This window comes from Mesorhizobium sp. M1142, from assembly GCF_040318565.1.
Taxonomy (GTDB): Bacteria; Pseudomonadota; Alphaproteobacteria; order Rhizobiales; family Rhizobiaceae; genus Mesorhizobium.
On the sequence record NZ_JAMYMK010000003.1, the window covers coordinates 276,754 to 385,798 of the forward strand.

General features: G+C 63.4%; 118 protein-coding genes, 2 tRNA genes, 1 pseudogene and 1 riboswitch (2 of these 122 running past the window's edge). Of the genes and pseudogenes, 61 read left to right on the forward strand and 60 right to left on the reverse strand.

What is annotated here, in order from left to right:
* Positions 1-150: the final stretch of a PRC-barrel domain-containing protein gene (locus tag NKH42_RS07745; RefSeq protein WP_352704338.1), read on the forward strand. It extends 1,209 nt beyond the left edge of the window; only the last 150 of its 1,359 coding nucleotides appear in the window; its start codon lies beyond the left edge, outside the window; its stop codon occupies positions 148-150.
* A 50-nt stretch (positions 151-200) separates the two neighbouring features.
* On the opposite strand, the gene NKH42_RS07750 is transcribed toward NKH42_RS07745, so the two are convergent.
* Complete coding sequence (locus NKH42_RS07750) at positions 201-1,778, reverse strand: alkaline phosphatase family protein (protein WP_352974023.1); 1,578 nt, start codon at positions 1,776-1,778, stop codon at positions 201-203.
* A 224-nt stretch (positions 1,779-2,002) separates the two neighbouring features.
* Here NKH42_RS07750 and NKH42_RS07755 point away from each other — a divergent pair, with 224 nt between their 5' ends.
* The 4 genes from NKH42_RS07755 (at position 2,003) to NKH42_RS07770 (ending at position 5,117) form a co-directional block, all read left to right on the forward strand.
* Entirely contained in the window at positions 2,003-2,935 is a 933-nt protein-coding gene (locus tag NKH42_RS07755; RefSeq protein WP_352751185.1) for a VOC family protein, read from the forward strand.
* Positions 2,936-2,945: 10 nt separating this feature from the next.
* A complete protein-coding gene (locus NKH42_RS07760) occupies positions 2,946-3,581 on the forward strand; it encodes an alpha/beta hydrolase (protein ID WP_352505036.1) in 636 nt (211 codons plus the stop codon).
* Positions 3,574-3,873, forward strand: coding sequence for a GNAT family N-acetyltransferase (locus NKH42_RS07765; protein WP_352687334.1), 300 nt, complete (start codon positions 3,574-3,576; stop codon positions 3,871-3,873). The genes NKH42_RS07760 and NKH42_RS07765 overlap by 8 nt, the downstream gene beginning before the upstream one ends.
* A gap of 185 nt (positions 3,874-4,058) precedes the next feature.
* Positions 4,059-5,117: a dipeptidase gene (locus NKH42_RS07770; RefSeq protein ID WP_352737986.1), complete on the forward strand. Its 1,059-nt coding sequence runs from the start codon at positions 4,059-4,061 to the stop codon at positions 5,115-5,117.
* Positions 5,118-5,159: 42 nt separating this feature from the next.
* Here the strand turns inward: NKH42_RS07770 and NKH42_RS07775 are convergent, their stop codons facing one another.
* Positions 5,160-5,420 (reverse strand): hypothetical protein, encoded by a 261-nt coding sequence (locus NKH42_RS07775; protein WP_352737984.1) that lies wholly within the window; start codon positions 5,418-5,420, stop codon positions 5,160-5,162.
* A 352-nt stretch (positions 5,421-5,772) separates the two neighbouring features.
* Here NKH42_RS07775 and betI point away from each other — a divergent pair, with 352 nt between their 5' ends.
* From betI to NKH42_RS07790, 3 genes and pseudogenes are all read left to right on the forward strand, one after another.
* A complete protein-coding gene (gene betI, locus NKH42_RS07780; RefSeq protein ID WP_352737995.1) occupies positions 5,773-6,468 on the forward strand; it encodes a transcriptional regulator BetI in 696 nt (231 codons plus the stop codon).
* Positions 6,469-6,545: 77 nt separating this feature from the next.
* A complete protein-coding gene (locus tag NKH42_RS07785; protein WP_352737982.1) occupies positions 6,546-7,847 on the forward strand; it encodes a flavin monoamine oxidase family protein in 1,302 nt (433 codons plus the stop codon).
* A 27-nt stretch (positions 7,848-7,874) separates the two neighbouring features.
* Positions 7,875-8,050 (forward strand): annotated as a pseudogene (locus NKH42_RS07790) (aspartate aminotransferase family protein); the annotation flags it as partial.
* A gap of 73 nt (positions 8,051-8,123) precedes the next feature.
* Here NKH42_RS07790 and NKH42_RS07795 read toward each other — a convergent pair.
* The 3 genes from NKH42_RS07795 to NKH42_RS07805 all read right to left on the reverse strand — a co-directional run bounded on the left by NKH42_RS07795 (position 8,124) and on the right by NKH42_RS07805 (position 10,170).
* Positions 8,124-8,624 carry a DUF6496 domain-containing protein gene (locus tag NKH42_RS07795; RefSeq protein ID WP_352704342.1) on the reverse strand — a complete coding sequence of 167 codons (501 nt, stop codon included), beginning with the start codon at positions 8,622-8,624 and terminating at the stop codon, positions 8,124-8,126.
* A gap of 122 nt (positions 8,625-8,746) precedes the next feature.
* Positions 8,747-9,424 carry a dienelactone hydrolase family protein gene (locus NKH42_RS07800; RefSeq protein WP_352704344.1) on the reverse strand — a complete coding sequence of 226 codons (678 nt, stop codon included), beginning with the start codon at positions 9,422-9,424 and terminating at the stop codon, positions 8,747-8,749.
* A gap of 11 nt (positions 9,425-9,435) precedes the next feature.
* Positions 9,436-10,170: a phosphoribosyltransferase gene (locus NKH42_RS07805; RefSeq protein ID WP_352751184.1), complete on the reverse strand. Its 735-nt coding sequence runs from the start codon at positions 10,168-10,170 to the stop codon at positions 9,436-9,438.
* 240 nt (positions 10,171-10,410) lie between these two features.
* Here NKH42_RS07805 and NKH42_RS07810 point away from each other — a divergent pair, with 240 nt between their 5' ends.
* Both NKH42_RS07810 and NKH42_RS07815 read left to right on the forward strand, forming a co-directional pair.
* Complete coding sequence (locus NKH42_RS07810; RefSeq protein ID WP_352704348.1) at positions 10,411-10,848, forward strand: DUF2267 domain-containing protein; 438 nt, start codon at positions 10,411-10,413, stop codon at positions 10,846-10,848.
* 49 nt (positions 10,849-10,897) lie between these two features.
* Positions 10,898-11,368, forward strand: coding sequence for a YbhB/YbcL family Raf kinase inhibitor-like protein (locus NKH42_RS07815; RefSeq protein WP_352505044.1), 471 nt, complete (start codon positions 10,898-10,900; stop codon positions 11,366-11,368).
* A 24-nt stretch (positions 11,369-11,392) separates the two neighbouring features.
* Here the strand turns inward: NKH42_RS07815 and NKH42_RS07820 are convergent, their stop codons facing one another.
* Both NKH42_RS07820 and NKH42_RS07825 read right to left on the reverse strand, forming a co-directional pair.
* Entirely contained in the window at positions 11,393-12,868 is a 1,476-nt protein-coding gene (locus tag NKH42_RS07820; protein WP_352704350.1) for an FAD-dependent oxidoreductase, read from the reverse strand.
* 1 nt (position 12,869) lies between these two features.
* Positions 12,870-13,853 carry a hypothetical protein gene (locus NKH42_RS07825; RefSeq protein ID WP_352751183.1) on the reverse strand — a complete coding sequence of 328 codons (984 nt, stop codon included), beginning with the start codon at positions 13,851-13,853 and terminating at the stop codon, positions 12,870-12,872.
* Positions 13,854-14,058: 205 nt separating this feature from the next.
* On the opposite strand from NKH42_RS07825, the gene NKH42_RS07830 reads away from it, so the two are divergent.
* On the forward strand, positions 14,059-14,994 hold the full coding sequence (locus NKH42_RS07830) for an alpha/beta fold hydrolase (RefSeq protein WP_352704354.1): 936 nt from the start codon (positions 14,059-14,061) through the stop codon (positions 14,992-14,994).
* Positions 14,995-15,316: 322 nt separating this feature from the next.
* Here the strand turns inward: NKH42_RS07830 and NKH42_RS07835 are convergent, their stop codons facing one another.
* The 3 genes from NKH42_RS07835 to NKH42_RS07845 form a co-directional block, all read right to left on the reverse strand.
* Entirely contained in the window at positions 15,317-15,898 is a 582-nt protein-coding gene (locus tag NKH42_RS07835) for a dienelactone hydrolase family protein (protein WP_352751182.1), read from the reverse strand.
* Positions 15,899-16,356: 458 nt separating this feature from the next.
* Positions 16,357-18,102 carry an adenylate/guanylate cyclase domain-containing protein gene (locus NKH42_RS07840; protein ID WP_352687343.1) on the reverse strand — a complete coding sequence of 582 codons (1,746 nt, stop codon included), beginning with the start codon at positions 18,100-18,102 and terminating at the stop codon, positions 16,357-16,359.
* Positions 18,103-18,509: 407 nt separating this feature from the next.
* Entirely contained in the window at positions 18,510-20,786 is a 2,277-nt protein-coding gene (locus NKH42_RS07845) for a hybrid sensor histidine kinase/response regulator (protein WP_352687345.1), read from the reverse strand.
* A gap of 51 nt (positions 20,787-20,837) precedes the next feature.
* On the opposite strand from NKH42_RS07845, the gene NKH42_RS07850 reads away from it, so the two are divergent.
* Together NKH42_RS07850 and NKH42_RS07855 are read left to right on the forward strand one after the other, a co-directional pair.
* The gene (locus NKH42_RS07850) at positions 20,838-21,014 is read left to right on the forward strand and encodes a hypothetical protein (RefSeq protein ID WP_352687347.1); all 177 of its coding nucleotides are present in this window, start codon (positions 20,838-20,840) and stop codon (positions 21,012-21,014) included.
* Positions 20,998-21,390 (forward strand): VOC family protein, encoded by a 393-nt coding sequence (locus tag NKH42_RS07855; protein ID WP_352687349.1) that lies wholly within the window; start codon positions 20,998-21,000, stop codon positions 21,388-21,390. The genes NKH42_RS07850 and NKH42_RS07855 overlap by 17 nt, the downstream gene beginning before the upstream one ends.
* 190 nt (positions 21,391-21,580) lie before the next feature.
* Here NKH42_RS07855 and NKH42_RS07860 read toward each other — a convergent pair whose 3' ends face one another.
* Positions 21,581-22,483: a LysR family transcriptional regulator gene (locus NKH42_RS07860; RefSeq protein WP_352687351.1), complete on the reverse strand. Its 903-nt coding sequence runs from the start codon at positions 22,481-22,483 to the stop codon at positions 21,581-21,583.
* 97 nt (positions 22,484-22,580) lie between these two features.
* On the opposite strand from NKH42_RS07860, the gene NKH42_RS07865 reads away from it, so the two are divergent.
* Positions 22,581-23,429 carry an SDR family oxidoreductase gene (locus tag NKH42_RS07865; protein ID WP_352649277.1) on the forward strand — a complete coding sequence of 283 codons (849 nt, stop codon included), beginning with the start codon at positions 22,581-22,583 and terminating at the stop codon, positions 23,427-23,429.
* Between the two features lie 109 nt (positions 23,430-23,538).
* On the forward strand, positions 23,539-23,961 hold the full coding sequence (locus NKH42_RS07870) for a RidA family protein (protein WP_352687352.1): 423 nt from the start codon (positions 23,539-23,541) through the stop codon (positions 23,959-23,961).
* A 315-nt stretch (positions 23,962-24,276) separates the two neighbouring features.
* Here the strand turns inward: NKH42_RS07870 and NKH42_RS07875 are convergent.
* Both NKH42_RS07875 and NKH42_RS07880 read right to left on the reverse strand, forming a co-directional pair.
* Positions 24,277-24,353: transfer RNA gene (locus NKH42_RS07875), tRNA-Arg, on the reverse strand.
* Between the two features lie 47 nt (positions 24,354-24,400).
* Positions 24,401-25,093, reverse strand: coding sequence for a winged helix-turn-helix transcriptional regulator (locus tag NKH42_RS07880; RefSeq protein ID WP_352505059.1), 693 nt, complete (start codon positions 25,091-25,093; stop codon positions 24,401-24,403).
* Positions 25,094-25,267: 174 nt separating this feature from the next.
* Between NKH42_RS07880 and NKH42_RS07885 the strand changes: the two genes are divergently transcribed.
* From NKH42_RS07885 to NKH42_RS07895, 3 genes are all read left to right on the forward strand, one after another.
* Positions 25,268-25,594, forward strand: coding sequence for a DUF1330 domain-containing protein (locus tag NKH42_RS07885; protein ID WP_023677873.1), 327 nt, complete (start codon positions 25,268-25,270; stop codon positions 25,592-25,594).
* Between the two features lie 121 nt (positions 25,595-25,715).
* The gene (locus NKH42_RS07890; protein ID WP_352574899.1) at positions 25,716-26,246 is read left to right on the forward strand and encodes a hypothetical protein; all 531 of its coding nucleotides are present in this window, start codon (positions 25,716-25,718) and stop codon (positions 26,244-26,246) included.
* Positions 26,247-26,366: 120 nt separating this feature from the next.
* Positions 26,367-26,657 (forward strand): hypothetical protein, encoded by a 291-nt coding sequence (locus tag NKH42_RS07895; RefSeq protein ID WP_352505060.1) that lies wholly within the window; start codon positions 26,367-26,369, stop codon positions 26,655-26,657.
* A gap of 15 nt (positions 26,658-26,672) precedes the next feature.
* Here the strand turns inward: NKH42_RS07895 and NKH42_RS07900 are convergent, their stop codons facing one another.
* Positions 26,673-27,836: a M20 aminoacylase family protein gene (locus tag NKH42_RS07900; RefSeq protein ID WP_352505061.1), complete on the reverse strand. Its 1,164-nt coding sequence runs from the start codon at positions 27,834-27,836 to the stop codon at positions 26,673-26,675.
* Positions 27,837-28,106: 270 nt separating this feature from the next.
* Here NKH42_RS07900 and NKH42_RS07905 point away from each other — a divergent pair, with 270 nt between their 5' ends.
* Together NKH42_RS07905 and NKH42_RS07910 are read left to right on the forward strand one after the other, a co-directional pair.
* On the forward strand, positions 28,107-29,285 hold the full coding sequence (locus tag NKH42_RS07905) for a D-alanyl-D-alanine carboxypeptidase family protein (protein ID WP_352505154.1): 1,179 nt from the start codon (positions 28,107-28,109) through the stop codon (positions 29,283-29,285).
* Positions 29,286-29,289: 4 nt separating this feature from the next.
* Positions 29,290-30,444 (forward strand): CobW family GTP-binding protein, encoded by a 1,155-nt coding sequence (locus NKH42_RS07910; protein WP_352505062.1) that lies wholly within the window; start codon positions 29,290-29,292, stop codon positions 30,442-30,444.
* Between the two features lie 167 nt (positions 30,445-30,611).
* Here NKH42_RS07910 and NKH42_RS07915 read toward each other — a convergent pair whose 3' ends face one another.
* From NKH42_RS07915 to NKH42_RS07935, 5 genes are all read right to left on the reverse strand, one after another.
* The gene (locus NKH42_RS07915) at positions 30,612-30,881 is read right to left on the reverse strand and encodes a sulfurtransferase TusA family protein (protein ID WP_352505063.1); all 270 of its coding nucleotides are present in this window, start codon (positions 30,879-30,881) and stop codon (positions 30,612-30,614) included.
* A 5-nt stretch (positions 30,882-30,886) separates the two neighbouring features.
* Entirely contained in the window at positions 30,887-32,212 is a 1,326-nt protein-coding gene (locus tag NKH42_RS07920) for a L,D-transpeptidase family protein (protein ID WP_352505155.1), read from the reverse strand.
* A 211-nt stretch (positions 32,213-32,423) separates the two neighbouring features.
* Positions 32,424-33,374: an acetyl-CoA carboxylase carboxyltransferase subunit alpha gene (locus NKH42_RS07925; protein WP_352505064.1), complete on the reverse strand. Its 951-nt coding sequence runs from the start codon at positions 33,372-33,374 to the stop codon at positions 32,424-32,426.
* A gap of 99 nt (positions 33,375-33,473) precedes the next feature.
* A complete protein-coding gene (locus tag NKH42_RS07930) occupies positions 33,474-34,391 on the reverse strand; it encodes a site-specific tyrosine recombinase XerD (protein ID WP_352505065.1) in 918 nt (305 codons plus the stop codon).
* Positions 34,388-34,537 carry a hypothetical protein gene (locus NKH42_RS07935; RefSeq protein ID WP_023677884.1) on the reverse strand — a complete coding sequence of 50 codons (150 nt, stop codon included), beginning with the start codon at positions 34,535-34,537 and terminating at the stop codon, positions 34,388-34,390. Before NKH42_RS07935 ends, NKH42_RS07930 begins: the two co-directional genes overlap by 4 nt.
* Positions 34,538-34,695: 158 nt before the next feature.
* Between NKH42_RS07935 and NKH42_RS07940 the strand changes: the two genes are divergently transcribed.
* Genes NKH42_RS07940 through NKH42_RS07955 form a run of 4 tightly spaced genes read left to right on the forward strand, consistent with a single transcriptional unit; the run spans position 34,696 to position 38,177 of the window.
* Positions 34,696-35,298: a shikimate kinase gene (locus tag NKH42_RS07940; RefSeq protein WP_352505066.1), complete on the forward strand. Its 603-nt coding sequence runs from the start codon at positions 34,696-34,698 to the stop codon at positions 35,296-35,298.
* A complete protein-coding gene (aroB, locus tag NKH42_RS07945) occupies positions 35,295-36,437 on the forward strand; it encodes a 3-dehydroquinate synthase (RefSeq protein ID WP_352476243.1) in 1,143 nt (380 codons plus the stop codon). Before NKH42_RS07940 ends, aroB begins: the two co-directional genes overlap by 4 nt.
* A complete protein-coding gene (locus tag NKH42_RS07950; protein ID WP_352505067.1) occupies positions 36,434-37,330 on the forward strand; it encodes an HlyC/CorC family transporter in 897 nt (298 codons plus the stop codon). Before aroB ends, NKH42_RS07950 begins: the two co-directional genes overlap by 4 nt.
* 40 nt (positions 37,331-37,370) lie before the next feature.
* Positions 37,371-38,177: an alpha/beta hydrolase gene (locus NKH42_RS07955; protein WP_352505068.1), complete on the forward strand. Its 807-nt coding sequence runs from the start codon at positions 37,371-37,373 to the stop codon at positions 38,175-38,177.
* Position 38,178: 1 nt separating this feature from the next.
* On the opposite strand, the gene NKH42_RS07960 is transcribed toward NKH42_RS07955, so the two are convergent.
* Entirely contained in the window at positions 38,179-38,481 is a 303-nt protein-coding gene (locus tag NKH42_RS07960) for a BolA family protein (RefSeq protein ID WP_352687354.1), read from the reverse strand.
* A 133-nt stretch (positions 38,482-38,614) separates the two neighbouring features.
* On the opposite strand from NKH42_RS07960, the gene NKH42_RS07965 reads away from it, so the two are divergent.
* From NKH42_RS07965 to NKH42_RS07990, 6 genes are all read left to right on the forward strand, one after another.
* Entirely contained in the window at positions 38,615-39,244 is a 630-nt protein-coding gene (locus NKH42_RS07965) for a J domain-containing protein (RefSeq protein WP_254816626.1), read from the forward strand.
* A 122-nt stretch (positions 39,245-39,366) separates the two neighbouring features.
* Positions 39,367-40,353 carry a cobaltochelatase subunit CobS gene (cobS, locus tag NKH42_RS07970; RefSeq protein ID WP_352505069.1) on the forward strand — a complete coding sequence of 329 codons (987 nt, stop codon included), beginning with the start codon at positions 39,367-39,369 and terminating at the stop codon, positions 40,351-40,353.
* A gap of 11 nt (positions 40,354-40,364) precedes the next feature.
* Complete coding sequence (gene cobT, locus NKH42_RS07975) at positions 40,365-42,263, forward strand: cobaltochelatase subunit CobT (RefSeq protein ID WP_352505070.1); 1,899 nt, start codon at positions 40,365-40,367, stop codon at positions 42,261-42,263.
* Positions 42,260-43,285, forward strand: coding sequence for an esterase-like activity of phytase family protein (locus NKH42_RS07980; protein ID WP_352687356.1), 1,026 nt, complete (start codon positions 42,260-42,262; stop codon positions 43,283-43,285). The genes cobT and NKH42_RS07980 overlap by 4 nt, the downstream gene beginning before the upstream one ends.
* Positions 43,286-43,486: 201 nt before the next feature.
* Positions 43,487-43,855, forward strand: coding sequence for an ArsR/SmtB family transcription factor (locus NKH42_RS07985; protein WP_352687410.1), 369 nt, complete (start codon positions 43,487-43,489; stop codon positions 43,853-43,855).
* The gene (locus NKH42_RS07990; RefSeq protein ID WP_352687358.1) at positions 43,852-44,337 is read left to right on the forward strand and encodes an SRPBCC family protein; all 486 of its coding nucleotides are present in this window, start codon (positions 43,852-43,854) and stop codon (positions 44,335-44,337) included. The genes NKH42_RS07985 and NKH42_RS07990 overlap by 4 nt, the downstream gene beginning before the upstream one ends.
* A gap of 56 nt (positions 44,338-44,393) precedes the next feature.
* Here the strand turns inward: NKH42_RS07990 and NKH42_RS07995 are convergent, their stop codons facing one another.
* The 3 genes from NKH42_RS07995 to rpmB form a co-directional block, all read right to left on the reverse strand.
* Entirely contained in the window at positions 44,394-45,068 is a 675-nt protein-coding gene (locus tag NKH42_RS07995; protein WP_352751177.1) for a spermidine synthase, read from the reverse strand.
* A 76-nt stretch (positions 45,069-45,144) separates the two neighbouring features.
* Positions 45,145-45,825, reverse strand: a complete 681-nt coding sequence (locus tag NKH42_RS08000) for a queuosine precursor transporter (protein ID WP_352505074.1) — start codon at positions 45,823-45,825, stop codon at positions 45,145-45,147.
* A gap of 81 nt (positions 45,826-45,906) precedes the next feature.
* Entirely contained in the window at positions 45,907-46,203 is a 297-nt protein-coding gene (gene rpmB / locus NKH42_RS08005) for a 50S ribosomal protein L28 (protein ID WP_352505075.1), read from the reverse strand.
* Positions 46,204-46,803: 600 nt separating this feature from the next.
* Here rpmB and NKH42_RS08010 point away from each other — a divergent pair.
* From NKH42_RS08010 to NKH42_RS08020, 3 genes are read left to right on the forward strand one after another with little or no spacing between them, the layout of a single operon-like run.
* On the forward strand, positions 46,804-47,595 hold the full coding sequence (locus NKH42_RS08010; protein WP_352649297.1) for a DUF3108 domain-containing protein: 792 nt from the start codon (positions 46,804-46,806) through the stop codon (positions 47,593-47,595).
* Between the two features lie 40 nt (positions 47,596-47,635).
* Positions 47,636-48,541 carry an aromatic amino acid exporter YddG gene (yddG, locus tag NKH42_RS08015; RefSeq protein WP_352687364.1) on the forward strand — a complete coding sequence of 302 codons (906 nt, stop codon included), beginning with the start codon at positions 47,636-47,638 and terminating at the stop codon, positions 48,539-48,541.
* On the forward strand, positions 48,541-49,203 hold the full coding sequence (locus NKH42_RS08020; RefSeq protein WP_352974025.1) for a lysoplasmalogenase family protein: 663 nt from the start codon (positions 48,541-48,543) through the stop codon (positions 49,201-49,203). Before yddG ends, NKH42_RS08020 begins: the two co-directional genes overlap by 1 nt.
* Before the next feature lie 4 nt (positions 49,204-49,207).
* Here the strand turns inward: NKH42_RS08020 and NKH42_RS08025 are convergent, their stop codons facing one another.
* On the reverse strand, positions 49,208-49,636 hold the full coding sequence (locus NKH42_RS08025; RefSeq protein WP_352687368.1) for a cupin domain-containing protein: 429 nt from the start codon (positions 49,634-49,636) through the stop codon (positions 49,208-49,210).
* A 21-nt stretch (positions 49,637-49,657) separates the two neighbouring features.
* On the reverse strand, positions 49,658-50,425 hold the full coding sequence (gene gloB / locus NKH42_RS08030) for a hydroxyacylglutathione hydrolase (RefSeq protein ID WP_352687370.1): 768 nt from the start codon (positions 50,423-50,425) through the stop codon (positions 49,658-49,660).
* Positions 50,426-50,523: 98 nt separating this feature from the next.
* Between gloB and NKH42_RS08035 the strand changes: the two genes are divergently transcribed.
* The 3 genes from NKH42_RS08035 to NKH42_RS08045 all read left to right on the forward strand — a co-directional run bounded on the left by NKH42_RS08035 (position 50,524) and on the right by NKH42_RS08045 (position 54,156).
* Entirely contained in the window at positions 50,524-51,306 is a 783-nt protein-coding gene (locus NKH42_RS08035; RefSeq protein ID WP_352687372.1) for a class I SAM-dependent methyltransferase, read from the forward strand.
* A gap of 135 nt (positions 51,307-51,441) precedes the next feature.
* Positions 51,442-53,274, forward strand: a complete 1,833-nt coding sequence (locus NKH42_RS08040; protein ID WP_352687374.1) for an ABC transporter ATP-binding protein/permease — start codon at positions 51,442-51,444, stop codon at positions 53,272-53,274.
* 75 nt (positions 53,275-53,349) lie between these two features.
* A complete protein-coding gene (locus tag NKH42_RS08045; RefSeq protein ID WP_352687375.1) occupies positions 53,350-54,156 on the forward strand; it encodes a DUF1194 domain-containing protein in 807 nt (268 codons plus the stop codon).
* 18 nt (positions 54,157-54,174) lie between these two features.
* On the opposite strand, the gene NKH42_RS08050 is transcribed toward NKH42_RS08045, so the two are convergent.
* On the reverse strand, positions 54,175-55,200 hold the full coding sequence (locus tag NKH42_RS08050; protein WP_352687377.1) for an RNA polymerase subunit sigma-70: 1,026 nt from the start codon (positions 55,198-55,200) through the stop codon (positions 54,175-54,177).
* A gap of 42 nt (positions 55,201-55,242) precedes the next feature.
* The gene (locus tag NKH42_RS08055; protein ID WP_352687379.1) at positions 55,243-55,989 is read right to left on the reverse strand and encodes an SDR family NAD(P)-dependent oxidoreductase; all 747 of its coding nucleotides are present in this window, start codon (positions 55,987-55,989) and stop codon (positions 55,243-55,245) included.
* Positions 55,990-56,261: 272 nt separating this feature from the next.
* Between NKH42_RS08055 and NKH42_RS08060 the strand changes: the two genes are divergently transcribed.
* Positions 56,262-56,582 (forward strand): DUF1330 domain-containing protein, encoded by a 321-nt coding sequence (locus NKH42_RS08060; protein WP_352687381.1) that lies wholly within the window; start codon positions 56,262-56,264, stop codon positions 56,580-56,582.
* A 25-nt stretch (positions 56,583-56,607) separates the two neighbouring features.
* Here NKH42_RS08060 and metW read toward each other — a convergent pair whose 3' ends face one another.
* Positions 56,608-57,222, reverse strand: coding sequence for a methionine biosynthesis protein MetW (metW, locus tag NKH42_RS08065; RefSeq protein ID WP_352687412.1), 615 nt, complete (start codon positions 57,220-57,222; stop codon positions 56,608-56,610).
* 58 nt (positions 57,223-57,280) lie between these two features.
* Positions 57,281-58,450 carry a homoserine O-acetyltransferase MetX gene (gene metX / locus NKH42_RS08070; protein WP_292661143.1) on the reverse strand — a complete coding sequence of 390 codons (1,170 nt, stop codon included), beginning with the start codon at positions 58,448-58,450 and terminating at the stop codon, positions 57,281-57,283.
* Positions 58,451-58,544: 94 nt separating this feature from the next.
* Positions 58,545-58,622, reverse strand: a riboswitch (SAM riboswitch).
* A 138-nt stretch (positions 58,623-58,760) separates the two neighbouring features.
* Here metX and hisC point away from each other — a divergent pair.
* Entirely contained in the window at positions 58,761-59,870 is a 1,110-nt protein-coding gene (hisC, locus tag NKH42_RS08075; RefSeq protein ID WP_352751174.1) for a histidinol-phosphate transaminase, read from the forward strand.
* Between the two features lie 6 nt (positions 59,871-59,876).
* Positions 59,877-60,812 carry a prephenate/arogenate dehydrogenase family protein gene (locus tag NKH42_RS08080; protein WP_254816642.1) on the forward strand — a complete coding sequence of 312 codons (936 nt, stop codon included), beginning with the start codon at positions 59,877-59,879 and terminating at the stop codon, positions 60,810-60,812.
* Positions 60,813-60,843: 31 nt separating this feature from the next.
* On the opposite strand, the gene NKH42_RS08085 is transcribed toward NKH42_RS08080, so the two are convergent.
* Positions 60,844-61,845: a DUF2125 domain-containing protein gene (locus NKH42_RS08085; RefSeq protein WP_352751172.1), complete on the reverse strand. Its 1,002-nt coding sequence runs from the start codon at positions 61,843-61,845 to the stop codon at positions 60,844-60,846.
* 113 nt (positions 61,846-61,958) lie between these two features.
* Between NKH42_RS08085 and NKH42_RS08090 the strand changes: the two genes are divergently transcribed.
* Positions 61,959-62,492, forward strand: a complete 534-nt coding sequence (locus tag NKH42_RS08090; protein ID WP_352751171.1) for a gamma-glutamylcyclotransferase — start codon at positions 61,959-61,961, stop codon at positions 62,490-62,492.
* 46 nt (positions 62,493-62,538) lie between these two features.
* On the opposite strand, the gene NKH42_RS08095 is transcribed toward NKH42_RS08090, so the two are convergent.
* Positions 62,539-63,519 (reverse strand): quinone oxidoreductase family protein, encoded by a 981-nt coding sequence (locus NKH42_RS08095; protein ID WP_352751169.1) that lies wholly within the window; start codon positions 63,517-63,519, stop codon positions 62,539-62,541.
* Between the two features lie 332 nt (positions 63,520-63,851).
* On the opposite strand from NKH42_RS08095, the gene NKH42_RS08100 reads away from it, so the two are divergent.
* Both NKH42_RS08100 and NKH42_RS08105 read left to right on the forward strand, forming a co-directional pair.
* On the forward strand, positions 63,852-64,799 hold the full coding sequence (locus NKH42_RS08100) for an aldo/keto reductase (protein WP_352751167.1): 948 nt from the start codon (positions 63,852-63,854) through the stop codon (positions 64,797-64,799).
* A 78-nt stretch (positions 64,800-64,877) separates the two neighbouring features.
* Positions 64,878-65,498 carry a LysE family translocator gene (locus NKH42_RS08105; RefSeq protein WP_352476268.1) on the forward strand — a complete coding sequence of 207 codons (621 nt, stop codon included), beginning with the start codon at positions 64,878-64,880 and terminating at the stop codon, positions 65,496-65,498.
* Positions 65,499-65,526: 28 nt separating this feature from the next.
* Here NKH42_RS08105 and NKH42_RS08110 read toward each other — a convergent pair whose 3' ends face one another.
* Positions 65,527-66,327, reverse strand: coding sequence for a lysophospholipid acyltransferase family protein (locus NKH42_RS08110; protein ID WP_352505091.1), 801 nt, complete (start codon positions 66,325-66,327; stop codon positions 65,527-65,529).
* Positions 66,328-66,432: 105 nt separating this feature from the next.
* Positions 66,433-67,341 carry a LysR family transcriptional regulator gene (locus NKH42_RS08115; RefSeq protein ID WP_352505092.1) on the reverse strand — a complete coding sequence of 303 codons (909 nt, stop codon included), beginning with the start codon at positions 67,339-67,341 and terminating at the stop codon, positions 66,433-66,435.
* Between the two features lie 132 nt (positions 67,342-67,473).
* Between NKH42_RS08115 and NKH42_RS08120 the strand changes: the two genes are divergently transcribed.
* On the forward strand, positions 67,474-68,094 hold the full coding sequence (locus NKH42_RS08120) for a pyridoxamine 5'-phosphate oxidase family protein (RefSeq protein WP_352476270.1): 621 nt from the start codon (positions 67,474-67,476) through the stop codon (positions 68,092-68,094).
* Positions 68,095-68,124: 30 nt separating this feature from the next.
* Here the strand turns inward: NKH42_RS08120 and NKH42_RS08125 are convergent, their stop codons facing one another.
* The 3 genes from NKH42_RS08125 to ftsE all read right to left on the reverse strand — a co-directional run bounded on the left by NKH42_RS08125 (position 68,125) and on the right by ftsE (position 70,625).
* Positions 68,125-68,901, reverse strand: a complete 777-nt coding sequence (locus NKH42_RS08125) for a YdcF family protein (protein ID WP_352751164.1) — start codon at positions 68,899-68,901, stop codon at positions 68,125-68,127.
* Positions 68,902-68,989: 88 nt separating this feature from the next.
* Positions 68,990-69,973, reverse strand: coding sequence for a cell division protein FtsX (locus NKH42_RS08130; RefSeq protein ID WP_254816652.1), 984 nt, complete (start codon positions 69,971-69,973; stop codon positions 68,990-68,992).
* A complete protein-coding gene (ftsE, locus tag NKH42_RS08135; protein ID WP_023677923.1) occupies positions 69,966-70,625 on the reverse strand; it encodes a cell division ATP-binding protein FtsE in 660 nt (219 codons plus the stop codon). Before ftsE ends, NKH42_RS08130 begins: the two co-directional genes overlap by 8 nt.
* Before the next feature lie 235 nt (positions 70,626-70,860).
* On the opposite strand from ftsE, the gene NKH42_RS08140 reads away from it, so the two are divergent.
* From NKH42_RS08140 to NKH42_RS08150, 3 genes are all read left to right on the forward strand, one after another.
* Positions 70,861-71,151 (forward strand): hypothetical protein, encoded by a 291-nt coding sequence (locus NKH42_RS08140; RefSeq protein ID WP_352751162.1) that lies wholly within the window; start codon positions 70,861-70,863, stop codon positions 71,149-71,151.
* Between the two features lie 185 nt (positions 71,152-71,336).
* A complete protein-coding gene (hpt, locus tag NKH42_RS08145; protein WP_254816654.1) occupies positions 71,337-71,879 on the forward strand; it encodes a hypoxanthine phosphoribosyltransferase in 543 nt (180 codons plus the stop codon).
* Positions 71,880-71,940: 61 nt separating this feature from the next.
* Positions 71,941-72,312, forward strand: a complete 372-nt coding sequence (locus tag NKH42_RS08150) for a response regulator (protein ID WP_352751161.1) — start codon at positions 71,941-71,943, stop codon at positions 72,310-72,312.
* A 19-nt stretch (positions 72,313-72,331) separates the two neighbouring features.
* Here the strand turns inward: NKH42_RS08150 and NKH42_RS08155 are convergent, their stop codons facing one another.
* Positions 72,332-73,282 carry a DMT family transporter gene (locus tag NKH42_RS08155; protein ID WP_352751160.1) on the reverse strand — a complete coding sequence of 317 codons (951 nt, stop codon included), beginning with the start codon at positions 73,280-73,282 and terminating at the stop codon, positions 72,332-72,334.
* Between the two features lie 223 nt (positions 73,283-73,505).
* On the opposite strand from NKH42_RS08155, the gene NKH42_RS08160 reads away from it, so the two are divergent.
* Entirely contained in the window at positions 73,506-74,363 is an 858-nt protein-coding gene (locus tag NKH42_RS08160; RefSeq protein ID WP_352974028.1) for a LysR family transcriptional regulator, read from the forward strand.
* Positions 74,364-74,433: 70 nt separating this feature from the next.
* On the opposite strand, the gene NKH42_RS08165 is transcribed toward NKH42_RS08160, so the two are convergent.
* Entirely contained in the window at positions 74,434-77,049 is a 2,616-nt protein-coding gene (locus NKH42_RS08165) for a TIGR02302 family protein (protein WP_352704395.1), read from the reverse strand.
* A 212-nt stretch (positions 77,050-77,261) separates the two neighbouring features.
* A complete protein-coding gene (locus tag NKH42_RS08170) occupies positions 77,262-78,203 on the reverse strand; it encodes a threonine/serine dehydratase (protein ID WP_352974030.1) in 942 nt (313 codons plus the stop codon).
* 63 nt (positions 78,204-78,266) lie between these two features.
* On the opposite strand from NKH42_RS08170, the gene NKH42_RS08175 reads away from it, so the two are divergent.
* A complete protein-coding gene (locus NKH42_RS08175; protein WP_352691043.1) occupies positions 78,267-78,569 on the forward strand; it encodes an ArsR/SmtB family transcription factor in 303 nt (100 codons plus the stop codon).
* A 10-nt stretch (positions 78,570-78,579) separates the two neighbouring features.
* Here the strand turns inward: NKH42_RS08175 and lysA are convergent, their stop codons facing one another.
* The 3 genes from lysA to argH all read right to left on the reverse strand — a co-directional run bounded on the left by lysA (position 78,580) and on the right by argH (position 81,544).
* The gene (lysA, locus tag NKH42_RS08180) at positions 78,580-79,848 is read right to left on the reverse strand and encodes a diaminopimelate decarboxylase (protein WP_352691042.1); all 1,269 of its coding nucleotides are present in this window, start codon (positions 79,846-79,848) and stop codon (positions 78,580-78,582) included.
* A gap of 17 nt (positions 79,849-79,865) precedes the next feature.
* Positions 79,866-80,072 carry a hypothetical protein gene (locus tag NKH42_RS08185; protein ID WP_023677931.1) on the reverse strand — a complete coding sequence of 69 codons (207 nt, stop codon included), beginning with the start codon at positions 80,070-80,072 and terminating at the stop codon, positions 79,866-79,868.
* 71 nt (positions 80,073-80,143) lie between these two features.
* Complete coding sequence (argH, locus tag NKH42_RS08190) at positions 80,144-81,544, reverse strand: argininosuccinate lyase (protein WP_352691041.1); 1,401 nt, start codon at positions 81,542-81,544, stop codon at positions 80,144-80,146.
* A 35-nt stretch (positions 81,545-81,579) separates the two neighbouring features.
* Here argH and tlpA point away from each other — a divergent pair, with 35 nt between their 5' ends.
* Complete coding sequence (gene tlpA / locus NKH42_RS08195; protein WP_352691040.1) at positions 81,580-82,263, forward strand: thiol:disulfide interchange protein TlpA; 684 nt, start codon at positions 81,580-81,582, stop codon at positions 82,261-82,263.
* Positions 82,264-82,265: 2 nt separating this feature from the next.
* On the opposite strand, the gene NKH42_RS08200 is transcribed toward tlpA, so the two are convergent.
* Complete coding sequence (locus NKH42_RS08200) at positions 82,266-84,698, reverse strand: bifunctional diguanylate cyclase/phosphodiesterase (RefSeq protein WP_352704437.1); 2,433 nt, start codon at positions 84,696-84,698, stop codon at positions 82,266-82,268.
* Positions 84,699-84,990: 292 nt separating this feature from the next.
* On the opposite strand from NKH42_RS08200, the gene ugpB reads away from it, so the two are divergent.
* The 4 genes from ugpB to ugpC all read left to right on the forward strand — a co-directional run bounded on the left by ugpB (position 84,991) and on the right by ugpC (position 89,199).
* Positions 84,991-86,301: a sn-glycerol-3-phosphate ABC transporter substrate-binding protein UgpB gene (gene ugpB, locus NKH42_RS08205; RefSeq protein WP_352691037.1), complete on the forward strand. Its 1,311-nt coding sequence runs from the start codon at positions 84,991-84,993 to the stop codon at positions 86,299-86,301.
* 81 nt (positions 86,302-86,382) lie between these two features.
* Positions 86,383-87,267: a sn-glycerol-3-phosphate ABC transporter permease UgpA gene (gene ugpA, locus NKH42_RS08210; RefSeq protein WP_352691050.1), complete on the forward strand. Its 885-nt coding sequence runs from the start codon at positions 86,383-86,385 to the stop codon at positions 87,265-87,267.
* Between the two features lie 8 nt (positions 87,268-87,275).
* Positions 87,276-88,124, forward strand: coding sequence for a sn-glycerol-3-phosphate ABC transporter permease UgpE (gene ugpE / locus NKH42_RS08215; RefSeq protein WP_254816666.1), 849 nt, complete (start codon positions 87,276-87,278; stop codon positions 88,122-88,124).
* 7 nt (positions 88,125-88,131) lie between these two features.
* Complete coding sequence (ugpC, locus tag NKH42_RS08220) at positions 88,132-89,199, forward strand: sn-glycerol-3-phosphate ABC transporter ATP-binding protein UgpC (protein WP_352691036.1); 1,068 nt, start codon at positions 88,132-88,134, stop codon at positions 89,197-89,199.
* A gap of 22 nt (positions 89,200-89,221) precedes the next feature.
* Here ugpC and NKH42_RS08225 read toward each other — a convergent pair whose 3' ends face one another.
* From NKH42_RS08225 to NKH42_RS08235, 3 genes are all read right to left on the reverse strand, one after another.
* On the reverse strand, positions 89,222-90,304 hold the full coding sequence (locus NKH42_RS08225) for an ABC transporter ATP-binding protein (RefSeq protein WP_352505106.1): 1,083 nt from the start codon (positions 90,302-90,304) through the stop codon (positions 89,222-89,224).
* Complete coding sequence (locus NKH42_RS08230) at positions 90,301-91,884, reverse strand: ABC transporter permease (protein WP_352505107.1); 1,584 nt, start codon at positions 91,882-91,884, stop codon at positions 90,301-90,303. The genes NKH42_RS08225 and NKH42_RS08230 overlap by 4 nt, the downstream gene beginning before the upstream one ends.
* Before the next feature lie 165 nt (positions 91,885-92,049).
* Positions 92,050-93,057 carry an iron ABC transporter substrate-binding protein gene (locus tag NKH42_RS08235; protein ID WP_352505108.1) on the reverse strand — a complete coding sequence of 336 codons (1,008 nt, stop codon included), beginning with the start codon at positions 93,055-93,057 and terminating at the stop codon, positions 92,050-92,052.
* Positions 93,058-93,256: 199 nt separating this feature from the next.
* Between NKH42_RS08235 and NKH42_RS08240 the strand changes: the two genes are divergently transcribed.
* Together NKH42_RS08240 and NKH42_RS08245 are read left to right on the forward strand one after the other, a co-directional pair.
* Entirely contained in the window at positions 93,257-93,799 is a 543-nt protein-coding gene (locus tag NKH42_RS08240; protein ID WP_352476289.1) for a sigma-70 family RNA polymerase sigma factor, read from the forward strand.
* A gap of 2 nt (positions 93,800-93,801) precedes the next feature.
* Positions 93,802-94,440, forward strand: a complete 639-nt coding sequence (locus NKH42_RS08245; RefSeq protein ID WP_352505109.1) for an NrsF family protein — start codon at positions 93,802-93,804, stop codon at positions 94,438-94,440.
* A 9-nt stretch (positions 94,441-94,449) separates the two neighbouring features.
* On the opposite strand, the gene NKH42_RS08250 is transcribed toward NKH42_RS08245, so the two are convergent.
* The 7 genes from NKH42_RS08250 to NKH42_RS08280 all read right to left on the reverse strand — a co-directional run bounded on the left by NKH42_RS08250 (position 94,450) and on the right by NKH42_RS08280 (position 99,861).
* A complete protein-coding gene (locus tag NKH42_RS08250) occupies positions 94,450-95,328 on the reverse strand; it encodes a 3-hydroxybutyryl-CoA dehydrogenase (protein ID WP_352476291.1) in 879 nt (292 codons plus the stop codon).
* A 114-nt stretch (positions 95,329-95,442) separates the two neighbouring features.
* Complete coding sequence (locus tag NKH42_RS08255; protein WP_352751158.1) at positions 95,443-96,372, reverse strand: electron transfer flavoprotein subunit alpha/FixB family protein; 930 nt, start codon at positions 96,370-96,372, stop codon at positions 95,443-95,445.
* Between the two features lie 18 nt (positions 96,373-96,390).
* The gene (locus tag NKH42_RS08260; protein ID WP_352476294.1) at positions 96,391-97,140 is read right to left on the reverse strand and encodes an electron transfer flavoprotein subunit beta/FixA family protein; all 750 of its coding nucleotides are present in this window, start codon (positions 97,138-97,140) and stop codon (positions 96,391-96,393) included.
* Between the two features lie 206 nt (positions 97,141-97,346).
* The gene (locus NKH42_RS08265; protein ID WP_352691033.1) at positions 97,347-98,150 is read right to left on the reverse strand and encodes a rhomboid family intramembrane serine protease; all 804 of its coding nucleotides are present in this window, start codon (positions 98,148-98,150) and stop codon (positions 97,347-97,349) included.
* Between the two features lie 22 nt (positions 98,151-98,172).
* Positions 98,173-98,754: a cob(I)yrinic acid a,c-diamide adenosyltransferase gene (locus NKH42_RS08270; RefSeq protein WP_254816675.1), complete on the reverse strand. Its 582-nt coding sequence runs from the start codon at positions 98,752-98,754 to the stop codon at positions 98,173-98,175.
* Between the two features lie 25 nt (positions 98,755-98,779).
* A complete protein-coding gene (locus NKH42_RS08275; RefSeq protein WP_352505113.1) occupies positions 98,780-98,971 on the reverse strand; it encodes a twin transmembrane helix small protein in 192 nt (63 codons plus the stop codon).
* Positions 98,972-98,994: 23 nt separating this feature from the next.
* Entirely contained in the window at positions 98,995-99,861 is an 867-nt protein-coding gene (locus NKH42_RS08280) for an SDR family oxidoreductase (RefSeq protein ID WP_352691031.1), read from the reverse strand.
* A gap of 57 nt (positions 99,862-99,918) precedes the next feature.
* On the opposite strand from NKH42_RS08280, the gene NKH42_RS08285 reads away from it, so the two are divergent.
* Positions 99,919-100,770, forward strand: coding sequence for a YihY/virulence factor BrkB family protein (locus tag NKH42_RS08285; RefSeq protein WP_254816677.1), 852 nt, complete (start codon positions 99,919-99,921; stop codon positions 100,768-100,770).
* Between the two features lie 44 nt (positions 100,771-100,814).
* Here NKH42_RS08285 and NKH42_RS08290 read toward each other — a convergent pair whose 3' ends face one another.
* Both NKH42_RS08290 and gluQRS read right to left on the reverse strand, forming a co-directional pair.
* Entirely contained in the window at positions 100,815-101,690 is an 876-nt protein-coding gene (locus tag NKH42_RS08290; protein WP_352691029.1) for a DMT family transporter, read from the reverse strand.
* Positions 101,691-101,839: 149 nt separating this feature from the next.
* Positions 101,840-102,715, reverse strand: a complete 876-nt coding sequence (gene gluQRS / locus NKH42_RS08295; protein WP_352691027.1) for a tRNA glutamyl-Q(34) synthetase GluQRS — start codon at positions 102,713-102,715, stop codon at positions 101,840-101,842.
* Between the two features lie 122 nt (positions 102,716-102,837).
* On the opposite strand from gluQRS, the gene NKH42_RS08300 reads away from it, so the two are divergent.
* Both NKH42_RS08300 and NKH42_RS08305 read left to right on the forward strand, forming a co-directional pair.
* Positions 102,838-103,479 (forward strand): DNA-3-methyladenine glycosylase family protein, encoded by a 642-nt coding sequence (locus NKH42_RS08300; protein WP_254816680.1) that lies wholly within the window; start codon positions 102,838-102,840, stop codon positions 103,477-103,479.
* A gap of 129 nt (positions 103,480-103,608) precedes the next feature.
* Positions 103,609-104,166 carry an HNH endonuclease gene (locus NKH42_RS08305; protein WP_254816681.1) on the forward strand — a complete coding sequence of 186 codons (558 nt, stop codon included), beginning with the start codon at positions 103,609-103,611 and terminating at the stop codon, positions 104,164-104,166.
* A 145-nt stretch (positions 104,167-104,311) separates the two neighbouring features.
* On the opposite strand, the gene NKH42_RS08310 is transcribed toward NKH42_RS08305, so the two are convergent.
* Both NKH42_RS08310 and NKH42_RS08315 read right to left on the reverse strand, forming a co-directional pair.
* Positions 104,312-104,830 carry a disulfide bond formation protein B gene (locus NKH42_RS08310; RefSeq protein WP_352691025.1) on the reverse strand — a complete coding sequence of 173 codons (519 nt, stop codon included), beginning with the start codon at positions 104,828-104,830 and terminating at the stop codon, positions 104,312-104,314.
* A 19-nt stretch (positions 104,831-104,849) separates the two neighbouring features.
* Positions 104,850-105,437, reverse strand: coding sequence for a YqaA family protein (locus NKH42_RS08315; protein WP_023721063.1), 588 nt, complete (start codon positions 105,435-105,437; stop codon positions 104,850-104,852).
* A gap of 274 nt (positions 105,438-105,711) precedes the next feature.
* Between NKH42_RS08315 and NKH42_RS08320 the strand changes: the two genes are divergently transcribed.
* Positions 105,712-105,796, forward strand: a tRNA-Leu gene (locus tag NKH42_RS08320).
* Positions 105,797-106,173: 377 nt separating this feature from the next.
* Here the strand turns inward: NKH42_RS08320 and NKH42_RS08325 are convergent.
* Positions 106,174-106,605: a winged helix-turn-helix transcriptional regulator gene (locus NKH42_RS08325; RefSeq protein WP_352974033.1), complete on the reverse strand. Its 432-nt coding sequence runs from the start codon at positions 106,603-106,605 to the stop codon at positions 106,174-106,176.
* 150 nt (positions 106,606-106,755) lie between these two features.
* Here NKH42_RS08325 and NKH42_RS08330 point away from each other — a divergent pair, with 150 nt between their 5' ends.
* Positions 106,756-107,574, forward strand: a complete 819-nt coding sequence (locus tag NKH42_RS08330; protein ID WP_352691023.1) for an antibiotic biosynthesis monooxygenase — start codon at positions 106,756-106,758, stop codon at positions 107,572-107,574.
* A gap of 148 nt (positions 107,575-107,722) precedes the next feature.
* Positions 107,723-108,460, forward strand: a complete 738-nt coding sequence (locus NKH42_RS08335; RefSeq protein WP_352456666.1) for an SDR family NAD(P)-dependent oxidoreductase — start codon at positions 107,723-107,725, stop codon at positions 108,458-108,460.
* A 94-nt stretch (positions 108,461-108,554) separates the two neighbouring features.
* On the opposite strand, the gene NKH42_RS08340 is transcribed toward NKH42_RS08335, so the two are convergent.
* Both NKH42_RS08340 and NKH42_RS08345 read right to left on the reverse strand, forming a co-directional pair.
* Positions 108,555-108,761 carry a hypothetical protein gene (locus tag NKH42_RS08340; RefSeq protein WP_023677964.1) on the reverse strand — a complete coding sequence of 69 codons (207 nt, stop codon included), beginning with the start codon at positions 108,759-108,761 and terminating at the stop codon, positions 108,555-108,557.
* Positions 108,762-108,943: 182 nt separating this feature from the next.
* Positions 108,944-109,045 carry the 3' portion of a hypothetical protein gene (locus NKH42_RS08345; protein WP_352691021.1) on the reverse strand. Its footprint extends 375 nt past the window's final position, so 102 of the gene's 477 nt are visible here — the last part of the coding sequence; its start codon lies beyond the right edge, outside the window; the stop codon is at positions 108,944-108,946.

The window sequence follows — 109,045 nt, forward strand, 5'->3', positions numbered from 1 at the left end:
GGCATGGACAACCTGAAATTCATGACCGACAAGAACGGCAAGCGCTATCTCTACACGAACTTCACCAAGGAGCAGCTCGAAGCGCAGGCCCCCTATGACAAGGCCAGCTATGCGCAAAACCGCGACAAACAGCGCATGATCATGCGCTAAGCAGCACACAGGTCGATAGAAGCCCGCGCCGGCAACGGCGCGGGCTTTGTTTATGGCGAGGGAAAGCCGGCGACATGGCCGGCAACGCCATTGTCCATCAATTCGGCGAGCGCCAGAGATTGGTCGAGATGCTCGGCCCGCCAGGCAAGCAGCCTTTCGGCAAGTTCCAACCGCACCGGCAGATAGGCTGGGTCGTCAGCGACGTTGGCCAGCTCGCCGGCATCTTTTTCCAGGTCGAAGAGCAAGGGCGGCAGGCCGCCCCCGAAATTCACATATTTGAACTTTTGGGTGCGGATGACAGCGAGATTGCACTGACGCGGACCGATACCGAAATAGCGTTCTGCATCACCATCGGCGATCGAGCGGAAATCGAACTCCCAATGCGCCGCATCGCGCCAATCGTCCGGCTCCGTTGCGTCCAGGAAAGGCGCCAGCGAGCGGCCGTCGAGCCGCGGCAGCACTTCGCCGCCGGTGAGCTCGAGCCCAGTGAGCTCGAGCAAGGTCGGTGCCAAATCGACCGCCTCGGTGAAGCGGTCGACACTGCTGCCGGCAGCCTTGCGGCGGCGCGGATCGCGAATGATCAGCGGAATATGGAAGCTGCCGTCGAAGAAGCCGCCCTTGCCCAGCATGAAATGATCGCCCATCATCTCGGCGTGGTCTGAGGTCAGCACGATGACGGTGTCGTCCCATGCATCGGCCGCCTTGACCGCTTGCCAGACACGGCCAAGCTGCGCGTCGACCTCCGAGATCATGCCGTAATAGAGCGCCCGGATGCGGCGAAAACTATCGTCGCTCCAGTCGCGCACCTTACCTTCCGAGCCGGGGCGGAATTTCGACCGTTCCTGCCGGTCTAATTCATAGGCGAGATAGGGGTGGCTTGCTGCTTCGGCCTGCCAGCTTTCAGCGCGGTCAAAAGCTGGGCCGACGGCCGGATCGTACATGGTGTTGTAAGGCGCCGGCACGATGAAGGGCGGATGGGGGCTGATGAAGGAAAGGTGCGCGAACCACGGCGCATCGTGCTCCTGCTCGCCGAGCCAGCGGATGAATTCGCCAGCCAGGAAGGCCGACGGCGTCTCGTCCTTCGAATAGATTGGCGGGGCGTTGCTGATCTCGCCGTCGTTTTCCAGGATTTCGCCCGCCGGGCGGTGGATGTCGGGGGAGCCGGCGCCGGCATCGACGCCGCGCGCCTTGAGCCATGACAGCCAGGGCCTCTGATGCTCGGGCAGAAGCTGGCGCACGGTAAAGCCCGGCAGCACGCCTTCATAACTCTTCAGCTGCGGATCGCCAGGCGCCAGCGTGCGCGGGTCGCGCGCGGTGTCGGTATAACCGAACAGCGTCGGATCGTAGCCGAGGGCGCGCGCCCAGAGCGCTATGTTGCCGTGGCGGGCGTCGAGCGGTGTGCCGTTGCGGCAGACACGATTGTTCATCTGGTAAAGGCCGGTGTAGAGGCAGGCGCGCGCCGGCGAGCAAGGTGCGGCGGCGCCATAGTGCTTCCGGAACAAAACGCCCTCGGCAGCCAGCGCGTCGGCATTCGGCGTCCTTACCACCTTGTGCCCAGCAGCTGACAGACAGCCGCCGCGCCATTGGTCGCAGGTGATCAGGAGAATGTTGGGGCGTTTTCCACTCAACCGCTGTATCCTCATGCTGGCTACATGCGTCGCTCATGGAGCGCAATTTCGGCGAGTATGCAAGCCGGTCCAGTTTGCCAAATGGTGAACAAAACCTGCTTCATCGTTCACTTTAACAGCACAGTCCATTCTGTGTTTGCCGCCTTTGCGGCCAGGAGGCGGATGCTCATATTCGGGTGGACAGCGGCAAGGGCCGCACCGACACAAGGAAAGGAGCAACAGACATGCTCGACCAGGTCAAGGGCCTGCATCACGTCACCTCGATGGCCAGCGATGCGCGCCAGAACAATGAATTCTTCACCGGGACGCTCGGCCTGCGGCGGGTCAAGAAAACCGTCAATTTCGACGCACCCGACGTCTACCACCTCTATTACGGCGACGAGGTCGGCACGCCCGGCTCGGTGATGACCTACTTCCCGTTCCCGAAAATCGGCAAAGGCCGCCATGGAGTCGGCGAAGTCGGCACCACCGCTTATTCGGTGCCCGAGGGCACGCTCGGCTATTGGGAGAAACGGTTAGCCGAGCAAGGTGTCACCGGGCTGTCACGCGAGGAGACGTTCGGCGAGAAGCGTCTTGCGTTTGCCGGTCCCGACGGCGACGGGTTTGCGCTGGTCGAGGACAGAGCGGACAGCCGTGCGCCATGGGCCAAGGGTGGCATCCCCACCGACGAGGCGATCCGCGGCTTCCACTCGGTGTCGCTCAGGCTGAAAGATGGCGGCGCCACCGAAGAGCTGCTGAAATTCATGGGTTATGAGGAGGTCGACAAATCCGGCAACGTCAGGCGGCTGGCGGTGAAGAACGGCAACGGCGCCGATGTGGTCGATATCGAATCGCTGCCAGGGGCCGGCTTCGCCAATCTCGGCGCCGGCTCGGTCCACCATGTCGCTTTCGCCGTCGAGAACCGCGCCAAGCAGCTCGAAGTGCGCAAGGCGCTGCTCGATACAGGTTATCAGGTGACGCCAGTGATCGACCGCGATTATTTCTGGGCGATCTACTTCCGCACACCGGGCGGCGTGCTGTTCGAAGTCGCCACCAACGAGCCGGGCTTCGACCGCGACGAGGATACCGCCCATCTCGGCGAGGCGCTGAAACTGCCGTCGCAACACCAGCATTTGCGGCCCTATCTCGAGCAGCATCTGCAGAAACTGGAAGACTGAGGGCAAGGTTATGAGCAAGGATTCGTATATTCACAAGGTGCTGCCCGGTTCGCCGGGCGGACCGTTGCTCTTCGTCTTCCATGGCACTGGCGGCGACGAGGATCAGCTTCTGTCGCTTGGGCGCGATCTTGCGCCGCAAGCAACGATCGTTGCCCCGCGGGGCGATGTCTCGGAACAAGGCGCCGCACGCTTTTTTCGTCGTACCGGCGAGGGCGTTTACGACATGGGCGACCTCACGCGAGCGACGGACAAGATGGCCGGCTTCGTCAAGGCGCATGTCGAGGCGGCAAAGCCATCGTCGGTGCTAGGCCTGGGTTATTCCAACGGCGCCAACATCCTGGCCTCGGTGCTGTTTGCCGAGCCGTCGCTGTTCGACGCAACGGTGCTGATGCATCCGCTGATCCCGTTCGAGCCGGAGGTCAAGGGCAGCCTTGGCGGCAGCCGCATCCTGGTCACCGCCGGCAGGCGAGACCCGATCTGTCCGCCTAATTTGACGGCGCGGCTCGAAGCCTATTTGCGCGCCGATGGCGCCGATGTCACAGTCGAGTGGCATGACGGCGGCCATGAGGTGCGGCCGGGCGAGATCGAGGCGGCGCGGCAGCTGTTCGCCGTGGCGTCGGATGAAAGGACCGCAAGCCATGTCTGACCTATTGCCGGAAATTGAACTGGAGGACCGCGGCTCGAAGGGCCGCTACTTCCTGCGTGGGCCGGACGGCGCCGAGGCGGAGATGACCTTCACCAAGATCGGCGAGCACCAGATCATCATCGACCATACAGAAGTGCCGGATGCATTTCGCGGGCAGGGCGCGGGACTTCGCCTGGTCACCCGTGCCGTCGAGGATGCGCGTGCGGCGGGCAAGACGATCATCCCGCTTTGCCCGTTCGCCAATGCTCAGTTCCGCCGCCATCCGGAATGGGCGGACGTGCTGAAGCGGTAAGAGACAGCCCCTCGATGAATGACAGGAGAAAGGGTGCGCGGCTTTACCGCGTGCCCCTTCGACCATTGGCGGCGTACAAACACAAGGCAAACATGCGGGATTTGCGCAGAGCGCCCGTCTTGCCTAAGTATTGGCAACAACCGGCTCGCCTTCTGCGGACCGACCACTTCAACCGAATGGCCCCCATGACCGAATCCGATCTCGTTCCCGTCTTCGACGGCCACAACGACACGCTGCTCAGGCTCTACCAGTCGAAGGATGCGGACGTCGAAAAGCTGTTCGTCGAGGGGACGCCGGGTGGCCATATCGACCTGCCGCGCGCGAAGAAAGGCGGATTTGCCGGCGGCATGTTCGCGATCTTCCCGCCGCCTGCCGAGAAATCCAAACGCGGTACGGTGCCGCTGGCGCCGAGCGACAGCGAGCCCTTGCCGCCCGAGGTTCCGCGCGCCGATGCGCTCAACTCTACCGTAGCGATGGCCTCGATCCTGTTCAGGCTGGAGCGGGCTTCGGCGCTTACCGTCTGCCGCAGCGCCGGCGATGTGAGGAAGGCGATGGCGCAAGGCTCGATTGCGGCGGTGTTTCATATCGAAGGGGTCGAGGCGATCGACCCTGAGCTCACCCTGCTCGACGTTCTCCACGCAGCCGGCCTGCGCTCGCTCGGCATCGTCTGGAGCCGTCCCAACGCCTTCGGCCACGGCGTGCCGTTCCGCTTCCCCTCGTCGCCCGACACAGGGCCGGGGCTGACCGATGCCGGCAAGGCGCTGGTGAAAGCCTGCAACCAGCTGAAGATCATGATCGATCTTTCGCATCTCAACGAAAAAGGTTTCCGCGACGTCGTCGAGATCAGTGACGCACCGCTGGTCGCGACCCATTCAAACGTGCACGCGATCTGCGGCCATTCGCGCAACCTCACCGAATGGCAGCTCGGCGCGATCCGCGAGTCCGGCGGCATGGTCGGGCTGAATTTCGCCACCGGGTTCCTGCGTGAGGACGGCAGGATGAACGCCGACACCAGCCTCGACATCATGGTGCGCCATGTCGATTCGCTGCTGCAGGCGCTGGGCGAAGACGGCGTCGGCCTGGGCTCGGATTTCGACGGCGCCATGATCCCGGCCGTGATAGGCGACGTTGCCGGCCTGCCAAGATTGCTCGACGCTTTCGCGGCGCGCGGCTTCGGGCGCGCGCTGATCGAGAAGATCGCCTATCGCAACTGGCTCGGCATCTTGGAAAAGACCATCGGCTAAGCGGGTGATGCCGGCTTGTCCGGAACACAGTTTGGAGGCGGACTATTCGAACCTCATGCGTTTAAGCCAGTCCTGGCCAATGCCGCGGTCGCGGATGATCGGCAGCGGATCGGTCGAATCCAGCCTCGCACAAATGCGGTAGACCTCCAGCGTTTCAGCGCTCATCTCGCCGCGCTTGTAGAAGAACATGGCCGCGGCATAGCGGGTGCGGCCCGACCATTTTTCGCCGAGCGGCGTGTTGACCAGCTGCCACTGTTCGGCGGCTTCGGCGTCGATTTCGTGACTGTCGATGTCGTCGGCCATATTCAGAAATCCGCAGGCGATTGGCAGTGCGGCGGCCGAGCTTGATGACCAGCCGCGGCACCAGTTTGGCACGCTTCAGCAGCTTTTGATATTGCAGCTCGCGCCTGGCGTAGATCTCGACTCAAGATCCGCTGCAGGCGGACTCGGCGGCGCTGATCTGGTCCGCGTGCCGGGATCGCTGCCTTTCGCCGATGGCGCCTTCGACGTCGTTTTCTATAAGGGTGCAGTCTCGACGAGAACATTCGAATATGGGCAGCCATGCAGAAGGTGCTTGACAGTGCCAAACACCGTCCCACTGATCTTCGCGGCCGAAGCCGGTCGGCTAGCCGGCGATGCTGGAGACCGTTACCCGATGAAGACAACAGAGGCGCGCGAAGCCCTCCTCGAACCGGCGCGAAAAAGCGATTCCGATAAGCGCGGCCGCAAAGCGTCGAAGCAGACAAGGCAGGTTCAACTGATCGAAGCGACTATCGATTCATTGGCCAAGCGCGGCTATTCGGAAACGACTATGGCCGACGTCGCCGACGGCGCCGGCCTGTCGCGCGGCATCGTCAATTTCCATTTCGAGAGCAAGGAGAAGCTGCTCGTCGCCACTTTGCGGTACATGCATGACGAGTATTCGGCGCATTGGCGCAGCGCCTTGCAAAGTGCCGGCGATGATCCCGCCCGCCAGCTGCAGGCATTGGTGGCGGCCGATTTCGACCGCTCGATCTGCAACAAGCGGAAGCTGGCTGCCTGGTGTGCCTTCTGGGGCGAGGCCAAATCGCGACCGAAATATCAGGCGCTGAGCAGCGCACGCGATGCCGTCTACCAGAACATCTTCATCGATCTTTGCGCGGCGCTCAAGCAGAGCGGCTTCTATGCCTATGAGCCGCAAGTCATGGCGCTGGCGCTCAGCGCCATGCTGGATGGTCTGTGGCTGCATTTGATGATGGGCACCGAGGACGCCACACGCGAGACGGCGCTGCAGGCCGCGAACGAGTTCCTGTCTGCGGCATTCCCCAAGCACTATCCGAACTCCGCAGCCCGCGGTGCCAGGCCGGCGTGAACCATCAAAAAGAGGGTGGGACCAGCAATGAAGACAATGATCCGGCCCCTGACATTCGAGAAGATCAAGGCCGGCTAATGAAGTTCAAGATCGAACGAGCCGATGTGGCGATCGTCGGCGCCGGCTTCACCGGCCTGTCGGCCGCGCATGAATTGGACCACGCCGGCATCGATGTCGTGCTGCTCGAGGCCCGCGACCGTGTCGGCGGCCGCGCCGAAGCCGTGCAGAACGGGCTCGGCGAGCGGATCGACAGCGGCGGACAGTTCCTGTGCGAAGACATGCCGGAATTAATGGCGTTGGTGCGAGCGCGCGGCAAGACATTGGTCGAGACCCATGTCGCAGGCGAATTCGTCACGCAGCCGCGAATGAGCGAGGCGCAAGCCGTGCGCACTTACGGCACCGCGATGCGAATGCGCGAGCGGATGAACGCGATCGCACCGACAGACCCGACCATTGCCGGCTTGACGGTCGCGGCATGGCTCGATCGCCAGGCCGATCCCGACGATGCGAAGGCCGCCTTTCGGTCGATGATCGAGGGCCTGTGGTGCCTGGCAATGGAAAGGCTGCCGCTGTGGTACTTGATCGACAATGATCGCCGCATCACCAACGAGGTGTCGGAGCTGCAGTATTTCGTGGGCGAAACCATGCATTCGCTGGCGGATGATCTTGCGCGGGATCTCGGCGATCGACTGCGGCTGAGTACAGCTGTCGAGGCCATTGAGCACGGCCCGGGAGGGGTTCGCGTCGTTTCGCCTGCCGGCGCGATCGAGGCACGAGCGGTACTGGTCGCCGTACCGCCGATGATGGCCTCGAGAGTGGATTTCGTGCCGCCGCTGCCGGCTGTGCTGAAGAGGGCCCTCAGCGTCTGGCAAAGCGGCGCGGTGATCAAGATGCTGGTGCGCTACCCCAAGGCTTTCTGGCGCGACAGGGGCTTGAGCGGCATGGTGATGTGGCGCGACCCGCACGGGCTTTTTGCCTGCGATGCCAGCAGGGACGAGGATCATGCAGCACTTGTCGTCTTCATCGGCGGGCCGCTGGCGCAGCGCTGGCGGGATATGGACGACGCGGCGTTACGCGCAAAGGTGACGTCAAAGCTGGAAGAGGCGCTCGGTATCGAGGCGGCCGGCATTATCGATCTCAGTTATCGCGACTGGACCGGGGATCGCTGGAGCGGCGGCGGTTACAGCGATCTGATCGTCGATGCGACGGCAACTGATGCCGAACGCATTATCCGTGCGGGCGCTCCGCTGGTCCATTTTGCCTCGTCGGAGCTGTCGCCGTCATTTCCGGGCTATGTCGAGGGCGCCATCGTCGCCGGCCGCATTGCTGCCCGAAAAATTATTCAGTCGGCCATCGACAGCAGAGCCTCGGGGCCATAAGCGAGGCGGATCAAGCTGCGGAGCGGGATCGACACGCATTGCCGCGAGCTCGGCCTGCTGGTCAGGCCGCTGATCAATATGTGCGTCATGTCCCGGCGCTGATCATCACGCGCGAGCAGATCGACGACATGGTGTCGATCCTGCGCCAAGGTATTTCGCGCACGATGGACGATCTGCGCCGGGAAGGGGTGTGGCGGGGATAAGCGTTTATGACTGGCGATCTCGCCGGTCGTTTGGGCCATATCGGGTTTCCAGGAGGCGAACTGCCGTCCTGAACTATGCGTGCTGTGCCCGCGTTCTGGCGGCCTTCTGCGCCGCCGCCTTCCTTCCGCTGGCGCCTTTCGTCTCGGCGGCCTTCTTCGCGGCGGCCGAGCGCTCCTCAGCCGTCCGGCGCGAGGCCGCACGCTTGGCCTGCTGCGAGAGCGCCTCGTGCGACGCCGCGCTCTTCGGCTCGTGCTCGAGCACCTTGGAAACGGCCTTCGAGACCCGCGGGCGGCGTTTCGGCGTGCGTTCGCCCTGGCCGGCCTCATAGGCGTATTCGGCGCTCTTGCGCGTGCTCTCCTTCACCTTGGCCTTTTTGGGCGGGGGCAGGTCTACGCCTGCGCGCCTCGCCTCGGAAAGCCCGATGGCGATAGCCTGCTGGGTCGACCGCGCGCCGTGCTCGCCGCGGCGGATTTTATCGATCTCCTCGTGCACGAACTCGCCGGCCTGAGTGCTCGGCGATTTGCCCTCGCGCTTGTCCTTTCGGGCCTTCTCGATGGTTTTCTTGTCCGGCATTGTCTTTCTCCCACATACGGGTTGCGACAGCCTTTCGGGTTGCCGCTGCGCGCGGTCTTATGAGGATCATAACGCGTTGAGGACGCAAATGATCCCGGGACTGGTGATCCAAGCCCCGGCTGTCAGGACGTCGACGCCGATCCGTCCGAAATCAGATGGCGCAAGAACCATTGAGTAGCGAGATCCGCGACTTCGTCCAGGGCGCCGGGCTCCTCGAACAGATGTGTCGCGCCAGGGACGATGGCGAGCTCCTTCTCGCCGCGGAGCGCCACCAGCGCCGAGCGGTTGAGTGCGATCACTTGCGTGTCCGCGCCTCCGACGACGAGCAAGGTCGGCGCCCGGACGCGCGGCAGGGCGAGCGCTGCGAGATCGGGCCGGCCACCACGCGAAACCACGGCCGCGGCCTGGTCGGGCCGCTCGGCCGCCGCCACGAGGGCGGCACCGGCGCCCGTGCTCGCGCCGAAATAGCCAAGACGCAACCCCGACGTGTCCGGCGAGGCGCCGAGCCAATCCGTGACGCCAACCAGCCGATCGACGAGCAGTCCGATATTGAAGCGCAACTCGGCCGTGACCTGGTCGATCCGCTCCTCTTCGGCCGTCAACAGGTCGACGAGGAAGGTGGCGAGGTTCGCCTCGTTCAGCCTTGCGGCCACGTAGCGGTTGCGCGGGCTGTGGCGGCTGCTGCCGCTGCCATGGGCGAAGAGCACGAGGCCAGGAGCATCCGGGGGCAACGAAAGATTGCCCTCGAGCGTGACAGGCCCCGCGGGAACATGAACGACGTGCTCGCTATGCCGGTCCATATCCACCTCCGCTATGGCGATCTGGTGCCGCGCGCCGGACCCGCGCCCGCGTGCCCAGCCAACTCCTCTTCGGAAGCGGCAGGCTTGTCGGAAGCTGCAGGCTTGGGCACGGACCTGGCGAGCAGCGCGCGGACCTCTTCATCGCTCGTCTGCGAGAAATCCACGTACCAGCGCCCGACACCGAGCAACGGCTCTGGTGTCGTCGCGCAAACGACCTCGTCGGCGTCCGCCCGCATCGCGTCGCAAGTGTCGGGGCTACCGACGGGAACGGCCGCGACGATACGGGCGGCGTGGTTTTTTCGCAGCGCCTTGATTCCGGCCCGCATGGTCGATCCGGTCGCAAGCCCGTCATCCACGAGGATAATGGTCCGTCCATTCAACTGCGGTGGGGGTCGCCCGGCCCTATAGAGGTGCTCGCGGCGCAGAAGCTCTTTTTCCTCCTTTGCAGCGACCGCGTCGATGACATATGGCGGGATCGCGAGACCGCTGACGATTTCGTCGTTCAGGACACGTACGCCGGAGGGCGCGATCGCCCCCATGGCCAGTTCCTCGTGGCCGGGGACGCCGAGCTTGCGCACGACGAAGACGTCGAGCGGTGCCTTGAGTGCCTGCGCGACCTCGTAGCCGACCGGCACGCCGCCTCGGGGCAGCGCCAATACGATCACGTCGTCGCGGCCGGCAAAGCGAACGAGCTCCCCGGCGAGTTGCCGCCCGGCCTCGCGGCGATCTGAAAATATGACGGCCATGACCTTCAATCCGCGTGCATCTGTTTTCCCGGTGGATGTGCTTTCACCAACCTGCGGCTACATCCCGTGGGATGGCTGATCGGCGACAGCAAATAAAACTCGTCCGCCCATGAGGATGTTCCGCACGCCGGCCGGGAAAGGCGGTCCGAAAAACCCCGGAATGCGCATCGGGGAACAACCGGCAGGTAGGACTGTTTGGTCACATCCGCCGTAATCGGATTTGAACGGAAGGAGGATTCGATGAACGCCACTGGACTCGACGTATTCGACAAGACACTGCAGACCACGAACATCTGGCTCGACGAGATCATGGACGAGATTGGACCGGATCGGCAGGTCGCCTGGCACGTTCTCGGAGCGGTGCTACACGCCCTGCGCGACCGTATGCAGCCGGATCTTGCAGCCCACCTCGGCTCGCAGCTGCCGATTCTGGTGCGTGGCGCCTTCTATGACCAATTTCAACCTTCCAAGGCTCCCGAGAAGGTGCGGTCGCTCGACGAGTTTCTGGCCAAGATCAAGGCGGAGCTTGAATTCACCCGTCCGGTCGATTCCAAGGATGCATTCAGGGCCGTGTCCAAGGTGCTTGCCCATCATGTCGGAGAAGGACAGATGCACAAGGTGTGGGAATCCCTGCCAGGAGAGATCAGACGCGTCGCCGAAGCTCAGCAAGCGGCGTGAACGGCGCCGGCGCGGGTTTCTTGGTCGCAATCTTCTTGGGGAAACAGCAATGCCACTCACCCTTATCAGCCCGGCGTTCCCGGCAGGCGGAAAAATTCCCGAAAGGTATACGCGTGACGGCCAGAACGTCTCGCCGCCACTGAAGTGGTCCGGCGTTCCGGATGGTGCCAAGAGCCTTGTTCTTGTCGTGTTGGATCCCGATGCGCCAAGCGGGACTTTCGGGCATTGGGCGGTATTCAACATCCCGCCCGATGCCGGCGAACTCGCCGAGGCAGCAGACGGCAAGCCCGGTCCGTCGGCACTCAGGCAGGGCACCAACGATTTCGGCAATGCCTATTACGATGGCCCGCAGCCGCCCGTAGGGCATGGCGTCCATCATTACCATTTCCGGCTGGCCGCGCTTGATGTGCCGAGCCTCAGCGTACCGGGACAGGCGGGCGTGCATCAGGTCTGGAAGCAAGCCCAGAAACACGCATTGGAGGAGACGGAGTTGGTCGGAACCTACGAACGGCCGGCGTGACGCGGGCGACGTCGGTCGCCGCCTTCACAACGTAATCTGGGCAAGCGGTTTTCGGGCAGGGCCGTGGATGACCGAACCATCGGCCGCGAAGATCGAGCCGTGGCAGGGACAATCCCAGGTGTGGTCCGCAGTGTTCCAGGTTACGGTGCAGCCCTTATGGGTGCAAGTCGCCGAAACCGCCTGTAGTGCGCCTTCGGTGTCTCTCCACGCCGCAATCTTTTCCTCTCCCCTGACGATCACGCCCCCCATACCACGCGCAATGTCGTGGGTGCTCGAGACGATCGATTGACTGCGGCCGTTCTTGTGGAAGTCCTCAGGATAGGGCCGGGCCGGATCGTAGAGTTTTTGCCATGGGCTCGGGCGGCCGCAGATCAGGTCGGCGATCATCGCGCCCACGGCCGTCCCGTTGGTGATGCCCCAGGCGTTGAAGCCGGTGGCAATGTAGAAGCCGGCTGCCTTGGTGGGATCGGGCTCGCCGGCATATGGAATTCTGTCTGCCGTATCATAATCCTCATTGCACCAGCGCCACGCGACGTCGCCGACCGAAAGGTTCTTTCTTGCCCATTTTTCCAGTTCGACAAACCGTTTGGCCACGTCGCCGTCCCAGCCGGTGTTGAACTTGGGGCCGAGCGTGACCAGCAGCGGCCCTTCGGCATCATGGCCCGTGCGGATGGAATGCGTCGGGTCGTCGATGCCGATGAACATGCCGTCGACAGTAAAGGGATCGTCGATCCGAAAGGCCATGGCGGTGTGGCAGCGCGGCTGCGTCCGGTTCGCCATGCCGATGGGGCTCTTCACCGTCATGTTGGTGGCGACGACGACATGCCCGGCATCAACGGCGCCGCCATCGGTGACGATGCGCCAGCGGCTTGCCTCGTCGATCGAGGTGGCGCGGCTGTTTTCGAAGATCCGACCGCCACGGGCCGTCACCGCTTCCGCCAGGCCAACCAGATACATCGCCGGATTGAACTGCGCCTGGTCAGAAAACCGTAGCGCGGCGGCCGTTTCGAAAGGCAGCGGCGCGTGGTCGAGGATCTCGGCCTCCAGCCCGACCTGGCGCGCGGCCTCCGCCTCGGCCGCGACCTCCGCGCGCCGGCTTTCATCGCAGGTGTAGGTGTAGGCGTCCTTGCTCTCGAGATCGCAGGCGATGGCGTACTCGCGAACCCAATCGCGGATCTGTCGGGCGCCGGCGGAATTCGCATCGGCGTAGACCTGCGCCAACTCCCGGCCGACAGTGTCGATGAGATGACGATAGATCAGTGCATGCTGCGTGGTGATCTTGGCCGTCGAGCGGCCGGTCACCTGTCCGCCCGTGCGCAGGCCTTCAACGACGACCACCGACCGGCCTGCCTCGCAAAGGCGAAGCGCCGTCGTCAGCCCGACAATTCCAGCACCCACGACAACGGCGTCCGCACGGATCGAACCTTCGAGCTGGGGATAGTTCGTGGATCTGGCTGCCGCTACCCAACAGCTTCCCGGTTTTCCCAAGAGAATGGCCATTTCAACCGCGCTCCTTGCGTCTTCCATCGACAACCGCGCCGGCAGGGGAACGTTCCCGAGCTTGGTTGCTTCTTTCAGTCATTGTCCCGCCACCCCGGGTCAGAAAAGCACCGGGAAGGCGCGAGGTGCAGGCCATCACCCAGGTGATCGCCTCGCGGTCGTATTCGTCGCCGGAGCGCCAGTCCTCGAAGAAGGCATTCAGCCTATCGACACGCCCCGGCCAGATGCCGGCGGCTTGCAGGCCGAGCGATACGCCGTAATTGGTGAAGGCGAACTTGGTATCGCGCAGCCATGGCGCGCGGCTGAAATAACCGGGCGGGTCGACCCACATCGTTTCCAGGGTTCGCAGCGAACGCCTCGTCTGGGCCTCGGCCCACGGCTCGTCGGGAAAGAAATGGGCGAGCCACAGCATCATGCCGAGGCCGAGGTCCTGGTCGACGTCGAGTGTGCGCCAATCGCGCTCCATCAGGTCACGCATCTGCGCGATCTCGGGCGCCAGTTCCTCTTCGTCGAGCATGCGATAAGAGACGTAGCCGTCATAGGCATCCATGCTGCCGAGGCCGTAGCCGGGGTAAGGACCGCTCAAATCCTCCTGCATCTTCCAGATCACGCCGCGGCCGGGGACCACAAACGCCGGGTGAATGTCCCGCGCCAGCGCAATGCCGCGTTCGCGGTATTCCGCCTTCAGATCGCCGAGACGCGCCAGGGCAAACAGCCACATCGCCAGATAGTGGAAATACTGGCCGTCGCGATCGGCCGCTTCGCCGATCCTCAATCCGCGCCGGCGGCCGAGCACACGCTCGACATCCACCACCAGCCGCTCGGCCTCGTCCAGCCAGCGCTCTTCGCCAAGTTCCGTATAAAGCGAGACGTAGAGCACGACCCCGAATGCATCGGTCCACAGATATCGCAAGCCGTTGGGCCAGATGCCTTCGGCGCGCATCCAGTCGAGTTTTTGCAGGACATAATCGACGTCACGCAGCATTGCGCCAAGCCCCGTATCCACGGCAGACTTTGCCGATGTTCGGCTCCATGCGATTGCGAGCATGCGGAATATCTGCCTCAGGTTGATCTGGCCTGATATCGCCAAACGATCTGATCGGCGGCGGGGTTCCTTGGTCGCTTCCACCGGCCGCGACCGGGAACCCTCGACCTGATCATGAGTTTCGGGTCCAGGCGCTCACAACGGGATGCGGGAGGTTACCAGTCATTTTCGGAGCCTTTCAATCGAGGAGGCAAAGTTGCGACACCGCCAAATCAGAGTTGACGGAATTACTGTCTTCTTTCGCGAGGAAGGGCCGGCCGACGCTCCCGTGCTTCTGCTGCCGCACGGCTATCCCTGTTCCTCCTATCAGTTTCGAAGGCTGATGCCCGGACTGGCTGATCGCTGGCATACGTTCGCCCCGGACTTTCCTGGCTTCGGCTATAGCGCTACGCCCGACATGGCTGCATTCGGCTACGATTTCGAGACCTATGCCGGGTTTTTGGCGGCTTTCGCGGACACGCTCGGCCTGTCCCACTATGCGCTCTGGCTGCACGATTACGGCTCGCAGATCGGATTGCGCCACGCCATCGCCTATCCGGAGCGCATTGCCGCGCTTATCATCCAGAACGGCGACATCTACGAAGACGTGCTCGGCCCGAAATACGCAGCCATCAAGGCGTATTGGAACGACAAGACGCCCGACAAGCATCGCCCGCTGGAAGAAGCGGTGAGCGAGGAGGGCTTCCGGCACGAGTTCATCGGTGAGGTTGGCGAGGCCGTGGCCGAGCGCGTGCCACCGGATCTGTGGAAACTCCATTGGCCTCTGATGGACACGCCGCCCCGTCGGCGGCTCGCGGTCGGCCTGATGGAGAAGCTGGAGGCGAACCTCAACTGGTTCCCGAAATACCAGGCTTATCTGCGCGAACGGCAACCACCGACACTGATCGTCTGGGGTCCTGAGGATGGCTATATGCCGGCCGCATCGGCCCGCGCCTACAAGCGCGACTTGCCGCAAGCAGAGCTCCATCTCCTCGATGGCGCCGGCCACTGGCTATTGGAAACCCATTTCGATGAGGCGCTTGCGTTGGTGCGCGACTTCCTCGCGCGTTCACAGCCGAGCACCGATGCAACCGTCTGGTAACCTGTTGAAAACGTGGTGATCCCGACAGGGATTGAACCTGTGACCTACAGATTAGGAATTTGTACCTTCATCAGCATATTACGCTGCCTGTAGCTGACATTCACGGCAACCAGCACCGAGACCCCAAAGTAGCCACTTGTTCGAGGAAATGCCTTGGCAGATCTTGAGGAGATGCCGGCCCGCCGTGGGAGGTGCCGTGCGCCGGGGCCGGCGTCCGGAAGCCCTCCAGGGAACGAACGCGCGGGTGGTGATCGCGAATTCGACCCTATGGAGATTTGACGAGAACTGCCAATACTCCTCAATAAGGCTCTCGCCGACATGGTCAGACACGGTCCAGGAACTCGAGCACCCGGCGCGTGAGCAGTGCGCTGGCAGCAGCGTCGTACGACGGGAGCGAGCTGTCGGCGAAGTAGTGCTGGTCGCCGGGATAGAGGAACAGCTCCGCGTCCTCGACCTTCTCCACGATCTCGCGAGCGGCGTCGATGTCGCCCTCGCCGATGAATATCGGGTCGTTATCCATACCGTGGATCTGGACCGGGACGCCGTCCGGCCAGGGTCCGAACGCCCACTCGCCGCTAATCGGCAGACAGGAGTGGAAGAGCAGGGTTCCGCAGGCACCGGGTCGTGTCTGTGTGAGCTTCTGCGCCGGCAGTACCCCGAACGAGAATCCGGCGTAAACGAGCTCGGGCGTCAGTTCGCCGGCGACGCCGACGCCGCGCTCCCGCATGTCGTCGAACCCGATCTCACCGATGTAGGCGAGACCCTCGTCAATACTCTGGAATGTGCGTCCGTCGAACAGGTCCGGCGTATGCACGGTGTGCCCGGCTGCCCGCAGGTCGTCAGCGAACGCGCGCACGCCGCGAGTCAACCCTTGTGCGTGGTGGAACAGCAGGACCTCGGCCATGGGAGCCTCCAGGTGGGACGTGGATTGCGAATCGCTTCGCAGAACTGCAAGCGATTTCGCTGTGCATCGAAGAACTTCCAAATACTTCCAAATGATGATCCAAATGATGACAAGCCTCGGCGCATCGTCTTTTCCCGGCGTGACGACGCGAGGGCCGATCTACACCAACAGATAGGCGGCGACGAAAATGCTTCCGGCGTTACCTGCGTCCGCCAGACGGACGCACCGCGGCGGTAGTCTTGGTTCGAATTTCCGCCAAGGTCAATTTTGGGGTCACCACGAAACGCCATCCTACGAAAGTGCCACGAGAGCTCGCCGGCTGTTCACAGCTGCTCTACACGCTCGGTCCTCGACAAGCCGGCCAGAGAACTATCCTTCCTGAAGCGACGCGGGATCAAGGGGCGCGTCGCCTGGCCGGACGTGACGCGCAGGAGCGGGCATCTTTGCAACCGCGACGATCACTCCGGCACGCCGGCAATACCCAACGCTTCGACGTAGTGCTCGGCGAACACCTTGTCCCGCCACGGGTTGATCTGCTTCTGCAGGCCGAGCGTGTAGGTCGGGAACGCCTCCATCAGCCGCCGCGCCGCCGCCTGCGCTTCGTCCAGCCGGTTGAGTTTGACCAGCGCCATGATCACCACCCGGTGCGAGGAGCCGTAATTCGGCATCTCGCGCAGCGCTCGTTCTCCCCAAGCCAGCGCTTCCTCGTAGCGTTCGAGCATCAGGTAGCTCATCCCGATGCCGGAGAGCGCGATGCCCTTCTCGGGGTCGACCGGGCTCAGCCGCATTGCCCTGTGGAAGTGCTCGATCGCGACGAGGGGGTGGCCGGAATGGGCGTTCACCCAGCCGCTGCCCGTATGGCCCTGCGCCGAATTGGGGTTGAGGAGCAGGGACCGTTCGATCGTGTCCAGCGCCGTCTCGTAATCCTTGGCGCTGTAGGCGATCACCTGCGCGGCGAAACGCAAGCTTGTCGGGTCGTCTCGCGCGTCCGCCAGCACCTCGCGGGCCATGCGCACGGCGACGCGGATATCGTCGGGCTCGTGCCAGCACTGACTCACCGACAGGCTGCGGATATAGGCACCGAGTGCCTTCGCCAGGGTGAAGTCTGGGTCGATGCTGAGCGCCTCGTTGGTGAGCCGGCGCACGTCGGCGAAGCCTTCGCGCGTCATGCTGTAGAAGCGCGGCAGCGCACGAAGGTAGAGGTCGTAGGCACCGATGTAGTCGGTCGGCTTCATGCGCGCCTGCTTGATCTCCTGCAGCCGGATGCTCGGTTCGACAGCGCCGACGACGCTCTCGGTAACCTTGTCCTGCAGGTCGAAGATGTCGCTCACGTCGCCCTCGAAGCGGTCGGCCCAGACATGGTGTCCGCTGATCGCGTCCACCAACTGCCCACTGATGCGCACCCGCGATCCTGCTCTGCGGATGCTGCCTTCGAGTACGTAGCGGACGCCCAGCTCGCGCCCGACCTGGCGCAGGTCCACCGCCCGGCCCTTGTAGGTGAACGACGAGTTGCGGGCGATCACGAAGAAGGAGTTCACCCGGCTCAATCCCGTGATGATGTCCTCCACCAGCCCGTCGGCGAAGTATTCCTGGTCGGGATCGCCGCTCATGTTGGTAAAAGGCAGAACCGCGATCGAGGGTTTCGCGGGCAGCGGAGGCGATGCAGCCACCGAGGCGCCGGCGTCGGTCTCGACGCGGTAGGCGCGCACAGGCCGCTCGATGTTCTTGAGGCGCAGGTTGCCGAGCGGCGTGAAGCTGCAGTCGAGCTTGCCCTGAAGGTGGTCGTAGGCGGTGCCTGAGACGACCACGGTGCCGGGGTCGGCGATGCCGTCGAGGCGGGCTGCGATATTGACCCCGTCGCCGTAGAGGTCGCCGTCCTCCTCGCAGACCACGTCGCCGAGATTGACGCCGATGCGAAAGCGAATCCGCTCTTCCTCGGGCATCTCCGCCTCGTGTTCTGCCAGGGCCTGCTGGATCGCCATCGCCGAGGCCACCGCGTTGACGACGCTCGCGAATTCACACAGCATGCCGTCGCCGGTGAGCTTGACGATCCGACCCTGGTGCTCAGAGACCAGCGGTTCGAGCAGGTCCTTGCGGTAGACCTTCAGCCGCTCGAGCGTGCCGCGCTCGTCGCGCTCCGTCAGGCGCGAATAGCCGACCACGTCGCAAACCATGATCGCTGCGAGGTGGCGCTGCGTGGTCATTGCACCGCTCGACCAAGCGCCTGCGCGCGGGCCGCCCCGCGTCCATGTCCTGGCACCTTCCAGACGCCCCATGTGCATGGTATCCGTCTCTCCCAGTCGCCGCCGGTCGCCGATACAGAACGGAAAACGCAGCTCGACTTTGCCTTCACGAGATTTCGCTATCCCGCTTGCGAGGCGTGGAGCGATCCAGTCGCCGCGCTAACAGCCAACCGGCGATACGCCCACGCAGCCTCTGGGACGCTGACACGCCACTCCTCCCAGAAGGCCGGAGATATTTACTGCCCTTGGTAACCGATTGACGCCACCGTGGCGGTGTTTTTGTCACCGCGATGTAACAGCGAGATGCCTACGAACGCGCATCGGGCATCACACCAGACGTTCGCGCTTAGAGGTGCTGAGGTCGTTGGCTAGCGCGGAACGTCTGCCAACGAGCTTAGTGCCCGGCGGATAGAGTCGCGCGAAAATGGCTTCTCGACAACTGGTCGACCGGCCCGTTCAAGGAAGCGCGCCGCAGCGCCGCCGAGCGTGTCGCCGGTAACGAAAACGAATCGCTCCGCTATGCCCGGGGTTGCCTGACAGGCCCAGTCGAACAAGGCGGGGCCGTCGATGTTCGGCATCCGCAGATCGCAAAAGATCACATCGAAAACAGCACTCATCAGCGCTGCCTTGGCGCCGGCACCGTCCTCGACGATCCTGACGGCAAAACCTTCAGCCTCTAGTAGTTCTGCCACCGTTTCTCCAACCTCCCGTTCGTCATCGACCACAAGGGCGGTACAGCCGATGTCCGCGACCGAGTGAGCCGCAACACCTTCGACTGAATCTGACGAAGTGCAGGCCTCCACCGGCAACAGCAACCGGAAATGCGCGCCGTCCGCACGGTCAAGCAGGGTCAGCCGCCCATTGTGCGACTGCACCACGCCGAGCGAGAAAGCGAGCCCGATCCCGGTGCCCGCGCCCTGAGCCTTGGTGGTAAAAAACGGATCGAAAATGCGGTTCCGGATCTCGGCGGGCACACCGGGGCCATTGTCGGCGATCACGATCTGGAGGTCATTGCCTTCAAGCGACGTTTCGATCTCGATCCGCCGCGGTGCCGGTATCTCCTGCAGGGCGTGTTGCGCGTTGACGATCAGGTTGTAGAACACCTGATGCATCTGGTCAGGGTCGACTTCCAAAGGCGGCAGGCCCTCGGCGAGCCGGCATTGCACCTCGATGCCTGCCGTGCGCAAACCGTAGCCGGCGATGTCAAGAACTGCGCGGATCAGATCGTTGACGTCGGTACTGCGGCGCTCCGGCTGGCGTTGTCGCGCCATTGCCAGGAAAGTCTTCACGATGCGCGCGCAGCGCTCGGCGGCGAGTCTGATCTTGCCGGCCCGCTGTGCATGGGCGGTTCCGGCTAGAAATTCTTCCAGCAACTGGGCCTGCGCGACGACGACCGCCAAGGGGTTGTTGAGTTCGTGCGAAACGCCGGCAAGCAGCGAACCAAGTGCGTTGAGCCGCTCACTCTGCGCCAATGCCTCGCGCGACCGCGCCAGTTCGGCTTCAGCCGCCTTGGTTGCGGTGAGATCAAGAATGCTGCCGACGATCACCGGTCGGTCGTCCATCTCGATGTGGCGCCAACTCAGCGACACGGGAAACACGGAGCCGTCCAGCCGCCGAAGTTGAGCCTCCACGCCGTCGGCGCGCGGCTGCTGACGTGACAGGGCCCTGATGCGCCGATAGTCTTCCCGTGTGGCGAACCAGCGGTGCTGGCGGAAGCGGTCCTCGTCACGCGGGCCTATACCCATGATCTCGCGGAAGGCGGGATTTGCGGTAATCAGGTGCCTCGTTCGCGAGTCTATGAACACGACCGGAACCGGATGGTGGTGAGTGAGGTCTCGGAAGCGCCGCTCGCTTTGCTGCAGGCGCTCGGCCGCGCGCTTCTGCTCGGTGATGTCGATATCGAAGCCGCCGATGCGCGCCTGTTGCTGATCGGCCCACAGCACGGGAAAGCGAACGACAAGGCTCCAGGCATAATCGACCGCGTTGCTTAGAAATTCCTCGATTGCAATCGCCTGTCCCGATTCCAGCACGCGGCGATCGTTTTCCGCGATCATCGCGGCCTCCTGCGGCCCGAAAATGTCGGCCGCGCTTAGTCCGATCGCGCTCTCGGCTGGCCGGCCGAAGACCTTTCCCATTTCCGGATTGGCGACCAGATAGCGTCCGTCGGTATCCTTCAGGTACATGCCTACGGGAGCATGCTTCATGAATGCCGCCAAGCGGGCTTCGCTGGCTCGCAGAGCTGCGTCGGCAGCGTGGCGCTGCGACAGGTCGCGCAAGCTCGCCGTGAAGAAACGACGTTTGCCGCTCCGGGCTTCGGTGATCGTGAGTTCCACCGGAAACTCGGTGCCGTTCGCTCGCATGGCAGTCTGCTCTGTGCGACGCCCGAGCAACCGCGGGGCGCCACCCGCAAGATAGGCGGCAAGCCCGTTTGCGTGCGCCTTGCGCAGATGCGGCGGGACGATGAGCTCCGAGATCTGTCTGCCGACCGCTTCAGCGCGCGAATAGCCGAAGGTCGCCTCGGCCGCCGCGTTGAATTCCACAACCAATCCGGCTTCGTCCGTGACGATCACGCAGTCGAGCGATGAGCGAACCACCGAAGCGAGGATCGCCTGTTGGAATGCGTTTCCGTCATCGTCTTCTTGCAAGGGCGGGCTCCGTGACGACCGGTCGGTACGCTGGCCGTCGGGCCGGCAAGGATGACGATTATCGTGAGTTCCGGCAAGATGCCTGAATCCGACCGCAGTACGGTGCGGGGTGGGGAAACGCTTGCACCAGCAGGACAGGAGCGCCATTTGCTGACCCTCATGGCGCGTTTCGAAACCTGCCGTTCGCGCTATGACCTGATGCGACCCTTCTTTGCTCCGAGCGCCTGACCGCGATGCCGCGATCTCGTGGTACACCGAAAAGCTGGATTTCAGCGTCGTGGATACCGTACCGTCTGGCGACGATATGACCTTCGTCTTTCTTTCGCCGGCAGTGGATGACGGCTTCCGCCTTGAACTTCTGGCAGGCCCCGGCGCTGCCGAGCGCCCCGTATACGCGGATCTTGGCGCCAGCCTCGGCCTGTCGGGGTGGCATCACCTTTGCCTTCGCCTGGACGACGTCGACAAGGCCGTTGCCGAGTTGAAGCGCCGTAGCGTGAAAATCGTGCATGAGCCATTCGATGTTCCGGCGATCAGCAGCCGCATCGCGTTCTTCTCCGATCCTTGGGGCAACATCTTCGAACTGATGCAGCCAGTCACCGCCTGATTATCGGCCAAGGAGTTAGCGTCAAAGGCGTCCTTTTCCTGCGCCATGTCTTACACAGTGGGTAGGCGCCCACACAGCCCAGCTCAGACACACGGACTAACTTCAGACGCGTATGGCCAAGGAACCGGTGGCGAGGTTAGCTTTGTCCGCAGAGCGGCTGTTCCGCGCGAGGGCGTCGTTTGTGATCCAGTTAAGGTTCTTTCTTCCGCAGGTCTTTGACTACGTCGAGAAAAGCTCGCAGTGCGGGCGGTACGGCTCGATGTCCGGGGTAGTAGACCGCAACTTCTTCCGGTGCTGGCGTCCACGCGGTCAGGACCTTGCGCAGCCGGCCATCGGACAACGCCGCTTCGGCGGCCCAATCCGCCACATAGGCGATGCCCAGACCCCCTATTGCAGCTTCGACCATCAGTTCCTCGTCATCAAGGACGATGGGGCCGTTTGCCCCGATCACCAGTTCCTGGCCTGCGCGTTCGAACTCCCATCGATAGAGCTTGCCGCTGGGCATACGGTGGCCGATGCAATGGTGGCGTTGCAATTCCTCGGGCGTTCCCGGCTCCCCGAAGCGATCGAGATAGGCGGGCGACGCGATACAGATGAACGTCAACGCGCGTGCAAACGGCACGGCGATCATGTCTTTGGGAATTGATGTGATGAGGCGTACGCCGGCATCGAACCCGCTGGACACGATATCGATGAGCTGCCCCTCGACGACGATGTCCACGGTCACGTCCGGATGGCGCTCCGCCACCTGCGGAAGGACCCGGCGAACGAGAAGCCCGGCCACCAATCGCGGTGCGTTGATGCGGACCGTGCCCGCGACATTGCCCCGGAACCCCGCGACGCTGTCGAGCGCCTCGTCCAGCGAGGCGAGCGCCGGCTGAAGACGGTCGAGCAACCGGAACCCGGCTTCTGTCGGCGAGACGCTGCGTGTGGTGCGGTTCAGAAGTCGCACGCCCATGCGTTCCTCGAGCGCACGCATCGCATGGCTCAATGTGGAAGGTGCCGTGCCGATCTCGTCCGCTGCGCGGCGGAAGCTGCGATGTGTGGCAACGGTGACGAAGGCGGTGAGATCGTTGAGCGACGGGCGGGGCATTGATGGGGATTTTGCATTATCCCATGCCGATTTCAACGGCTAATGCGCGCAATGCGACTGCCCTATCTCCCGCCTGGATCAATTGGAGAAATGAGAAATGGAAAAGACCTGGCTCATAACGGGTGTGTCTTCTGGTCTAGGCCGGCTGCTGGCGGAGAAGGCCCTGATCAGGGGAGACCGCGTCGTCGGTGCCAGCCGCAGCGAGGACGCACTTCCCGACCTGCGTGCAAGTTACCCCGAACGGCTCCGCATCGTCGCAATGGACCTCAAGGACCAGAGCTCGGTCCGCGCCGCGGTCGACCGCGCCTTCGCGGCATCCGCTCGGATCGACCTCGTCGTCAGCAATGCTGGCTATGGCCTCCTCGGCGCGGCTGAAGAGGCTGGCGATGTGCAGGTCCGGGACATCATCGACACCAATCTCATCGGCTCGATCGCACTCATCCGGGCGGCGGTGCCGCATCTGCGCAGCCAGGGTGGCGGCCGGATTTTACAGGTATCGAGCGAGGGAGGCCAGATCGCCTATCCGGCTTTCAGCCTCTATCACGCGACCAAGTGGGGTATCGAGGGATTCGTCGAGTCCGTGGCGCAGGAGGCTGCTCCCTTCGGCATCGAATTCAGCCTTGTGGAACCTGGGCCGGCGCGGACCGGGTTCGGCGGCAATCTCGCGCGGACCAAGCCGCTCGCGGCCTATGAGGGAACACCCGCCGGTCAGATCCGCGAGGCGCTGGGTGTCTCATGGGTGATCAAGGGCGACCCCGACCGCATGACGGACGCAATGATCCGGCTTGCCGATCAGGATGGTCCACTCCCGAAACGGCTGGTGCTTGGTGCCGAGGCCTATGCCGGCATCCGCAAGGCACTCGGCGGGCGCATCGAGGAGCTCGACCGGCAGAAGGACATCGCGGTTGCGGCGGATTTCACCGACGAGGAGCTGGCGCGGCTGTGACCCAACCTGTGCCGCCGATCCAGAGCCGCAGGCCACCGGCATGCAGCTCCGCCCGTTGATGCCCCAGGCTCCGGCCCGGCGCCGTTATTAAGACAGAAAGGAATACGAAATGCCTGCACGTGACGCCATTTTCCCGGCCAAACGCCACGCGTTATACGATATTCATCGATATTCCGCGGCCATTCGCTCTGGCGATCTTCTCTTCGTGTCGGGTCAGGTCGGGAGCCGTGAGGACGGCTCGCCTGAGCCCGTATTCGAGGATCAGGTTCGGCGGGCCTTCGCCAATATGCGTGAGGTCTTGGCCGCCGCCGGGTGTAGCTTCGATGACGTTGTCGACGTCACCACCTTCCACACCAACCCGGACGAACAGATCGAAACGGTGCTGGCTGTCCGCGCGGAAGAGATCGGCGCACCTCCCTACCCGAACTGGACGGCAGTGGGCGTCAATTGGCTCGCGGGTTTCGATTTCGAGATCAAGGTCATCGCCCGCATCCCTTTGACGACAAGCGGTCAGCCAGCGGACAAGGGATGATCGTTCACCCTGCAATTTCTGCATCGGCGATTTGGGCCGGTTTCAGACCGTCCGGTCAAAGGAGCTGGTTCAAGGATAGCTGCCATTCAACTCCCAACCCGGAGCGGACGTTAACTCCAATCAGCCGCAAGGGAGTTTTGATGGGGCGATTGCTGTTATTGACCCGCCAAGCGTGATCGTCCCTTCGTGCGAACAGTAGACAATCCAATCAACTTTCTCAGAGGTCCAATAACCCTCGCCGCTCGTGCCATAGACGAGGTGCCGTACCAATTGGCAAAAAAGTACGGCACCAATTCACTAAGTTATTGAAAACTTTGGTGATCCCGACAGGAATCGAACCTGTGACCTACAGATTAGGAATCTGCCGCTCTATCCTACTGAGCTACGGGACCACGCGGCCCGACACATAACCGCTTCGGATCGTTTCGCCAAGAGGCAGTTAGGCCGCTCGCTTCGGCTCCACCGCGAACGGACTCAGGCCGAGCCAGGTCTGCATTTTGCGCGCGATATCCTGGTCGCCAGTCAAGATGACTTTCGGCCCGGCCTTCTCGACGGTGATCAGTCCCATCCAGATTTCGGTCATGGTGTGCAGGTCGGTCGAGACGTAGAGATCGACATCGAAGCCCGGGTCGTACCAGCAGAGGTCGACCTCGCCGTGCTTCTCGACGATCAGCCACCACGACCGTTTCGAGGCGGGGAGCTCCTGGTACAGAAATTGTATCACCGTGCGGCCATCGGGCAGCGGCGACGCATTGAGGTTGCGCCGCATGTCCCACATCAGCAGCGACGGATCGAGGTTCTTCAGCGACAACCGCGACTCGACCCATTTCTGCCCCCAAAAGCCCATCGCCTCGACAACGGAACGCAGATCCTTGCCTGCCTCGGTCATCCGGTATTCGAAGATGCCTTTCTCGCCGCGCACCTCCTTGCGCTCGACGATCCCGGCCAGCTCGAGCTCCTTGAGGCGTTGCGACAGAAGGGTCGGCGACATTTTGGGGACGCCGCGGCGCAGATCGTTGAAACGGGTCGAGCCCGCCACCAATTCGCGAAGCAGAACCATGGTCCAGCGGGTGCACAGCACCTCCGCGGCCATCGATAACGGGCAGAACTGTTTGTATCCGGACTGGGTCACGATGTTGCCTTCCCCTCAAACTCCGCCGGAACCATAGGCCTTTCCCAGCGACGCGGCGAGTACAGAAACTGTACCACACCAGTACAGATCGCGGACTGGCTGGCGCGACCCTTGCCGTGCGACCCCTCTGCCGCTGCACGGGATACCCCTGTGCACGACCAGGAGACATGACCCATGACCGCTTACGTTATCGCAGACATCAAGGTGAGGGACCCGAAGTGGATGCCGGCCTATGCCGCGTCGGTCCACGACCTCGTTCACAAGCACGGCGGCAGATATCTGTCGCGCAGCGGCAATGTGAAGACACTCGAAGGCAAGCCGCTCGACACGACGCTGATTGCCTTGATGGCGTTCCCGACCGAGGCAGCGGCGCGCGCCTTCACCGACGATCCTGCCTACGCACCGTTCGTTTCGGCCCGTCAGGGCGGCAGCGACAGCCGTTTCCAGCTGATCGACAACTCCGATCTGGCTGGGACGATCCCGTATCTGCCGAAGGGATGATCTTCCCCTGCATTCGTCGCATCGGGATAGGGATCTCCCAGCAACAACAGCCACAGCGCCCACCTGCCGGACCTCCTTACCTCCGGCGGCCAGCCGGGCTGTGCTTTTCAAGAAGAATGGAATGACTATGACAATCAACTTTCGCAATAGACTTCTCGCTGCCGCGGCGCTGCTGTCGGCCTGCACTGCGTTGGCGCAGGCGCATCAGGCAGCGCCCGCGTCCGGTCCCAATCCGCTGGCCGACAAGGTACGCGCCGCCAACAGCCGCTTCGAGAATGTGGCGGCGGCGACCGCCGAGGGCTATGCGCCGATCCCCTGCGCCAGCGGCATCACCGGCGGCGCCATGGGCATCCACTACGTCAATCCCGGCTACCTCAAGGACGACGCTGTCGATGTCGCCAAGCCGGAAGCGGTGATGTACGAGCCGATGGCCGACGGCACGCTAAAACTGATCGCGGTCGAATACATCACCTCGAAAGGCCCGGCCTCGCTCGATGGGCATCTGTTCAACTTCAACAGCGCGCCCAATCGCTATGGCCTCGGTCCGTTCTATGAGCTGCATGTCTGGGCCTGGAAGGGCAACCCGACCGGCGCGTTCGCGGATATGAACCCGAACGTGTCGTGCGAACCGACGACTGCTGTCAGCCAGTAAGCAGCCGAGCCAGGCGGCGCCAACGCCGCCTGGCCGAATGTGGGAGCAGGCCCCAAAGAGGTCGGGATAGCGGAACTTTCGGGACGCCGGCGCGCTTTAGTGTCCCGAAGGAGACACCGCATGAGCGCCACCAAAGAGTTCTTTCAAACGTGGCTGCAGGAGAATGTCGGCAATTTGCCTGCCGAGAGCGAGGTGAGCGTCGCCGTTCTGGCGCAGCAATTCGAGCAGGACGCCGACGCTGCCGGCTATGGCCACGAGGTTCGCGAAGACGAACTCGGCAATATCCAGGAGGCGATCGAGGCAGCCCTGAAGAAGGCGAGGACAGGCGAAGAACCGCAACCCGCCGACGACAACGAGCTGGCGCCGGTCATGGAAGCGCTGGAGGTCGAGGATCCGAAGAGCGGGCCGTAAGCCAATGCCGAACGGCTACGCCGCCAGCGCTGTTTCCGCCAGCTTCACCCAATAGCTCATGCCGTGCGGGATGACCTCGTCGTTGAAGTCGTAGGCTGGGTTGTGCAGGCCGGCGGTATCGCCATTGCCGATGAAGATGAAGGCGCCCGGCCGCGCTTCAAGCATGTAGGAGAAATCCTCGCCGCCCATCACCGGCTGGATCGCGCGGTGCACATAGCTGTCGCCGGCGACGTCGGCCGCGATGTCGCTGGCAAAGACCGTCTCTTCCGGATGGTTGAAGGTGACCGGGTAATTGGCATTGTAATCAACCTCGATTGTCGCGCCGAAGGCAGCGCCCAGGCCTTGGCAAAGCGCGCGGATGCGCTCTTCGGCCTTCTTGGCGACCTCCTTCTTCAGCGTGCGTACGGTGCCGGCGATCTCGGCGGTCTCGGGAATGACGTTATAGGCATCGCCGGCGTGGAATTTCGTCACCGAGACGACCACCGCCTCGACCGGATCGGTGCTGCGCGAGGCGATCGTCTGCAATGCGCCGACGAGTTGGCTGGTGATGACGATCGGATCGATGGTGCCGTGCGGCATCGCCGCGTGGCCGCCCCGGCCCTTGACGGTGATGGTGAATTCGGCGGTCGCCGCCATGATCGGGCCCGGCCTGATGGCGAACTGGCCGACCGGCAGGCCCGGCATGTTGTGCATGCCGAAAACCTTGGAGATACCGAAGCGCTCCATCATACCGTCCTTGACCATCTCGTTGCCGCCGCCGCCGCCCTCTTCGGCCGGCTGGAAGATGACCGCGACGGAGCCGGCGAAATTGCGCGTTTCGGCGAGGTATTTGGCGGCACCCAACAGCATCGCGGTGTGGCCGTCATGACCGCAGGCGTGCATCTTGCCGGGGACGGTCGAGGCATAGGATTTGCCGGTGATCTCGTTGAGCGGCAGGGCATCCATGTCGGCGCGCAGGCCGATGGTCGAGCCTTCGCCGTGGCGGCCGCGGATGATGCCGACGACGCCGGTCTTGCCCAAACCCGTCACGATGTCGTCGCAGCCGAAAGCCTTCAGCTTCTCGGTGACGAAAGTGGCGGTCTTGAAGACGTCGAAATTCAGCTCCGGCGTCTGGTGCAAATGGCGGCGCCAGCCGGCCACCTCGTCCTGCATTTCGGCGGCTCGGTTCAGGATCGGCATGATGGTTCCATTTCGCTGTTGGAGCAGGCGGTCTTGGCCTGCTGCTTTGCAATTGTGCCTGTTGCCTTGCAACCATGCACGCTGCTTTGCATTGTGCTGCTGCTTCCACATTGTGATCGGCAGCACTTTGCCATGTTGACGTCACATAGAGTAAATAGCACCGCGACTGTGGTCCGGGAACAGAGGGCCGGACCATTATCCTGGCGATCGTGTAACGAAATCTTACGGAGCCAGGTGGGACTGCGGCAAGAGGCTATTTCGGTTTTCATGATGCGCTACAGGCATTTCCTCAAACTGTTGGTGGCGGGCACGGTGGCGCTTGCGTCGCTGGCCGGGCCTGCCTTGGCCAATCCGACAATCCTGTTCGACCTGAACAGCGGCAAGATCCTGCAGCACCAGGAGGCGTTCAGGCGCTGGTACCCGGCTTCGCTGACAAAGCTGATGACCGCCTATGTGGCGTTTCGTGCGATTGCCGCGGGTGAGGTCCAGCTCGATTCGCCGATCAAGGTGACGAAACATTCCGCCGGCGAGCCGCCGAGCAAGATGGGCTTCAAGCCGGGCTCGGTGATGCGGTTGGACAATGCGCTGAAGATGATGCTGGTCAAATCGGCCAACGATATCGCCATGGCGGTCGGCGAGAATATCGGCGGTTCGCAAGCGGCTTTCGCCGAACGCATGAACGCCGAAGCGCAGAGGCTCGGCATGAGCGGGTCCCATTTCGTCAATCCGAACGGGCTCTATTCGCCGGACCAGTATACGACAGCGCGCGATCTCGCTTTGCTGGTGATGGCGATTCGCAAGGAATTTCCGCAATATGCCCCCTGGTTCTCGATCGAAGGCCTTGCCGTCGGCAAGAAGGCGATCTCCAACTACAACCTGCTGATCGGCCGCTATCCGGGTGCCGACGGCATGAAGACGGGTTTCGTCTGCTCGTCCGGGTTCAACATGGTCGGCTCGGCGACCCGCAACGGCCGCACCCTGGTCGCCGTGGTGCTCGGCGAGCAATCGGCCGTCACCCGCGCCGAGGCGGCGGCAAAATTGCTCGACCAGGGCTTTGCAACGCCGGCGCCGAGCTGGCTGACGGTAGCGGCGCTGCCCGCCTATGGCGACACCATGTCGGCCAACGACATGAATGACGAAATCTGCAAGAAGAAGCCGGTCGATGAGCAGTCGGAAACCGCACCCGCCGTCGGCGACAAGGGCAAGGACGTGCCGAAATCGCCCTATCAGGAAAAGCTCGACCATGTACCGACGCTGATCGCCGTCGGCCTTGGCGGCGCCACGGGACCGAAGCCGAAGGCGATGCTCGACGCCTCCGGGCAGGAATATGCCGACGTGCCGCTGCCGACATGGCGGCCGGACCGGGCGCCGCCGGCCGGCGCCGAGCCAGTTGTGGCCGGATCCGCCACCGCCGCGCAGGTCCAGCAGCCGGCCAAGGCGCTGAACTAGCCGCATGGCCGGCTTCCCGATCCCCGTTTCGGTGCTCACCGGCTTTCTCGGTGCCGGCAAGACGACGCTGCTCAACCGGCTGCTGCGGGATCCCGCGCTCGCCGACACCGCCGTCATCATCAACGAGTTCGGCGAGGTGGCGATCGACCATCTCCTGGTCGAGCAGGCCTCCGACGGCATCATCCAGCTCTCCGACGGCTGTCTCTGCTGCACGGTGCGGGGCGAGCTGGTCGACACGCTGGCTGACCTCGTCGACCGCCTGCAGACCGGCCGCATCGACCGGCTTGCCCGCGTCGTCGTCGAGACCACCGGGCTCGCCGATCCCGCCCCCGTGCTGCAGTCGATCATGGCGCATCCGGCCCTGGTCCAGGCCTTCCGGCTCGACGGCGTCATCACCCTGGTCGACGCCGTCAACGGCAATGCGGCGCTCGATGCCCATGTCGAGGCGGTGAAGCAGGTGGCGGTCGCCGACCGTATCGTGCTCAGCAAGGCCGACCTGGCCACGGATGCAGGCGATGTCGAGGCGTTGCGGGCGCGGCTCAGGCAGCTCAACCCGGGCGCCGTGGTGCTCGACGCGAGTCAGGCAAGCGCCGCGACTCTGTTCGATTGCGGCCTCTACAATCCGGCCACCAAATCGGTCGATGTGCAGCGTTGGCTGGGCGAAGAAGCCGGCGACGACCATGACCATAGCCGGCATGACCACAGCGGGCATGATGACGACGGGCATCATGACGACGGGCATGACGGTGGCGATCACCATCACCATGATCATGGTCATGGCCATAGGCACGATTCCCGCGTGCGTTCGCATTCGTTGGTTCACGACGGGCCGGTGCCGTTTTCGGCAATCGAGATGTTCCTCGATCTGCTGCGCTCGGCGCATGGCGAGCGCCTGTTGCGGATGAAGGGCGTCATCGAGCTTGCAGAAGACCCGTCGCGGCCGCTGGTTATCCATGGCGTGCAGAAGATCCTGCATCCGCCGGTGCAACTGCCGGCCTGGCCGGACAGCCAGCGCGGCACCAGGCTGGTGCTGATCACGCTCGACATGCCGGAAGACTATGTCCGCCGGCTGTTCGCCGCCTTCACCAACCAGCCGTCGATCGACACGCCGGACCGGGCGGCACTGGAGAGCAATCCGCTGGCCATCGCCGGGCGGTGAAGCGGCTGATCTCCCCCCTCGAGGGGGAGATGGCCGGCAGGCCAGAGGGGGTTGCCGCGCGTGAAGCGCCAACTTTCTCTTTGGTCGTACATGGCGTCGCGCCAGCCGAGGCAACCCCCTCTGTCGCCTTCGGCGACATCTCCCCCTCGAGGGGGGAGATCACGCGCTCAGCCGCGCTCGACCAGGAAGCGGTGGCCGGCTGACATCGCCGTTGTCTCGACCAGCCGATGGCCGCTCTCGGCGCAGAAGGCGGGAATGTCGATGACGGCGAGGGGGTCGGTGGTTTCGAGCCACAGGCGGCTGCCCGGCTGCATTGTGGCCAGGCGCTTTTTTGCCTTGAGCACGGGCAACGGGCAGTTCAGGCCTTTGAGGTCGTAGACGGCGGCGGGGCTGGTTGAGGGCCTCTCTTCTTGGCCCCCATCTTCTTGTTCAAGCATGAAGTTCAGCCGCCAAACATGCCGAGCAGCTTTTTCTTCAACCTTGTCGCCGTGCTTTCGGCGTCCGCAGCCTGCGTTTCGACTGCCGGGGCGGCGTCCGATGGCGCTACGGTGGCAGTGGCGACAGGCATCTCTGCGGCGGTCTTGGCAGCTTCCTTTTCGGCGAGCGCCTGGGCTTTGGCAGCTTCCTTCTCGGCCAAGGCCTGTGCCTTGGCTGCCGCTTTCGCTGCCTTCGCCGCTTCTATCGCGGCAAGCCGCTGTTCCTCGGCCTTCTGCTTGGCAGCCTTTTCGGCGTCGAGGGCCGCCATCTTGCGGCCCGCCGGCGAATCGATGCGGCCCATGCGCGCCGTTTCGGCCACCGTGCCGTCCGGGTTGAGCGAGGGCGGCTCGATCGGAACGCGTTCGCCGCGGGCACGCCGCTTCGACCAGTCGGAAACGATGCTGGCTTCCTTGATCCCGGCGATGGTCGGCTTGGGTGCCGGCACGCTGGCCTTGACGGCGCCGTTGAAGGCCGCCTCATAGGTGCTTTGATAGGCGTTGATGGCGCTCTTCAGCGAATCGGGCTGGGTGGTCGCAGGGCAAGCGCCGGTCGGATTGAAGGTCGAGCCGTCGGCCGCAACCTGGTTGAAGACGTAGCGCTTCTCGCAGACGTCGACTTTCGGCGGCACCTTGGTGACCTCGAAATTGTCGTAGCCGACCTTCAGCATCTTCCAGAATTCGTAGTTCGGGTCGTTGCGATAGCGCGCCATGTTGGCGGCGGTCATGCGGAACGGAAAAGCCTGGATCTGGAACTCGGTCTGGCCGCCCTGGAAGGCGTCGCGGCCGAAAGCGTAAATCTGCTCGATCTGCGCGTCGGTCATCGAATAGCAGCCGGACGACGAGCAGGCGCCATGGACCATCAGGTTGGAACCCGTGCGGCCATTAGCGCGGTCATAGGCGTTCGGGTAGCCGATGTTGAAAGACAGGTGGTAATTCGACCGCGGGTTCATCTGTGCCGGGCGGACCGTGTAAAAGCCTTCCGGCGCCTGGCGGTCGCCTTCGGTGAATTTTGGCCCGAGCTTGCCTGACCATTTGCAGATGTCGTAGCTGGCGACCAGGTCGTAGCGGCCGTTGGTCTTGGCCTTCCAGATTTCGAGCTTGCCTTCTTCCTTGAAGATGCGGGCCATCACCGAAGAGGTGCGGACCATGCCCTTGGCTTTCATCTCGGCCAGGATCTTGTCCGGCAGCGGTTTGTTGGCTTGCGGCGCAAAATCCTTCATCGAAGCGTCATTGCAGCCGGCGACGCCGATCGCAGCGATCAGAACTCCGGTGCGGGCAAGCTTGGCAAACATGGATATGGCTATCGTCTTCATCTCTGCGCCGCGGATGCCGCAGCTGCTAAACCGACCGCTGACGGACCTTAAGCCTGTTAACCTTGAAAATTCCTTACCGCAATCAAGCGGCGCGTCCCCTTGCGTTAAGCTCACTGAGCCGAATGCGGCGGCATTTTTGTGGCGAAACTGGTTCACGCCGCCACATTTCGGGTCGCGTGCCTGCCGGATGTTACAGATTGCGGCCCATCGCCAGGTATTTCTCGCGGCGATGCTCGCGGAAGTCGGTGTTGGCGCCGGAGAATTCATTCATCGTCCTGGCGATGAGGTCGCCGGTGGCGGCAATCACCGTTTCGGGGGCGCGATGGGCACCGCCGAGCGGCTCGGCAATGATGGCGTCGATGATCTTCAGCTCCAGCAGGTCCTGCGCCGTGATCTTCATGTTGGTCGCCGCGTCCTTGGACCGCGTGGTGTCGCGCCACAGAATCGAGGCTGCGCCCTCCGGCGAGATCACCGAATAGATGGCGTGTTCGAGCATGTAGACGCGGTTGGCGGTGGCGATTGCTATGGCGCCGCCCGAGCCGCCTTCGCCGATCACCACCGAGATCGACGGCACCTTCAGGCCAAGGCAGGCCGAAGTCGAGCGGGCGATGGCTTCCGCCTGGCCGCGCTCTTCGGCGTTGACGCCGGGATAGGCGCCGGCCGTGTCGACCAGCGTCAGCAGCGGGATCTGGAAGCGGTCGGCGAGTTCCATCAGCCGCACCGCCTTGCGGTAGCCCTCCGGCCGCACCGAGCCGAAATTATGCTTCAGCCGGCTTGCCGTGTCGGAACCCTTCTCCTGGCCGATGATCGCCACCGGCTCGCCGCGGAAGCGGGCGAAGCCGCCGACGATCGCCTGGTCCTCGCCGAAATTGCGGTCGCCGGCGAGCGGCGTGAAATCGGTAAGCAGGCCCTTGATGTAGTCGATGCAATGCGGCCTGTCCGGATGGCGCGCCACCTGCACCTTCTGCCACGGCGACAGCGCCTTGTAGGCGTCGCGCAGCGCATCGCGCGAGCGCTTCTCGAGACGGGCGATCTCATCGCCGACATCGACCGCCTCGCCGTTCTCGGCAAGCTTCTTCAGCTCAAGGATCTTGCCTTCGAGATCCTGCACAGGCTTTTCGAAATCGAGGTAATTGTACATTCTTGGGCGGACCGGCAAGTCGGAAGGCAATGACTGACGCAAGCCTGAAAATGCAGGCTGGGCGCGGTGGAACGTCGTTCTCACATAGCGACATGACGCCTAGTCGGCAAGCGGATGATGATCGTTGACCAGACGCACCAGCCGCTCCTCCAGCACATGCGTGTAGATCTGCGTCGTTGAAATATCGGCATGGCCGAGCAACTGCTGCACGGCCCTGAGATCAGCGCCGTTCTGCAAGAGATGGCTGGCGAAAGCATGGCGCAGCACATGCGGCGATATCTTCGCCGCGGCAATGCCGGCCCGAGCGCCAAGCCCTTTCAGCTCGCGGGCAAAGACCTGTCTCGAGAGATAGCCGCTGTCGGAGGCAGCCGGAAACAGGAACGGGCTGTCGGCAAGAGCCGGCACCGCCCCCCGTGCGGCAAGCCATGTCCGCATCGCGGTGCGCGCCTTGGCCGACAGCGGCACCATGCGCTCCTTGTTGCCCTTGCCGCGGACCATGAAGAAGCGGTCGTCGCGCTGTGCCACCGTCACGGGAAGGCCGACCAGCTCCGAAACGCGCAAGCCGGTGGCGTAGAGCACCTCGACCAGCGCGTGCAGGCGCAGCGCCGCCAGCCTGTCGCCGTCATGCATGGAGGGGTCCATCGCCTCCTGCGCCGCGCGGTCGAGCAGCCGGCCGGTATCGGCCTCGCTCATCGTCTTAGGCAGCGGCCGGCCTTTCTTCGGACTGTCCAGCGTGCCGGTCGGATCGTCACCGCGCAGGCCTTCGGCGTAGAGGAACTGGAAGAACTGCCGGATCGCCGACAATTTGCGCGCCTGCGAGCTGGCGGCAAAGCCGCGCGCGGCGATGTCGTCGAGATAGGCACGGATGTCGGCGCTGGTGGCAGCGGCAAGCCCACCGCCGATCCCGGCGGAAGCGTCTTCGAGGTCGCGGCGGTAGGAGGAAAGCGTGTTTTCGGCCGCGCCGCGCTCGGCGCTCATCATCTCCAGGAAGGCTTCGATGCGGGCGGCGCTGTTCATTTTTTGGGATTGAGCTTTTCCGGAGGGATACGCACGCTCATTTCCGCCTTTCTCGGCTCGACGAACATGACCAGGGCGAACATCGCGCCATAGACAATGCCGGCCAGAATCGCGAGCGTCACGACAAAGCGAAACAGTGTTGGCATTAATTTTCGCCCGTCGTCTTATTCTGCATTTCCAACCCTGTGCCCTTATGAGACGCCAATCCGGCCAATTCAAGGGTGAAGCCCATAGTCCCGGTTGCGCCGCGCTTGACGCAAACAGGCTTTTGATGTCGATACGCCGCCAAAGAGGCCCTAGAAGCATGAACGCGCTACCAGCAAATCCTCCGGGCGAGAGCCATGCCGCGCTGCTCGGCCGGCTGGGCGGCCGTTCCATCGTCTTTGTCGGGCTGATGGGCGCCGGCAAGACGGCGATCGGCCGCAAGGTGGCGGCGATGCTGGCACTACCCTTCATCGACAGCGACCAGGAGATCGAAACTGTTTCGCGCATGAGCGTCCCGGACCTGTTCGAGCGCTATGGCGAGGCGGAGTTCCGAGCACTGGAGCAGCGCGTCATCCTGCGTGTGCTGGAGCACGGGCCGCAGGTGCTGTCGACCGGCGGCGGCGCCTTCATGAACGCGCAGACGCGCGAGGCGATCGCCAGCCATGGCGTTTCGGTTTGGCTGAAAGCCGAGATCGACCTGTTGATGGAGCGCGTTTCCAAGAAACAGAACCGGCCGCTGCTGAAAAGCGCCGATCCACGCGCCGTGCTGGAACGGCTGATGGCGGAACGCTACCCGGTTTATGCCGCGGCCGATGTCATCGTGCCGACCCGCGACGACCGCAAGGAGATCATTGCCGCCGAAGTGGTGGACGCGCTGCGCGGCCATCTCGGCATTGCCGACATTGACGAGGTGCGGTCGTGAGCGCTGATGCAACGGTCTCTGTCGAAGTCGGGCTTGGCGAGCGTGCCTACGATATTTTGATCGGTCCCGGCCTGCTGTCACGCGCCGGCGCCGAGATTTCGCGCCGTCTGCCGGGGACGCGGGCGGCGGTCGTCACCGACGAAAACGTCGCGGCCGCGCATCTCGCGACGCTTGCGGCCGGCCTGGCAAGCGGTGGCATCCAACATGCCGTCATCACGTTGCCGCCAGGCGAAAAGACCAAGAGCTTTGCGCATCTCGAAGAGGTGGTCGATGGCGTGTTGGCCGCCAAGCTGGAGCGCGGCGACGTCGTCATCGCGCTCGGCGGCGGCGTCATCGGCGACCTGGCCGGCTTTGCCGCCGGCATCGCGCGGCGCGGCATGAATTTCGTGCAGGTTCCGACCTCGCTGCTGGCGCAGGTCGATTCCTCCGTCGGCGGCAAGACCGGCATCAACAGCAAGCGCGGCAAGAACCTCGTCGGGGTGTTCCACCAGCCCAAGCTGGTGCTGGCCGATACCGAAGTGCTCGACACGCTGCCGATCCGCGAGTTTCGCGCCGGCTATGCCGAACTGGCCAAATACGGGCTGATCGACCGGCCGGAGTTCTTCGCCTGGCTGGAAGAAAACTGGCGCCAAGTGTTTGCCGGCGGGCCGGAGCGGGCTGCGGCCATCGCCGAGGCCTGTCGTGCCAAGGCCGACGTCGTTGCCCGCGACGAGTTCGAGACCGGCGACCGCGCCCTGCTCAATCTCGGCCACACCTTCGGCCATGCACTGGAGGCGGCGACCGGCTATGACGGCGCACGGCTCGTGCATGGCGAAGGCGTCGCCATCGGCATGGCGCTGGCGCACCGCTTTTCCTCAAGGCTCAATTTGGCGAGCCCCGACGATGCGGCGCGCGTCGAGGCGCATCTTCGCGCCGTCGGCCTACCCTGGCGCATGGCCGACATTCCGGGCGAATTGCCCGACGCCGAGCAGCTGTTCTCCTTCATCACCCAGGACAAGAAGGTGTCGCGCGGCGCGCTGACCTTCATCCTGACGCGCGGCGTCGGACAGGCCTTCATCGCCAGGGATGTGCCGGCCTCGGAAGTGCTGGCGTTCCTCAGGGAGAACCATCCGGGTCGGCAGGAAAGCCGCCCGGGATGAGTCAGGCCGGCTGGATCGCGGCTGCAGTGCTCGCCGGCCTAGGCCTGCTGGGCTTCGTCCTGCGCCGGCACCTGCTCGCCGCCTTCGGCTATGAGCTGCAGCGCATCGAGCCGCAGCGCTCGGCGCGCGAGGAACTGCGCGGCGCCGTCGACGATTTCCGCCGCGACGGCCAGGTGGTGCGCGAGGACCGCGCCCGCATCGGCGGCCTGTTCGACCTCGAGGAGCTCGAAGTGTCGGACGTCATGGTCCACCGCACCAATATGCGCTCGGTCAATGCCGATGACCCGCCCGAAGCGGTGGTTCGCGAGATCCTGCAGAGCCCGCACACCCGCATGCCGTTGTGGAAGGGTTCGCTCGACAACATTGTTGGCGTGCTGCACGCGAAGGATCTGCTGCGCGCGCTGAACGAGGTCGGCAACGATTTCTCCCGGATCGACGTGATGAAGATCGCATCTAAACCGTGGTTCGTGCCCGACACCACGACGCTGCAGGAGCAGCTCAACGCCTTCCTGCGCCGCAAGGCGCATTTCGCCATCGTCGTCGACGAATATGGCGAGGTCGAAGGGCTGGTGACGCTGGAGGACATCATCGAGGAGATCGTCGGCGAGATCGCCGACGAGCACGATATCGACATCCAGGGTGTCAAGCAGGAGGCCGACGGCTCCGTCGTCGTCGACGGCACGGTGCCGATCCGCGACCTGAACCGGGCGCTCGACTGGCACCTGCCGGACGAGGAAGCCACCACCATTGCCGGCCTCGTTATCCACGAGGCGCAGTCGATCCCGGACGAAAAGCAGGCCTTTACGTTTCACGGCAAGCGCTTCGTCGTCATGAAGCGCGACAAGAACCGAATCGCGCGGCTGAGGATCAAGCCGGTAATGCTTGGCGAATGACAGCGCGCATCTTGCGGCACCTGTGGGCGGTCAGGAGTCTATGACAATCGATCGGCGAAGCCTGCTTCTGGTGTCGATGGCGGCGCTGTTGCCGGGGCAGGCGGCGGCATTGCGGCTGCGTTCGCCGTCGCCCGAAACCTTCGACTATGGGCCGGCCAAGCTCGACATCTATTCCCGCGACGGCGCAAGCGGCCTGCCGGTCGTCTTCTTCGTCCATGGCGGCGCCTGGCGGGTCGGCAGTCGCGGCAACGTCAATGCCAAGCCGCAATTCCTGCTCGACAATGGCTTCTGCTTCGTCTCGATCGACTACCGGATGCTGCCCGAGGCCGACGTCGCCACCCAGGCGGCGGATGTCGAACTGGCCTATCGCTACGTCCGCGCCAACATCGCCAGGCATGGCGGCGATCCGGACCGGATCGTCGCGATGGGCCATTCGGCCGGCTGCCATCTCGTCGCATTGACCGGCCTGCGCGGCGGCCTGCCCGGGGTCGCGGCGCTGGTCCTCGACGACACCAGGGCTTACGACCTGGAGGCATTGGCCAGGAGCGGCGGCATGGCAGGGGTCTATGCCCGCGCCTTTCCCGATCCGGCGCAGTGGCGCGCGCTGTCGCCTGTCACCTATGTGGAAGGCCGCAAGCACCCGCCGACCTTCATCGCCCATTCACGGGCGAAAGCCCGCGCGGCGGACGCGGAGGCCTTCGCCGGGCGTCTGCGCGCCACCGGAACCAGGGTCACGCTGTTCGACGGCAGCGCCTATTCGCACATGTCGATCAATCGCGACTTCGGCACCGAAGGCGATGCATTGACCACAGCGGTGATGGCCTTCTTGAGGTCGAGCGTCGGCTGATCTACCAGCGGGTCTTTTCGCCGGGCGCCGCCGGCTCGATCGCCAGGGCATGCACGCCGGACTTCAACTCCTCGGCCAGCAGATCGTTGACGGCGCGGTGACGCTCGACGCGGCTCATGCCGGCAAAGGCTGGCGCGACGATGCGGATGCGGAAATGCGTCTCGCCGGCGCCGTCGAAGGCAGCGTGATGGCCGGAATCCGCGTGATGATGACCGGCATGGAGATGGCTTTCGTTGATGACGTCCAGCCGTTCCGGCGAAAACGCCTTTTTCAGCTTATCTTCCATCGTTGCCTGTATGGACATCGTCGCTTCCCTTCACCACATCTATGTCATCGCACAAAATTCGCCATTCGCCGGTTTTATGCCGCGATTCAGCGGTTAGGGCGATCATCGCGAAAATGTCAATTCTTGTTTCGCATCCGCGAACGGCCCATAAATGGGTGAGATGAAGCCGTACCCAAAATATTTCGAGAAGATTCGCATCCGCCCGGAGAAGGACGCGGAGCTGAAGTCGCGTTCGCCGATCTGCCAATGGGATGGCTGCAAGGAGGCCGGTACCCACCGCGCGCCGGTCGGGCGGATGAAGGAAGGCGAGTATTTCCAGTTCTGCTTCGACCATGTGCGCGAGTACAACAAGGGCTTCAATTATTTCTCGGGCGTTCCGGATACCGAGATCGCGCGCTTCCAGAAGGAAGCCATGACCGGCCACCGGCCGACCTGGAAAATGGGCGTCAACGGCGCCTCGACACGCTCCTCGCCCGACTTCGCCCAGGCGCGTTCCGGCCGTGCCGGCTACTACAATCGCATGCGCGATCCCTTCGACCTGTTCAAAGGCCCGAAGGACCCGCGCGAAGCACGCGAGCGCAAGGCCAAGCCGCTTGAGGCCAAGGCACTGGAAACGCTTGGCCTTGATACAAAGGCAAGTGGCAAGGATATCAAGGCGCGCTATAAGGAACTTGTGAAACGCCACCATCCGGATGCGAATGGCGGCGACAGAGGTTCGGAAGACCGGTTCCGCGATGTGCTCCAGGCGTATCGCGTGCTCAAGCAGGCAGGTTTGTGCTGAGCGACCTTACGGTTCGTGTCGCTTTCCAACTTTCATAGGGTTGGAAAAGGCTCTAAGACCGCCCCCGAACAAAATCGATTGCCAGCGAAACGCGGCGTTTCGCTTGTGGAGACGTGATAGAGATGAACAAGGTCGATCGCGACATCGCCAACCTGCCCGACACCACGGTGTCGGTGAAGGAGACATTCGGCTTCGACTCCAAGATGGTGGTGCCGGCCTATTCGGTGACGAGCGAGCATGTGCCCGACATCGATCCGGACTACCTGTTCGACAAGAACACGACGATGGCGATCCTCGCCGGCTTTGCCTATAACCGCCGCGTCATGGTGTCGGGCTATCACGGCACCGGCAAGTCGACGCATATCGAGCAGGTCGCCGCCCGCCTCAACTGGCCTTGCGTGCGTGTCAACCTCGACAGCCATGTCAGCCGTATCGATCTCGTCGGCAAGGATGCCATCGTCGTCAAGGAAGGGCTGCAGATCACCGAATTCCGCGACGGCATCCTGCCCTGGGCCTATCAGCACAATGTCGCGCTGTGCTTCGACGAGTACGATGCCGGCCGCCCGGACGTGATGTTCGTCATCCAGCGCGTGCTGGAATCGTCGGGCCGGCTGACGCTGCTCGACCAGAGCCGGGTTATCCGCCCGCATCCGGCCTTCCGGCTGTTTTCGACCGCGAATACGGTCGGGCTCGGCGACACCACAGGCCTCTACCACGGCACCCAGCAGATCAACCAGGCGCAGATGGACCGCTGGTCGATCGTCACTACGCTGAACTATTTGCCGCACGACAATGAAGTGAACATCGTGCTGGCCAAGGCCAAGCATTATCGCGACGGCAAGGGCAAGGAGATCGTCAACAAGATGGTTCGTGTCGCCGACATGACGCGCTCGGCCTTCATCAACGGCGATTTGTCGACGGTTATGAGCCCGCGCACGGTTATCACCTGGGCCGAGAATGCCGAAATCTTCGGCAATATCGGCATGGCGTTCCGGCTGACCTTCCTCAATAAATGCGACGAGCTGGAACGCTCGCTGGTCGCCGAGTTCTACCAGCGCGCCTTCGGCGAAGATTTGCCGGAATCGGCGGCGAATGTGGTGCTGGGCTAAGCAGAGTCTCGATGGCGGGTCCGGGCGACAACACACGAAACAAATCCAAGACCGGCGCTGAGGCCGACAGCTTCAAGCGCGCGGTTACCGTCTGCATGCGCGCCATCGCCGGCGACAAGGATCTCGAGGTCGGTTTCGCCAAGGACCGGCCGGCGCTGGCCGGCAGTCGCGCCCGGCTGCCCGAACTGCCGAAGAAGGCATCGAAGGCGGATATCGCCATTACCCGCGGGCTCGGCGATTCCATGGCGCTGAAGCGCGCCTGCCATGATACGCGCATCCACACCAGGCTGGCGCCGGAAGGCAAACAGGCCCGCGCCATCTACGACGCGGTCGAGCAGGCCCGGGTCGAGGCGATCGGCAGCCGCGCCATGCAGGGCGTTGCCGACAATATCGGCTCGATGCTCGAGGACAAATACGCCAGGGCCAACCTCGCCGACGTCAAGGACAAGGCCGACGCGCCGATCGAGGAGGCGCTGGCGCTGATGGTGCGCGAAAAGCTGACCGGCCGCACTGTGCCGAAGAGCGGCGAACGGCTGGTCGATCTCTGGCGCCCCTGGGTCGAGGAAAAAGCCAGTGCCGATCTGGACGGGCTGTCGGCAAAGCTCGACGACCAGCAGGCGTTCGCCCGCGTCGTGCGCGAGATGCTCGCCTCCATGGAAATGGCGGAGGAGCTCGGCGACGACCAGGAGACGGAAGACTCCGAGGACAACGACGAAAACCAGCCGCAAGGCGAGGAGCAGAGCGAGGAGGGCGGCGAAGACGATTCGGGCTCCGAGCAGTCGCAGTCCGAGGATACCGAGGCATCGTCGGACGACGAGCAATCGGCCGAGACGGAAGCCTCCGACGCCACCGCCGAGGATCTCTCCGACGATGACGACGCCGATGCGGAGACGCCCGGCGAGGCGCGCCGCAACGACAATCCCTTCACCAATCTGCCGAAAGAGATCGACTACAAGGTCTTCACCACGGCCTTCGACGAGACCGTTGGTGCGGAGGAACTGTGCGAGGAGGAGGAGCTCGACCGACTGCGCGCCTTCCTCGACAAGCAGCTCGCCAACCTTTCCGGCGTCGTCGGGCGGCTGGCCAACCGGCTGCAGCGCCGCCTGATGGCGCAGCAGAACCGCTCCTGGGATTTCGACCTCGAAGAAGGCTATCTCGATCCGGCACGGCTGGTGCGCGTCGTCATCGACCCGATGCAGCCTCTGTCCTTCAAGCAGGAGCGCGATACCAAATTCCGCGACACGGTGGTGTCGCTGGTGCTCGACAATTCGGGTTCGATGCGCGGCCGGCCGATCACGGTCGCCGCGACCTGCGCCGACATCCTGGCGCGCACGCTGGAACGCTGCGGCGTCTCGGTCGAAATCCTCGGCTTCACCACCCGCGCCTGGAAGGGCGGGCAGGCGCGCGAGAAATGGCTGAAGGAAGGCAAACCGCCGAACCCCGGCCGGCTCAACGATCTGCGCCACATCATCTACAAATCCGCCGACCACCCGTGGCGGCGGGCGCGCCGCAATCTCGGGCTGATGATGCGCGAGGGCCTGCTCAAGGAAAACATCGACGGCGAGGCGCTGCTGTGGGCGCACAACCGGCTGATCGCGCGGCCGGAGCAGCGCAAGATCCTGATGATGATCTCGGACGGGGCGCCGGTCGACGATTCGACGCTGTCGGTCAATCCGGGCAATTATCTCGAGCGGCATCTGCGCGCCATCATCGAGCTCATCGAGACGCGCTCGCCTGTCGAGCTTTTGGCCATCGGCATCGGCCACGACGTCACCCGCTACTATCGCCGCGCCGTCACCATCGTCGATGCCGAAGAACTGGCCGGCGCCATGACCGAGCAGCTGGCCTCGCTGTTCGCCGAGGAAACCGTGCGGGACACGCGGCGCGGCGGCATGCGGCGCGCCGGATGATTTTTTCCCGCGGCGGCTTTTGGCAGAAGCTTTTGGCCGCCAGTGCGTTGTTAGGCATCAGTTTGGCGCCGGCTATCGCTGCCGGCCTGGCCTCGGTCGAGCCGGCCGAAATCTCGGCACGGCCGATCAGCGAATTCCATATCGGCCGGCCGGACAAACAGTTCGGGCCGCTCGAATTCGTCGGCGGGCTCGAAATGACCTCGTCGACGCGCGATTTCGGCGCGCTCTCGGCGCTTCGGTTCCTCAAGCCCGGCAGCGATTTCATCGGCGTTGCCGACACCGGCTTCTGGTTCTTCGGCACCCTCGTCCACGATGCCGAGAAGCGGCCTTCCGGCATCCAGAATTTTCGCATGCAGCAGATGGTCGATGCGGCCGGCCAGTCGATCGACGAGAAATGGGCGGTCGATGCCGAAGGCCTCGCGGTCAAGGACGGTATTGCCACGGTCGGTTTCGAGGGCGATCACCGTATCGCAGAGTTCAAGATCGATCCGGACGGCATGAAGGTGCCGTTCAGGCAATTGGACTTCCTGATCCCAGCCTGGGAACTTCGCCGCAATCGCGGCTTTGAGACCGTCACCCGCGCCAGTCCCAACGGGCAGCACGCGGGCGGACTGGTCGTGGTGTCGGAAAAGAGCCTCGACAAGGCCGGCAACATCTTTGCCGCGATCATCGAAGGGCCGCACAAGGGCGTCTTCACCGTCAAGCGCAATGGCGATTTCGACATCACCGACGGCGCCTTCCTGCCGGACGGCGACCTGTTGCTTCTGGAGCGCAGTTTTTCGATGGCCGGCGGCGTCAAGATGCGGCTGCGGCGCATCTATGGCGAAGGCGTCGAGAAGGGCGCCGTCGCCGACGGGCCGGTGCTGCTCGAAGCCGACATGGGCTACCAGATCGACAACATGGAAGCGCTCGACGTCTGGACCCGCGACGATGGCGCGCTGATCGTGTCGCTGATGTCCGATGACAACCACTCGATCCTGCAGCGCAATCTTTACCTGGAATTTGTGCTGCACGAGGATTGACGCGCGACCGGCCTGCTGGCTGACAGCATCGCTGGCGTTTCCGCGCCGTTTTGCAGCGCAGGCAATTTCCCTTGCAATTTCCCCTGGCGATTTTCTCTGGCAATGACCCGCGTCGCGGGTTTTCCAGCCGGCTCTCACCATTTGCAAAAATACTTTAGTCGTGACTTGACAGTTGGTGTCATCGGCGAAATACTCAAGTCCATGCTTAAGTATTCCGAGATCGACAGCATCCTGCGGGCTCTTGCCGAGCCGACGCGCCGGGCAATCCTGGAAAGGCTGAGCCGCGGGCCGGCCACCGTCAGCCAGTTGGCGGAGCCGTTCGGCATGACCTTCGCCGCCGTGCTCCAGCACCTCCAGGCGCTGGAAGCGTGCGGGCTGATCCGCAGCGAGAAGGTCGGACGCGTGCGCACCTGCCGGATCGAGCCCGGCGGGCTAGCCCCGCTCGCCGACTGGATCGCCGCGCGCCGTACGCCCGCCGAACGCCAGCTCGACCGTCTCGGCCAGATCCTGGCGGAGACTGACCAACCGAAAGCAACACTCCACGAGCAGGAAAAGGACGACAAGAAATGAACCAGATTGCCCCGGTTAACGACGAGCACTCCGTCATCCATTCGACCTTCACGATCGAGCGGACCTATCCGCAATCGCCCGAGAGCGTCTTCTTCGCCTTTGCCGACAAGGCGACGGTGCGGCGCTGGCGCGTCGAAGGCGACGGGTTCACCATCGCCGAATTCACCTTCGATTTCCGTGTCGGCGGTGGCGAGGTTTCGCGGTTCAGCTACCAGGGCGGCCCGGAGATCAGGCTCGATGCGCAGTTCCAGGACATCGTCCCTGACCGGCGCATCGTATTTTCATACCGGATGGCGGTCGGGGCGCAGCCGCTGTCGGCGTCGCTCACCACGGTCGAGCTTGCACCTTCCGGCGAGGGCACCCGCCTGACCTATACCGAACAGGGTGCGTTCTTCGATGGCGTCGATTCAGCGCAAGGGCGCGAGGAGGGCACACGCGGGCTGCTGCAGGCGCTCGCCGCCGAGCTTCAGAAGGCGAAGTAGAGGTTCGTCGGCGTGGCGGGCGGTGACCACAAGGCCCGCCCGGATTGCGAGGTGGCCTATTGCCCCTTGGTCGCGAGCCAGACGATGTGACGGGCGCCGCGCTTGCCGTGAGCCCGCACCTTGACCTCCTCGACCGTGAAGCCGGCCTGCTTGAGCCTTCGGGTGAAGCCTGCGTCAGGGCCCTGCGACCAGACCGCCAGCACACCGCCGGGCTTGAGAGCTGCTCTCGCGCTGATCAGGCCGGCTGCGCTGTAGAGCGCATCGTTGGCCTTGTAGACGATGCCCTCGGGGCCGTTGTCGACATCGAGCAGGATCGCGTCCCAGGTCGATGCTTGCGAACGGATGAGCTGACCGACATCGGCCTCGCGAATGCCGACACGCCGGTCGTCAAGGCAACCGTCGAAAACTTCGGCCATCAGGCCGCGCGCCCAAATCACGACTGCCGGCACCAGTTCGGCAACGGCGACCTGCGCATCGTCGCCGAGCTCGGCCAGCGCCGCGCGCAAGGTAAAGCCGATGCCGAGGCCGCCGATCAGGATGTTCGGGGTCCGGCGGCCGGCAATCCTTTGGCAGGACAGTTTCGCCAGCGCCTCTTCGGAACCGCTGAGCCGGCTGTTCATCAGCTCGTTGGCGCCAAGCATGATCGAGAATTCGCCGCCGCGCCGCTTCAGGCGGAGTTCCCGTCCGCCGTCAGGCGTTTTTGCCGAATCAAGCTGGACCCAAGGGATCATGCTCGATAGCCTTTGAGCATGATCTTGTCCGAAAACCGGTTCCCACTTTTCGCTAACGCGGACCTTTGGTTCGGGATCATGCTGCCAGTGCCGGTTGGCTCCAGCGGGCGGCAAGCAGCCGGTAGGGGATCAGCGCCACCACCGCTATGACCAGCTTGACGCCGAGATCGCCGAGCGCCCAGGAAATCCAGCGCATCGTCTCGACCGGCAGCACGCCCATCAGCGGCGCGGTTTCCAGCGCAAAGCCGTCGTTGGGCCCGGCGAAGGCGAACGCCGCCGCGAAGGCGACGGTGAAAAACACCACCGTATCGAAAACGGAGCCGACCAGCGTGCCGACGATCGGCGCGCGCCACCAGCTCTGCCGGCGCAGCCGGTTGAATACGGTGACGTCGAGCAACTGCGCGGTGAGGAAGGCGGCGCCCGAGGCAGCGGCAATGCGCACCAGCCGGTCGGCGGCGGTCTCGAATTCGATCAGGCCGTGGCGAAACAGCAGCGGTGGGATGACGATCGAGCAGATCACCGCTGTCATGAAGCCGACAAAGACGATCCTGCGCGCCACCGCCGGCCCATAGCGGCGGTTGGCGAGATCGGTGACCAGGAAGGAGAACGGATAGGTGAAGGCGCCCCAGGTCAGGATGTCGGCCAGCGACAGCCCGCCGATTGAACCTTGCATCGGGAACTGCACGAGGATGTTCGAGGCCACGACGACGAGCGCCATGGCCGCCACGAAGGGCAGGTACCGCGAGAGGAAAATCATTTTTTTATCCTGGGTAATGGAACCAGCGGAACGCGATCCGGAGTTCGGACCCCGCCCTGGAAGGCGCTGCCGCCGAAAAACTCAGGCGGCCGGCTGCTCGGCGATCTTCTTGGCGATCTGCTTCTTCAATAGGCGGGCGCGCTGCGACAATTCCTTGGCATCGGCCTTGGCCAGGAAGGCGTCGAGGCCGCCGCGATGCTCGACCGAACGCAATGCGTTGGCCGAAATGCGCAGGCGCACGTTCTGGTTCAGCGCTTCCGAGATCAGCGTCACATTGACGAGATTGGGCAGGAAGCGACGCTTGGTCTTGTTGTTGGCGTGGCTCACATTGTTGCCGGACATGACTGCCTTGGCAGTGAGTTCGCAGGTGCGGGACATGGTTCTAACCTTCGGTTCTCGGTCCTGGCCAAACATTCGACCCGCGCCGGGTGGCGCGCGGTTTCGGTCAGGCGGCCTTATGGAAAAAGTTGGCGTTCCATAGTTGCATTTCGCCGAGGCGTCAAGCTTGGGGGTTGCTTCGGGGATGGGGAATCGCACTTTCGGAGTAGGTGTCGTCAGTGAAGCTGCTGATCGCCCTCTTCTGGAGGAGATATTGCTGTCCCGCAGTTCTCTCAAGACCTGGGTTCCTCGCCCACCGCATGATGGTTGCGCTCTCCCCACTTTCGTGGGGCGAGGAGCCCAAGCCGGAGTGAAGCCGCAACCCTTTCCCTCATCCGGGCCGAGGCAGATCCGCAAATTCGTCGATGGCCGCATTTTGTTCTTGCTTTGTGCCGGCAGCTATGCTACTAATTTAGGTATGGTGCTGATTCGCACCGACGACCCGCCCGCCGAGGCGGGTTTTTTTCTGGCCCTGGACCCTCCCCAGCGTTCCCTGCCGACGCCGCCTTTCACATTAAGGCCGGAATTCAGCCTATAAGCGGTCGCACAGGGACATGCCAGACCGGAGCCGCCCGTCCGGTCGACAACCAAGGACCCGCCATGCCTCGTTCTTTCCTCCATGCCCTGGTCGTGCTGATGGCCGTCGCGCTGTCGACGACGGTTTCGGCCGCTGAGCCGCAATCCTTCACGGGCGAGTATTCGGTATCGTTCCTCGGCCTTTCCGTGGCCAAAGCGAAATTCTCCAGCCATTACGAGGGCGACACCTATTCGATCGAGGGCAGCGTCTCCGCTGCCGGCCTCGCCACTTTGTTCGACGATACGCGAGGTACGATCTCGTCGAAGGGCAAGATTTCGGGCAAGCGGTTGCAGCCGCAAGCGTTCCACGCCGACTACACCTCCGGCAAGAAGGCATCGATGATCGACATCCGGTTTGCCAACGGCGTCGTCACCTCGACCAAGGTCGTGCCTGAGCCGAAGAAGCGCAATCCCAACAACTGGATACCGCTGGCCGGCAGCGATCTCGTATCGGTCCTCGACCCCATGGCCGCGACCGTCATCCATGCCGACAGCCTCGACCAGGTCTGCGGGCGCACGGTGAAGCTCTATGACGGCGAAATGCGGGCCGATCTCAAATTGACCTACGAGTCCAAAGGGTCGATTTCGGTGGCCGGCTACAAGGGCGATACGGTCACTTGCAGGCTGGGCTTCGAGCCGGTGGCCGGTTACCGCAAGAACCGCAAAGCGCTGAACTACCTGAAGAAACGCAGCCGCATCATGGTGACGTTTGCACCAGTCGGCCAAAGCGGCGTATATGCGCCGATCCGCGCCACGGTCAGCACGCAAATCGGTCCGTTGACGATCAGCGCGGAGCGGTTCGAAGCAAACGAATAGGCGTGATGGTGCGCCGCCAACGGGGCACGGGGCGACGGGTATGGCGCGCGCAACACTGATCGGCTTCTCCGCGGTCGCCATGTGGGCGCTGCTGGCGCTGCTTACGGATGCTTCGGGCGCCGTGCCGCCGTTCCTGCTTTCGGCAATCACCTTTACGATCGGCACTTGCGTCGGGCTGTTTGCCCGGCTGTTCATGCCGGCAGCCGACGGGGCCGCGAAGATACCGCGCCAGGTCGAAATACCACGCAAAGTCTGGGTGATCGGCATTGCCGGCCTGTTCGGCTACCACTTCTTCTACTTCACCGCGCTGCGCAATGCGCCGGCCGTCGAGGCCAGCCTGATCGCCTATCTGTGGCCGCTGCTGATCGTGCTGGGGTCGGCGCTGATGCCGGGCGAGCGGCTGGCCTGGAATCACGTCGCCGGCGCGCTGCTCGGCCTTGCCGGCACGGTCCTGATCGTCACCAAAGGTGGCGGGCTTGCCTTCGACGCGCGTTATGCCTTCGGCTACGCCATGGCCGGCGTCTGTGCGGTGCTGTGGTCGTCCTATTCGCTGTTGTCGCGGCGCTTCCCGTCGGTGCCGACCAGCATCGTTACCTGGTTCTGCGCCGCCACCGCGGTCCTTTCGCTGGTCTGCCACCTATTGCTTGAACAGACGGTGCTGCCCGCCGGCGCCGGCCAGTGGCTGGCCGTGCTCGGCCTCGGTCTGATGCCGGTGGGGGCGGCGTTCTATGCCTGGGACATCGGCGTCAAGCGCGGCAACATCCAGGTGCTGGGGGCGGCGAGCTATGCCGCGCCGCTGCTGTCCACCCTGGTGCTGATCGCCGCCGGCTTCGCCCAGCCGTCATGGCGCATCCTCGCCGCCTGCGTGCTGATCACCGGCGGCGCGGCACTCGCGGCGAAATCGCTGTTCCTGCGCAAGAGGGCTACGAGCGAGGCAAACGCTTGATGCCGTTTCCCGGCGGCATCGATGCCAATGCCAATGCGACGCTGGTGTTTTCGCTGGCGGCGGCGGTGATTTACGCGTTCAGCCTCGGCATGCCGCCGCGCCTTTCGCGGTCGGCGGCAAGGACGTTGGCGGTGGCGATGCTTGCGGTGCTGGTCGTGCAGCAGGGCGGTCCATGGCTGCTCGTCGCCGCACTCGGCGTCAGCGCCGTCGCCCTCCTGTCGCGCGACGGCGAGAAGGCATTTCTTGGCGGCGCAACCAGTTTTCTTGCCGCGCACGTGCTTTACGTCGTGCTGTTCCTGCGTGCCGGCGGCGGCCTCGGGCTGCTTTTGGCCGAGCCGTGGCGAGCAGCGATCGTGCTGGCGATGGCCGTGTTGGTGTTGGCGATGGTTTTCGCGCTCCGGCGCCGCGTCGGCCCCGCCTTGCGTTTGCCGATTGGCGTGCATGCCGCGGCACTGCTTGCCATGGGCATTGCGGCGCTCACCCTGAACAGCGTCGGGGTCGTTGGCGGCATCGTCCTGCTCATCCTGTCCGACGGGCTGCATGCCGCGGAAAAGTTCCTGCTGCCCGCCATCTCGCCGCACCGCATTTGGGTGCGCCATGCGGCATGGGCGCTGTATTACGTCGGCCAGCTGGCGATCACGCTGGGTTTCCTGCTGGGCTAGGTGCCTATGGGGTTCCCGGCAGCCAGCCTGGTTCGGCAAGTTCGAAGGCGGCGAAATCGAAACCCGGCGCCACAGTGCAGCCGACCAAGGTCCATTCGCCGAGGCTGCGTGCCGACTGCCACCAGCCTGCCGGCACGACGATCTGCGGCCGCTCGCCTGCAGCGAGCCCGGTACCGAGGATCTCCTCGATGCCGGGACCGCCTTCTCGATGTATCGATAGCGCCAGCGGCGCACCGTCATAGAAATGCCAGACCTCGGCCGCGTCCTTGACCCGGTGCCAGGCCGACAATTGGTCCTTCTCGAGGAGGAAATAGATCGCCGTCGAATGGCCGCGCGTGCCTGCCGCGCCGTCGCGAAAGGTCTCGGCATACCAGCCGCCTTCCGGATGCGGCTTCAGGCCGAGCAGAGCGATGATTTCGGCGGAACTGGTCATGACCCTAGCTCCTGGCGCCGCTCAGAAATTGTCCTTGCGCTTGCGGATCTCGGCGAACACTTCGGCATCCGAGGCGTTCTCCAGGCCGAGATGCCTGCGGATCGCCGGATCGTGCCAGCGCAGGAACGGATTGGTCGACAGTTCCTCGCCGATCGTCGTCGGCAGCGTCGGCTTGCCGTCGGCGCGCAGCGCCTCGACCTTGGCGGCACGCTCTTTCAGCGCCGAATTGGTCGGGTCGACGGTGAGCGCGAAACGGGCATTGGCCAGCGTATACTCATGGCCGCAATAGACGACCGTGTCGGCCGGCAGCGCCGCGAGCTTCTTCAGGGATTCGTACATCACCGGCGGCTTGCATTCGAGCAGCCGCCCGCAGCCGAGCGCAAACAGCGTGTCGGCGGCGAATGCCACTTTCGACGCCGGCAGATGATAGGTGACATGGCCCGCAGTGTGGCCGGGCGTGGCGATGACCTCGATCCGCTCGTCGCCGAGGCGGACAACCGAGCCCTGTTCGACGGTTTCGTCGATGCCGGGAATCTTTGCCTTTTCGGCTTCCGGACCGACAATGCGCAGCTTGAAACGCTCCTTCAGCGCCAGATTGGCCTCGACATGGTCGAGATGGTGGTGGGTGGTCAGGATCATCGTCGGGGTCCAGCCGGTGCGCTTGATCGCCGCCAGGATGGGCGCCTCCTCGGGCGCATCGATGAGCGCCGTCTGGCCGCTTTTCGGGTCGTGCACCAGCACGCCGAAATTGTCGCTGCGGCACATGAATTGTTCGATCTCGACCGGCATCGCATCTCTCCCTTTATTGCCGCAGACATAGGGCGCCTGCCAGCCGATGTCATCTGCCTTTGTTGAACTTGGACTGCTTCGAAGCTACCGTTCCGCGCATGCATTCAGACATTGTCGATCTCCGTTCTTTTTATTCGACCACGCTCGGCCGCCTGGCCGAACGCTCGATCACCATGGCGCTGTCCTCGATATGGGCCGTAGTGCCCAACGAGCGGCTGGTCGGTCTCGGCTATACCTTGCCGTGGCTGGAACGCTTCGGCAGCGATGCCGAGCGTGTCTTTGCCTTCATGCCGGCAACACAGGGCGCGGTGGTCTGGCCGGCGACGGGGCCGACGGCGACCGCGCTGGTGTTCGACGAGGAACTGCCGCTGGTCGATTCCTGCATCGACCGCATGCTGCTCGTCCATTCGCTCGAACATGTCGAGAACCCGCGCGAGACGCTGAACGAGATCTGGCGGGTGCTGTCGCCGGCCGGCCGTGTCGTCATCGTTGTGCCCAACCGGCGCGGCGTCTGGGCGCGCTTCGAGCATACGCCTTTCGGCAATGGCCGGCCGTTCTCGCGCGGCCAGCTCACTGAATTGCTGCGCGAAGCGAATTTCACGCCGGCGGCATGGTCCGATGCGCTGTTCTTCCCGCCGTCGCCGCGACGTTTCATGATGCAGTTTCACAATGTGCTGGAACGCGCCGGCCGGCGCTTCTGGCCGATCTTTTCGGGCGTTATCGTCGTCGAGGCGCAGAAGCGGCTTTATCAAGGCGTGCCGGTTGCCCAGCGCGCGTCCCGCCGCGTCTTCGTGCCGGTTCTCTCGCCGCATGGCGCGCCGACGCTTGGCCGGACTGTCGCGGGCCAAACGTCCGGCGCCGCCAAGATGACGCGTTCGTGATCCGACGCAGGCTTTTTCTCACCTATCTGTCGCGGACGGGTTCGCTGCCCGATTGAAGGCATACGCAATCGGTTCTATGACCGGCGATTTCTATGACCGGGCTTCAGCACCGCTTCCGAATGCAAGGATTCACTCATGGCTGATCATCCGGATGTCGAGGCCAGCGCCCAGAAGCTTGCCGCGTCGATCGAAGCCAGCAGCCTGCGTGAGCAGCTGGCAACAATCAAGATAGCGCTGACCACCTCGCCAGTGCGAAAACAATTGTTTTGGGCCGCAATCGGCATCGTCGCCGTCATTGTCGCAACCTCCGTCGGGCAGGTTCTGCTCAACCGCTGGAACCAACCGTTCTTCGACGCGCTGGCGCGGCGCGACATGCAGGCCTTCCTGCATCAGCTTCTGGTCTTTGCGGCAATAGCCGGCGGGCTGCTTCTGTTTAACGTGGGCCAGACCTGGCTCGACCAGATGATCCGCCTGAAGCTGCGCGAGGCGCTGACGCTCGATCTGATCGGCGAGTGGATGCGGCCGGCGCGCGCCTTCCGGCTGGCCCATGCCGGCGCCATCGGCGTCAATCCCGACCAGCGCCTGCAGCAGGATGTCGCGCATCTCTCGGATCTTTCCACCGGCCTCGGCATCGGCCTGCTGCAGTCCTGCATCCTGCTTGCCTCATTCGTCGGCGTCTTGTGGTCGCTGTCTTCCGGCTTCGTCTTCCACATAGGCAGCCATTCGCTGGCCATACCCGGTTACATGGTCTGGGCGGCGATCCTTTATGCCGGCACCGCCTCCTGGTTGAGCTGGTTGGTCGGGCGGCCGCTGATCCGCTTCAACAACGATCGCTATACGCGTGAAGCGGAGCTGCGCTCCTCGGTGGTTCGCGTCAACGAGAATGTCGATGCCATCGCGCTGGCGCATGGCGAGGCCGATGCCAGACGCCGGCTCGAATTCGATCTCGGCATGGTGCTGGGCGCCATGCGGCGCATCTACAGCGCCCAGATCAATCTTTCCTGGGTTACCGACACCTACGGCTGGATCACAGTCGTTGCGCCGATCCTGGTCGCCTCACCGGTCTATTTCGCCGGCGATATCAGCTTTGGCGGCTTGATGATGGCAGTCGGCGCTTTCAACCAGGTTCATTCCTCGCTGCGCTGGTTCATCAACAATATCGGCGGCATCGCCGATTGGCGCGCCACGCTGATGCGGGTCGCCGACTTCCGCATCGCGCTTGGCGACACCGACGCGCTGCACGATACGGAAAGGCGCATTTCGTTCGGCGAAAACCCGGACGGCAGCCTGACCTTCGAGAAACTCGAGATCGCCTCGCCCGAGGGATGCACCAAGCTTGCCGAGCCGCATGTCGAAATCCGCGCCGGCGACCGGGTCATGATCACCGGAGATCCGGGCGCCGGCAAGACGCTGTTCTTCCGGGCCATTGCCGGTCTGTGGCCGTGGGGCAGCGGACGGATCGGCATGCCGGCCGGAGAAGCGCCGATCTTTGTTCCGCGCACCCCCTATTTCCCGCTCGGCAGGCTGCGCGAGGTGCTCAACCATGCAGACGGCGCGGCGGAGGCGGCCGATGCCGAGATCTCGGAGGTGCTGGCCGATGTCGGGCTGCAGCGCCTGTCGTCCTCGCTCGATCGGTCGGCGCGCTGGGAGCGTGAGCTCAGCGACGACGAGCAGCGTCTGCTGGCCTTTGCCAGGCTCGCCTTGCGACGGCCGAAATGGGTGATTATCGACGAGGCGCTGGACGCGTTCGACGGCCCGACGCTGAGGCAAGTGCTGTCGATGCTGGAGAAGCGCATTCCCGACGCCGCGATCCTCAATATCGGCCGCGGCCAGCACAATGGCCGCTTCTTCCGGCGGGCGTTGACCATCGTCAAGGATGCCGGCCAACCGGCCCTCAAGCCGGCCCGTATCAGGGCAGGGGCCATCGAACCGCCCCCGGCCATCGCCTCGGCTGGCCGAAAGAAATAGAAACCAAGCTTTATTTCGCCGCGATCGCGGCGAAAAACTGTCGCGATCGTTCAGATGGGAACGTTCCGATCGGCCATGCTTGACGCTTTCGCCCTGCTCGCCTGCCTTGCCTGCGCCCCGGCGGCACCCGTGGCCGCGCCGGCCAATGCACTTGCCGTCGATGTCGAGCTGGTGCTGGCCGTCGACATCTCGCAGTCGATGGATGAAAGGGAGTTTGCCCTGCAGCGCGCCGGCTATGTCGCGGCGCTGCGCCATCCCGACTTCATCAACGCCGTGCGTGCCGGCACCTCCGGCCGCATCGCCATCGCCTATTTCGAATGGGCCGGCACCATCCGCGACGATGCGGTCATTGCCTGGCAGGTCGTCGACAGCAAGGAGAGCGCCAACGCTTTCGCCGACAAGATCGCGGCCCGCCCGTTCAGAAGCTTTCGCGGCACCTCGATTTCCGGCGCAGTGGCTTTCGGCGTCGAGCTTTTCAACGGCACGGCCTTCACCGGCAAACGTCGCGTCATCGACGTCTCGGGCGACGGCCCAAACAACACCGGCTTGCCGGTCACGACGGCACGCGATGCGGCGCTGGCGAAGGGCATCGTCATCAACGGGCTGCCGATCCTGATCAGCCCGTCACCCACCTTCAGCCATCTCGACCGGTATTATGCCGAATGCGTCACCGGCGGGCCTGGCTCGTTCGTGCTACCGATCTATGCTGCTTCCGAATTCGCCACCGCCACTCGCCGCAAACTGATCCTCGAGGTCAGCGGCATCGAGTATCCCAAGGTGGATCCGAGGACGATCCGCATCGACACACCGATCGACTGCCTGCAAGGCGAGCGCGACCGGCGGTTTTTCTCGGACCCATATTTCCCGGAACTCGACCGATAAGGCTAGCCCAGGGGCAGGTTAGGCTGGTGGCAGGCCGAAGGCCGGGAACAGAGATGGCCCGAGCGGTCCTATGAAGATCGTCAAGGAAGCGATCCCGCCCTCGGCTGCGTCGAACACGTGCAGGGAATGGGCCCGCCATTCAGGGCCATCGTGGCTGCGGGAATAAACCCCGACCGCCGGCTGGGCATTGGCCCGGGTGGCCAGCGTGCGGAAGCCGCCAAACCTCGGCCAGACGGTCTCGAAGAAACCGCGGATCGCTTCGCGGCCTTGATACCATTCGCGCCAAGGCGGCATTGTATAGATGGCGTCCTCACGCAGCAGCTCGATCAAGCTGTCGAGATTGGCGGCCTGCCAGGCCTGCATGTAGCGTTCGAGCAGCAGGCCTTCTTCGGGGCTGGGTCGTGATCGGCTGGCCGGCCGTCCCTGAGGATAGCGCGCCGCCAGCGTTGCACGGGCCCGCTGCAACGCACTGTTGATCGAAGCCGTCGATCCACCCAGCAAACGCGCCGTCTCAACAGCCGACCATCCCAGGACGTCGGCAAGCAGCAGCGCGGCGCGCTGCCTGGGCGGCAGATCCTGGATCGCGGCGACGAAGGCGAGCTGGACGGCCTCGCGGCTCTCGTAACGAGCTTCCGGACCTGGCTCGCTGCCGGCAATGTCTGGAAGCTCGGCGTCGGGGTAGGGCTCCAGCCAGGCGATGTCGGCTACGGGCCCGCCTACGGCCGCCCCGTGCGAGGGCGGCCGTCCGAGTTCCCGGAGAATGCGACGCGCCCTCGACCTCGCATTGATGGCGTTGAGGCAAGCGTTGGTCGCGATCATGTAGAGCCAACCGCGAACCGAACCCCGCCCGTCGAACTCCGACCTGGCGCGCCAGGCGCGAAGCAACGTGTCCTGGACGAGGTCGTCGGCCTCGTGCAGCGAACCCATCATGCGATAGCAATGCAGCTTGAGCTCGCGGCGATGGACGGCCGTGACCTTCTCGAAGGCCAGCCGATCGAGGATCGGCTGGCCTGCTGGTTCCAGAGGTGGTTGAGCGTCTGTCATGCGGGCTGTGCGGTTACGAGTGAGCGTTGCATTACGCGCGCCTCAAGCGGCCGGTGCAAGCCCGCTCCCGCTCACCATGAAGGAACTGCCTTGCGGCTGGCCGGTGGCGAGCGCGACCACCGCCCGTCCGACGTCGGCCGGGGTTTGCATGTCGGTCATGGCGGCGATGAAGTCCGCCGGCTGGATGCCCATATAGGCAGCGACGCTGTCGACGCCGGCCTTGCCCACGCCGGTTTCCGGCATGATGCGCATCGGCGCGAGCGCCATGAAGCGAAGGCCGAGGCCGAGCCGGTCGGCTTCCTTCTGGCTATGACCGGCCAGGAACATCTGCATGCGTTTTGCGCCGGCATAGCCGCCGGTATTGGGTGGCCCGCCGGTCAAGGCCGCGCCACTGGAGATCAGAACGATACGGGTTCCCGGCTTGAGCGGACGCCGCAGAGCGGCCCGGCAAAACAGGAACGATGCCTTGACGTCCGTGTCCCAATTTGCGGAGAACGCCTTCCAGTTCTGTTCGTGCAGCGGCGCGGAAGGGGCCAGCGCGCCTGCGCAGATTACCAGCACGTCCGGTTCCAGCGCGGCGAAGACCTTATCGGGGGCGGAGTCCACCGTCGCATCGACCACGAGCGTCTTCACGCCCGAGACCTCCCAGGCAAATTGCGCCAGGGCCTGTTTTCCGCGGGCCACGGCCAGCACCGTCGCTCTCTCCTTGAGGGCGGCCTCCGCGATGGAGCGGCCGACCCCGCGGCTGCCTCCGACGACTACAACATTCTGACCTTGCAACGATCCCATGGATCACCTCTCTGCTCCCGGCCGCCGGACCATCCAGGCGCGCTCATCGATAAGGACAGCGCAGGCGTGCGGAAATCATCGGCGCCAGGCGGAAATATTTTTCAGGTGACAGCAGGGCTCGCGCACGGCCCTGTTCGGAGCAGCAACGGCAGAGGCGCGTCGGTTTTGTATTCAGTGTCATTACCTCGGGGGTAATCGACCAGCGTGCAAGGTCTCGGCAAACTGCTCCCATCAAGCCGGTTGTCCGGCTTCGACCACCAGGGAGTACAGCCATGACCGCCTACGCCGTCGCGCATATGCGCCAGGTCACGCCGGGGCCGCAGATCGTCGAGTACCTGCACAAGATCGATGCCACGCTGGAGCCGTTTGGCGGGCGCTTCATCGTGCATGGCAGCGAGGTGGAAGTCGTTGAAAACACCTGGCCGGGCCACCTCGTCATGATCGAATTTCCAGACATGCAGCAGGTGCGTGCATGGTACCGCTCGCCCGCCTATCAGGAGATCTTGCCGCTGCGCACCGAGAATTCTCAGTCCGACGTGGTCCTGGTCGATGGCGTCCAGCACCCGCACAAGGCCACCGACGTTCTCGAATAAGGGGACGATCCGCGACGATTGGCTCTTATCGTTTCAGCAGAAACACCGCCTGCTGGCCGAAAAAATTCCAGAACCACCACGGCATCGAGAAGCCGATCCGCTGGCCATTGGCGTCGAGCGCGGTCGCCTTTTCCACCGTCGCGCCAAGCTCGTCGCACAGATTGACGAAATCGCGAATGGTGCAGAAATGGATGTTGGGGGTGTCATACCAGGAATAGGGCAGGTCCTTGGTCACCGGCATGCGGCCGTTGAACAGTAGCGAAAAGCGCACCCGCCAGTGACCAAAATTTGGGAATGAGACGATAGCGCGGTTGCCGATCCTGAGCAGTTCGTCGAGCACCAATTTCGGATTGCGGGTCGCCTGCAAGGTCTGCGACAAAACGACGAAGTCGAAGCCCTTATCGGGATAGAATTGGAGATCCTTATCGGCATCGCCCTGGATGACCGACAGGCCGCGCGCCACGCATTCGTTGACGCCGCGCTGCGACAGTTCCAGCCCGCGACCGTCGACCTTCTTGGTCGCCTGCAGCAATTCGAGCAGCAGGCCGTCGCCGGAACCGACGTCTAGCACCCGCGACTGCGGCGGGATGAGATCGGCGATGACCTCGAGGTCGACGCGCTGGGCGCGGTTGACGCTCATGGGCTCGTCACTTGCCTGGCGCATGGTCCTGATCCGAACAATCCGGAACTTTTCGGGGTCATGCGCCGAGCCCTCTCGCCCGCGCCGCCGAGGCGATGAAGCCTTTGATGGCGGCGAACAGTTCCGGTTCGTCGAGCAGGAAGGCGTCGTGGCCGCGGTCGGTCTCGATCTCGACGAACGAGACCGAGGCGCCGGCCGCGTTCAGCGCGTGCACGACCGAGCGGCTTTCCTCGGTCGGGAACAGCCAATCGCTGGTGAACGAAACCAGGCAGAAGCGCGTCTTGGTGCCGGCGAAGGCATCGGCCAACCGGCCGCCATGGTCGGCGGCGAGATCGAAATAGTCCATCGCCCGGGTCATGTAGAGATAGGAGTTGGCATCGAAGCGATCGACGAAGGTCATGCCCTGATGGCGCAGGTAGCTCTCGATCTGGAAGTCGGCATCGAAGCCGAAGGTCAGGGCTTCGCGATCCTGAAGGTTGCGGCCGAACTTGCGGTGCAGCGCTGCTTCCGACAGATAGGTGATGTGAGCGGCCATGCGCGCCACCGCCAGCCCCTTTTCCGGCCGCTTGCCGTGCTCGAAGTATTTGCCGCCATGCCAGTCCGGGTCGGCCATCACTGCCTGCCTGCCGACCTCGTGGAAAGCGATGTTCTGCGAAGAATGGCGGGCGCCGGTGGCGATCGGCAGCGCCGAGAAGACGCGCTCGGGATAGCTCGAGGCCCATTGCAGCACCTGCATGCCGCCCATCGAGCCGCCCAGCACGCTGAACAGCTGTTCGATACCGAAATGCTCGACCAGCATCAGCTGCGCGCGCACCATGTCGCGGATGGTGATGATCGGCAGGTCGAGCCCGTAGGGCTTGGCGGTGGCGGGATTGGTCGAGGCGGGGCCGGTGGAGCCGAGACAGCCGCCGATGACGTTGGACGAGATGACGAAGAAACGATCGGTGTCGATGATCTTGCCGGGGCCGATCAGCACTTCCCACCAGCCTGGCTTGCCGGTCACCGGATTGGTGTTGGCGACATGCTGGTCGCCGGTCAGCGCATGGCAGACGAGGATGGCGTTGGAGCGCGCGTCGTTGAGCGTGCCATAGGTCTGGTAGGCAATCTGGAAGGGCGACAGCAGCGTGCCGGCGTCGAGCTTGAGCGGCTTGTCGGCGCCGAAACGCAACACCGGGCTCGACGGCTGGTCGGCCTCGTTGTTGGTTTTTCGCGCGCGCAAAGCGACCATCATATCTCCTTGCCCGCCTTCAGTTGTCCACCGCCAGTCTGGGCAACAACCAGCCAGGGCAACAAAAAACCGGCCATGCCTTCGCAAAGCCGGTTACAAGATGCAAACGGCCCTTTAGCAAGTTGTTTAACGTGGCTGCAAGCCGACCGGCCAAATCACCACGGAACTTTCGCTGCTCTTCTAGGACCGACGCATGGCTTCGTCAACGGCAAGTTCTTGATCCCGAATTGCCGCCCCTCGACATTCCGGGCCACGGCTTGTATTTCCGCTGCGGCTTCCGGATGGAGGCACTCTCGACGGATTTCATGGAATGAGCCAGATACCGGATCAGACACGTCCAAGGCCCCGCGCCGGCATCATGGACATCGAAGCCTATGTACCCGGCAAGAGCGCGGCGCCTGAAGGTGTCGCCAAGGTCCACAAATTGTCGTCGAATGAGAACCCGCTCGGCCCTTCGCCAAAGGCGATAGAGGCCGCGCGCGCGGTCGCCGACAAGCTCGCGGTCTATCCCGACGGCAGCGCCAGGCGTCTGAGGGAAGCGATCGCCGAGGTGCACGGGCTCAACCCGGCGAACATCGTCTGCTCCAACGGCTCCGACGAGATTCTGGGCCTGCTGGCGCAGACCTACCTCGCGCCCGGCGACGAAGCCATCATCACCGAACACGGCTTCATGGTCTACAAGATCTACATACAATCGGCCGGTGCCGTCCCGGTTACGGTCAAGGAGACCGATGAACGCGCCGATGTCGATGCAATCCTTGCCGCGGTGACGCCGCGTACCAGGATCATCTTCCTTGCCAATCCCAACAATCCAACCGGCACCTACGTGCCGTTCCAGGAGGTGCGCCGCCTGCATGCCGGCCTGCCGCGAAACGTGCTTCTGGTGCTGGATGCAGCTTACGCCGAATATGTCCGGCGCAACGATTATGAAGCCGGCGTCGAGTTGGTGGGTAGCGCAGAAAACGTGGTCATGACCCGCACTTTCTCCAAGTTGGGCCTGGGCGGCGCGCGGATCGGCTGGATGTATGCGCCAATGCATATCATCGACGCGATCAACCGCGTGCGCGGGCCTTTCAACGTCAATGCGACGGCTATCGAGGCCGGTATCGCGGCGATCCGCGACCGCGTCCATATCGAGCGCAGCGTGGCGCATAACGAGACCTGGCTGGCATGGCTGACCGAGCAACTAAGCGGGCTTGGGCTGCGGGTGACACCGAGCGTCGGCAATTTCATCCTTATCCACTTTCGCGAGGACAAAAAGCATTCGGCGGCCGCCGCCGACGACTACCTCAGTGCGCGCGGCTACATATTGCGGCGCGTTTCCGGCTACGGTTTTCCGAACGCGCTGCGCATGAGCATCGGCACCGAAGAGGCCAACCGCGGCGTTGTCGCCGCACTCGCGACATTCCTGAAAAGCTAGAACACCATGACCTCACCGATGTTCGAAAAGATCGCGCTGGTCGGCATCGGCCTGATCGGCTCGTCGCTGGCCCGCGTCATCCGCCGCGAGGGGCTCGCCGGCCAAGTCGCGATTTCGACGCGCAGCGAAGCGACGCTGGCGCGGGCAAGCCTACTCGCCCTCGGCGACACCTACACGACGGATGCGAAAGAGGCGGTTCGCGATGCCGATCTGGTCGTCGTTTCGGTGCCGGTCGGCTCTTCGGGTATCGTCGCCGCGGAGATCGCGCCGGCGCTGAAGAAGGGCGCCATCCTCACCGATGTCGGCTCGACCAAAGCATCGGTGATCGCGCAGATGCAGCCGCATGTGCCTGATGGCGTGCACTTCATTCCCGGCCATCCTTTGGCCGGCACCGAAAAGTCGGGACCAGATGCGGGTTTTGCCGAACTGTTCGAGAACCGCTGGTGCATCTTCACGCCGCTGCCCGGCACCGATCCCGCGGCACTGGAAAGGCTCTCGGAATTCTGGCGCCGCTGCGGCTCCAACATCGACACGATGGACCCGCAGCATCACGACATGACGCTGGCCATCGTTTCGCACCTGCCGCACATCATCGCCTATAACATCGTCGGTACCGCCGACGATCTGGAGTCGGTGACCAAGTCCGAGGTCATCAAATACTCGGCTTCCGGCTTTCGCGACTTCACCCGTCTCGCCGCATCCGACCCGACCATGTGGCGTGACGTCTGCCTGCACAACAAGGATGCCATCCTCGAAATGCTGGCGCGATTCTCGGAAGATCTGTCCTCGCTGCAGCGGGCGATCCGCTGGGGCGACGGCGAAAAGCTGTTCGACCTGTTCACCCGCACCCGCGCCGTCCGCCGCTCGATCATCGAGGCCGGCCAGGACATCGACGTACCGGATTTCGGTCGCCAGGCAGTCGAACACCCGCCGAAGGGATAAGCCGCGGCAGGCCGATCGCAGTCCCGACCGCCTAGTCAAGCGGCTTGATCTTGCCGAGCGGGATGAAGCCGAGCGAGGCCTTGCCCCTGACGATCTTCAGCGGCATCGACGGCTGGTTGCCGAGCAGCGCCAGTCCGGCAAAGCCGGTTTGGATCTCTTTCTTCTGCTCGGGGATGGCGGTGGCAAGGATCGCCGCCACGGCCTTTGGATCATTGAGCTTGATCGTCAGATCGGCATTTATGAGACCGCCGTCATCGACCGACAGCGGTCCGGAAACGGTGATGCGCGCAGTTCCGGACGACAGATCGAGCTCGTGGATTTCGGCCGCGAGGCCGCGCAGGCTCTTCGGGTTTGCCATGATCAGCATCACGCCGTTCTTCAGCGTCACATCGCCGCTGCCATCGAGCGGCGGCAAGACGCGCCCGTCGATGGCCGCCGCGTCGATTTCGAGATCGGTGAAATTGCCGGCATAGTCGATGTCCGGGCCGTTTGGGCGCAATTGCCCGCTGGCAGTTCCGGCGCTGAACAGCGAGACGGGATCGGTATCGTCTGCGGGATCGGTCTGGCCGGACAGGCCTTCTGCCTGCAGCGAGAGGCGTCTCGGCAGCGGCCAGGACAGCTTCATGTCGGCCCGCAGATCATCCCAGTCGATCCAGAGCGGGGTCATGCCGGGAACGGAGGTCCTGAGTGGCCCCCTAAGCTCGGCGGCAGGCGACAGAAGCCGCGTGATCTGGGTGGCGGCGTTGATCTTGCCTGTCGAGGCCGCGACGTTGCGGCTGTCGTCCTCGTAAGCCAGACTGTCGCAGGAAAGGGTGAAGCTGAAGGGATAGCCGCTGACCGCGAGATTGGCACAGTCGGCCTTGACGCCCTTGTCATCGAGATCGGCGACCGCCTTGTCGGCGGCGCTCTCGACCAGATCCGCCAGGTAGAACCAGCCCGCGCTGTAGATGCCGAACAGCACGAGAATGAAAGCGGCAAGCCACAACAGGCGGCGACGCTGGCTGGGCGGCTGGCGCTCGTCACTTGACGTCATGCTGCGGCTTTCGTTAACGCGGTGGCACGGGCGGGCTGTCGCTTGCGGCAACAACAGGTAGACGGACTGAAACACCACCGGTGGAGTGGTTCGTTACAATCAGGCTTGGCGATATGGGCGATTTTTGGGTTTTTGGCTACGGCTCACTGATCTGGCGGCCGGGATTCGCGCATGTCGAGACGCGGCGTGCCCGCCTGCATGGCTACCGCCGTTCGCTCTGCGTCTATTCTTTCGTGCATCGCGGCACGCGCGAACGGCCGGGCCTGGTGCTCGGACTCGACCGCGGCGGCTCCTGCATCGGGCTGGCGTTCCGGGTCCCAGGCGAGCTGCGCAACGAGGTCATCACCTATCTGCGCGAACGCGAGCTGGTCACCAACGTCTATCTCGAACGTGTGCTCAGTGTTCGCCTCGACAAGAGTGAAACGGATGGGAGCCGGACGGTCGAAGCCATCGCCTATGTCGTGGACCGCAGCCATGAGCAATATGCCGGTGCGCTCGACCCGGCCGAGGCGGCGGCCGTCGTTCGCGGCGCCGTCGGCCAGTCGGGGAGGAATGAGGATTACGTGCTCAGTACGCTGGAGCACCTCGAAGCACTGGGTATAAGCGATCATTGGCTGGAAGACGTGACGAGACGGATCACGACATAGCGCCTTTTATCGCGTTACCATGATGTTTTCGGTGTCGTGACGCGGGCTACATCCTGAAAATCTGTTTACCAAGATCGGCGCGATCCAGGCTGTTTGCCACCGCAAGCTTGAACTCGGTCAGCGCGTGGAGACCGCCGACAGGAACGTGGAAGCCCGGCTGGCCAAAGATGTCGATGATCTCGCGTAGGACAGGCCGGTCGGCTTCGGCAGGCGGCGAAAAGAAGTAGCGATAGATATTTGCCCTGATTTCGACGCCGCTCAGCAGCACATCGAAATTGTGCAGTTCGAAGCGCTCAGCACTCATTCCGCCATTGATCACCATCTGCCCGCCGAGCGCCAGGGTGCGGATCAATTCGCCGCTGACAGGTCCGCCGACATTGTCGACAATCCCGTTCAATCCGGCGCCGCCGGTGATATCCATCACCGCTTCCCGGATACTTGCCTTCAAGTCCGAAAGGTCAAGAATGGCAGAGGCGCCAAGCGTCTTCAGGTCGAAGCTCTGGTGCGAGCGCCGCACAAGCGCGATGACGTTGATGCCGCGTCGTTGGGCGAACTGCATCACCATTGTTGAAATCGACGAATAGCCGGCCGTGACAGCCAGCCACTGCCCGGGCCGGACACGGGAATCCGTCAGCAGATCCCACGCGGTAATGGGGTTCACCATCTGCCCGGCGCGTTCGACCGGATAGTCCGCAGGTAACGGGATCAGCCATTCGGCGGGAATGGCCGCGTACTCGGCCCAGCTGCCATAATAGCTGAACGCGACAAGCGTGCCCGGTTCCAGCAAGACGTTCGCGCCAACGGCTTCGACGATGCCGGCACCGTGGTTTCCCGCGATCTGCCGGGGAAAATGCGGCTTCTTCGGTTCGGGATAGAGGTTCTGGATAAACAGGAAGTCGCCCGGATTGATCGAAGCCGAGACCATCCTGACCAGCACCTCGCCGTCGCCGATGCGCGGCATCGGCAGGTCGTCCATGTAGAGCACGTCGCGCGGCGAACCGATGGCGTCAAATACGATTGCTTTCATGCCGTTCTCCATAACAAATGATCCCAGGCCAACAGTCTGGGCCCGGCCCGACCGCGTCGGCGCGGCGGAACCTACGGTCGGCCGGCAAAAGTCAGAATTGGCAGATTTGACAATCTATGTGCCAGATTTGCCAGATCGTTTCTTCAGAGGCTGCTGGTTTGGATATCCGGGACCAGCGCCTTGAGCCGGACACGGCGCGGCGGGTCGCGGCTTTGTGAAGCGCCGGCGGGTTGGCAAAGAGGCTATGCGTTTGACGTTGCCACGGCGCGACATAGGTTAGCCCGGTCGGCGGCTCCCATCCGCCCCAGCATGAATCACCATGGAGATCAGTCTTGCAGAAACGTCGTCTCGGTCGCACCGACCTATCCATCGCGCCATTGGTTCTGGGCGGCAACGTGTTTGGCTGGACCGCCGATGAGAAAACCTCGTTCGACCTCCTCGATGCCTTCATTGAGGCCGGTTTCAACGCCATCGACACGGCGGATTCCTATTCGCGCTGGATTGCCGGCCACCAGGGCGGCGAATCGGAAACCATCATCGGCAGATGGATGAAGAGCCGTGGCAACCGCGACAAGGTCGTCGTCATCACCAAGGTCGGTTCGGACATGGGGCAGGGCAAGAGGGACCTTTCCGCCGCCTATATCGAAAAGGCCATCGACGCCTCCCTGACGCGGCTGCAGGTCGATAGCGTCGATCTCTATCTGTCGCATTGGCCCGACCCGGCGACGCCGTATGAGGAAACGCTCGGCGCTTATCAGAAACTGCTCGACAAGGGCAAAATCCGCTATGCCGGTGCCTCCAACCTCGACGCCGCCCAACTGCGCGCCGCACTCGACGTAGCAAGCCTGCGCGGCCTGCCGCGCTACGACGTGCTGCAGCCGGAATACAACCTCTACGACCGCTCGTCCTTCGATGGTCCGCTGCGCGATCTGTGCGTAGCCGAGGACATTGGCGTCATCACCTATTTCAGCCTCGCCAAGGGATTTTTGAGCGGCAAGTACCGCAGCGAGTCCGACCTCGGCAAAAGCCCGCGCGGTGGCGGTGTGAAAGGCTATCTCAACACGCGCGGCATGCGCATCCTCTCAGCGCTCGATGCCGTGTCGGCCAGACATTCGGCCAAGCCGGCAGAAGTGGCGCTGGCCTGGGTGATGGCGCGGCCCGGCGTCACCGCTCCGATCGCCAGCGCGACGACGCTCGACCAGCTCTACAGCCTGGTGCGGGCCGCGTCGTTGCAGCTCAGCCCGGACGATATCGCCGAGCTCGACAAGGGCAGCGCATAGCCGCGCACGATCGTTCAAGACCGGCGCCGCTGCCTTGCCCTACCGTCCCTGCATCGTCACAGGATGCAGGGACGTCGCATGGCCGGACAGGGTCTTCTCGATCAGCAGCTATGGCAGCAATTGCTGGCGCTTGTGCTGGCATCGGCCATCGTTATGGGCAGCCCGGGGCCGGCGACGATAAGTGTCACCGCGATCGGCGCCGCGTTCGGCCTGCGCGATTCGCTCCGTTATGCCTCGGGAATCGTTGTCGGCACGGTCCTCGTGCTTTTGGTGGTGGCGACGGGCATCATGGCCGTTCTCACCGCGCTGCCGAAGCTCGCAGCGCTGTTGGCGGTCGCCTCGGCAGCCTACATCCTCTATCTGGCGTTCAAGATAGCGACGGCGCCGCCACTGGCGGCACGCGTCGGTAGGGCAGCGCTTCCCACTTTCCTTGGCGGGTTCCTTCTGGCCGTTGCCAATCCGAAAGCCTATGTGGCGATTGCCGCCGTGTTTGCCGGCGCGTCTTCCGGCACCGGCGGTCTTGCTATTTCAGCCAAGCTGGCGGTCCTCGCCTTGATGATCGTTGCCATTCATCTCTTGTGGCTTCTCGCCGGCGCGGCTTTTGCACGTTTGCTGCGCAAACCGCTGGCGTCGCGGATCATCAATCTGGTGTTTGCCGTGACGCTGATTGCAACAGCCGCCCTGGCTGTCTTGCCGTGAGCCCTTCTGGCGTTCGCGGCGGGGTGTCTCAGCCTTTCAATTCACGTTTCGCGTCCAGCTCACCAAGCCTTTTCACCGCCGTCGGCGGCATCGGCGGCGGGTTCGGCGTCTGCGACGCCTCGACGAGGAGCTGGTCGCAGGCGGCTTCCGTCTCGCCGATCAGCCGGTGCATGAATTCTTCCTTGCCGAGGCCCGGCGGAATCGGCGGCAGGAAGCGCGCCTTGATCGTACCGGGATAGCGCAGGAATTTGCGGCGCGGCCAATAGAGGCCGGCGACGTGAGCGACGGGCACCACTGGAATGCCAAGTTGCGCATAAAGTTCGACGATGCCGTATTTGTAGACCGGTTCGTCACCCGGCGCACGGCGCGTGCCCTCGGGATAGATGATGAGCTGGCGCGGATTGCGCGCCAATTCCTGTTTGGTCGCGGCGATCACCATCTTCAATGCCTTCGAGCGGCTGCCGCGATCGACCGGAATCATCCGCATCTTCAAGATGTACCAACCGAAGAACGGGATCCAGGTCAGCTCCCGCTTCAATATGTAAACGGGATCGTCGAGATACGGCAGGAAAGCGATCGTGTCCCAGAAGGACTGATGCTTCGGCGCCAGGATGAAGGAGCCTTCAGGCAGGTTTTCCTGGCCGGTGATCTCACTTCTGGTGCCGGCGACCTTGTCGTAGAGCCACATGCTGGTGCGCGACCAGAATTTCGGCACAAACCAGGCGCGATGGCGCGGCGACAGGAAATAATACGGAGTCCAGAGGATCATCTGGACGATCAAGTTGAGGTAGAAGGCGAGATTGAACGCCAGCGAGCGGAAATAGAGCATACAGCAAGTGCCCGGTGAGGAGGTGTGCGTTGGTACACCAAGCGCCGGCAAAAAGGAAACGCTGCGAGGCGGGCGATCGGCCGCTCTTGCGATGGACCGTCTTCGTCACATTTGCCACGTCGCCTGCAGCAGGCGCTGTCTCAGGCGCGGGGCGGCGAAGTCGAGGAATGCACGCAGCTTCACCGGCAGAAGCCCCTGGCCGGCATGGACGAGGCTCACCGGCCATGGGTCCGGCTCAAACTCCTGCAACACCGGGCGCAGCGTACCCGACCGGACGGCGGGGGCGATCTGGTAGGAAAGCAGCCTCGTCACGCCGACGCCGGCAATCGCCGCATCGATTGCTGCCTCAGCCGTGTTGACCCGTAACCTGGAGCGGACCGGCACGCTGAATTCAGTCTTGCCGGTGGCGAAGCTCCAACTGGCGGCGGTGAGCCCTTCGAAGGTGATTGCACTGTGTCCTGCAAGGTCTTGCGGCGTTTTCGGTGTGCCGTGCTCGGCGAGATAGGCCGGGCTCGCGCAAACGACGCGGCGGATTGAACCCAGGCGGGTGGCGATCAGGCTCGAATCGGCAAGCTCGCCGATGCGGATGGCGAGGTCGATGTGCTCTTCGACCAGCTGGGTTATCCGGTCGGCGAGTGTAAGCCGCACACTTACCTCGGGATAGACGGAGAGAAAGCCGGTGACGACCGGCAGCACATGCAGGCGGCCGAAGACGATCGGCGCAGTGACGATCAGTTCGCCGGTCGGGGCGCTGTATTCGCCGGCGGCCATTCGCTCGGCCTCGCCGATCTCATCGAGAATGCGACGACAGGCGGCGAGATAGGCGTGGCCCGCATCGGTCAGCGACAGCTGCCGCGCCGAGCGGTTCAACAGCCGTGTCTTCAGGTGCCTTTCCAGGTCCGAAACCTTGCGGCTGACCGTCGTCAGCGGAATGCCGAAGCGACGCCCGGCAGCCGAGAGGCTGCCTGTCTCCGCCGCGGCAACGAAAAGCGACATGGACTGGAGGCGATCCATAGCTCTACCGAAAATTTGCCCTTCCGAAAAACGGAAGGATAGGTTGCAGATATGGCATCTGCATCTCGAAGACGGAAGGCCCTATTCTCGTAAGCGAACAATGCAGCGCACTCGGCGCCTAAGGAGATCTTCATGAACGCTCACACCAGCGATGTCGCCTTCACCCCGACGGTGAAGGCGATCCAGGCCCGCAAGGGCTCGCGCCAGGCCTATGCCCGTGTCGAGGAGCGTGGCGGCTGGCAGGCGGCAATCACGCCCGATCTCGCCGCCTTCATCGAGGCGCAGACCAGCGTCTTTCTGTCGACCGCCAATGCGGACGGGCAGCCTTACATCCAGCATCGCGGCGGGCCTGCCGGTTTCCTCAAGGTGCTCGACGAATGGACGATCGGCTTTGCCGATTTTTCCGGCAACAGGCAGTTCATCACCCAGGGCAACCTCAGCGACAACCCACAGGCTTTCCTGTTTCTGATCGATTATGCGCACCGGCAGCGCATCAAGATCTGGGGCAAAGCGCAAGTCGTCGAGGGCGATGCCGAGCTGACGGCAAAGCTGATGCCGCAAGACTATAGGGCGCGACCCGAGCAGGTTATCCTGTTTACGGTTTCGGCTTGGGATTCAAATTGTTCGCAGCACATCCCGCAGCGTTTCGAAGCGGCCGACGTGGCGGCGGCGCTGGGCGAACGCGACAAGCGCATCGAACGGCTCGAACAGGAGATCGCACGCTTGCGATCGGATGCAGCAGCCAGGGGATAAGAGCCAGGGGATAAAAAGTGCCGGTGCCGTTCAGCTTCCGCCTGCGGCGTCGGCCAGCGCGACGCTCTCGGTTTGCTTCACCGGCATGATGCCGCGCGCCAGCGCCAGCAGGTATTTGTTATATTCGGTGAACAGTACACGCAGCGCTTCCGGCTTGGTCAGCCAGCCGCCATTCTCGAGGTTGGTGTTGACCACCGGATAGGGCTCGAGCCTTGCGCCGTGCAGCAGCCGGCCCATTTCCAGCAGGCTGCGCGGCATGTGATAATTGTTGGTGACGAGAATGACGGTGCCGTAGGCATGGTCCTCGACCCATTTGGCGCTTTCCTCGGCATTGCCGATCGTGTCGAGCGCAGCGCGGTCGATGTCGACACAGCATGAAAACAGCCTCTTGTCGCCGCCGGTCGCGGCTTGAAGCTGGCGGCGGCTGGCGGAAGGATGGACACCGCTGATCAGCAGCCGCTCGCCCTTGCCTGACGCAAGCAGGCCCATAGCAGCGTCGAGTCGCGACTGGCCGCCGGTCAGCACGATGATAGCGTCGGCCCTTGCCGGATTGGCGGGCGTCGTCAGATGGCTGACGGTATTGGCGAACCAGCCGAAGCCGGCAACAAACAACGCCACAAGGGCGAGCAGAAGGAGAGCCGAGAGGCGCAAGGAGCGGGCTGCCAGCAGCCGCCCATGTTTGGCGGATTGATGTTTGGCGGATTGATCCGGCTTGGCAAATTCATCAGGCCCGGCGAATTCATGCGGACGCGCAACCAGCACTGGCATGCACCCAGCGGTATCGGTCGAGTCCCGAACGTCCATCATGAAATGGTTAATCCCGAAATACGGCCTTTGGTAGGAAAAAAATGCAATTTTCGTGACGATGCGTTTTCATCCGTGATCGATCTTTCCTTTAGCCGGCGTCCGGCTGGCGAATATCGATGTCGCTGAGATAGGTAACCACGGTAAAATGGGAGGTTGCCGCCGTCAGCGCGCCGATCACCAGCACCATGACAGCGACCCCGAGATAACCCGCCGAGCCGATGGCGAAATTGCCGAACAGGGCGGTCGCCTGGTCGGCCTGCGGTGTCGCCATATTGCGTGACGACCACCAGGAGAAGGCGATGAAGACGAGGATCGCCGCGGCGCCGCCTGCCGCGGCGCCCTTCATGCCGGTGACCAGAAAATGCCGGCGGAATTCGCGCGCGATGAAGCGCGCCTCGGCGCCGACGAAATGCAGCACCTCGATGATGTGGCCATTGCCCGCCATGGCGCCGCGCGTCGCGAATACAACGGTCAGCACCGTCGCAGACAGCATCAGCGCCAGCACTGCGATACCGATCGTTACCGTGGTGCGGGCCATAGCAACCAGCCGGTCGACCCAGGTGCGATGATCGTCGAGCGAGGCGCTCGGCAGCTTCGGCGTGATTGCCGCACGCAGTGCGGCGAAATCGGGCGGACTGTTCTCGTCAATGGTGATGATGATCAGGCGCGGCACCGGCAGCTCATCGATGTTCAGGCCCGAGCCCAGCCAAGGCTCGAGCAGTCGGGCCGTTGCTTCGCGATCGACGATCCTGGCGCTTTTCACGCCAGGGAATTCGCCGGCGATCTGCGAGGCAAGCGCAAGTGCGGCCTCCATGTCGAGGCCGTCGACCGGCTTGATCTGGATGGTCGCTTCGCGCGAGATCTGGTTCTCCCAGACGGAGGCGGTGTCACGCACCAGGGTGACTGCGCCAAACGTCAGGCAGGACAGAAACGTCATGATGGCGATGACCAGCACCAGCGCCCGGCCGGCGATGTTCTGCGCCGGCACGATCGGCGCCATCTTGCGCTGGACGCGGGGCTTTGCCGCCGCGGCGTCCTGACCCTCGAAATGTTCGACGGAGAGCTCAGTCATAGATGTCCAGCCTTCCGCCGGCCAGGATCATTCGCCGTGCGTCGACCTGTTCCATCAGGCCGAGGTCGTGTGTGGCGATCACCACGGCGGTCCCCAGCCGGTTGAGCTCGATGAACAATCGCAGCAAGCGTCGCGCCAGCGGCGGGTCGACATTGCCGGTCGGCTCGTCGGCGAGCAGGATCTCGGGCTGCTCGATCAACGCGCGGGCGATGGCGGCGCGCTGCTTCTCGCCGCCAGACAGCACCGGCGGCAGCACATGCATGCGCTCGCCGAGGCCGACCCATTTCAGCAGCTCGGTGACGTCGGTGCGGTAGGTCGCTTCCTCGCGGCCGCGTACGCGTAGCGGCAAGGCCACGTTCTCATAGGTGGTCATATGGTCGAGCAGACGAAAATCCTGGAACACCACGCCGATGCGCCGTCTCAGATGCGGCAATTCGGTGCGCGAGATGCGCGAACGGTCCTTGCCGAAAATGGTGATCAGGCCGCGCGTCGGCTTCAGCGACATGAACAAAAGCCGCAGCAACGTCGTCTTGCCGGCGCCTGAAGGTCCGCTCAGGAACTGAAAGGAGCGCTCCGGAATGTGCAAGGAGATGTCGCGGAGAATCTCCGGACCCATGCCATAGCGGAGGCCGACATTTTCGAAGCGGATCACTTTCGACGACCTGAAATTCTTGGCGGCAAGATGCCAGCCCTTTCTGTGGTAAGACCATCGGCCGGCATGGTTAACCGACGGTTAATTTGGCGGCTTTTCGAGCGAGTCACAGGGGTTCCGGTGGGGAAGCGTTAACCATTTCCGTTTACCCAAATGAAACGAACGGCGAACAGGGCTGTAGCGTCAGGCCATGATGGCTGAGGATCGAACCGCGCGCCCGGTTTCCGGCGAAATCATGACCGATCCGGCCGCCGAGCCGGAACGCATCAGGCATGACGTGACCGCCGACGTCATCGATGCCGACTATGAGGTGCTGCCCCGCCATTTTGCACGTCCAGACTTTGCGCCGCCGCCTGCCCGCATGATTTCCACGCCTTCGATCGAAGGCATGGGCATGTTGCGCAAGCCCGAAACCGCCGTCGAACGGCCGTTGTGGGTGCACGGTGGGCCGATCTTCTGGATTGCCGGCGTCGGTGCCGCCTTTGCCGCCTTCTGGATGTCGGGCGGCCATGCGCTGGTTCGTTAGAACGGCGCCAGAAAACAACAGGTCACCAGGTAAACGATTCGCGACGCGCTGGGGGCATCCGACCGTTCGCGGGCGTCCTGCGAAAGATTTGGCCTTGCCAGCCGGCTCGACATGCCTAGAAACGGGGTTGAAGACCGTTTCGGTCGGCTTCGCCTACACGGCGATCATTTCTGGAAGGGCAGCCAATGCCAGTTGTGCGCGGCAAGGACATCGAAGTCCTGTTTTCAGCGTCCGCCATTGCGCGGCGGAACCTGGAACTTGCCAAGGAGATCGCCGGGCACGACTACCACGACCTTCTGGTAATCTCGGTGCTGAAGGGATCATTCATCTTCGCCGCCGATCTTATCCGTGCCATGCACGATGTCGGCCTGTCGCCGGAGGTCGAGTTCATCTTCATCTCCAGCTATGGCGCCGGCACGACCAGCGGTGAGGTGAGGGTGCTGCGCGACATCGACAACGAGGTCGCCGGTCGCGACGTGCTTCTCATCGACGACATTCTGGAATCCGGCAAAACGCTGAGTTTCACCCGCGACCTCATGCTGTCGCGCGGCGCCAGGAGCTGTGCCATCGCCGTGCTGCTCGACAAGCGCATGCGCCGCCAGACCACGCTCAACGCCGACTATGTCGGCTTCGACTGCCCCGATTATTTCGTCGTCGGCTATGGCATGGACGTCGCCCACGCGTTTCGCGAATTGCCGTTCGTCGGCATCGTCAAGGGCGACGCCTAGTTGGGTTGTCGCCGCTCGCGGTTCAGGAAACATCAACTTTTCCTCGCCAAATATCCTGCCCATGGCAAAGCTCCTGATCGTCGAGGACGATGAATCCGTCCGCAGCCTCGCCGCCCGTGCGCTCGAACGCGCCGGGCATAATGTCACTGTTGCCGTCGATGGCGCGCACGGTCTTTCTCTGATCGGGGCGGCGCAGGGGGGCTACGACCTTGTGCTGTCCGACATCCGCATGCCGGAGATGGACGGCATCGAGATGGCCAAGGCGGCAGCGGCGCTGTTCCCGGCGGTGAAGATCGTGCTGATGACCGGCTATGCCGACCAACGCGAGCGCGCCGAGGAATTGGACGGCATTATTCACGACGTCGTGCAAAAACCGTTCGCGCTGGCTGAAATCCGCGCCCGCGTCGAACAGGCGCTCGCCTGCTTCGCCTAAGGCCCAAGGCCGACCGCCTTCAGGCAGGGTCGCAGGTCGCCGCAATGGCTGGCGCGCCGCTCCGGCGCCGGCCGGCATTGAGCGCAAAAAGCCCGGCGCCGATGATGAGGGCTGCGCCGGCCGCCGTCGCTGGTCGCGGCATTTCGGCAAAGAACAGAAAACCCCATAGCGGCGACCAGATGATACCGGTGTATTCGAAGGTGGCGACGCTGTTGGCGGGCGCCAGCCGGTAGGCCTGCGACAACAGGATCATTCCGGCCGAGGCAACGAAGCCGCATGCGCCCATCTTGAGGAGATCCGGCGTCGCCGGCCAGGCCCATGGCCGGACGAGGAACTCGAGGCTCGGATGCACGGCGTGGTCAATGCCTGCCAGCCAAAACAATGCCGCCACCAAGGCCGCGCCGACCAGATAGGCGCCGTTCTGATAGAACGCCATGACGGTCGAGGATTCGGTGTCGCCGATCTTGCGCGCCATCAGCTGCGAGAAACCGTAGAGCAGAGCCGAACCTAGCGACAGCAGCGCTGCCCAGTCGAACAAGCCGGCGCCCGGGCGCACCATCACCAGCACGCCGAGCATGCCGACCAGGACGGTGGCGAGCGCCTGCCAGGACACGCGTTCGCCGAGATAGGGGCCGGCCAGCGCCATGATGAACAGCGGCGCCATGAAATAGAGCGCCACCGCGTCAGCCAGCGGCAGGGCGGCGATTGCCAGATAGTAGGCCGTGTAGGAGGTGAACTGGATGAAGGCGCGCATCGTCAGCATGCCGAACCGCTTCGACAGGATTGCCTGCAATCCGACATCGGCGTGGACGAGGAAAACCAGGATCGGCAAGGCGACGATCGAGCGGATCGCCATCACCTCGGTGACCGGATAGTGGCTCGACACCGCCTTGACCAGCGGGTCCTGCAGCGAAAAGACCAGTACGCCGAGACAGAGGCTGAGGATGCCGAGCACAAGCCGATTCTGCATAGGCGCTCCTGTCCCCGCGTGCGCGGCCGAACGCAGGCCTGCATCCGGGTAAAAAGAACCCGCCGCCATTTCGGGCAGCGGGTACGAGTGAGGACTTTTGATTGGTCCGCGGCCGATTTCGCGGCCGCATATCCAATGGGTAAGGCGAACTATCGTCCGCCGTTTGACATGTTGCAAACGAATTGGAATGATGCCAGCAATCAGATTTTCTTATGGCGGGCACATGCGACCCAATCTCGACAGCGACCTGTTGCGAACCTTCGTGGCGGTCGCCGACAGTGGCAATTTCACCAAGGCGGCGGAGCGGGCCGGCCGCACCCAGTCGGCGGTCTCGATGCAGATGAAGAAGCTTGAAGGGATGATCGGCGACAGCCTGTTCGAGCGCGGCTCGCGCGGTGTGGCGCTGACACGGCGCGGCGGCGAGCTCATCGCCAACGCCAGGCGCATCGTTTCACTGCTCGACGAGACGGCGGCATCGATGGTCGCGGCGCCGCTTGGCGGGCCGGTGCGCATCGGTATCCCGGAGGAATATGGCCACGCGATCCTGTCGCGCGCGCTCGGCGCCTTTGCCAAGCGCCATCCTCAGGTCGACATCACCGTCCGCTACGCGCATTCCGGTGCGCAGATCGCGGCGCTCGCCGCTGGCGAGCTCGATCTGGCGGTGGTGTTCGAATGGCAGGATCTGTCGGGGGGTGAGGTGCTGATGCATGACCCGACCGTATGGGTGACGTCAGAGCTGCATCACATGCATGAGGAGCGGCCGGTGCCGATCGCGCTCTACAACCGTGCCGGTTGGTGCAAGGATTTCGCGATAAAGTCGCTGGAACAGCGCGATCTCGCCTATCGTGTCGCCTACACCAGCGATACCAATGGCGGCCTGCGGCTCGCCGTCACCTCCGGGCTGGCGATTGCGCCGATCTCGCGCAGCAACATCCCGGCCGGCTGCCGCGAGCTTACGACCGCCGACGGGTTCGGCGACATCCATTCCTCGAACGTGGTGCTGCGGCGCAACCCGAACGCTTCCGGCGAGGCTATCGACGGCATGGAAGAGGCTATCCGCGAGGCGTTCACCAACCGTTAAGAATGCCGCTCAGTCCGGCGGTAGCGGCCAGCACGGACCGCGCGCGGCGATCTTCCGAATACAGGCAGCCTTACTTCAGCTCCAGCAGCCGCTCCAGATAGCTGCGCTCGATATCGGGGCTGAGTGCATTGCCGAGCCGCTTGCGGATCGCTTCGAGGATTTGGCGGGCACGCTGCACGTCGATCTCGTCAGGCACTCTCACCGAACTCCCGTCATCGGGACCCTCGCTGGTGCGGGGCCGCCCGAGCGGGTCACGGTCGGCATTCTGCTGTCGTCCGCCCTGGCCGTTGCCGCCCTGGTCGCCTTGCATTGCCTGCAATTGCTTCATCATGTCCTTGGCGCCCCTGCGCAAGGCTTCCAATGCGCGGCCCTGGTGACCGACGGCCTGGTCGCCTTCGCCCTCGCCGAGCGCCTGTTCGGCATTGCCCATGGATTTGCCGGCCTCGCCAAACCCCTCATTGGAGTCGAGGCCCATGCCTTCGAGGCTCTTCCTCAATTGATCGAGCTCGCTCTGCAGCTTGCCCTGGCCTTCCTGCAACTGCTTCATCGCATCGGCGAATTCCTGCGGCGTCATCTGCCCCGGCCGGCCGAGCGGATCGCGGTCGTCGCCCAGGCCGGGCTTGCCCTGTTCGTCCATCGGGCCCGGCTCACCGTTCTCGCCGAGCTGCTCGTCGCGGTTCTGCCCGCGCTGTTGCTGGCCACGCTGCATCTGGTCCATGCGGAAGGTGTCGTTCATCATCTCCTGCTGGCGCCGCATGATCTCGCCCAGCTTATCCATCTGCTGACGCATCTCGCTGTCCTGCTGACCGCCTTGTTGCTGGCGGCCTGCCTGCAGATTGTTCATCATGTCCTGCAGCTCAGACAGCAATTGCTGCGCCTGGTCGCGATTGCCGGATTTCGCCAGGTTCTCGATCTGGTCCATCATGCGGTCGATGTCGCTCTGGCGCAGTTCCCGGCCGTTCTGCTGCATCTGTGGCGCATTCGGATTCTGCTGCGCCCGCGCAGCGAATTCCTGCAGGAACTGGTTCATCGCCTCGCGCAGTTCCTTCATCGCCTTCTCGATCTCCTGGTCGCTGGCGCCGTTCTTGATCGCATCCTGCAGCGCCTGCTGCGCCTGGCGCAGCCGCTTCTCGGCCGCCGACAGATTGCCTTCCTCGATGCCGAGCGCGATCTCCCAGAGGTAAGCGACCTCGTCGCGCAACTGGTCGTCGCTGTCAGCCATCTTCAGCCGGGTGCGGGCGCTCATGATGGCGAGGTAGTGCGTCATGTTGTCGAACGTGTCTTCGGGCCTGAGCGTGATCGCATCCATCAGGTCGAGCACCCGGTCCTTGGCATAGGCGTCGAGCGCCAGCATGCGGCGCTGCTCGACAACAGCCCGCGCCAACGGGTTGGAGAATGGCCGCTCCGGCATCACCAGCGTCTTGGTTTCGCTGGTCGCCGTGTGTCCGGCACCGTCGGTGGCGACAAGCGACAGCTTGACGTTACCACCGGCCCAGACATGGTCGGTCAGGTCCTTCGTCGTCTTAGCGGCATTCGCCTTCCCGCCGCGGCGCGGCAACGTCAGCGGCATTTCCGGCGGGCCATAGAGCGGATGCGCGTTGGGTGCCTGCGGATCGGCCAATGCGAAAACGGCCTTGGCGGAGGCCGCGCCATAGTCGTCGTCAATCTGGTAGTTGAGTTCGAAGGCGCCGTTGACGGCGCGCTTCGGCTCGCCGACAAAGCGGATCTGCGGCGGCTTGTCGGGAATTATGGCGAAGGCCCAGCGGCCGAGCTCGCCGTCGCCGGACTGCAGCGTCAGCGTGCCGTCGGCCGTCAACTTGCCGCTGAACTGGCGCACGGTGGAAGGCGTTGCCGGAGCTGCCTCAGTCTTGGCGGCTTGCGGCCCGGTCGGATCGATGGCGCGGGTGTTGCCGCCGGTGTCGGCGTAACTCAGCGTTTCCTCGCCCGAACCGCCGGTGACGCGCAGCGACACATCGCTGCCCTCCGGAACGGTGAAGGTCGGCGCCGTTTGAGTGGCGTTGTTGGCAAGGACTGGGGCGTTCAGGAATATCGGCGGCCTGCCGGTATAGGCCGGCGGCGTCACCCAGGCATCAATGCGCGGCGGCACGACGTCGCGGGCGGCACGGGCAACAAAGCCGTCGCCCAGCCTGCCGCCCGACGGCCCGAAGGAGAAGGCAAAGGCAGTGACCAACAAAAGCGCGGCAACGGCGCGCAACGCCCACGGGTCGCGTTCCGGCACGCGTGTGCGCGGCACGTCGCCGCCAAGCTCGCCCAGCCGGTCAGCCATGCGCCGCTGATGCTCGCGCCACAGGGCTTGCGAAAAAATGCTTTCCTTGCCGCTCGGGCGATCGGTCTGGACCTGCACCGGGCTGTGCAGCAGCCGGTTGGCCGCCTCGATGCGGCGGTCGACCTCGGCACTGGATGGCGTGCGGAAGAAACGCAGCGGGTAGAGTGCGGCAAGCGCTGCGACGCCGAATGCCGTGATAAGACCGATCCGCGCCAGATCGGGCAAAAATGGGAACAGGCCGAGCCACGAAATGCTGAGGAACAGGCTGGCGACGATGATCAGCGGCAGCAGCAATGGCCAGCCGCGTTCGACGATTATCGAGACCTGCGTCCCCAGCCGGCTCAAGGCAAGGCGCCTGGCCAGACTGCGATCGCTGGTGAAAATGGGTCGTTGCGTCATCGGCCCTTCCTGGCCGGGCGGGATAGCCCAGGCCTCACGAGTCTATCGCATGGGCCCGAAAAGTCGATTTCCGGGAAGCACGATGCGAAGACCTAAAATCTTAGCGCGTACTTCGTGCGTCCAAGCGGATGCACATCGCCCTAAGGATACCAACAAACACGGCGAAGGCGAGGCGGTTCCCCAAAACGTGAACAATAATGCCCCGGATATTGTCAGAATTTCGCCGGATTGGCGTTTGCGCCGCAGACCAGTACGGCAACGTGCTCGCCTCTAGCCGGTGCGTAGCGGCCGGACAGGAGCGCCGCGAAGGCGGCCGCACCGCCCGGCTCGGAGATGATTCGCACGCGGTCCCACAGCGCCGCCTGGGCGGCGACAATGTCGTCGTCGCCGACCAGGATCGAGCGCTCGACGAATGCCTCGGCGATAGGAAACATCATTTCGCCGACACGCTTTGGCGCGAGCGAATCGGCGGCGACGCCCTCAGCCGGCGCGTCGACGGGTCGGCCCGCCGCGAACGCGCGATGAAGCGTCGGCGCACCCTCCGGCTCAACAGCGATGATCCTGATGCGGCCGGAAAACCAGGCGGCGATGCCGCCGATCAGGCCGCCGCCGCCGACAGCGACCAGCAGGGTGTCGAGCTTCGGCAGGTCGGCCTCGATTTCGAGGCCGAGCGTGCCCTGCCCGACCAGCGTCTCCTCCTGATTGAAGGCGTGGATCTGCAGGGCGCCGGATTTTTCGGCGAAGCTCTCGCTGGCGGCCAGCGCCTCGGCATAACGGGCGCCGCCGACGATCAGCTCGGCGCCGTAGCCACGGATGCGGTCCAGCTTGGCCTGCGGGCTCACTTCGGGAACAAAGATGGTCGCCTTGTGGCCGAGTCGCATGGCGGCATAGGCGACGGCGGCGCCGTGATTGCCGCCCGATGCGGCGACGACGCCGGCCGCAGCAACCGGCCGTTCGAGGAGATTGGTGAACGCACCACGCGCCTTGAACGAGCCGGAATGCTGCAAGCACTCAAGCTTCAGGTCGACCGGCAGAGCCGGGCGGCCGAAATCGGCCATGTCGACGCGCAGCACCGGCGTGTGGCGCACGAAGGGTCGGATGCGTGGTTCCATCGCCGCAATGCGCTCGCGTGTGATCGTGTGGCCGTGCAGCATGCTTTCACTCCCAGGGCTGACATTCAGAGTTGACATTACTTAGTAACTTGGCAAAGTGGCTAAATGCAAGAGGTCGACCTCTTCAAAGCGATTGCCAACGAGCGCAGGCTGCAGATCCTCGACTGGCTCAAGGACCCGCGCGCGCATTTTCCGCCGCAGGCGGACGGCGATCTGGTCGACGACGGAGTCTGCGCGCTGCTGATCGCGGAAAAGCTGGGGATCACCCAGGCGACGCTCAGCGAACATATGCGCGTGCTGACCCAGGCAGGGCTTTTGCGCAGCAAGCGCATCAAGCAGTGGACATTCTATCGCCGGAACGAGAACAGGATCGCCGAAACCAGGGCGCTCATTCAGCACCGCCTGTAGCTGCAGAGTTCTACTCCAACCAGTCCGGCACCGAGTCCAGTCCGATCAGCTCGTCATAGGTCTGGCGCGGGCGCACAACGTGGAAGCGGTCGCGGTCGACCAGCACTTCCGGTACCAGCAGCCTGGTATTGTAGGTGCCAGCCTGGACGGCGCCATAGGCGCCGGCGGTGGCGACAGCGATCAGGTCGCCGGATTTCAGCCGGGGCAGGTCACGGTCGAGCCCGAGATAGTCGCCGGTCTCGCAAACCGGGCCGACGACGTCGACCTTCATGCGCGGTGCTGCGGCCGGCTGCTGCACCACCGGCTTGATGTCGTGGAAAGCGTCGTAAAGCGTCGGCCGGATCAGGTCGTTCATCGCGGCGTCGACGACGAGGAAGTTCTTGGCGTCGCCCTCCTTCACGAAGATCACCGCCGAGACCAGGATGCCGGCATTCCCGACGATCAACCGGCCTGGCTCGAACATCACTTTCAGCCCGAGCTCGGCGACATGCTTTCTGACGATCCGGGCATAGGCATCGGGCAAAGGCGGCGGGTTGTTGTCGACGCGGTAGGGAATGCCAAGGCCGCCGCCGAGATCGATGTGCTCGATGGCATGACCGTCGGAGCGCAGGGCGCCGACCAGCTCCACCAGCAGCGCAAAGGCCTCGTCGAAGGGCTGCAATTCGGTGATCTGGCTGCCGATATGGGTGTCTATGCCGGTGACCTTGATGCCCGGCAGCTCAGCCGCGCGGGCATAAACCTTTCGTGCCTGCTGCCAGGGAATGCCGAACTTGTTCTCGGCCTTCCCAGTCGAAATTTTGTTGTGCGTCCTGGCATCGACATCCGGATTGATGCGCAGCGAGATCGGCGCGATCTTGCCCAGCGCGGTCGCGCGGGCCGACAGCAGCTCCAGCTCCGGTTCGGATTCGACGTTGAAACAGAGAATGCCGGCCGAGAGCGCAAAATCCATTTCGCGCGCGGTCTTGCCGACGCCCGAAAACAGGATCTTGCTTGCCGGAATGCCGGCCGCCAAAGCGCGGCGCAATTCGCCCTCCGAGACCACGTCGGCGCCGGCGCCGAGTCTTGCCAACACCTTCAGCACGGCCTGGTTCGAATTCGCCTTCATGGCATAGCAGACGAGGGCGTCGAGCCCGGCAAAGGCCTCTGTGAAGACGCGAAAATGCCTGGTCAACGTCGCCGTCGAATAACAATAGAATGGCGTGCCGACGCTGGCGGCGATGTCTGATATCGCCACGTCCTCGGCATGCAGCGCGCCGTCGCGGTAGTCGAAATGGTTCACGAGATTGGTCCGAAAAATCAGAGCAGCGGGTCGAGGATGAATTTCTTGTCCTCAACAGGTTTTTCCGGCTCCGGCGGCAAAGGTTGCTTGGCCTTCTCGGCGTCCTTGCGGGCCTGCACGGCGGCCGCGTAGGGCGTATCGAGCGCAGCCTTCCTGCCGCAGGCCGCAACGGTGGCCATTGCTGCCAACAGCGTCAGCGTCACCAAAATCCTGCTTCCGGTCATCGTGCCATCCGTCCGAAACTGTTGCCCGCAGCCGCTTCTAGCCGAGTTTTGCGGCCATTGCACCCCGCGTCTTACGCCTTGGCGAGCCGCTTTTTCCAGTAGCGGATCTGCTTGCGCACCTCGGACGGCGCGGTGCCGCCGAAGCTCGTGCGGCTCTTTACAGAATTCTGCACGGCAAGAACCGAAAACACGTCGGCGCTGATACCGGGGTGAATGGACTGCAGATCCTCCAGCGAAAGCCTGTCGAGCCCGATCTTCCTGTCGTCGGCCAGCGCCACCGCCCGGCCAGTGATATGGTGCGCCTCGCGGAACGGCAGGCCGAGCGTGCGCACCAGCCAGTCGGCGAGGTCGGTCGCAGTCGAATAGCCGGCGCCGGCAGCCTTTTTCATCGCCGCGGTGTTCACCGTCATGTCGCGCACCATGCCGGTCATTGCCGCCAGCATCAGGTCGAGCGTCTCGGCCGCGTCGAAGACGGATTCCTTGTCTTCCTGCATGTCCTTGCCATAGGTCAGCGGCATGCCCTTCATTACTGTCAGCAAGCCGACGAGGTGCCCGGTGACGCGGCCGGTCTTGCCGCGCACCAGTTCGGCAGCGTCGGGATTCTTCTTCTGCGGCATGATCGACGAACCCGTCGAGAAACTATCCGACAGCCTGACGAAGCCGAATTGCGGCGTCGACCAGATGATGATCTCTTCAGCCAGTCGCGACAGATGCGTCGCGCAGATCGCTGCTACGCCCAGGAACTCGAGCGCGAAATCGCGATCCGAAACGCTGTCGAGCGAATTGCGCATCGGCTCGCGGAAGCCAAGCGCCTTCGCTGTCTCGTGCCTGTCAATCGGAAAGCTGGTGCCGGCAAGGGCGGCAGCGCCGAGCGGGCTTTCATCCATATGCTCAATCGCATCGCGGACGCGAGACAGGTCGCGCGCAAACATCTCGACATAGGCCATGCAGTGATGGCCGAAGGTCACCGGCTGCGCCGCCTGCATGTGGGTGAAGCCCGGCATCACCGTTGCCGCATGCTCCTCGGCGCGATCCAGGAACGCCGTGATCAGGCCCTTCAGCGCCTCGGCGACGCGAAAGCACTCGTCCTTGACCCACAGCCTGAGGTCGACCGCCACCTGGTCATTGCGCGAGCGGGCGGTATGCAGGCGGCCAGCTGCGGGCCCGATCAAATCGGCCAGACGGGCCTCGATATTCATGTGGATGTCTTCCAGCCTGGTGGAGAACTCGAATGTGCCGGTCTCGATCTCTGCCAGGATCGTGTTCAGCCCGTGAGTGATTTTTTCTTGATCGGCCGCCGAAATAATGCCCGTTTGCGCCAGCATCTGGCAATGGGCGATCGAGCCGCGAATATCCTGCGCATAGAGTTTGCGGTCGAACGAGATCGACGCGTTGATCGCTTCCATGATTGCGGCCGGACCCGAGGCAAAACGTCCGCCCCACATCTGGTTGCTGGCCTTCTTGTCGTTCATCGCTATAACCCGTGCTCCGGAGCAGTTTTTAAAAAATGGCAGACGGCAATAGATTCTTCCCGGCTTTGCGTCTCATCCTCGCCGCTTTGGTTGCGGGCGTGCTGGCCGGCGCGGTCGCGGTATATGTCAGGGAAAGCAGTTCTGGCAACAAGGCGCCCGCGCAAGTGGCCGCCGGCGGCGGCAAGGACGACGCCGCCTGCGTCGCCAAGACCGACCGTGCCAAGAAGATCGCCGCCGCTGCTACCGGCCAGGTTGCCGCGCTTTTGCCGGCGGATCCGCCGCAATCGCTGAAAAGCCTTGCCTTCAACGGCCCCGACGGCAAGCCGACGACGATCGCCGATCATGCCGGCAAGACGGTGCTGCTCAATCTGTGGGCGACATGGTGTGCACCTTGCCGCGCCGAAATGCCGGCGCTCGATGCGCTGCAGAAGGAGATGGGCAGCGATGCGTTTCAGGTTGTTGCCGTCAACGTCGATGCCGGCGACGATGCCAAACCGAAGAAATTCCTGGAGGACACCGGCGTCAAGTCGCTCGGCTACTATCGCGATGCCACGATGTCGCTGTTCAACGACGTCAAGACGCGCGGCCTGGCGCTAGGTCTGCCCGTCACCATGCTGATCGATGGGCAAGGCTGCCTCATCGCCCATATGAACGGCCCGGCCGAATGGTCGGGGCCGGATGCCAAGCGTCTGGTCGAGGCGGCGCTTCAGCCGGGATAGGCTCAGACCGTGCGCAGGCGCGGCTTGAGCACGGCAATGCTTGCGCCGCGTCGGCTGGCTGTGCGGATTGCCGGAGCAGCCACGCCCGTCAGTTCGCCGAACGTCTCGATCGGAGCCGGTTTGCCGAGGTAATAGCCTTGCCCGATCTCGCAAGCCTCGGCATCCAAGAACTGCAATTCACCCGGCGTCTCGATGCCCTCCGCAAGGACCGGTAGGCCGAGACCGCGTCCAAGCCCCAGCACGGCGCGGACGATCGCCGCGAACTGGGCGTTCTTGTCGACCGATTTGATGAACGACCCGTCGATCTTGATCTTGTCGAAGGGAAAGGCGCTAAGGTTGGACAGCGAAGAGTAGCCGGTGCCAAAATCGTCCATCGCTACATGCACGCCAAGCGCCTTGACCTGCCTCAAGGCCGCCAGCGCGCGGGGCATATCCTTCACCAGGGCTGTTTCGGTGATCTCCAGTTCCAGCCTGCCGGGTGCCAGGCCGGACCTCGCCAGTGCATCATGCACCTTGCGGCTGAAGTTCGGATTGTGAAGCTGCACGGCGGAGACGTTGACGGCGACCATCAGCGGATTTGTCCAGCGAGCAGCATCGTTACAAGCCGTCGTCAGCACCCAGTCGCCGATCTGGGCGATCGCGCCACTGTCCTCGGCCACGGGGATGAAAACAGCCGGAGAAATATCACCCCGCTCAGGGTGCTGCCACCGGACCAGGGCTTCGAAGCCGATCATCCTGCCGCCGCGGATTTCCTTCTGAGGCTGGTAGACGAGGTGGAACTCCTTGCGGGCGATGGCCTGGCGCAATTCATGCTCCATCACGCGCTTGTCGCGGGCCGCGGTGCCCATGGCTATCTCGAAAAACCGGTAAGTGTCCCTGCCTTCGGTTTTGGCGCGATGGAGTGCCGTGTCGGCATGGCTGATCAGGCCGGCCTGGTCTTCGGCATCCAGCGGAAAGAAGGCGATGCCGATGCTGGCCGAGACGAGGCCGGAGCCGACCGAAACCCTGTTTTCCTCGCGGATCGCCGCCAGCAAGTCCTCGGCTATCCGGCCTGCGGCCAAGGGGTCGGGGAGGTTCGGAGCTATGATGGCAAATTCGTCACCGCCGAGACGCGCGAGCATCTGTCCGTTGCGCGGGATGCCGGAGATGCAGTGCGCGAGCTTCTGCAGCATCGCGTCACCGGCGCTGTGGCCGTAGAGGTCGTTGACTTGCTTGAACCGGTCGAGGTCAAGCAGCAGGAGCGCCAGATATCCATCCTTGCCGCCACGATCCATCGAGGCGACTTCTGCTTCCAGCCGGGAAGAAAAGCTCCGCCGATTGGCAAGCCCGGTAAGCGGATCGAAATGCGCGAGGCGGAGAATCTCTTCTTCTGCCTTCTTGCGCTCACGGATGTCGCGAACGGCAAGCACCGTATGAGGCCTGCCGCAGTAGGTGATCTTCCTGGCGATCAGCTCGACAGGAATTCTCGCGCCGTCGCTGCCCCTTAATTTCGCTTCCTGCGCCTGTTCGCCGAAGCCGGACATAGCGGCTGCGCTCTGTCCGTCGAAAAGCTCGCCGAGTTGCATCGTGTTCAGGGTGGCTGTCGCTGTTCCGGTCAGCTTCGCCATACTGTCATTGGCGCTGACGATGCGGGTGCCATCGCAAACGATCAGACCTTCCACCGCCGCATTGGCGAGATCGTGCATGCGCTCGGCCTCGAGCTTCTGGTGGCGAAAGCGCAGATCGATCCACAGCGCGGCACCTGACAGCACAAGGATTACAAGGCTGGCGACCGCTGCGGCAAAGGCCTGGGAAATGGGCTCGATGGAATGTTCGGATATTTCAATCGAGGAATCCGGAATGATCGACACCGCGGCCATCGCGATGAAATGCAAGCTGCAAATGGCCAGCGTCAAAAGCGCGGCGCCGCCGAGAGTCGCGACTGCTGACGGGCGGCGCAAAACGACCAGGAGTGCCAGTGCCGCAAGGGTCACGCCGGCCAGAAGCGACATCGCGACAAGGAGCAGGTTCCATACGACCCGGCCTTCGACCTCGAAAGCCGCCATGCCGATGTAGTGCATCGTCGCGATGGCGCCGCCCAGAATGGCACCACCGACGAGGAAATGGTCGATGCCGCGGCGCAAGGTGGCGACCCACATCCCAAGCGCGGTCAGGATGACGGCGGCGGCAAGCGAAAAGGCGGATAATCCCGGATTGTATGCGTTCGGTATTCCCGGCGTAAACGCGGTCATGGCGATGAAATGCGTCGCCCATATGCCGAACCCGGTCGAGGCCGCGGCGATCATCAGCCAGACAAGCCGGTTTCGCTCGGTCGATCGGCCGACATGCTTAAGGAGATTAACTGCTGAGAAACAAGAAATTCCACAGACGAGTGCGGCGAGCGCAACCAGTCTCAGGTCGTGCTGATTTACGATACAATTATAGACCGTCAGCATTCTGGTTCACTCGGTCAAAACTAACAGGGGAGGTGTGACGGATTAGCTCTTGGAGATTTTAACGAATAGTTAACCCGTAGGCCATGAGGCGGGTCTTTTCGGGGGAAAACCGATGCCGCTGCGCCGAAAAGGCGGTGATGTCGTTTCTGACGCCCGGTTTCGGTAGCGAGTGCACTTTAGGAAGGAATGGTGTTCATTGATCGGCAACAAAACCGTTGTCCGATTGTCATCAGCGCCACATATTGGCTTTGCGGAGGTGCCCCTTTCGCCAATGACAAACGGGAGATGAAACATGAAGTTCTTCGGCTTTGCGGCCGGTATCGCCGCCACCGTGACCCTGCTTTCCACCACCTCCGCCTTCGCCGTCACGCAGATCAGCTGGTGGCACGCCATGACCGGCGCCAACGCCGAGGTCGTCGCCAAGATCTCCAAGGATTTCAACGCCAGCCAGAGCGAATATGAGCTCGTTCCGGTGTTCAAGGGCACCTATCCGGAGACGCTGAATGCCGGCATCGCTGCCTTTCGTGCCGGGCAAGCGCCCGATATCCTCCAGGTGTTCGACGTCGGCACCGGCGTGATGATGGCGGCCGAGGGTGCGATAAAGCCGGTGGCCGATGTGATGACCGGCGCCGGGATGACTTTCGACAAGAGCCAGTATCTGCCCGGCATCGTCGGCTATTATTCCAAGCCGGACGGCACCATGCTGTCCTTCCCCTATAACTCCTCCTCGCCGATCCTCTACTACAACAAGGACATCTTCCAGAAGGCAGGCCTCGACGTGAACAATCCGCCCAAGACCTGGAACGAGGTTTGGGAAGCCGCCAAGAAGATCAAAACGAGCGGCGCCGCCTCTTGCGGCTATACCTCGACCTGGCTGACCTGGATCCATCTGGAGAATTTCGCGGCGTGGAATGACGTGCCTTGGGCGACCCAGCAGAATGGCCTGGCCGGCGGCGACGTCGAACTCAAGATCAATGCGCCGATTTTCGTCAACCACTTCCAGGCGCTCGCCGACCTGGCCAAGGACGGCACGTTCAAATATGGCGGACGCACCTCCGAAGCCAAGCAGATATTCCTCGCCGGCGAATGCGGCATCTTCACCGAATCGTCGGGCGGCCTCGGCGATATCGTCAAGTCCGGCATGAATTATGGCATCGGCCAGCTTCCCTACGACAGTGACGCCAAGGGTGCCCCGCAGAACACAACGCCGGGCGGTGCCAGCCTATGGGTGTTCGGCAACAAGTCGGACGAGGAATACAAGGGCGTTGCCGCCTTCTTTGCCTATCTGTCCAAGACTGATGTGCAGGAATACCTGCACCAGAAGTCGGGATACCTGCCTGTGACGCTCGCCGCGTACGAGGCGACCAAGAAATCAGGCTTCTATGAAAAGAACCCCGGCCGCGAGACACCCATCCTGCAGATGATCGGCAAGCCGCCGACCGACAATTCGAAGGGCGTGCGCCTGCCGAATCTGCCGCAGGTGCGCGATATCCAGAACGAGGAGCTGGAGAAGATGCTGGCCGGCCAGCAAACCGCCCAGCAGGCCCTCGACAATGCGGTCGCGCGCGGCGACGCCGCAATCAAGGAAGCCCTGGACAACTAACGAGATCGTCTCGGTCAGTCGGTTGGAATATCGCCCACGCGCGCGCGTGTGGGCGATGCCTGGATAGCGAGGGAAATCAGCCTGTCTCCACGCGTCGTCTTTCCCAACAATATCCTGCCCTACCTGCTGGTGGCGCCACAGCTCGCCATAACCCTGGTTTTCTTCTACTGGCCGGCCGGTCAGGCGCTTTACCAGTCGATGCTCAGGCAAGACCCGTTCGGGCTGAAGAGCAGGTTCGTCTGGTTTGCCAATTTCCGGAAGGTGCTGGCCGATCCGGCCTATCTCAACTCGATCAAGGTCACGGTGGTGTTCTCGCTTGCGACCGCGATCGTTGCCATGGTTGCGGCCCTGCTGCTCGCGGTTATGGCCGAGAAGGCCATGCGCGGCAAAGGCCTCTACCGCACACTGTTGATATGGCCTTATGCCGTGGCGCCGGCGATTGCCGGCATGCTGTGGCTGTTTCTGTTCAACCCTTCGATAGGCTCGTTGGCCTATTTGCTGAGAAGCCTCGGCATCGCATGGGACCCACTGCTCAACGGCACCCACGCCATGATCCTGCTGGTGTCGGCGGCTGCCTGGAAGCAGATCAGCTACAATTTCCTGTTCTTCGTCGCCGGCCTGCAGGCGGTGCCGAAAACGCTGATCGAAGCGGCGGCCATGGACGGCGCCGGCGAAACCAAGCGCTTCTGGACCATCGTCTTCCCGCTGCTTGCGCCGACAACCTTTTTCCTGCTGGTCGTCAACACCGTCTATGCCCTGTTCGACACGTTCGGCATCGTTCATGCCGTCACCGGCGGCGGGCCGGGCAAGACGACCGAGACGCTGGTCTACAAGGTCTACAATGACGGCTTTGTCAATCTGATCCTGGGCGACTCGGCGGCGCAGTCGGTCATTTTGATGGCTATCGTCATCGCGCTCACAGCGATCCAGTTCCGCTATGTGGAACGCAAAGTCCACTACGGCTGAGGGCAGCGATGATCGGCCAGTCCCCGCTCCGCACCTTCATCGCCCATGCCGTGCTCATCCTCGGCATATTGATCGTGGCTTTTCCGATCTACTACACCTTCGTTGCCTCGACGCACACGCTGCAAACGATCCTCAGGCCGCCGCTGCCGCTCTTGCCGGGCGGCCAGCTATGGAACAACTACAGTGAGGCGCTGTTCGGCGGCATCGGCCGTATCGGCGGGGTCAGCGTCGGCAGGCTGCTCCTCAACACCACGATCATGGCGCTCGGCGTTGCGGTCGGAAAGATCTTCATCTCGATCCTGTCGGCCTACGCGATCGTGTTCTTTCGCTTTCCGCTGCGCATGACCTTCTTCTGGCTGATCTTCATCACCTTGATGCTTCCAGTCGAGGTGCGCATCCTGCCGACCTACAAGGTGATGGTCGATCTCGGCATGATCGACACCTATGCCGGCCTGATCGTCCCGCTGATCGCCTCAGCCACCGCAACGCTGCTGTTTCGCCAGTTCTTCATGACCATACCGGGCGAATTGGTCGAGGCGGCGCGTGTCGACGGTGCCGGGCCATGGCGCTTCTTCTTCGATATCCTCCTGCCGCTGTCGCGGACAAACATCGCCGCGCTGTTCGTGATCCTCTTTATCTATGGCTGGACGCAGTATCTTTGGCCGCTGCTCGTCACCAACAGCAACGACATGAACACCATCGTCATCGCGCTGAGAAAGATGGTTTCGTTCGCCGACGCCGACACCCAATGGCACCTCGTGATGGTCACGGCAATGCTGGCCATCGTGCCACCGATCCTCGTCGTGGTGATGATGCAACGCTGGTTCGTGCGCGGCCTGGTCGAATCCGAAAAGTGAGACTCTGATGGCGACCGTCGATCTGAAGGACGTGAAGAAGGTCTATCCCAGCGGCGTCGAAGCCGTGAAGGGCGTCTCCATCGCCATTCCCGACAAGGAGCTTTGCGTGCTGGTCGGGCCGTCAGGTTGCGGTAAGTCCACGCTGCTGAGGATGATCGCCGGGTTGGAGACCATTTCGGCCGGTACAGTCGCCATCGACGGCAAGGTGGTCAACGCCATCGGCCCGACCGAGCGCGACATCGCCATGGTGTTCCAGAATTACGCGCTCTACCCACATATGAAGGTCTATGACAACATGGCCTATGGCCTGCGCAACCGCGGCACGCCGAAGGACGAGATCGATAGCAGGGTACGCTCGACGGCCAAGGTGCTGGAGCTTTCGGCGCTGCTCGACCGGCGCCCGCGCGAGCTTTCAGGCGGTCAGCGCCAGCGCGTCGCCATGGGTCGCGCCATCGTGCGCAACCCGAAGGTCTTCCTGTTCGACGAACCACTGTCCAACCTCGATGCGAAATTGCGCGGGCAGATGCGCATCGAGATCAAGAATCTGCAGCGCTCGCTTGGCGTCACCTCGGTTTATGTCACGCACGACCAGCTTGAGGCGATGACGCTGGCCGACATCCTCGTCGTCATGAACGCCGGACTGGTCGAGCAGACCGGCGCTCCGCTTGATGTGTACGAGAAACCGGCTTCGACCTTCGTCGCTTCGTTCATAGGCGCACCGCCGATGAATCTGCTGGCGCTCACAGGGGCCTCCCCAAGCTCGGTATTGGCCGACGGTACGGTGATTGGCTTGGCGCCTCGACAGGGCAAGGTGGTGACACTAGGCTTTCGTCCGGAGGACGCCGATATCACCTTCGCGGCAGAGGCGCCGGCCGGCGCGCTCGCGCTGCCTGCGACAGTGGAAGCGGTCGAACCGGTCGGTGCCGAAAGCTTTCTCCATTGCGTGGCAGCCGGCAGCCGCATCGTGGTGCGCGTCTCAGGCCGCGCCAACGCCAAGCCAGGTGACCGATTGCGCGTCGTGGCCAGGTCCGAAACGCTGCATTGGTTCGATCAGGCGGGCAAACGGGTCGATTGAAATCGGCCTTGCGCAAAACCGTTCAGGCAAACACATGCGCCTTGCCCGACACGGTCAGCCGCACGATCTCGCCGACCGCCGGCGCGTCCATGCCCGGCTTGCGCAGGATCAATGGCGTGTTGCCGATGGCGGCCGCGTCGGGCGGATCGGGACTGTTCAAGAGACGCACGGCGATGGTGCACATCGAGCCGGCGAACTCGGATTCCGTGACCTCGCCGAACAGCATGTCCGGCGTGCCCGACATGCCTTCACGCGAGGTTCGTTTCAGCAGCACCTGCTCGGGCCGCAGCATGATGCGGGCAATGTCGCGCCGCTCGGTGCTGTCGACGGCGATGCGGCCGAGCGGCGAGGTAGCGAAGCCATCGGCGATCCTGGCCGGCAAGACGATGGCGTCGCCGAGGAACTCGGCGATCATCCTGTCCTTCGGCCTGAAATAGAGCTCGCGCGGCGTGCCGATCTGCGAGAATTTGCCGTCGCGCATCACCGCGACCTGGCTGGCGAATGACAGCGCCTCGGCCTGATCATGGGTGACCAGGATGGTGGTGATGCCGGCGGTTTCAAGGAGCTCGGCCACGGCCTTGCGCATCGAGGCGCGCAGGCCGGTGTCGAGCGCCGAGAACGGCTCGTCGAGCAGCATCAGCCGCGGCTTCATGGCCATGGCGCGGGCGAGCGCGACGCGCTGCTGCTGGCCGCCGGAGAGTTCGTGCGGACGGCGCTTCAGGATACCTTTGTCCAGCCCGACGACATAGGCGAGCTCGGCGATGCGCTCGCTGCGCTTTTCCTCGTGACGCCCCATGCCGAAGCCGATATTGGCGGCGATGCTCAGATGCGGGAACAGAGCGCCGTCCTGCGCCACCAGCCCGATGCCGCGGCGATGCGCCGGCACGGCCGTGTCGCCATCGGCCAGCATCTCGCCATCGAGCACGATGCGGCCCTGGTCCGGCGCCTCGAAGCCGGCGATCAGCCGCAGCAACGTGGTCTTGCCGCAACCGGATGGCCCGACAATTGCCGTACGGCTGCCGCTGGCCACGCTGAGGTCGACGCCGGCAAGTGCTGCGACGGGGCCGTAGTGCTTGTGGATGCCGCTCAGCTCGAGAAAGCTCATCGCCCGGCCATCCGCTTCGACTGGACGTAGAGCAGCCAGGTCAAAGGCAGCGACATCGCCACCATGATCAGGGCATAAGGCGCCGCCGACGCATAGTCGATCTCGCCGCTATAGGACCAGAACGCCATGGCCAGCGTGCGGGTGCCGTTGGGCGCCAGCATTTGGGTTGCGGTCAATTCGTTCATGATACCAAGGGCAACCAACGCCATGCCGGCTGCGGCGCCCGGCGCCGACAGGCGGATGGTCGTCGACCACAGCGCCTTGAGCGGCGACCGGCCGAGGCTGGAGGCGGCGCGTTCGAGCTCGACTGGCGCCTGTGCTATCGACGCCCTGAGGCTAATCAGGGCGCGCGGCAGGAACATCAGCGCATAGGCGACCAGGATGGTGAACAGGGTCTGGTAGAGCGGCATGGCGACACGCACGGCGATGGTGACCAGCGCCAGGGCGATGACAACGCCGGGCAACGCGCCGACGATATAGTTGCAGCCCTCCAGGACGCGTTGCAGCCGCCCCGGTGCGCGGATCGAAATCCACGCCATCGGCATTGCCGCGACGGTGGCGAGCAGCGCCCCGGCAATCGCCAGGAACAGCGTTTGGCCAAGCGCCAGGCCGATCTCGTCGAGCCGCCAGACATCGGCGCCGCCGGCCATGAGCCAGCGGCCGATGGTGGCGAACGGCACGCCGAGCGCCAGTAGCGTGGTAATGGCAGGCAGCAGCAGGCAAGGAATGGTGGCGCGCCCAAGGCTCGTGCGCTGCTGCTGGCGCGCGGCACCCGAACCGACGCGGGCATAGCGCTCTTCGCCGCGCACCAGCACCTCCAGCCCGAGCAGCACAAGGCAGCAGGTCACCAGCACGCCGGCCAGCATGTTGGCGGCGGGACCGTTGAAGGTCGACTGAAACTGGTCGACGATCGCGGTGGTGAAGGTGTCGAAGCGGATGAAGACATAGAGCCCGTATTCGGCCAGGAGGTGCAGGCCGACCAGCAGCGAGCCGCCGCAAATGGCGAGTCGGAGCTGCGGCAGCACGACACGCCGAAACACGCGCCATGGGCCAAGCCCGAGGGCCGCTGCTGCATCTTCGAGAGCGGGATCGAGCCGGCGCAAAGCTGCCGCTATCGGCAGATAGAGGAACGGGAAATAAGCGATGACGGATACAAGCACGCCGGCCCACAGGCCGTGCAGTCTGGGCGCCATGGTGATCCAGGCGTAACTGTGGACGAAGGCGGGAATGGCGAGCGGCGCCACCGACAACCAGGCCCATAGGCGGGCCCCCGGCAGATCGCTGCGCTCGGTGAGCCAGGCCAGCGCCACCGACAGCACGATCGAAATCGGCACGGTCAGCACCACCAGCAGACTGGTGTTGACCAGAAGTTCGCCGACGCGCGGCCTGAACACCAGCGCCACCACTGTTTCCCAGCCAGTCTGCACCGCCACCCAGACGATGAAGGCAAGTGGCAGCAGCGCGAAAAGCGAGACAAAGACGGCAGCCAGCGCAATCCATGAGACCGACCAACGACGTGCCCGCACGGCCGTGGTATCGGCTGGCAAGCCTGAAGGTGCGAGATCGATCGCCGACTGCATCAGATCAGACGTTGTGCCGTTTCCGCCCGAAGGCGGAAACAATCGTCGGCGAATGCGGCGAGCAGCTTGTGGTCATGGACAAATGCCATCTTGAAAACAGAGCGCTCCCGCGGAAAGCGAATTCCACAGGAGCGCAGTCGGTTGCCCTTTTAGGACGAACGCCGGCTAAAGCAAGCCGGCCGCCGTCATCAGGTCGGTCACCTTCTTCGAGTTCAGCGTCGTCGGGTCGACTTTCGGCGCCTGCAGATCGGCTAGCGGCACCAGCTTCGGATTGGACTCGGCGCCCTTGCCGACTGCGTATTCGAACGAATCGCCTGTCTTCAGTACGTCCTGGCCGCCCTTGCCGGTGACCCATTTCAGGAAAGCCTGCGCTTCCTTCGGGTGCTTGCTCGACGCCAGCACGCCACCGCCGGAAACCGAGACGAAAGCGCCGGGATCCTGGTGCTTGAAATAGTGCAGCTCGACGTTCTTGCTGTTCTCGCCGGTCTTGGCCTGATCGCCGTAATAGTAATAGTGATAGATCACGCCGCCTTCGACCTCGCCGGCATTGACCGCCTTCATCACCGTGCTGTTGCCCTTATAGGCGGTAAAATTCTCCTTCATCGCCTTTAGCCATTCGGCCGTCGCTGCCTCACCCTTGAGCTGCAGAAACGCGCTGACGATCGCCTGGAAATCGGCGCCGGAGGGCGAAGCGGCCCAACGGCCCTTCCAGCTCGGATCGGCGAGATCGAGAAGCGATTTGGGCAGCTGGTCGGCGGCCAGCTTGGTCTTGTTGTAGGCAAAGACCGTGCTGCGCGCCGCGACGCCGACCCATTTGCCGCTCGCCGGCTGGTACTCCTGCGGAACCTGGGCCAGCGTCTCGGTGTCGACCGGTGCGAACAGGCCGGCCGCCTCGACTAATGCCATGGCCGGCGAATTCTCCGTCAGGAATACATCGGCGGGCGAAGCGGTGCCTTCCGCAACGATCTGATTGGAGAAATCGCTGTCGCCGCCATTGCGGACGGTAACCTTGATGCCGGTTTCCTTGGTGAATCCCTCCGCCCAGGCCTTGGTCAGGTTTTCGTGCTGGGCGTTGTAGACGACGATGCCCTCGTCCTCTGCTATTGCCGGGCCGGCGATCAGGCTGATTGCAAGTGCTGTCGCACCGGCAAGGGCGGAAAGAGCGTATTTCATGGCGTCGTCCTCGATTTCGATGGTCGTTGGCTTGGCACGCTGCACCTACCAATACATGACTAGCGCAGTCAACATTGCTGGCCCACTCAATTGCTCAAAAGGGAAACTTTCGTGATGCTCAGCTAATTGCCTTGGACATTATTTCGCCGGCCCCGTAACAAATCAGCGCCGAGACGCGAATATCGGGGAGTGAACTCTTGTGAGCGGCAAGGACGAAGCCGAGCTTTCACGGCTGCTGCGGGCCGCGATCGCTGGAGACGAAAGGGCCTATGCCGACTTTCTGCACCGGATCGCCGCGCTCGTTCGTGGCTTTGCCCGGCGCAAGATCGTGCAGGGTGGGGTGGATCCCGAGGATGTCGTGCAGGAAACCTTGCTGGCCATTCATGTGAAACGACACACCTGGCGCCATAATGCGCCGGTGCTGCCTTGGGTCTATGCAATAGCCCGCTTCAAGCTGATCGACGCATTCCGGCGGCGCGGCCGGCGGATCGAGGTCGAGATCGACGAAATCGCCGAGACCTTTGCCGAGCCGGAATCGGAGACGGTGAGCGAGCGCGACGTCAACCGGGCGCTCGACAGCCTGTCGCCGGCACAGCGTTCCGTCGTCTCGGCCGTATCGGTCGAAGGCCGTTCGATCGGCGAGACGGCGGCCAAATTCGGCATCAGCGAGACGGCGGTGCGGGTGTCACTGCACCGCGGGCTTGCCGCCATTGCCAAACGGTTCGGGGCGGGGCGGGAATAAAAATGAGGACTGAAGATCTCATCAAGGCGCTCGACGCCGATGCCCGCAGCAAGGCGCTGCCGCTGGGCGCCGCCTGGTGGCTTGCCGCCGGTTCGGCCATGGTGATCGCGGCGGCGATTTTCTGGCTGACGATCGGCCCGCGCCCCGACATTGCGATCGCCATGCACACGATGCGGTTCCTGTCCAAATTCGTCTTCACGATCGCTCTTTCGGTCAGCGCCTTTGCCCTGGTGCATGCGCTGTCGACGCCCGGTGCATCGACCCGCCGAGCGGCAAGCTGGATGATCGCCGCCCCGCTGCTGGTGATTGTGGCCGTGATTCTCGAACTCTTCGCCGTGCCTGCGTCCGACTGGGGCACACGCCTGGTCGGCACGAACCTGGTCATCTGCCTGACCTTCATTCCGTTGATCGGGATCGGCCCGCTTGCCGTCTTTCTCGCGGTCCTGCGCCATGGCGCGCCGACAAGGCCGGTGCTTGCCGGTGCGGCCGCGGGCCTGCTTGCCGGCGGGCTGGCGGCGACCTTCTATGCGGCGCATTGCTTCGACGATTCGCCGCTTTTCGTCGCCACCTGGTACACGATTGCGGTCGCCATCCTTGCCGTGCTCGGGGCGCTCGGCGGACGACTTTTTGTGCGCTGGTAGCGATAAGAATCAGCGTGTCGGAACGGGATGCTCGCCGCGATAGTCGTAAAAGCCGCGCCCGGTCTTGCGTCCGAGCCAGCCGGCCTCGACATATTTGACCAGCAGCGGGCAGGGGCGGTATTTCGAATCCGACAGTCCGTCATGCAGCACCTGCATGATCGACAGGCAGGTATCGAGCCCGATGAAATCGGCAAGCTGCAGCGGCCCCATCGGATGGTTGGCGCCGAGCTTCATGGCGGTATCGATGGCGTCGACCGAGCCGACACCTTCATAGAGCGTGTAGATCGCCTCGTTGATCATCGGCAGCAGGATGCGGTTGACGATGAAGGCCGGGAAATCCTCCGAGACGGTGATCGTCTTGTCGAGCTGCTTCACATAGGTTTTTGCCGCCTCGAAGGTCTGGTCCTCGGTGGCGATGCCGCGCACCAGTTCGACCAGCTTCATCACCGGAACCGGATTCATGAAATGTATGCCGATGAAGCGTTCCGGCCGGTCGGTCTGCGAAGCCAGCCGTGTGATCGAGATCGATGATGTGTTCGTCGCCAGGATGGCCTCGGGGTTGAGCTGCGGGCAGAGCTGGGCATAAATCTTGCGCTTGACCGTCTCGTCCTCGGTCGCCGCTTCGATCACCAGATCGGCGCCCGCAAGGTCGGCCATGGCCGGCGCCGCCGAAATGCGCGCCATCGCTTCATTGCGCAGCGTTTCCTCGAGCTTGCCGGAGCCGACCTGACGGGCCATGTTGCCGCTGATCGTAGCGATGCCCTTTTCGATGCGGTCGGGCGAAATATCGTAAACCAGCACCTTATAGCCCGCCAGCGCCGACACATGGGCGATGCCGCCGCCCATCTGGCCCGCGCCGATGATGCCGATCGTCTCGATCTTGCTCATTACCCGATCCCGTCGAGGCCTTTGCGGCCCGTTTTTTGTGCAGTGCAAACTAAAAGGGCGGGGCGACTTCGTCTACCCCACCCCTCAGAATTTAATACGCTTTGGCAGAAGGCGTCAAAGCGCCTTTTGCAGTTCCGGCAGAATGACGAAAAGATCGCCGACGAGACCGTAGTCGGCGACCTGGAAGATCGGCGCCTCCTCGTCCTTGTTGATGGCAACGATCACCTTCGAATCCTTCATGCCAGCAAGGTGCTGGATGGCACCGGAGATGCCGACGGCAATATAAAGGTCGGGCGCTACCACCTTGCCGGTCTGGCCCACCTGCCAGTCGTTCGGCGCATAGCCGGCATCGACGGCGGCGCGAGATGCGCCAACCGCCGCACCGAGCTTGTCGGCGACCGGCAGGATGACCTCCTGGAACTTCTCGGAGGAGCCCAGCGCACGGCCACCCGAGATGATGATCTTGGCCGAGGTCAGCTCTGGACGGTCGGTCTCGGAGAGCTTGTTCTCGACAAAACTCGACAGGCCGGGATTGGCCGCCGCCTGAACCGTCTCGACCGGCGCGGAACCACCCTCGGGTGCTGCCTGGAAGGAAGCGGTGCGCACCGTGATAACCTTCTTAGCGTCACTCGACTGCACCGTCTGGATGGCGTTGCCGGCATAGATCGGCCGCTTGAAGGTGTCGGGCGACACGATTTCGATGATTTCCGATATCTGGGCGACATCGAGCAGCGCCGCCACGCGGGGCGCGACGTTCTTGCCCGACGAGGTCGCCGGCGCGATGATCGTCTCGTATGGCTCAGCAAGCGAAACGACTAGTGCCGCCAGCGGTTCGGCGAGACGCTCGGTCAGTTCGTCAGCGTCGGCGAGCAGCACCTTGGTAACGCCCTTGAGCTTGGCGGCTGCGTCCGCTGCCGGCTTGGCATCTTTGCCGGCAACTAGCACATGCACGTCCGAACCGATCTGCAGCGCCGCCGAAAGCGCCTTGGCGGTCTGGTCGGAAAGCGCAGCGTTGTCGTGTTCGGCAATCAGAAGAATTGTCATTTTTTATCCCTTCCTGGCCTACAGCACGCCGGCTTCGTTCTTCAGCTTGTCGACCAGTTCGGCGACGCTCTTGACCTTGACGCCCGCCTTGCGGCCGCCCGGCTCCTCGGTTTTGATCACCTTCAGCCGCGGCTTGACGTCGGCGCCGTAGTCGGCAGGGCTCTTCTCGTCGAGCGGCTTCTTCTTGGCCTTCATGATATTGGGCAGCGACGCGTAGCGTGGCTGGTTCAGGCGCAAATCGGCGGTGACGATTGCCGGCATCTTCAGTTCCAGCGTCTGCAGGCCGCCATCGACTTCGCGCGTCACCGTGGCCTTTTCACCGTCGAGCACGATCTTGGAGGCGAAGGTGCCCTGCGCCCAGCCGAGAAGTGCGGCCAGCATCTGGCCGGTTTGGTTGGAATCGTCGTCGATCGCCTGCTTGCCGAGAATGACAAGGCCGGGCTGTTCTGCCTCGACGACGCCCTTCAGCACCTTGGCGACGCCCAGCGGCTCAGTCTGCTCGTCGGTCTTGACCAGGATGGCGCGGTCGGCGCCCATGGCGAGCGCCGTGCGCAAGGTCTCCTGTGCCTGCTGCGGCCCGATCGACACGACGATGATCTCTTCGGCCTTACCAGCTTCCTTCAGCCGGATCGCCTCTTCCACCGCGATCTCGTCGAACGGGTTCATCGCCATCTTGACGTTGGCGAGTTCCACCGCCGAACCGTCCGCTTTCACCCGGACCTTGACGTTCGCATCCACAACCCGCTTCACGGGCACAAGGATCTTCATTTGCCTGTCACCTCTTTCACGATAGTCTCTCACGCGCGTCGGACGCGCTATAGCAGCGTGCACCTCTTCAGAGTTGTCGAAAGCCGACATTCCGGACGGAATTCTGGTCTTCGCCACGCCAGTAGGGTGGCGCTTGCGTAGTTGCGGCGACGCCGCGCGTCAATATCCGGGCGCACTCGGATCCTCGGCGAAGCACTCAAATCAGTTCAGTCCGGACCGGAAACGCTTCCCCGGCCCCAGCGCGGCGCCTGCTGCGCAGGTTGTGGTTCGCTTGGCGCCGGCTCTACGGCAACGGGCACATGGCCGGCGACCACCACAGTCTCTTCATCCGCAGCGGCGAGCAGCGGCACGCCGCGGCTGCGCAAGACAAGCACCAGCACGGCTCCGGCGATGATGCCGCCGATATGGCAGGCCCAGGAAACCTGATCCTCGCCTCCTTGGGCAAACATGAAGATCTGGAACAGGATCCACAGGATGAGCGGGATGAAAGCCGGGATACGCAACGGGATGCGGGCGAAGGCCAGCACCCACACCTTCACGCGCGGATAAAGGATCAGATAGGCAGCGACGACACCGGCGATGGCGCCCGACGCGCCGATCAGCGGCACTTGCGAATCCCAGGCCACCAGACCCTGGAAGAAAGCGCCGGCAATGGCGCAAAGCAGGTAGAAGATGAGGTAGCGGATGTGGCCGAGTGCATCCTCGACATTGTCGCCGAATACCCACAAGAAAAGCATGTTGCCGCCGAGGTGGAAGATATCCGCGTGCAGGAAGGAATAAGTCAGGTAGCTCAGGCTCTCGGGAATGACGACGAATTGCGGATCGAGCTCGACGCTGTCATGCACGACCGACGGGATGAAGCCGAGGCCCAGCACCGCGGCGTTGGAGAAGTCCTCACCGCCAAGCGTGGTGACAAGGTAGATCAACACATTGAGCGCGATCAGGCCGATGGTCACATATTGCAGCTTGATGTGCCGCAGCCTGTTGGTGTCGTAAAGCGGGATGAACATCGGGTCCCCAACTCGGCGGATTTCAGCGGTTCTTGCCAGGAACCCATAGCACGTCGGCGTTTCCGTTGTCATTGACCGCGCGCGCGGCAACGAACAGGAAGTCCGAGACGCGGTTGATGTACCTTATTGCCTCGCGGTTGACGGGCTCGTTTGGGTCTTGCGACAGCGCCACCATGATGCGCTCGGCGCGGCGCGCGACCGTGCGGGCGAGGTGAAGGGCGGCGGCGGCCGGCGTGCCGCCATTGAGCACGAAGGATTTGAGCGGCTGCAGATTTTTGTTGAGGAGGTCGATGTCCTGTTCGACGCGGTCGGTCTGCGAGGCTACGATGCGCAGCGGCTCGTAGTCCAGCGGCTTGCCATTATCGGGGACTGCCAGATCGGCGCCGAGATCGAAAAGATCGTTCTGGATGCGGCCGAGCATCGCATCGATCGCCGGATTTACTGCCGCTGTATGGATGCGGGCCATGCCGATGCAGGCATTGGCCTCGTCGACCGTGCCGTAGGCGTCGATCCGAAGGTCGGATTTCAGCCGCCGCTCGCCGGAGCCGAGACCGGTGGTGCCGTCGTCGCCAGTGCGGGTGTAGATCTTGTTGAGCTTGACCACGGGGTACCTCCCGACTGGTGCTGCGTCACTTACGGGTGAAATACACCGCCAGCATGATCAGCACCAAGGCCACGAACTGCAGGAGCACGCGCGTCTGCATCAGCTTGTTGGAGGTCATGCTGGAGCCGCCGCGCATCATGTTGATGAGGCCGCGCATCAGCACGATCACCACTGCGACCATGACAAGAACGGCGAGGATGTTGAAGACGGTTGCCATGGTGTGTTCCAGTTGGATTGCGTTCAGGCGCGTTTGGCGAGCAGACGGTAGAGTGCAGATGCCGGCAGGATGCGTTTAAGGATCGCGCCGATCCTGGCCGGCACTGTTACCACATAATGCGGGCGCGGGCGCCGCGACAGAAGCGCATGGTGCAAGGCGGCATAAACCACCTCCGGCCCGGGCTTCAGCCGCGATGTGCTGCCGCCGGCCCGCAGCCGTTTGAGTTGCGCCGCATAGGCGAGGCGATGAACGGAATTCTCGTGATCGATATTCGCCAGGAACCACGCGAGGCTGTTGCTGGCGATCTTCGATTTTACCGGCCCCGGCTCGATCAGCGAAACATGGATGCCGCTACCCCGGAGTTCTTGATAGAGGGACAGCATCAGCCCTTCGATAGCGTGCTTCGATGCCGAGTAGGCGCCGCGAAAAGGCACCGGCGCGAGGCCGAGGATCGATGAGCAATGAACGAGACGACCATGGCCCTGGCGGCGCATCACCGGTACGACGCGGCGAGTGAGATCATGCCAGCCAAAGACATTGGCCTCGAACTGCTGCCGCAAAGCCTCGACCGGCAGGTCCTCGACGGCGCCGGGCTGTCCGTAGGCGCCGTTGTTGAAGAGCGCATCGAGCCGGCCGCCGGTCCGTTCCAGCACCGACGTCACCAGCGCCTCGATCGATCCGGGCTCGGTATAGTCCAGATAGAAGGCCTCAATGCCGTCGGCCTCGAGCGCGGCGATATCCTCGGGCTTTCGGGCCGTTGCGAACACCCGCCAGCCTTCCTTCTTAAGAGCATGGGCGCAATAGGCGCCTATACCGGAAGAGGCACCTGTGACAATGATGGTGCGCAACTCTTTTCCGGGAGGAATGGTGGTTTGACCTAGGGTTGTCATTTACTGCAAACCCTTCCCATATTCGCGGCGTCCGGACAATCGAAGGGAACGCGGTTCTTGTTGCGGAAGATCGTAGCCCTTAAACGCGTCCTCTATGACGCGCTCGGCCATTTCAACACCGACGACGGCTGGGCAATGGCCAGCCATCTGGCGATCACCGCGCTGATGGCGCTTTTTCCTTTCCTGATCTTCGCTACGACGCTGGCGAGTTTTTTCGGCGCGCAGGCTTTCGCCGACACCGCCGTGCACCTTGTGTTCGACACATGGCCCGAGCAGATCGCCAAACCAATCGCGCGCGAAGTGCTCAACGTGCTTACCGTTAGGCGCAGCGACCTGTTGACGTACGGTATCGTGCTTGCCGGATACTTCGCCTCGAACGGCATCGAGGCGCTGCGGACTTCGCTCAACCGTGCCTATCGTGTCTCGGAAACGCGGGGCATCATCTACCGGCGGGTGCAGAGTATCATCTTCGTGCTGATCGCGACGGCGGGGTTTTTGGCGATCAGCGTGCTGCTGGTCTTCGCGCCATTGCTGGCCCGGCTGGCCGAGTCGCATTTCGAATGGATAAAACCCTATATGGGCACGATCACGCTGTGGCGTTACGTCATCGCCTCGGTCGTCATCATCGGCGGCCTGTTCGCCGTGCATTTCTGGTTGCCGGCCGGCAAGCGCCGCTTCGTCTCCATCGTGCCGGGCATCATCTTCACGCTGATCGGCTGGCTTATCGGATCGACCATCTTCGCCGCCTATCTCGATCATTTCTCGTCCTATGTGACGACCTATGCCGGCCTCGCCTCGATTATGATCGCCGTCGTATTCCTCTATATCGTCTCGGCGATTTTCATCCTCGGTGGCGAGCTCAACGCTGCGATCAGCCGCTATTTAGAGGCGCGTGCGAGAGTCGGCTGAGTTAAGCATGATCTTTTCCGAAAACCGGTTCCCACTTTTTGGGATCATGCTTTTGGCGGCTGAGCGGTCGCCAGCCCGACGCCGAGCGTCGCGATCGCCATGCCGGCGATCTGGAGCGGGCTCAATTGCTCACCGAACAACGCCCAGGCGATAACCGCGGTGACGGCCGGCACGAGGTAAAACAGCGAGGCGACCTTCGATATCTCGCCGTCGCGGATCATCACCATCAACAGGAAGATGGCGCCGATCGATAGCACCAGCACGAGCCAGGCCATGGCGAAAATCAGTTCGCCGTTGACGATGACCGTTCGGGTCTCGAAGGCGAGCGAGGCCAAGACCATCACCGATGCGCCGCCGACATATTGCCAGAACGTGGCAGCCACCAGATCACCGCCGGAGGCGAAGCGCTTCTGCCAGATCGTGCCGGCGCTCATGCCGAGCACGGAGACCAGCGAGGCGCCCAATGTTTCGGCCGTCACCCCGCCGCCGAGCGCGCCGAGCTTCGGCCAGAGCACGATCACCACGCCGATCAACCCGAGGCCGAGACCGGCCCAGTGGCGCGGCAGGATGGCCTCGCCCAGAAGCCGACCGGCGAGCACTGCCGTGATCAGCGGCTGCAGGCCGACGATCAAGGCTGAAAGCCCAGCGGGCATGCCCCGGTGGATGGCCCAGAACACGCCGCCGAGATAGACCCCATGCATCAGGATGCCGGCGCCGGTCGCGTGCAGCGCCTCGTCGCGGGTGGCGCGGCTCGAACCAAGTGCGGCCATCAAAGCGACAAGCAGGATTGCGGCCAGGACAAAGCGCGCGGCCAGGAAAGTAAAGGGCTCCGCCCACGGCATGGCATAGCGCGCGCCGATGAAGCCGGTCGCCCACAGGACGACGAAAGAGGCGGGGATGAACCGCTTGAGGCTGTGCATTTTCAGGAGGCCGCGGTGAATTCGGGTGAGGGATCGACTGCGGCGACTGCTTAATGCCGTTCGGGCCGGCAAGCAAAACCAAACGGTTGATCCATAGAGTCATTTGAATTGAAGGAGCGCCATTGATGGCCGTCAGCTCGCCGGTCTAGCTAGAGACCGACCAGCCGCCTAACATCGTCGGGCGAGGCGCCCGCCGCACGCTGGGCGGCAAGGCTGGTATCGCCAAGACTCTTCGAGAGTTTTCGTCCGTCCGGGCCGAGGATCAGGCGATGGTGAAAATAGGCCGGCTGCGGCAGGCCAAGCAGCTGCTGAAGCAGCCGCTGCACGCTGGTCGCGGAATAAAGATCCTGGCCGCGCACGACATGGCTGACGCCCTGCAGCGCGTCATCCACGGTGACGGCGAGGTGATAGCTGGTCGGGATTTCGCGGCGCGCCACGACCACATCGCCCCACTCCTGCGGATGGGCTTCGACACGACGCGCGGCGGAGAGCGTCTCGTCCGTGTATTCGGCCCATGACAGGTCCTTGCCGGCGCGCTCTATTGCCGCATCGATGTTCAACCGCCAGGCAAATGGCACATTTTCAGCGATGCGCCGTTTGCGTTCGCTCGGCGGCAGCGCCTTGTCGGCGGCGGGATAGAGCGGCACGCCGTCCGGGTCGCGCGGCCAGTCGCGGCCGCGCTTTTCGCTGTCGGCGATGAAGGCGCGGATCTCACTTCTGCTCATGAAGGCCGGATAGACAAGCTCCGCTTCGATCAGCCGCTCGAGCATCGCCCGATATTCGGCAAAATGCTCGGACTGGCGGCGCACCGGCTCCTCCCAGCCAAGCCCCAGCCATTTCAGATCGCGAAAAATGCCTGCCTCGAATTCCGGCGTGCAGCGCGTCGTGTCGATGTCCTCGATGCGCAGCAGCAAGCGTCCGCCCACCGCCTTTGCCAATTTCTGATTGAGCAGCGCCGAATAGGCATGGCCGAGATGCAGTTCGCCGTTCGGGCTCGGCGCGAAGCGGAATGTCAGCAGTGTCATTGTCCGGCGGGCAATCGGGTTGTGCGGCGCTTTCGCCAATTGCTACTTTGCGCCGGCAGCGTCGTGCGTCCAGAGGGACACGTGACGAACGTGCGGCACTTTTGATTTTGGAATAAGCAGACATGCAACGCATCGCCAGCCTCGACGACATTGCGCAAGGGCTGGATAGGCTATGCTTGCTCGACCCACGCCTGGAAAAAGTGCGCGGCATGGCCGGCGAGGTGCCGCTCAGGCTGTCGGAGCCGGGGTTCAGGAGCCTTGCTTCCATCGTCGTTTCGCAACAAGTGTCCCGCGCGAGCGCCGATGCCATCTTCGGCCGCCTGACGGAACTGCTCGATCCGCTGACGCCGCAGGCGATCCTTGCCGCCGATGAGGCGATCTTTCGCAACGCGGGACTATCGCGGCCCAAGCAGCGCGGACTGATTGCCGTCGCCCAGGCGGTGGCCGACGGGCTCGACCTCGATCACCTCTGCCGGCTCGATGCAAGCGAGGCTATCGCGGCCATGACCAGGGTGCCGGGCATCGGCCCGTGGACGGCTGAAGTCTACCTTTTGTTTGCCGCCGGACACCCGGACATCTTTCCGGCGCGCGACGTTGCATTGCAGAGCGCGGTCGGCCATGCGCTCGGCATCGACCCGCGTCCGCCGGAGAAAATGCTGATCCGGCTTGCCGAATCATGGAGCCCGTGGCGCGGTGTCGCATCGCGGCTTTTCTGGGCTTATTATCGCGAATTGAAGGGCAGGGATGCCGCGCCTCCGGCCTGAATCCGCAAAAAAGCATTGAAATCATGCGTTTTTGAGACCCGGCATGATCGACAATCCGCTTCACATCCCTGTCATGTCGGGCTTACAGTATCCGCGTCGACCGGTTCTAGGGTGAAGGAGGTCAACGACGTGACGGTTGCCGTATCTCCGGATGGGCTTCCAGCGCTGGTGCTGAATGCGGATTACCGTCCGCTCAGCTATTATCCCCTGTCGCTCTGGTCCTGGCAGGATGCCATCAAGGCGGTGTTCCTCGAGAGGGTGAACATCGTCGCCGAATACGAACACGCCGTCTCTTCGCCGACCTTTTCGATGAAGCTGCCGAGCGTCGTCAGCCTGAAGGCTTACGTGAAGCCGTCGAGGCATCCGGCGTTTACCCGTTTCAACGTCTTCCTGCGCGACCGTTTCCAGTGCCAATATTGCGGCACACCGGACGATCTGACGTTCGACCATGTCATTCCGCGCCATCGCGGCGGCGCCACGACCTGGGAGAATGTCGTCGCTGCCTGTTCCCCCTGCAATCTGAGGAAGGGCGGCATGATGCCGGCCCACGCCAAGATGTGGCCGCTGCAGAAGCCCTACCAGCCGACGGTGCATGATTTGCATAATAACGGCCGGCTGTTCCCGCCCAACCATCTGCACCAAAGCTGGATGGATTATCTGTACTGGGATGTCGAACTCGAACCATAGAGTTCGGCAGAGATCCGCCATGCCGGTCGCCTGACGCAGCTTTCTGCGCTTCCGGCCTTCGCCGGCCGAAGCATTCATGAGCGGTCGTGGCGTGGTAGTGCACTCCGGCCTGACGAATTTCTGAACGAATTCTGCGTTGTGCCACTCAGTCGCGGGCAAAGGCGCCGCGGAACGCGACGGCGGCGAGGACAAAGCTGGCGATGGCATTCCAGCCCGCCAGCGACAGGCCGAGGATGCGAACCGCCGCCTTGTCGCAGGAAGGCGGGACGAATTTGTCGAGCGCGTCGAGCACGCCCTTGCCGCCGGTGTCCACCGGCCCGGCGGCTGCGCTGCAATCGGTCGGGCCCGGCCACCACCCCCATTCGACGCCGGAGTGATAAACGCCGAGATAGACGCCGTAGAGCATCAGCAGGCCGCCAATGGCTAGCAGGCCACGGCTTACCCAGGCTGGCGCCCGAAGCGCCGACGCAAGCACCGCCAGCAGCATCAAGGGCACGCCGACGTAGTAAGGCGTGCGCTGCTCGAGGCAGAGCTTGCAGGGGATGTAGCCGCCGAGATACTGGAAGGCCAGCGCCGAGCCGACCGTGGCGGTCATGGCGACGGCGAGAAACAGGGCGGTGCGCAGCCGCTGGCGTCCGGTATCGGCATTCACGGTCGCTGTCATCGGGCTCAGTCCGTTCGGTTCAGACGGCGTATTTGACGACGATATAGAGCAAAATCAGGGCAGCGGCGCCGGCGCCCGCAATCTGGCCAAGGCGCTTTTCGATGAAGTGGCGGATCGGCTCGCCATAGCGGCGCAACAGCCACGCGAGAAACAGGAAGCGAGCACCGCGCGCCACGATTGCCAGCACGATGAACAGCAGCAAAGGAACACCGATGACGCCCGACAGGATCGTCACAACCTTGATCGGCGGCAGATGGGCGAGGCCGGAGGTGACCAGCATCAGGATGATGAAGCCGACACCCGATGAGACGCGCATCGCCTCGAACTCGTCATATTTGCCATAAAATTCGAGGATCGGCCGCGCCACCGCATCATAGGCATAATGGCCGATGAACCAGCCGGCGATGCCGCCCAGCACCGAGGCGACGGTGGCGACCAGCGCGTAACGATAGGCGCGATCCGGCCGCGACAGCGCCATCGGCAGATAGAGGACGTCGGCCGGCACCAGGAACACCGAGCTCTCGACGAAGGCGATGAAGGCCAGCCACCATTCGGCGGATTTGCTCGCCGCCAGCGACAAGGTCCAGTCGTAAAGTCCGCGAAGCATCGGCACTCCTAATGCACGCCCAAACCAGAAGTGGTCTTGGGATCACGACATGTACAAACAAGACTTGGAAGCGCCCCGCATCAACCTCGTCGGACAAGGTGCGCTTCAATGACATGCGCCGCCTGTCTAGAAAGATTTTCCGCGCTGCACAATGGCAGCTGCTTCACGAAATCGAAAGGCTGAGGCTTGAGCGAGCCCAGATGTCGGGATTTGGCCAGTTGACGAACAGGCCTCCAACCGTATAGTCCGCGCCCATCCAGGCCGCCCGGCCTGAGCCCCTATGGCGGAATTGGTAGACGCGCTCGACTCAAAATCGAGTTCCGCAAGGAGTGCTGGTTCGATCCCGGCTAGGGGCACCACTTTTTAAATTCCGACGCGGCTTCTTATTAAACCTAATGGCGTGGGTGGGATCGTCCGCGACGCCCTCGACGGCCACCGAATGGTTGCGTCTTGCCTGTTGCCGCAAGCTGCCCAAGCTTCCGCTGAACGGTGCGCGGACCAGCCCCAAGCGCAATCTGGCGTTCCTCACCGCACGCGATCAGGCGTGCCGCGGTCCCGCAAAAAGACGTTGCCGCAAAGTCGATCGCTGCCCGACAGACATGTTTCCTCCCGCGAACTACCCACCAGACCCGGCCCACAGATGCAACCTCGGGAGGTGAGATATGCGGTAACATTATGGCACGATGCGAAACAGCTTCGTCTTGGATCGTGCTGCGGGCCGGAGCCGCCGCCGTGCCTAGCGCAGGGCCGCCACGACGTCGGCGAAGTCGGCCCGCTTGCCATTGCCGGCGCGACGCAATTGCACCTCGACCGGCTTGGCGTCGGATTGGTCGCAGTAGACGATGGGTCCGGGCCGCACCCATTTGTCGCCCCACTCGGTCAGCGCGATAATGACCGTTTTGAATTCCAGCCCCTTCCGGGTCAGGACATAGTCGGCCTGCTCGCCGGCGGCACCCGGGCGACGGTCCATCAGGCCGGCCTCGACGAAATCCTCGAGGCGCTTGGCCAGGATGTTGGTGGCGATCCCCAGGCTCTTCTGGAATTGCGAAAAGCGCGTGCAGCCGCCGAATATCGCGTCGCGCAGGATCAACAGGCTCCAGCGCTCGCCGACCAGTTCCAGGGCGCGTGAGGCCGAGCAGTTTTGTTTTTCATAGAGACGACCAAGCATGGAGTGAACATACCCTATTGACTTGCATCATGCAAGTATGCATTGTGCTTGCATGATGCAAGCGACAGAGGTCGAGAGAGCGTCGCTCCACTTCATCGCCCGAGATTTCGGGTGTCCATCAACCAATCAGATCCAGACAGGAGATATGTCATGAAAAAGGAAGAAGATTACACGACGTCATTTGTCGTCGAGCAAAGCCCGGAAGAGGTTTTTGCCGCGGTTATCAATCCGCGCGCCTGGTGGTCGGAAGACATCGATGGCGATACCAACAAGCTAGGTGCGATATTCTACTATCATTTCAAGGATATCCACCGCGGCACATTCAAGGTCACGGAGCTCGTGCCTGGCAAGAAGGTCGTCTGGCACGTCGTCCAGAACTACTTCAACTTCGTCAAGGATGCGACCGAGTGGACCGGCACGGACGTGGTCTTCGAGATCGCGCCGACTGATAAGGGGACCGAACTGCGTTTCACCCATGTCGGGCTGAAGCCGAGTGAAGAATGCTACGATGTCTGCCATGACTCGTGGCGCTTCTATGTCGCGAGTCTTCGCGACCTGATTTCGACGGGCAAGGGGCAACCCAACAAGGGCGAAGAGAACGCCAACCCAACGGTTGTGCCGCAAAACGAGGACCTCGGCGCCGTCGAGCGCAAGGCGGCAGGCGATGGCGCCGAGATGATCGTCATGACGACGGCAGCGGCGAAGCCCGGCATCGAAAGCAAGGTGCGGAATGCCCTGCGCGACGTAGCGGGGGCGGCCCGCAAGCAAAGCGGGTGCATCGACTATAGCGTCTTTTGCTCGGAGGCAGAGCCCAACGTTACCATCTGCGTCGAGCGCTGGGCATCGAAGCAGGAGCGCGACGCTTTTCTACGCTCGGCGGACGCGAAGAATTTCGTTTCGGCCATCACCGGCGCCTTCCTGGAGCGGCCTTCGCCGATCTCCTACACGACATTGGAAGTCGGGTCCTAGTTGCAAGGGTTCGCCCGGCGATAGCGCCGGCTGCCCTGGAGCAATGCACGGGGGAGACGGCGTCCAAGCGTGGAACAGAAAACCATAGCCTACTTGCATGATGCAAGAACGAATGGCTTGCATTCATGCAAGAGGAGGAGAGATCGCCGTGCCGAAATCGATGGAAGTCACAAACAAAGCCGTTCTCGTGACCGGAGCCAACCGCGGCCTCGGCAAGGCGCTGGTCGAGGAAATATTGAGACGGGGTGCCAAGCGCGTCTATGCCGGCGCGCGCAAACCGCTCGCCCACGCGGATCGGCGCGTCACGCCGCTGATCCTGGACGTGACCGATGCGGTGCAGATTGGGGCGGCTGTCGAGCGGATCGGGTCTCTCGATATCCTCATCAACAACGCCGGCATCGGGCTCTACGACGATCTTGGCGATCGCGCCGCGCTTGAGCGACACCTCGCCGTCAACCTGCTCGGCGTGCATGGCGTAACCCACGCATTCCTGCCGCTGCTCACGCATTCGCGCGGCGCCGTGGTCAACATCCTGTCGGAAGCGGCTCTCGTTCCCTTCCCGATTATTCCGTCTTACTCACTGTCGAAGGCCGCCGCGTTTTCCATGACGCAATCGCTACGTGCTCTCGCCGGCGCTCGTGGCGTGAGCGTTCATGCAGTCCTGTCCGGTCCCATAGACACCGACATGAGCAGAGACGCCGATATACCGAAGAGCTCCGCGGAGAGCGTCGCGAAAGGTATCCTGGACGGCATGGCGCGAGGGGAGGAGGAAATTTTCCCTGATCCAAAATCGGCATCCATGGCCGAGAGCTGGCGCGGCAGCGCGTTCAAAGCGCTCGAACGCCAAATGGCGGCTTTCGTCCAAGCCATGCCCACCAAGCCATAGGCGACCGCCGCCATCGATAGGCTGCCAGCATTTGCAATTCAGCGTCCCACAGTGGAGCGGAACGTCATGCTGTTGAACGCAACTTCCCCGGTTTTCACCAGCGGATCACGATGACTTTGTCGGTCCCGTTGGCGAGTTCGACAGCTTCGGTGCCATCCGGTTTGCGGCTTTGGATTCTGGCGCTCTCGACAGCTTCAACGCCAACAACGTTGACTGCAAAGGCTTCATCGATTTCGGCGGCACAGACCAAGGTGTCCGGCGGCAGGTCCTTTACTTGGTCCAACAACTCGCGAAGCTTCATGGTCGAATCTCCTTGGCGATAGCAGGAATGAGCAGCACGCTTTCGCCGCACATTCGGAACCATGTCCCTTGAGAAAGGTTCCCGATGAGGTGGAGATGCCGCAGAATGGGACGAGCGCGGCGATCCGCCCGTCACAATGATGTGAACGCGCCGTGCGAAGCATCTGTCTCAAATCCCTGTCCCTAATGCTGCCGGCGCAATTCCTTGTTGATCATGCCGCCCATCGCTAGACCGATCGCCATCACCGCAAAAGTCGCCGCGATAGATCGCTTCGGCAGCACCGT

Coding starts and splice junctions, on each gene's coding strand:
- NKH42_RS07755 (WP_352751185.1), top strand. CDS start 2,003: ATGCTCGACCAGGTCAAGGGCCTGCATCACGTCACCTCGATGGCCAGC.
- NKH42_RS07760 (WP_352505036.1), top strand. CDS start 2,946: ATGAGCAAGGATTCGTATATTCACAAGGTGCTGCCCGGTTCGCCGGGC.
- NKH42_RS07765 (WP_352687334.1), top strand. CDS start 3,574: ATGTCTGACCTATTGCCGGAAATTGAACTGGAGGACCGCGGCTCGAAG.
- NKH42_RS07770 (WP_352737986.1), top strand. CDS start 4,059: ATGACCGAATCCGATCTCGTTCCCGTCTTCGACGGCCACAACGACACG.
- NKH42_RS07775 (WP_352737984.1), bottom strand. CDS start 5,420: ATGGCCGACGACATCGACAGTCACGAAATCGACGCCGAAGCCGCCGAA.
- betI (WP_352737995.1), top strand. CDS start 5,773: ATGAAGACAACAGAGGCGCGCGAAGCCCTCCTCGAACCGGCGCGAAAA.
- NKH42_RS07785 (WP_352737982.1), top strand. CDS start 6,546: ATGAAGTTCAAGATCGAACGAGCCGATGTGGCGATCGTCGGCGCCGGC.
- NKH42_RS07795 (WP_352704342.1), bottom strand. CDS start 8,624: ATGCCGGACAAGAAAACCATCGAGAAGGCCCGAAAGGACAAGCGCGAG.
- NKH42_RS07800 (WP_352704344.1), bottom strand. CDS start 9,424: ATGGACCGGCATAGCGAGCACGTCGTTCATGTTCCCGCGGGGCCTGTC.
- NKH42_RS07805 (WP_352751184.1), bottom strand. CDS start 10,170: ATGGCCGTCATATTTTCAGATCGCCGCGAGGCCGGGCGGCAACTCGCC.
- NKH42_RS07810 (WP_352704348.1), top strand. CDS start 10,411: ATGAACGCCACTGGACTCGACGTATTCGACAAGACACTGCAGACCACG.
- NKH42_RS07815 (WP_352505044.1), top strand. CDS start 10,898: ATGCCACTCACCCTTATCAGCCCGGCGTTCCCGGCAGGCGGAAAAATT.
- NKH42_RS07820 (WP_352704350.1), bottom strand. CDS start 12,868: ATGGCCATTCTCTTGGGAAAACCGGGAAGCTGTTGGGTAGCGGCAGCC.
- NKH42_RS07825 (WP_352751183.1), bottom strand. CDS start 13,853: ATGCTGCGTGACGTCGATTATGTCCTGCAAAAACTCGACTGGATGCGC.
- NKH42_RS07830 (WP_352704354.1), top strand. CDS start 14,059: ATGCGGGAGGTTACCAGTCATTTTCGGAGCCTTTCAATCGAGGAGGCA.
- NKH42_RS07835 (WP_352751182.1), bottom strand. CDS start 15,898: ATGGCCGAGGTCCTGCTGTTCCACCACGCACAAGGGTTGACTCGCGGC.
- NKH42_RS07840 (WP_352687343.1), bottom strand. CDS start 18,102: ATGACCACGCAGCGCCACCTCGCAGCGATCATGGTTTGCGACGTGGTC.
- NKH42_RS07850 (WP_352687347.1), top strand. CDS start 20,838: ATGACGATTATCGTGAGTTCCGGCAAGATGCCTGAATCCGACCGCAGT.
- NKH42_RS07860 (WP_352687351.1), bottom strand. CDS start 22,483: ATGCCCCGCCCGTCGCTCAACGATCTCACCGCCTTCGTCACCGTTGCC.
- NKH42_RS07865 (WP_352649277.1), top strand. CDS start 22,581: ATGGAAAAGACCTGGCTCATAACGGGTGTGTCTTCTGGTCTAGGCCGG.
- NKH42_RS07870 (WP_352687352.1), top strand. CDS start 23,539: ATGCCTGCACGTGACGCCATTTTCCCGGCCAAACGCCACGCGTTATAC.
- NKH42_RS07885 (WP_023677873.1), top strand. CDS start 25,268: ATGACCGCTTACGTTATCGCAGACATCAAGGTGAGGGACCCGAAGTGG.
- NKH42_RS07890 (WP_352574899.1), top strand. CDS start 25,716: ATGACTATGACAATCAACTTTCGCAATAGACTTCTCGCTGCCGCGGCG.
- NKH42_RS07895 (WP_352505060.1), top strand. CDS start 26,367: ATGAGCGCCACCAAAGAGTTCTTTCAAACGTGGCTGCAGGAGAATGTC.
- NKH42_RS07900 (WP_352505061.1), bottom strand. CDS start 27,836: ATGCCGATCCTGAACCGAGCCGCCGAAATGCAGGACGAGGTGGCCGGC.
- NKH42_RS07905 (WP_352505154.1), top strand. CDS start 28,107: ATGCGCTACAGGCATTTCCTCAAACTGTTGGTGGCGGGCACGGTGGCG.
- NKH42_RS07910 (WP_352505062.1), top strand. CDS start 29,290: ATGGCCGGCTTCCCGATCCCCGTTTCGGTGCTCACCGGCTTTCTCGGT.
- NKH42_RS07915 (WP_352505063.1), bottom strand. CDS start 30,881: ATGCTTGAACAAGAAGATGGGGGCCAAGAAGAGAGGCCCTCAACCAGC.
- NKH42_RS07920 (WP_352505155.1), bottom strand. CDS start 32,212: ATGTTTGCCAAGCTTGCCCGCACCGGAGTTCTGATCGCTGCGATCGGC.
- NKH42_RS07925 (WP_352505064.1), bottom strand. CDS start 33,374: ATGTACAATTACCTCGATTTCGAAAAGCCTGTGCAGGATCTCGAAGGC.
- NKH42_RS07930 (WP_352505065.1), bottom strand. CDS start 34,391: ATGAACAGCGCCGCCCGCATCGAAGCCTTCCTGGAGATGATGAGCGCC.
- NKH42_RS07935 (WP_023677884.1), bottom strand. CDS start 34,537: ATGCCAACACTGTTTCGCTTTGTCGTGACGCTCGCGATTCTGGCCGGC.
- NKH42_RS07940 (WP_352505066.1), top strand. CDS start 34,696: ATGAACGCGCTACCAGCAAATCCTCCGGGCGAGAGCCATGCCGCGCTG.
- NKH42_RS07950 (WP_352505067.1), top strand. CDS start 36,434: ATGAGTCAGGCCGGCTGGATCGCGGCTGCAGTGCTCGCCGGCCTAGGC.
- NKH42_RS07955 (WP_352505068.1), top strand. CDS start 37,371: ATGACAATCGATCGGCGAAGCCTGCTTCTGGTGTCGATGGCGGCGCTG.
- NKH42_RS07960 (WP_352687354.1), bottom strand. CDS start 38,481: ATGTCCATACAGGCAACGATGGAAGATAAGCTGAAAAAGGCGTTTTCG.
- NKH42_RS07965 (WP_254816626.1), top strand. CDS start 38,615: ATGGGTGAGATGAAGCCGTACCCAAAATATTTCGAGAAGATTCGCATC.
- cobS (WP_352505069.1), top strand. CDS start 39,367: ATGAACAAGGTCGATCGCGACATCGCCAACCTGCCCGACACCACGGTG.
- cobT (WP_352505070.1), top strand. CDS start 40,365: ATGGCGGGTCCGGGCGACAACACACGAAACAAATCCAAGACCGGCGCT.
- NKH42_RS07980 (WP_352687356.1), top strand. CDS start 42,260: ATGATTTTTTCCCGCGGCGGCTTTTGGCAGAAGCTTTTGGCCGCCAGT.
- NKH42_RS07985 (WP_352687410.1), top strand. CDS start 43,487: ATGCTTAAGTATTCCGAGATCGACAGCATCCTGCGGGCTCTTGCCGAG.
- NKH42_RS07990 (WP_352687358.1), top strand. CDS start 43,852: ATGAACCAGATTGCCCCGGTTAACGACGAGCACTCCGTCATCCATTCG.
- NKH42_RS07995 (WP_352751177.1), bottom strand. CDS start 45,068: ATGATCCCTTGGGTCCAGCTTGATTCGGCAAAAACGCCTGACGGCGGA.
- NKH42_RS08000 (WP_352505074.1), bottom strand. CDS start 45,825: ATGATTTTCCTCTCGCGGTACCTGCCCTTCGTGGCGGCCATGGCGCTC.
- rpmB (WP_352505075.1), bottom strand. CDS start 46,203: ATGTCCCGCACCTGCGAACTCACTGCCAAGGCAGTCATGTCCGGCAAC.
- NKH42_RS08010 (WP_352649297.1), top strand. CDS start 46,804: ATGCCTCGTTCTTTCCTCCATGCCCTGGTCGTGCTGATGGCCGTCGCG.
- yddG (WP_352687364.1), top strand. CDS start 47,636: ATGGCGCGCGCAACACTGATCGGCTTCTCCGCGGTCGCCATGTGGGCG.
- NKH42_RS08020 (WP_352974025.1), top strand. CDS start 48,541: ATGCCGTTTCCCGGCGGCATCGATGCCAATGCCAATGCGACGCTGGTG.
- NKH42_RS08025 (WP_352687368.1), bottom strand. CDS start 49,636: ATGACCAGTTCCGCCGAAATCATCGCTCTGCTCGGCCTGAAGCCGCAT.
- gloB (WP_352687370.1), bottom strand. CDS start 50,425: ATGCCGGTCGAGATCGAACAATTCATGTGCCGCAGCGACAATTTCGGC.
- NKH42_RS08035 (WP_352687372.1), top strand. CDS start 50,524: ATGCATTCAGACATTGTCGATCTCCGTTCTTTTTATTCGACCACGCTC.
- NKH42_RS08040 (WP_352687374.1), top strand. CDS start 51,442: ATGGCTGATCATCCGGATGTCGAGGCCAGCGCCCAGAAGCTTGCCGCG.
- NKH42_RS08045 (WP_352687375.1), top strand. CDS start 53,350: ATGCTTGACGCTTTCGCCCTGCTCGCCTGCCTTGCCTGCGCCCCGGCG.
- NKH42_RS08050 (WP_352687377.1), bottom strand. CDS start 55,200: ATGACAGACGCTCAACCACCTCTGGAACCAGCAGGCCAGCCGATCCTC.
- NKH42_RS08055 (WP_352687379.1), bottom strand. CDS start 55,989: ATGGGATCGTTGCAAGGTCAGAATGTTGTAGTCGTCGGAGGCAGCCGC.
- NKH42_RS08060 (WP_352687381.1), top strand. CDS start 56,262: ATGACCGCCTACGCCGTCGCGCATATGCGCCAGGTCACGCCGGGGCCG.
- metW (WP_352687412.1), bottom strand. CDS start 57,222: ATGAGCGTCAACCGCGCCCAGCGCGTCGACCTCGAGGTCATCGCCGAT.
- metX (WP_292661143.1), bottom strand. CDS start 58,450: ATGGTCGCTTTGCGCGCGCGAAAAACCAACAACGAGGCCGACCAGCCG.
- hisC (WP_352751174.1), top strand. CDS start 58,761: ATGAGCCAGATACCGGATCAGACACGTCCAAGGCCCCGCGCCGGCATC.
- NKH42_RS08080 (WP_254816642.1), top strand. CDS start 59,877: ATGACCTCACCGATGTTCGAAAAGATCGCGCTGGTCGGCATCGGCCTG.
- NKH42_RS08085 (WP_352751172.1), bottom strand. CDS start 61,845: ATGACGTCAAGTGACGAGCGCCAGCCGCCCAGCCAGCGTCGCCGCCTG.
- NKH42_RS08090 (WP_352751171.1), top strand. CDS start 61,959: ATGGGCGATTTTTGGGTTTTTGGCTACGGCTCACTGATCTGGCGGCCG.
- NKH42_RS08095 (WP_352751169.1), bottom strand. CDS start 63,519: ATGAAAGCAATCGTATTTGACGCCATCGGTTCGCCGCGCGACGTGCTC.
- NKH42_RS08105 (WP_352476268.1), top strand. CDS start 64,878: ATGGCCGGACAGGGTCTTCTCGATCAGCAGCTATGGCAGCAATTGCTG.
- NKH42_RS08110 (WP_352505091.1), bottom strand. CDS start 66,327: ATGCTCTATTTCCGCTCGCTGGCGTTCAATCTCGCCTTCTACCTCAAC.
- NKH42_RS08115 (WP_352505092.1), bottom strand. CDS start 67,341: ATGGATCGCCTCCAGTCCATGTCGCTTTTCGTTGCCGCGGCGGAGACA.
- NKH42_RS08120 (WP_352476270.1), top strand. CDS start 67,474: ATGAACGCTCACACCAGCGATGTCGCCTTCACCCCGACGGTGAAGGCG.
- NKH42_RS08125 (WP_352751164.1), bottom strand. CDS start 68,901: ATGATGGACGTTCGGGACTCGACCGATACCGCTGGGTGCATGCCAGTG.
- NKH42_RS08130 (WP_254816652.1), bottom strand. CDS start 69,973: ATGACTGAGCTCTCCGTCGAACATTTCGAGGGTCAGGACGCCGCGGCG.
- NKH42_RS08140 (WP_352751162.1), top strand. CDS start 70,861: ATGACCGATCCGGCCGCCGAGCCGGAACGCATCAGGCATGACGTGACC.
- hpt (WP_254816654.1), top strand. CDS start 71,337: ATGCCAGTTGTGCGCGGCAAGGACATCGAAGTCCTGTTTTCAGCGTCC.
- NKH42_RS08150 (WP_352751161.1), top strand. CDS start 71,941: ATGGCAAAGCTCCTGATCGTCGAGGACGATGAATCCGTCCGCAGCCTC.
- NKH42_RS08155 (WP_352751160.1), bottom strand. CDS start 73,282: ATGCAGAATCGGCTTGTGCTCGGCATCCTCAGCCTCTGTCTCGGCGTA.
- NKH42_RS08160 (WP_352974028.1), top strand. CDS start 73,506: ATGCGACCCAATCTCGACAGCGACCTGTTGCGAACCTTCGTGGCGGTC.
- NKH42_RS08165 (WP_352704395.1), bottom strand. CDS start 77,049: ATGACGCAACGACCCATTTTCACCAGCGATCGCAGTCTGGCCAGGCGC.
- NKH42_RS08170 (WP_352974030.1), bottom strand. CDS start 78,203: ATGCTGCACGGCCACACGATCACACGCGAGCGCATTGCGGCGATGGAA.
- NKH42_RS08175 (WP_352691043.1), top strand. CDS start 78,267: ATGCAAGAGGTCGACCTCTTCAAAGCGATTGCCAACGAGCGCAGGCTG.
- NKH42_RS08185 (WP_023677931.1), bottom strand. CDS start 80,072: ATGACCGGAAGCAGGATTTTGGTGACGCTGACGCTGTTGGCAGCAATG.
- argH (WP_352691041.1), bottom strand. CDS start 81,544: ATGAACGACAAGAAGGCCAGCAACCAGATGTGGGGCGGACGTTTTGCC.
- tlpA (WP_352691040.1), top strand. CDS start 81,580: ATGGCAGACGGCAATAGATTCTTCCCGGCTTTGCGTCTCATCCTCGCC.
- NKH42_RS08200 (WP_352704437.1), bottom strand. CDS start 84,698: ATGCTGACGGTCTATAATTGTATCGTAAATCAGCACGACCTGAGACTG.
- ugpB (WP_352691037.1), top strand. CDS start 84,991: ATGAAGTTCTTCGGCTTTGCGGCCGGTATCGCCGCCACCGTGACCCTG.
- ugpE (WP_254816666.1), top strand. CDS start 87,276: ATGATCGGCCAGTCCCCGCTCCGCACCTTCATCGCCCATGCCGTGCTC.
- ugpC (WP_352691036.1), top strand. CDS start 88,132: ATGGCGACCGTCGATCTGAAGGACGTGAAGAAGGTCTATCCCAGCGGC.
- NKH42_RS08225 (WP_352505106.1), bottom strand. CDS start 90,304: ATGAGCTTTCTCGAGCTGAGCGGCATCCACAAGCACTACGGCCCCGTC.
- NKH42_RS08230 (WP_352505107.1), bottom strand. CDS start 91,884: ATGCAGTCGGCGATCGATCTCGCACCTTCAGGCTTGCCAGCCGATACC.
- NKH42_RS08235 (WP_352505108.1), bottom strand. CDS start 93,057: ATGAAATACGCTCTTTCCGCCCTTGCCGGTGCGACAGCACTTGCAATC.
- NKH42_RS08245 (WP_352505109.1), top strand. CDS start 93,802: ATGAGGACTGAAGATCTCATCAAGGCGCTCGACGCCGATGCCCGCAGC.
- NKH42_RS08250 (WP_352476291.1), bottom strand. CDS start 95,328: ATGAGCAAGATCGAGACGATCGGCATCATCGGCGCGGGCCAGATGGGC.
- NKH42_RS08255 (WP_352751158.1), bottom strand. CDS start 96,372: ATGACAATTCTTCTGATTGCCGAACACGACAACGCTGCGCTTTCCGAC.
- NKH42_RS08260 (WP_352476294.1), bottom strand. CDS start 97,140: ATGAAGATCCTTGTGCCCGTGAAGCGGGTTGTGGATGCGAACGTCAAG.
- NKH42_RS08265 (WP_352691033.1), bottom strand. CDS start 98,150: ATGTTCATCCCGCTTTACGACACCAACAGGCTGCGGCACATCAAGCTG.
- NKH42_RS08275 (WP_352505113.1), bottom strand. CDS start 98,971: ATGGCAACCGTCTTCAACATCCTCGCCGTTCTTGTCATGGTCGCAGTG.
- NKH42_RS08280 (WP_352691031.1), bottom strand. CDS start 99,861: ATGACAACCCTAGGTCAAACCACCATTCCTCCCGGAAAAGAGTTGCGC.
- NKH42_RS08290 (WP_352691029.1), bottom strand. CDS start 101,690: ATGCACAGCCTCAAGCGGTTCATCCCCGCCTCTTTCGTCGTCCTGTGG.
- gluQRS (WP_352691027.1), bottom strand. CDS start 102,715: ATGACACTGCTGACATTCCGCTTCGCGCCGAGCCCGAACGGCGAACTG.
- NKH42_RS08300 (WP_254816680.1), top strand. CDS start 102,838: ATGCAACGCATCGCCAGCCTCGACGACATTGCGCAAGGGCTGGATAGG.
- NKH42_RS08310 (WP_352691025.1), bottom strand. CDS start 104,830: ATGACAGCGACCGTGAATGCCGATACCGGACGCCAGCGGCTGCGCACC.
- NKH42_RS08315 (WP_023721063.1), bottom strand. CDS start 105,437: ATGCTTCGCGGACTTTACGACTGGACCTTGTCGCTGGCGGCGAGCAAA.
- NKH42_RS08325 (WP_352974033.1), bottom strand. CDS start 106,605: ATGCTTGGTCGTCTCTATGAAAAACAAAACTGCTCGGCCTCACGCGCC.
- NKH42_RS08330 (WP_352691023.1), top strand. CDS start 106,756: ATGAAAAAGGAAGAAGATTACACGACGTCATTTGTCGTCGAGCAAAGC.
- NKH42_RS08340 (WP_023677964.1), bottom strand. CDS start 108,761: ATGAAGCTTCGCGAGTTGTTGGACCAAGTAAAGGACCTGCCGCCGGAC.